This is a genomic window from Ideonella alba (assembly GCF_018069845.1).
GTDB lineage: Bacteria > Pseudomonadota > Gammaproteobacteria > Burkholderiales > Burkholderiaceae_C > Ideonella > Ideonella alba.
The window spans coordinates 397,324-511,234 of sequence record NZ_JAGQDD010000001.1 but is presented as its reverse complement, the minus strand read 5'-3'; the positions used below and the strand labels follow the sequence as shown (position 1 = coordinate 511,234).

96 protein-coding genes, 1 tRNA gene, 3 pseudogenes and 1 riboswitch (1 of these 101 cut by a window edge) are annotated in these 113,911 nt (G+C 68.3%); of the genes and pseudogenes, 48 read left to right on the top strand and 52 right to left on the bottom strand.

Features of this window, described 5'->3' with window-relative positions:
* The first annotated feature begins 261 nt into the window (after positions 1-261).
* Complete coding sequence (locus KAK03_RS02160) at positions 262-2,985, top strand: TonB-dependent receptor (RefSeq protein ID WP_210851524.1); 2,724 nt, start codon at positions 262-264, stop codon at positions 2,983-2,985.
* 128 nt (positions 2,986-3,113) lie between these two features.
* Here KAK03_RS02160 and KAK03_RS02155 read toward each other — a convergent pair whose 3' ends face one another.
* Positions 3,114-3,887: an ABC transporter ATP-binding protein gene (locus tag KAK03_RS02155; RefSeq protein ID WP_210851523.1), complete on the bottom strand. Its 774-nt coding sequence runs from the start codon at positions 3,885-3,887 to the stop codon at positions 3,114-3,116.
* A gap of 71 nt (positions 3,888-3,958) precedes the next feature.
* Here KAK03_RS02155 and KAK03_RS02150 point away from each other — a divergent pair, with 71 nt between their 5' ends.
* Together KAK03_RS02150 and KAK03_RS02145 are read left to right on the top strand one after the other, a co-directional pair.
* A complete protein-coding gene (locus KAK03_RS02150; protein ID WP_210851522.1) occupies positions 3,959-4,927 on the top strand; it encodes a DMT family transporter in 969 nt (322 codons plus the stop codon).
* Positions 4,928-4,929: 2 nt separating this feature from the next.
* Positions 4,930-5,763, top strand: a complete 834-nt coding sequence (locus tag KAK03_RS02145; RefSeq protein WP_210851521.1) for a helix-turn-helix domain-containing protein — start codon at positions 4,930-4,932, stop codon at positions 5,761-5,763.
* Here KAK03_RS02145 and KAK03_RS02140 read toward each other — a convergent pair.
* From KAK03_RS02140 to KAK03_RS02095, 10 genes are all read right to left on the bottom strand, one after another.
* Entirely contained in the window at positions 5,753-6,181 is a 429-nt protein-coding gene (locus KAK03_RS02140; RefSeq protein ID WP_210851520.1) for a hypothetical protein, read from the bottom strand. The two genes, KAK03_RS02145 and KAK03_RS02140, sit on opposite strands and share 11 nt — an antisense overlap.
* Positions 6,178-6,663, bottom strand: a complete 486-nt coding sequence (locus KAK03_RS02135) for a NuoB/complex I 20 kDa subunit family protein (RefSeq protein WP_210851519.1) — start codon at positions 6,661-6,663, stop codon at positions 6,178-6,180. The genes KAK03_RS02140 and KAK03_RS02135 overlap by 4 nt, the downstream gene beginning before the upstream one ends.
* A gap of 68 nt (positions 6,664-6,731) precedes the next feature.
* Positions 6,732-8,009, bottom strand: a complete 1,278-nt coding sequence (gene glcF, locus KAK03_RS02130) for a glycolate oxidase subunit GlcF (protein ID WP_210851518.1) — start codon at positions 8,007-8,009, stop codon at positions 6,732-6,734.
* Between the two features lie 16 nt (positions 8,010-8,025).
* On the bottom strand, positions 8,026-8,739 hold the full coding sequence (locus KAK03_RS02125) for an LrgB family protein (protein ID WP_210851517.1): 714 nt from the start codon (positions 8,737-8,739) through the stop codon (positions 8,026-8,028).
* Position 8,740: 1 nt separating this feature from the next.
* Positions 8,741-9,082: a CidA/LrgA family protein gene (locus KAK03_RS02120; protein ID WP_210851516.1), complete on the bottom strand. Its 342-nt coding sequence runs from the start codon at positions 9,080-9,082 to the stop codon at positions 8,741-8,743.
* The gene (locus tag KAK03_RS02115) at positions 9,082-9,750 is read right to left on the bottom strand and encodes a methyltransferase domain-containing protein (RefSeq protein ID WP_247660865.1); all 669 of its coding nucleotides are present in this window, start codon (positions 9,748-9,750) and stop codon (positions 9,082-9,084) included. The genes KAK03_RS02120 and KAK03_RS02115 overlap by 1 nt, the downstream gene beginning before the upstream one ends.
* On the bottom strand, positions 9,750-10,856 hold the full coding sequence (glcE, locus tag KAK03_RS02110; protein ID WP_210851515.1) for a glycolate oxidase subunit GlcE: 1,107 nt from the start codon (positions 10,854-10,856) through the stop codon (positions 9,750-9,752). The genes KAK03_RS02115 and glcE overlap by 1 nt, the downstream gene beginning before the upstream one ends.
* Positions 10,857-10,887: 31 nt before the next feature.
* Complete coding sequence (locus tag KAK03_RS02105; RefSeq protein WP_210851514.1) at positions 10,888-11,796, bottom strand: hypothetical protein; 909 nt, start codon at positions 11,794-11,796, stop codon at positions 10,888-10,890.
* Between the two features lie 88 nt (positions 11,797-11,884).
* Positions 11,885-13,387 carry an FAD-linked oxidase C-terminal domain-containing protein gene (locus tag KAK03_RS02100; protein WP_210851513.1) on the bottom strand — a complete coding sequence of 501 codons (1,503 nt, stop codon included), beginning with the start codon at positions 13,385-13,387 and terminating at the stop codon, positions 11,885-11,887.
* Between the two features lie 102 nt (positions 13,388-13,489).
* Entirely contained in the window at positions 13,490-15,151 is a 1,662-nt protein-coding gene (locus KAK03_RS02095) for an L-lactate permease (protein ID WP_210851512.1), read from the bottom strand.
* Positions 15,152-15,373: 222 nt separating this feature from the next.
* On the opposite strand from KAK03_RS02095, the gene KAK03_RS02090 reads away from it, so the two are divergent.
* Positions 15,374-15,760: a 4a-hydroxytetrahydrobiopterin dehydratase gene (locus tag KAK03_RS02090; protein WP_210851511.1), complete on the top strand. Its 387-nt coding sequence runs from the start codon at positions 15,374-15,376 to the stop codon at positions 15,758-15,760.
* Positions 15,761-15,787: 27 nt separating this feature from the next.
* Here KAK03_RS02090 and KAK03_RS02085 read toward each other — a convergent pair whose 3' ends face one another.
* The 6 genes from KAK03_RS02085 to KAK03_RS24795 all read right to left on the bottom strand — a co-directional run bounded on the left by KAK03_RS02085 (position 15,788) and on the right by KAK03_RS24795 (position 21,007).
* Positions 15,788-16,351 carry a DUF3617 domain-containing protein gene (locus KAK03_RS02085; protein ID WP_210851510.1) on the bottom strand — a complete coding sequence of 188 codons (564 nt, stop codon included), beginning with the start codon at positions 16,349-16,351 and terminating at the stop codon, positions 15,788-15,790.
* Between the two features lie 78 nt (positions 16,352-16,429).
* Positions 16,430-17,317 (bottom strand): LysR substrate-binding domain-containing protein, encoded by an 888-nt coding sequence (locus KAK03_RS02080; protein WP_210851509.1) that lies wholly within the window; start codon positions 17,315-17,317, stop codon positions 16,430-16,432.
* A gap of 1 nt (position 17,318) precedes the next feature.
* Positions 17,319-18,482 carry an FIST signal transduction protein gene (locus tag KAK03_RS02075; RefSeq protein WP_210851508.1) on the bottom strand — a complete coding sequence of 388 codons (1,164 nt, stop codon included), beginning with the start codon at positions 18,480-18,482 and terminating at the stop codon, positions 17,319-17,321.
* The gene (locus tag KAK03_RS02070; protein WP_210851507.1) at positions 18,479-19,159 is read right to left on the bottom strand and encodes a PhaM family polyhydroxyalkanoate granule multifunctional regulatory protein; all 681 of its coding nucleotides are present in this window, start codon (positions 19,157-19,159) and stop codon (positions 18,479-18,481) included. Before KAK03_RS02070 ends, KAK03_RS02075 begins: the two co-directional genes overlap by 4 nt.
* A 61-nt stretch (positions 19,160-19,220) precedes the next feature.
* Positions 19,221-20,195, bottom strand: a complete 975-nt coding sequence (locus KAK03_RS02065) for a TraB/GumN family protein (RefSeq protein WP_210851506.1) — start codon at positions 20,193-20,195, stop codon at positions 19,221-19,223.
* The gene (locus tag KAK03_RS24795) at positions 20,192-21,007 is read right to left on the bottom strand and encodes a fumarylacetoacetate hydrolase (protein WP_247660864.1); all 816 of its coding nucleotides are present in this window, start codon (positions 21,005-21,007) and stop codon (positions 20,192-20,194) included. The genes KAK03_RS02065 and KAK03_RS24795 overlap by 4 nt, the downstream gene beginning before the upstream one ends.
* A gap of 116 nt (positions 21,008-21,123) precedes the next feature.
* On the opposite strand from KAK03_RS24795, the gene KAK03_RS02055 reads away from it, so the two are divergent.
* The 4 genes from KAK03_RS02055 (at position 21,124) to KAK03_RS02040 (ending at position 27,061) form a co-directional block, all read left to right on the top strand.
* Positions 21,124-22,074, top strand: a complete 951-nt coding sequence (locus tag KAK03_RS02055) for a hypothetical protein (protein WP_210851505.1) — start codon at positions 21,124-21,126, stop codon at positions 22,072-22,074.
* An 81-nt stretch (positions 22,075-22,155) separates the two neighbouring features.
* Positions 22,156-22,413 (top strand): BTH_I0359 family protein, encoded by a 258-nt coding sequence (locus KAK03_RS02050; protein WP_210851504.1) that lies wholly within the window; start codon positions 22,156-22,158, stop codon positions 22,411-22,413.
* A 109-nt stretch (positions 22,414-22,522) separates the two neighbouring features.
* Entirely contained in the window at positions 22,523-24,814 is a 2,292-nt protein-coding gene (locus tag KAK03_RS02045; protein ID WP_210851503.1) for an ATP-binding protein, read from the top strand.
* A 117-nt stretch (positions 24,815-24,931) separates the two neighbouring features.
* Positions 24,932-27,061 (top strand): putative bifunctional diguanylate cyclase/phosphodiesterase, encoded by a 2,130-nt coding sequence (locus KAK03_RS02040; protein ID WP_210851502.1) that lies wholly within the window; start codon positions 24,932-24,934, stop codon positions 27,059-27,061.
* Between the two features lie 9 nt (positions 27,062-27,070).
* Here the strand turns inward: KAK03_RS02040 and KAK03_RS02035 are convergent, their stop codons facing one another.
* Positions 27,071-28,189 carry a 3-deoxy-7-phosphoheptulonate synthase gene (locus tag KAK03_RS02035; RefSeq protein ID WP_259375457.1) on the bottom strand — a complete coding sequence of 373 codons (1,119 nt, stop codon included), beginning with the start codon at positions 28,187-28,189 and terminating at the stop codon, positions 27,071-27,073.
* 74 nt (positions 28,190-28,263) lie between these two features.
* On the opposite strand from KAK03_RS02035, the gene KAK03_RS02030 reads away from it, so the two are divergent.
* The gene (locus KAK03_RS02030; RefSeq protein WP_210851500.1) at positions 28,264-28,563 is read left to right on the top strand and encodes an antibiotic biosynthesis monooxygenase family protein; all 300 of its coding nucleotides are present in this window, start codon (positions 28,264-28,266) and stop codon (positions 28,561-28,563) included.
* 68 nt (positions 28,564-28,631) lie between these two features.
* Here the strand turns inward: KAK03_RS02030 and KAK03_RS02025 are convergent, their stop codons facing one another.
* The 6 genes from KAK03_RS02025 to KAK03_RS02000 all read right to left on the bottom strand — a co-directional run bounded on the left by KAK03_RS02025 (position 28,632) and on the right by KAK03_RS02000 (position 34,335).
* The gene (locus KAK03_RS02025) at positions 28,632-29,204 is read right to left on the bottom strand and encodes a YceI family protein (protein ID WP_210851499.1); all 573 of its coding nucleotides are present in this window, start codon (positions 29,202-29,204) and stop codon (positions 28,632-28,634) included.
* A 44-nt stretch (positions 29,205-29,248) separates the two neighbouring features.
* Positions 29,249-29,809 (bottom strand): YceI family protein, encoded by a 561-nt coding sequence (locus KAK03_RS02020; protein WP_210851498.1) that lies wholly within the window; start codon positions 29,807-29,809, stop codon positions 29,249-29,251.
* A 20-nt stretch (positions 29,810-29,829) separates the two neighbouring features.
* Entirely contained in the window at positions 29,830-30,363 is a 534-nt protein-coding gene (locus KAK03_RS02015; RefSeq protein WP_210851497.1) for a cytochrome b, read from the bottom strand.
* Positions 30,364-30,442: 79 nt separating this feature from the next.
* On the bottom strand, positions 30,443-31,333 hold the full coding sequence (locus KAK03_RS02010; RefSeq protein WP_210851496.1) for an NUDIX hydrolase: 891 nt from the start codon (positions 31,331-31,333) through the stop codon (positions 30,443-30,445).
* 79 nt (positions 31,334-31,412) lie between these two features.
* A complete protein-coding gene (locus tag KAK03_RS25320; RefSeq protein ID WP_210851495.1) occupies positions 31,413-33,485 on the bottom strand; it encodes a sensor histidine kinase in 2,073 nt (690 codons plus the stop codon).
* Between the two features lie 28 nt (positions 33,486-33,513).
* On the bottom strand, positions 33,514-34,335 hold the full coding sequence (locus tag KAK03_RS02000) for an ABC transporter substrate-binding protein (RefSeq protein WP_210851494.1): 822 nt from the start codon (positions 34,333-34,335) through the stop codon (positions 33,514-33,516).
* 186 nt (positions 34,336-34,521) lie between these two features.
* Here KAK03_RS02000 and KAK03_RS01995 point away from each other — a divergent pair, with 186 nt between their 5' ends.
* The gene (locus KAK03_RS01995; RefSeq protein ID WP_210851493.1) at positions 34,522-35,031 is read left to right on the top strand and encodes a hypothetical protein; all 510 of its coding nucleotides are present in this window, start codon (positions 34,522-34,524) and stop codon (positions 35,029-35,031) included.
* Between the two features lie 3 nt (positions 35,032-35,034).
* Here the strand turns inward: KAK03_RS01995 and KAK03_RS01990 are convergent, their stop codons facing one another.
* Complete coding sequence (locus tag KAK03_RS01990; protein ID WP_210851492.1) at positions 35,035-35,439, bottom strand: YkgJ family cysteine cluster protein; 405 nt, start codon at positions 35,437-35,439, stop codon at positions 35,035-35,037.
* A 131-nt stretch (positions 35,440-35,570) separates the two neighbouring features.
* Here KAK03_RS01990 and KAK03_RS25315 point away from each other — a divergent pair, with 131 nt between their 5' ends.
* The 3 genes from KAK03_RS25315 (at position 35,571) to KAK03_RS01975 (ending at position 40,497) form a co-directional block, all read left to right on the top strand.
* Complete coding sequence (locus KAK03_RS25315) at positions 35,571-38,861, top strand: AAA family ATPase (protein ID WP_210851491.1); 3,291 nt, start codon at positions 35,571-35,573, stop codon at positions 38,859-38,861.
* Positions 38,862-39,029: 168 nt separating this feature from the next.
* Positions 39,030-39,707, top strand: a complete 678-nt coding sequence (locus KAK03_RS01980; protein WP_210851490.1) for a hypothetical protein — start codon at positions 39,030-39,032, stop codon at positions 39,705-39,707.
* Positions 39,708-39,972: 265 nt separating this feature from the next.
* A complete protein-coding gene (locus KAK03_RS01975; RefSeq protein ID WP_310738440.1) occupies positions 39,973-40,497 on the top strand; it encodes a tyrosine-type recombinase/integrase in 525 nt (174 codons plus the stop codon).
* 3 nt (positions 40,498-40,500) lie between these two features.
* Here the strand turns inward: KAK03_RS01975 and KAK03_RS01970 are convergent, their stop codons facing one another.
* The 3 genes from KAK03_RS01970 to KAK03_RS01960 all read right to left on the bottom strand — a co-directional run bounded on the left by KAK03_RS01970 (position 40,501) and on the right by KAK03_RS01960 (position 43,611).
* Positions 40,501-41,487 carry a hypothetical protein gene (locus KAK03_RS01970; RefSeq protein ID WP_210851489.1) on the bottom strand — a complete coding sequence of 329 codons (987 nt, stop codon included), beginning with the start codon at positions 41,485-41,487 and terminating at the stop codon, positions 40,501-40,503.
* Positions 41,488-41,812: 325 nt separating this feature from the next.
* Positions 41,813-42,502, bottom strand: coding sequence for a DUF3226 domain-containing protein (locus KAK03_RS01965; protein ID WP_210851488.1), 690 nt, complete (start codon positions 42,500-42,502; stop codon positions 41,813-41,815).
* Positions 42,499-43,611, bottom strand: coding sequence for an AAA family ATPase (locus KAK03_RS01960; protein ID WP_210851487.1), 1,113 nt, complete (start codon positions 43,609-43,611; stop codon positions 42,499-42,501). Before KAK03_RS01960 ends, KAK03_RS01965 begins: the two co-directional genes overlap by 4 nt.
* Before the next feature lie 696 nt (positions 43,612-44,307).
* Here KAK03_RS01960 and KAK03_RS01955 point away from each other — a divergent pair.
* The 3 genes and pseudogenes from KAK03_RS01955 (at position 44,308) to KAK03_RS01945 (ending at position 46,150) form a co-directional block, all read left to right on the top strand.
* Complete coding sequence (locus KAK03_RS01955; RefSeq protein ID WP_210851486.1) at positions 44,308-44,928, top strand: rolling circle replication-associated protein; 621 nt, start codon at positions 44,308-44,310, stop codon at positions 44,926-44,928.
* A pseudogene (locus tag KAK03_RS25560) lies at positions 44,910-44,978 on the top strand (hypothetical protein); the annotation flags it as partial. The gene KAK03_RS01955 and the pseudogene KAK03_RS25560, both read left to right, overlap by 19 nt.
* Before the next feature lie 131 nt (positions 44,979-45,109).
* Positions 45,110-46,150, top strand: coding sequence for a site-specific integrase (locus KAK03_RS01945; RefSeq protein WP_210851485.1), 1,041 nt, complete (start codon positions 45,110-45,112; stop codon positions 46,148-46,150).
* Positions 46,151-46,172: 22 nt separating this feature from the next.
* Here KAK03_RS01945 and KAK03_RS01940 read toward each other — a convergent pair.
* The 5 genes from KAK03_RS01940 to rsmB all read right to left on the bottom strand — a co-directional run bounded on the left by KAK03_RS01940 (position 46,173) and on the right by rsmB (position 51,322).
* A tRNA-Phe gene (locus KAK03_RS01940) sits at positions 46,173-46,248 on the bottom strand.
* A gap of 71 nt (positions 46,249-46,319) precedes the next feature.
* Positions 46,320-47,042 carry a response regulator gene (locus KAK03_RS01935; protein ID WP_210851484.1) on the bottom strand — a complete coding sequence of 241 codons (723 nt, stop codon included), beginning with the start codon at positions 47,040-47,042 and terminating at the stop codon, positions 46,320-46,322.
* 34 nt (positions 47,043-47,076) lie between these two features.
* Positions 47,077-49,338 (bottom strand): sensor histidine kinase, encoded by a 2,262-nt coding sequence (locus tag KAK03_RS01930; protein ID WP_210851483.1) that lies wholly within the window; start codon positions 49,336-49,338, stop codon positions 47,077-47,079.
* 13 nt (positions 49,339-49,351) lie between these two features.
* Positions 49,352-49,960, bottom strand: a complete 609-nt coding sequence (locus KAK03_RS01925; RefSeq protein WP_210851482.1) for a DUF4390 domain-containing protein — start codon at positions 49,958-49,960, stop codon at positions 49,352-49,354.
* 36 nt (positions 49,961-49,996) lie between these two features.
* Positions 49,997-51,322, bottom strand: a complete 1,326-nt coding sequence (rsmB, locus tag KAK03_RS01920; RefSeq protein WP_210851481.1) for a 16S rRNA (cytosine(967)-C(5))-methyltransferase RsmB — start codon at positions 51,320-51,322, stop codon at positions 49,997-49,999.
* An 80-nt stretch (positions 51,323-51,402) separates the two neighbouring features.
* On the opposite strand from rsmB, the gene folE reads away from it, so the two are divergent.
* Positions 51,403-52,149, top strand: a complete 747-nt coding sequence (gene folE, locus KAK03_RS01915) for a GTP cyclohydrolase I (RefSeq protein WP_210851480.1) — start codon at positions 51,403-51,405, stop codon at positions 52,147-52,149.
* Positions 52,150-52,151: 2 nt separating this feature from the next.
* Positions 52,152-52,577, top strand: coding sequence for a BLUF domain-containing protein (locus tag KAK03_RS01910; RefSeq protein ID WP_210803702.1), 426 nt, complete (start codon positions 52,152-52,154; stop codon positions 52,575-52,577).
* Positions 52,578-53,201: 624 nt separating this feature from the next.
* Here KAK03_RS01910 and KAK03_RS01905 read toward each other — a convergent pair.
* The 6 genes from KAK03_RS01905 to KAK03_RS01880 form a co-directional block, all read right to left on the bottom strand.
* A complete protein-coding gene (locus KAK03_RS01905) occupies positions 53,202-53,768 on the bottom strand; it encodes a LemA family protein (RefSeq protein WP_210851479.1) in 567 nt (188 codons plus the stop codon).
* A complete protein-coding gene (queC, locus tag KAK03_RS01900) occupies positions 53,768-54,481 on the bottom strand; it encodes a 7-cyano-7-deazaguanine synthase QueC (protein ID WP_210851478.1) in 714 nt (237 codons plus the stop codon). The genes KAK03_RS01905 and queC overlap by 1 nt, the downstream gene beginning before the upstream one ends.
* Before the next feature lie 2 nt (positions 54,482-54,483).
* Positions 54,484-55,764, bottom strand: coding sequence for a glutamate-5-semialdehyde dehydrogenase (locus tag KAK03_RS01895; protein WP_210851477.1), 1,281 nt, complete (start codon positions 55,762-55,764; stop codon positions 54,484-54,486).
* A 42-nt stretch (positions 55,765-55,806) separates the two neighbouring features.
* A complete protein-coding gene (locus tag KAK03_RS01890) occupies positions 55,807-57,741 on the bottom strand; it encodes a hypothetical protein (RefSeq protein ID WP_210851476.1) in 1,935 nt (644 codons plus the stop codon).
* Positions 57,742-57,955: 214 nt separating this feature from the next.
* Complete coding sequence (locus tag KAK03_RS01885; RefSeq protein WP_210851475.1) at positions 57,956-58,930, bottom strand: AEC family transporter; 975 nt, start codon at positions 58,928-58,930, stop codon at positions 57,956-57,958.
* Entirely contained in the window at positions 58,927-61,506 is a 2,580-nt protein-coding gene (locus tag KAK03_RS01880; protein WP_210851474.1) for a DNA topoisomerase III, read from the bottom strand. Before KAK03_RS01880 ends, KAK03_RS01885 begins: the two co-directional genes overlap by 4 nt.
* Before the next feature lie 109 nt (positions 61,507-61,615).
* Between KAK03_RS01880 and KAK03_RS01875 the strand changes: the two genes are divergently transcribed.
* The 3 genes from KAK03_RS01875 to KAK03_RS01865 are packed head-to-tail and all read left to right on the top strand — an operon-like array spanning position 61,616 to position 63,533.
* The gene (locus KAK03_RS01875; RefSeq protein WP_210851473.1) at positions 61,616-62,116 is read left to right on the top strand and encodes an SET domain-containing protein; all 501 of its coding nucleotides are present in this window, start codon (positions 61,616-61,618) and stop codon (positions 62,114-62,116) included.
* 12 nt (positions 62,117-62,128) lie between these two features.
* A complete protein-coding gene (locus KAK03_RS01870) occupies positions 62,129-62,899 on the top strand; it encodes a biotin--[acetyl-CoA-carboxylase] ligase (protein ID WP_210851472.1) in 771 nt (256 codons plus the stop codon).
* Between the two features lies 1 nt (position 62,900).
* Complete coding sequence (locus KAK03_RS01865; RefSeq protein ID WP_210851471.1) at positions 62,901-63,533, top strand: hypothetical protein; 633 nt, start codon at positions 62,901-62,903, stop codon at positions 63,531-63,533.
* Positions 63,534-63,540: 7 nt separating this feature from the next.
* On the opposite strand, the gene KAK03_RS01860 is transcribed toward KAK03_RS01865, so the two are convergent.
* The 5 genes from KAK03_RS01860 to tkt form a co-directional block, all read right to left on the bottom strand.
* Positions 63,541-65,388 carry a S8 family serine peptidase gene (locus KAK03_RS01860; RefSeq protein WP_210851470.1) on the bottom strand — a complete coding sequence of 616 codons (1,848 nt, stop codon included), beginning with the start codon at positions 65,386-65,388 and terminating at the stop codon, positions 63,541-63,543.
* Between the two features lie 62 nt (positions 65,389-65,450).
* Positions 65,451-67,676, bottom strand: a complete 2,226-nt coding sequence (locus KAK03_RS01855) for a S8 family peptidase (RefSeq protein WP_210851469.1) — start codon at positions 67,674-67,676, stop codon at positions 65,451-65,453.
* Positions 67,677-67,798: 122 nt separating this feature from the next.
* A complete protein-coding gene (gap, locus tag KAK03_RS01850; protein ID WP_210851468.1) occupies positions 67,799-68,800 on the bottom strand; it encodes a type I glyceraldehyde-3-phosphate dehydrogenase in 1,002 nt (333 codons plus the stop codon).
* On the bottom strand, positions 68,797-69,807 hold the full coding sequence (locus KAK03_RS01845) for a hypothetical protein (RefSeq protein WP_210851467.1): 1,011 nt from the start codon (positions 69,805-69,807) through the stop codon (positions 68,797-68,799). The genes gap and KAK03_RS01845 overlap by 4 nt, the downstream gene beginning before the upstream one ends.
* On the bottom strand, positions 69,804-71,852 hold the full coding sequence (gene tkt / locus KAK03_RS01840) for a transketolase (RefSeq protein WP_247660863.1): 2,049 nt from the start codon (positions 71,850-71,852) through the stop codon (positions 69,804-69,806). The genes KAK03_RS01845 and tkt overlap by 4 nt, the downstream gene beginning before the upstream one ends.
* A gap of 63 nt (positions 71,853-71,915) precedes the next feature.
* Between tkt and speD the strand changes: the two genes are divergently transcribed.
* Entirely contained in the window at positions 71,916-72,287 is a 372-nt protein-coding gene (speD, locus tag KAK03_RS01835; protein ID WP_210851466.1) for an adenosylmethionine decarboxylase, read from the top strand.
* Between the two features lie 88 nt (positions 72,288-72,375).
* A complete protein-coding gene (locus KAK03_RS01830; protein WP_210851465.1) occupies positions 72,376-72,951 on the top strand; it encodes a hemerythrin domain-containing protein in 576 nt (191 codons plus the stop codon).
* Here the strand turns inward: KAK03_RS01830 and KAK03_RS01825 are convergent.
* A complete protein-coding gene (locus tag KAK03_RS01825; protein ID WP_210851464.1) occupies positions 72,917-73,465 on the bottom strand; it encodes a hypothetical protein in 549 nt (182 codons plus the stop codon). The two genes, KAK03_RS01830 and KAK03_RS01825, sit on opposite strands and share 35 nt — an antisense overlap.
* A gap of 149 nt (positions 73,466-73,614) precedes the next feature.
* On the opposite strand from KAK03_RS01825, the gene KAK03_RS01820 reads away from it, so the two are divergent.
* Together KAK03_RS01820 and KAK03_RS01815 are read left to right on the top strand one after the other, a co-directional pair.
* Positions 73,615-74,436 carry a hypothetical protein gene (locus KAK03_RS01820; RefSeq protein ID WP_210851463.1) on the top strand — a complete coding sequence of 274 codons (822 nt, stop codon included), beginning with the start codon at positions 73,615-73,617 and terminating at the stop codon, positions 74,434-74,436.
* A 49-nt stretch (positions 74,437-74,485) separates the two neighbouring features.
* Entirely contained in the window at positions 74,486-75,544 is a 1,059-nt protein-coding gene (locus KAK03_RS01815) for a homocysteine S-methyltransferase family protein (protein WP_210851462.1), read from the top strand.
* Between the two features lie 176 nt (positions 75,545-75,720).
* On the opposite strand, the gene KAK03_RS01810 is transcribed toward KAK03_RS01815, so the two are convergent.
* Positions 75,721-76,347 carry a Crp/Fnr family transcriptional regulator gene (locus tag KAK03_RS01810; protein ID WP_210851461.1) on the bottom strand — a complete coding sequence of 209 codons (627 nt, stop codon included), beginning with the start codon at positions 76,345-76,347 and terminating at the stop codon, positions 75,721-75,723.
* Positions 76,348-76,423: 76 nt separating this feature from the next.
* A riboswitch (S-adenosyl-L-homocysteine riboswitch) is annotated at positions 76,424-76,508 on the top strand.
* Between the two features lie 39 nt (positions 76,509-76,547).
* On the opposite strand from KAK03_RS01810, the gene metH reads away from it, so the two are divergent.
* Positions 76,548-79,283: a methionine synthase gene (metH, locus tag KAK03_RS01805; RefSeq protein WP_210851460.1), complete on the top strand. Its 2,736-nt coding sequence runs from the start codon at positions 76,548-76,550 to the stop codon at positions 79,281-79,283.
* Here the strand turns inward: metH and KAK03_RS01800 are convergent.
* From KAK03_RS01800 to cysQ, 3 genes are all read right to left on the bottom strand, one after another.
* Complete coding sequence (locus KAK03_RS01800; protein ID WP_210851459.1) at positions 79,196-80,476, bottom strand: capsule polysaccharide biogenesis protein; 1,281 nt, start codon at positions 80,474-80,476, stop codon at positions 79,196-79,198. The genes metH and KAK03_RS01800 overlap by 88 nt on opposite strands.
* A gap of 181 nt (positions 80,477-80,657) precedes the next feature.
* A complete protein-coding gene (locus tag KAK03_RS01795; RefSeq protein ID WP_210851458.1) occupies positions 80,658-82,676 on the bottom strand; it encodes a capsule polysaccharide biogenesis protein in 2,019 nt (672 codons plus the stop codon).
* A gap of 26 nt (positions 82,677-82,702) precedes the next feature.
* On the bottom strand, positions 82,703-83,482 hold the full coding sequence (gene cysQ / locus KAK03_RS01790) for a 3'(2'),5'-bisphosphate nucleotidase CysQ (RefSeq protein ID WP_210851457.1): 780 nt from the start codon (positions 83,480-83,482) through the stop codon (positions 82,703-82,705).
* A gap of 9 nt (positions 83,483-83,491) precedes the next feature.
* Here cysQ and KAK03_RS24770 point away from each other — a divergent pair.
* The 7 genes and pseudogenes from KAK03_RS24770 to KAK03_RS01760 form a co-directional block, all read left to right on the top strand.
* A pseudogene (locus KAK03_RS24770) lies at positions 83,492-83,977 on the top strand (helix-turn-helix domain-containing protein); the annotation flags it as partial.
* Positions 83,978-84,487: 510 nt separating this feature from the next.
* A complete protein-coding gene (cysD, locus tag KAK03_RS24765; RefSeq protein WP_247660904.1) occupies positions 84,488-85,387 on the top strand; it encodes a sulfate adenylyltransferase subunit CysD in 900 nt (299 codons plus the stop codon).
* A 45-nt stretch (positions 85,388-85,432) separates the two neighbouring features.
* On the top strand, positions 85,433-87,337 hold the full coding sequence (gene cysN, locus KAK03_RS01780) for a sulfate adenylyltransferase subunit CysN (RefSeq protein WP_210851455.1): 1,905 nt from the start codon (positions 85,433-85,435) through the stop codon (positions 87,335-87,337).
* 69 nt (positions 87,338-87,406) lie between these two features.
* On the top strand, positions 87,407-89,140 hold the full coding sequence (locus tag KAK03_RS01775) for an SLC13 family permease (protein WP_210851454.1): 1,734 nt from the start codon (positions 87,407-87,409) through the stop codon (positions 89,138-89,140).
* 50 nt (positions 89,141-89,190) lie between these two features.
* Complete coding sequence (locus KAK03_RS01770) at positions 89,191-91,263, top strand: alpha/beta hydrolase family protein (protein WP_210851453.1); 2,073 nt, start codon at positions 89,191-89,193, stop codon at positions 91,261-91,263.
* Between the two features lie 273 nt (positions 91,264-91,536).
* Entirely contained in the window at positions 91,537-91,851 is a 315-nt protein-coding gene (locus KAK03_RS01765; protein WP_210851452.1) for a hypothetical protein, read from the top strand.
* A 69-nt stretch (positions 91,852-91,920) separates the two neighbouring features.
* On the top strand, positions 91,921-93,264 hold the full coding sequence (locus KAK03_RS01760) for an NAD(P)-binding protein (protein WP_210851451.1): 1,344 nt from the start codon (positions 91,921-91,923) through the stop codon (positions 93,262-93,264).
* 64 nt (positions 93,265-93,328) lie between these two features.
* Here KAK03_RS01760 and KAK03_RS01755 read toward each other — a convergent pair whose 3' ends face one another.
* Positions 93,329-94,147 (bottom strand): nucleotide-binding protein, encoded by an 819-nt coding sequence (locus KAK03_RS01755; protein ID WP_375140965.1) that lies wholly within the window; start codon positions 94,145-94,147, stop codon positions 93,329-93,331.
* A gap of 323 nt (positions 94,148-94,470) precedes the next feature.
* Between KAK03_RS01755 and KAK03_RS01750 the strand changes: the two genes are divergently transcribed.
* The 4 genes from KAK03_RS01750 to KAK03_RS01735 are packed head-to-tail and all read left to right on the top strand — an operon-like array spanning position 94,471 to position 98,759.
* The gene (locus tag KAK03_RS01750) at positions 94,471-95,865 is read left to right on the top strand and encodes an undecaprenyl-phosphate glucose phosphotransferase (RefSeq protein ID WP_210851449.1); all 1,395 of its coding nucleotides are present in this window, start codon (positions 94,471-94,473) and stop codon (positions 95,863-95,865) included.
* 16 nt (positions 95,866-95,881) lie between these two features.
* Entirely contained in the window at positions 95,882-97,081 is a 1,200-nt protein-coding gene (locus tag KAK03_RS01745) for a hypothetical protein (RefSeq protein WP_210851448.1), read from the top strand.
* 49 nt (positions 97,082-97,130) lie between these two features.
* Entirely contained in the window at positions 97,131-97,967 is an 837-nt protein-coding gene (gene epsE / locus KAK03_RS01740) for a polysaccharide export protein EpsE (RefSeq protein ID WP_210851447.1), read from the top strand.
* Between the two features lie 27 nt (positions 97,968-97,994).
* Complete coding sequence (locus KAK03_RS01735; protein WP_210851446.1) at positions 97,995-98,759, top strand: tyrosine-protein phosphatase; 765 nt, start codon at positions 97,995-97,997, stop codon at positions 98,757-98,759.
* Positions 98,760-98,809: 50 nt separating this feature from the next.
* Here the strand turns inward: KAK03_RS01735 and KAK03_RS01730 are convergent, their stop codons facing one another.
* Positions 98,810-100,909 (bottom strand): O-antigen ligase family protein, encoded by a 2,100-nt coding sequence (locus KAK03_RS01730; protein ID WP_310738454.1) that lies wholly within the window; start codon positions 100,907-100,909, stop codon positions 98,810-98,812.
* Between the two features lie 112 nt (positions 100,910-101,021).
* Positions 101,022-101,273, bottom strand: a complete 252-nt coding sequence (locus tag KAK03_RS01725; RefSeq protein ID WP_210851444.1) for a hypothetical protein — start codon at positions 101,271-101,273, stop codon at positions 101,022-101,024.
* A 313-nt stretch (positions 101,274-101,586) separates the two neighbouring features.
* Here KAK03_RS01725 and KAK03_RS01720 point away from each other — a divergent pair, with 313 nt between their 5' ends.
* From KAK03_RS01720 to KAK03_RS01670, 11 genes and pseudogenes are all read left to right on the top strand, one after another.
* Positions 101,587-102,303, top strand: a complete 717-nt coding sequence (locus tag KAK03_RS01720) for a hypothetical protein (protein ID WP_210851443.1) — start codon at positions 101,587-101,589, stop codon at positions 102,301-102,303.
* A 201-nt stretch (positions 102,304-102,504) separates the two neighbouring features.
* Positions 102,505-103,591, top strand: a pseudogene (locus KAK03_RS01715) (IS3 family transposase); the annotation flags it as partial.
* A gap of 379 nt (positions 103,592-103,970) precedes the next feature.
* Positions 103,971-105,119, top strand: a complete 1,149-nt coding sequence (gene gmd, locus KAK03_RS01710) for a GDP-mannose 4,6-dehydratase (protein WP_210851442.1) — start codon at positions 103,971-103,973, stop codon at positions 105,117-105,119.
* Between the two features lie 60 nt (positions 105,120-105,179).
* A complete protein-coding gene (locus KAK03_RS01705) occupies positions 105,180-106,388 on the top strand; it encodes a hypothetical protein (protein ID WP_210851441.1) in 1,209 nt (402 codons plus the stop codon).
* Entirely contained in the window at positions 106,372-107,655 is a 1,284-nt protein-coding gene (locus KAK03_RS01700) for a polysaccharide biosynthesis protein (protein ID WP_210851440.1), read from the top strand. The genes KAK03_RS01705 and KAK03_RS01700 overlap by 17 nt, the downstream gene beginning before the upstream one ends.
* Positions 107,656-107,661: 6 nt before the next feature.
* A complete protein-coding gene (locus KAK03_RS01695) occupies positions 107,662-108,630 on the top strand; it encodes a hypothetical protein (RefSeq protein ID WP_210851439.1) in 969 nt (322 codons plus the stop codon).
* A 3-nt stretch (positions 108,631-108,633) separates the two neighbouring features.
* Positions 108,634-109,875, top strand: coding sequence for a hypothetical protein (locus tag KAK03_RS01690; RefSeq protein WP_210851438.1), 1,242 nt, complete (start codon positions 108,634-108,636; stop codon positions 109,873-109,875).
* A 98-nt stretch (positions 109,876-109,973) separates the two neighbouring features.
* A complete protein-coding gene (locus KAK03_RS25500; RefSeq protein WP_210851437.1) occupies positions 109,974-110,765 on the top strand; it encodes a glycosyltransferase family 2 protein in 792 nt (263 codons plus the stop codon).
* Positions 110,765-112,138, top strand: a complete 1,374-nt coding sequence (locus KAK03_RS01680; RefSeq protein WP_210851436.1) for a hypothetical protein — start codon at positions 110,765-110,767, stop codon at positions 112,136-112,138. The genes KAK03_RS25500 and KAK03_RS01680 overlap by 1 nt, the downstream gene beginning before the upstream one ends.
* The gene (locus KAK03_RS01675; protein ID WP_210851435.1) at positions 112,138-113,484 is read left to right on the top strand and encodes a phosphotransferase; all 1,347 of its coding nucleotides are present in this window, start codon (positions 112,138-112,140) and stop codon (positions 113,482-113,484) included. The genes KAK03_RS01680 and KAK03_RS01675 overlap by 1 nt, the downstream gene beginning before the upstream one ends.
* Positions 113,474-113,911, top strand: partial view of a glycosyltransferase family 4 protein gene (locus KAK03_RS01670; RefSeq protein ID WP_210851434.1) — the beginning only. The gene runs 831 nt beyond the window's last position; only the first 438 of its 1,269 coding nucleotides appear in the window; its start codon is at positions 113,474-113,476; its stop codon lies beyond the right edge, outside the window. The genes KAK03_RS01675 and KAK03_RS01670 overlap by 11 nt, the downstream gene beginning before the upstream one ends.

The window sequence follows — 113,911 nt, the reverse complement described above, 5'->3', positions numbered from 1 at the left end:
AGCGGCCAGCCTGGCGACGGCCGGCCCGAGGCGCGATCTTGGCACCGCGGCGCGCCGCCCGCCCTGGGGAGCGACCCGGGTCAGCGCAATCACAACAGAAGATGTCGCTTCGACGCAAACAAGGCGGGCACGCGTGCCCCGCTCTTGCGTCGATGCGACCGCAAGTTGCGCCAGCGCGACCACAATGTGTCGCTTCAGTGAATGCCCCGCCGGCGCTTCCTAGACTGCCGGCAGCCCTCCATCCCGCCCACGGAGCCCCCGATGACCCCTGCCGAACGCCGCCGCCCCGCCGCCCGCGCCTTCCCGTTCGCCCTGTCGGCCAGCGCCTTGGCGCTGAGCCTGGCCCTGCCCGCGCTGGCCCAGACCGCCGCGCCGCAGCGGGTGGAGATCACCGGCTCGGCGATCAAGCGCATCGACGGCGAGACGGCGCTGCCGGTGCAGGTCATCACCCGCGAGGAGATCGACAAGACCGGCGTGACCACCGCGGCCGAGCTGATCTCGCGCCTGAGCGCCACCGCCGCCAACCTGACCGATGGCGGCAGCGTGGCCTACGGCGGCTTCCGCGACCAGATGGGCTTCAACGGCGCCAACCTGCGCGGCCTGGGCGTCTCGTCGACGCTGGTGCTGCTCAATGGTCGGCGCATGGCCAACTTCGCCTCGCCCGGCGATGCCGCCGGTGTCGACCTGAACGCGATTCCCGCGGCCGCGATCGAGCGCGTCGAGGTGCTGCTCGACGGCGCCTCCTCGCTGTACGGCTCGGATGCGATCGGCGGCGTGATCAACTTCATCACCCGCAAGGACTTCAACGGCCTGGAGCTGCGCGCCCAGGTGGGCAACACCACCGAGGGCGGCGGCGGCAACAAGCGCAGCGTGACGCTGGCCGGCGGCCTGGGCGACCTCGGCCGCGACGGCTACAACCTGATGGCCGTGGCCGACCTGCAGAAGACCAGCAAGCTCAACGCGCTGAACCGCCGCTTCATCTCCGACCTGCAGATCCCGCAGCGCCTGCCCGACCTGCTCTCCAGCGCCACCTTCCCCGGCAACCTGGTCCTCAGCAGCTCGCAGCGCGACACGCTGGCCAGCGACGGCTGGAAGCCCAATGGCGTGGACCTGATCTCGACCAAGCGCGCCAACCCCTCGGCGGCCACAGGCTGCAACCCGCCGGCCAACCTCTACCTGCCCGAGGGCATCGGCGGCGTCGATGGCTGCACCTTCGACTACATGCGCGACATCGAGCTCTACCCCGAGTCGACCAAGTCCAGCGTGTTCGGCCGCGGCGTGCTCGACCTGGGCGGCGGTCACCAGGGCTTTGCCGAAGTCTCGCTGGCCCGCGCCCGCACGCTCTACAGCGGCACGCCCAACCGGATCGACGCCGACATCGACGTCGGCAAGATCCCGTTCCTGGCCTTCTCCTCGCTGAACGCGCTGGCGGCCGATGACGAGGACCGCATCATCACCGTGCGCACCCGCCTGGTCGATGCCGGCCTGCGCACCAGCGAGCTGGTCTCCACCACCCAGCGCGTCCTCGCCGGCACCAACGGTGTGCTGGCCGGCTGGGACTATGAATGGGCGGTGAACCACAGCACCAGCAAGGTGTCTGACCGCGACTACCAGGGCTACCTGAACGAGCAGACGATCCGCGACGGCTTTGCCGACGGCACGCTCAACCCCTTCGGCACGCAGACCGCGGCAGGCCTGGCGATGTTCGAAGCCGCGCAGATCCGCGGCGAGGTGCGCCGCGCCACCGGCGCCATGACCAGCCTGGACGTCAAGGCCTCGCGGGGGCTGATGAAGCTCGACGGCGGCGATCTGGCGGTGGCCGTGGGCAGCGAATTCCGGCGCGAGAAGCAGGACTACCACCAGTCGCAGGCGCTGGCCGACGACCTGATCCTGGGCGAGACCTCGCAGGGCCCGGGCGCCGATTTCGGCCGCTCGCGCAAGGTGGCGGCGGTGTTCGGCGAGGTGTCGGCGCCCATCACCCGGCAGCTGGAGCTGACCGGCGCGATGCGCTACGAGAAGTACCAGGTCTCGGGCGGTGCCCTGAGCCCGAAGCTGGGCATGAAGTTCGTGCCGATGAGCGAGTTGCTGCTGCGCGCCTCGGTGGGCAAGGGCTTCCGCGCGCCCAGCATGACCGACCTCTACCGGCCGGTCACTGAAGGGTCGTCGGCCACGCTGGTCGATCCGCTGTGCATGCAGCTCGACCCGGACGCCACGCCCACCGACTGCTCGGACATCTGGACCACGCTGAACTACAGCAACCCCAAGCTCAAGCCCGAGAAGTCGCGCCAGTTCTCGCTGGGCGGCGTGTTCGAGCCGCGCCGCGGCCTGAGCGTCAGCGTCGACTACTGGAACATCCAGAAGAGCGACCTGATCAGCACGCTGGGCGTGGACGTGATCCTGGGCAACCTGGCCAAGTACGGCTCGCTGGTGCACCGCGACAGCGACCAGGTGATCGAGGCGATCGACCTGATCAAGCAGAACCGCGGCAAGCAGAAGATCTCGGGCATCGACCTGGGCGTGGCCGTCACCCGGATCAAGAGCCCGATCGGCGAGCTGGGCGTGTCGCTCAACGGCACGCTGACGCTGCAGTCCAAGTCGCAGACCGGCGATGGCGACCCCTACGTCAGCAACCTGGGCCGCTTCATCAACGACGGTGTGGTGCAGCGCTGGCGCCATACGCTGGCGGTGGACTGGTCGCAGGGCGCGTTCTCGGCCAGCCTGTCGAACAACTACCTGTCGGGCTACCAGGATCAGGCCATCGTCGGCAAGCCGGACCGCCGCGTGTCGGAGTACTCGCTGTGGAACCTCTCGGGCGCCTGGGAGTTCAACAACGCCCTGACGCTGCGCGCCGGCGTGCGCAACCTGTTCGACACCGCGCCGCCGTTCTCGCAGCAGGCCTACTTCTTCATCTCGGGCTACGACCCGAGCTACACCGACCCGCGCGGCCGCTTCGTCTACCTGAGCGCCCAGTACAAGTTCAAGTGATCCCTCACGGGATCAGCACCGGTTCACGCACATCCGTGTGAAACGCCGCGCAAGCGGCACCCCGGGCCTCGCGGCGATCCCGCGGGGCCCTTTTTTCTGGCGGGCCGCGCAGGGGATCGAAGCCGGACTCAGGCGGTGGCTTCGGCGCTGCTGAGCGCTTCCAGCAGGCGCTTGCGGGCGCGCTGACCGGCGGGCGTCTCCAGCCAGGCCGGCTCGCGCGGGACGGCGTTGTCCAGGCGCAGCTCGTCCAGCACGCGGCCCGGGCGGCCGCCCAGCACCAGCACGCGGCTGGCGTGCAGCAGCGCCTCGTCGACATCGCGCGTGGCCAGCACGCAGGTGGGTGCGGCGGCACTGCGCGAGGCCTCGGCCAGCACCTGGCGCAGGCCAGGACGCGCGGCCGGCGAGACCTGGCTCAGCCAGTCGTCCAGCAGCAGCAGCGCCGGCTGCACCACCCAGGCACGGGCCAGGGCCACGCCCATGCGCTGCGACTCGTCCAGGGCCTTGGGCAGCACGTCGGCCAGGGCTTCCAGGCCCATCGCGGCCAGGGCCTCACGGGCGCGCTGCTCGCGCGTGTCCACCGGCGCGGCCGAGCCCTGCAGGCGCAGCGGCAGCTCCACGTTGACCGACGCGCTGGCCCAAGGCATCAGCGCCGGCGACGAGAACACGAAGGCCGCATCGGCCTGCGCAGCGCGCAGCGGCTCGCCATCACGCAGCAGGGTGCCCGACAGCGGGCGGTCGATGCCGGCCAGCAGGCGCAGCAGCGAGCTCTTGCCGCTGCCCGCCAGGCCCAGCAGGGCCACGCGCTCGCCCGGCGCCAGGCGCAGGTCCAGTCCATCCAAGGCCAGCACGCCGGAATCATGGCGGCGGCTGACGTCTTTCAGTTCGATCAAGGGTGCATTCATCGGGGCGTGACTGTAACGCGCCATGCGATCATCGGCTGCTGCCGGAGACGGCCGTTTTTTGTGTTAAGTCGATGCTGATCGGAACGCTGTTTGCACTGGCCGCCGGCCTGATGTGGGGCCTGGTGTTCGTGGGGCCGCTGCTGCTGTCCGACTACCCGGCGGTGATGCTGTCCTTCGGCCGCTACCTGGCCTTCGGCCTGATCGCGCTGCCGCTGGCCTGGTGGGACCGCGCCGCGCTGCGCACGCTCACGCGCGCCGACTGGCTCGAGGCGCTGAAGCTGGCGATGGTGGGCAACATCGTCTACTACCTGTGCCTGTCCTCGGCCATCCAGCGCGCGGGCGCGCCGCTGCCGACGATGATCATCGGCACGCTGCCGGTGGTGATCGCGCTGGTCTCGAACCGCCGCAATGCGGCGCGCGACGGCACCCTGCCCTGGCGCCGTCTGGCGCCCTCGCTGGGTCTGATCGCGCTGGGCATCGGCCTGGTCAACCAGGCCGAGTGGCAGGCGCTGCGCGCTGACCCGCAGGCCGACCTGGGCCGCTACGCACTGGGCGCCGCGCTGGCGCTGGCAGCCGTGGTGTGCTGGACCTGGTACCCGATCCGCAACGCCGACTGGCTGCGCGCCCACGCCGAGCGCAGCCCGCGCACCTGGGCCACCGCGCAGGGCATCGCCACGCTGCCGCTGGCGCTGCTGGGCTTTGCCGGCACCTGGCTGGTGTTTGCGCTGACCGATGCGCCGTGGGTGATGCCGCTGGGCCCGCGGCCCGGCGCCTATGTGGGCCTGATGCTGGCCATCGGCCTGCTGGCCTCGTGGCTGGGCACGCTGTGCTGGAACGAGGCCAGCCAGCGCCTGCCCACCAACATCGCCGGCCAGCTGATCGTCTTCGAGACGCTGTCTGCGCTGGCCTATGCCTTCGTGCTGCGCGGCGAGTGGCCCGGCCTGCCCACCGCCACCGGCATCGCGCTGCTGATCGCCGGCGTGTGGTGGGCGCTGCGGGTCGATCCGGAACCCGCGGCGGCGGATGCGCATCCGAACTGAGCATGGGCATCGACTCGCACCTCGTCGCCCCGGCGGCCGATCTGGCCGACGTGGTGCGCGCCTTCTACTGGCACGACCTGCGCGGTGCGTCCACGCTGAGTCTGGCGCAACGCGCCACCCGCGTGCCGCCCGGGCCGTACAACGGCCTGGTGTGGCTGCTCGAGGGCCGGGCGCAGCTGGTGGAATGCGGCGGCGCGGCGGTCGACCGCGAACTGCCTGCGGTCTTTGTGGCCGGCGCGCATCGTCACGACTACCGCTCGCTGGCGATCACGCCCTACTGCTCCTTCGGGCTGGCCTTCCAGCCCGGCGTGCTGGCGCTGCTGAGTGGCCTGGACCTGGGTGCCTGGCGCGACCGCATCGAGGATGCACGCCTGGCCTTGCCCGCCGATTGGCAGGCCTTGCTGGACAGCGTGGCGCAGGCGCCCGACCATGCCGCGCGCATCGCGCGGTGCGAGGCCTTCCTGCGACCGCGCTGGCAAGCGGTGGCGCCCCGGCAGCCCGGCTGGGTGCATCTGCTGCGCCACGCCTGGCGCCGCAGCAGCCTGCCCGCCGCGTTGACGCTGCAACTCTGGAGCCAGCGCCACCTGCAGCGCCGCAGTGGCGATGCGGTGGGCCTGCGCCCCGGCGAGGTGGAGCGCTACCTGCGCGCCGAGCGGGCGATGCTGGCCGTGCGTGACGGCCACGCCCCCGCGGCCGAGGCGGCGGCCGAGCACGGCTTTGCCGACCAGGCGCATTTCTCGCGCGAGGTGAAGGCGGCGTTCGCACACAGCCCGGTCGCGTTACAGCGGCGCCTGGACAGTGCCGACGGCGACGAGGACTGGCTGCTCAGGCTGTAGCCCGCCAGGCCGCGGCGCCCAGCGCCAGCCCCAGTCCCAGGGCCACCAGCGCGCCCCAGCGGTGCTGCCAGCGGTCGGCGTGCGCGTGCGCAGCAGGGTCGCCCAGTCGTGCCGCCTGCCAGCGCCGCCACACCCAGACGCTGCACACCGCGTTGGCCAGCATCGCCACCCCACCGGCCGCCGCCATGGCGCGCAAACCCGCGTCGGCCGCCGCACCGGGCCAGGCCCGCACGCCGGCCAGCAGCGCCAGCGCCGCCAGCGGCAGCTCCACCCACCGGTCGATCTGCCAGTGCAGGCCCGCCAGCCGGGCGCGGTCGCCGGGCTGCAGCAGCCACTTCTCGGCCACCAGCTCGGTCATCACGCAGCCCGCCCAGGCGCTGGCCGACACCAGGTGCAGCAGGGCCCATGCACGCATCATCGGCTGTGCACCTCGCGCGTGCGGATGCGGCGCTGCAGCTGCAGGATGCCGTACAACAGCGCCTCGGCGGTGGGCGGGCAGCCGGGCACAAAGACGTCCACCGGCACGATGCGGTCGCAGCCGCGCACCACCGAATAGCTGTGGTGGTAGTAGCCGCCGCCGTTGGCGCAGGAACCCATCGAGATCACATAGCGCGGCTCGGCCATCTGGTCGTAGATGCGGCGCAGTGCGGGCGCCATCTTGTGGGTCAGCGTGCCCGAGATGATCATCAGGTCAGCCTGGCGCGGGCTGGCGCGCGGGATCATGCTGAAGCGGTCCAGGTCGTAGCGCGCGGCGGCCGCGTGGATCATCTCCACGGCGCAGCAGGCCAGGCCGAAGGTCAGGTAGTAGAGGCTGCCGCCGCGGCAGGCCTGCACCAGGTCGTCCAGCCGGGTCAGCAGGAAGCCGTCGCGCTCCAGGGTCGGGGGGGTCTGCTCGTCCATGCAGCGCATGCTGCCGCCGGCGCCGGAGGCTGTCTTGAACGAAAGCGACCAGCCCGCCCCGGGTGCGCTCAGCCGGCGGCGCGCAGCGCGTCGTCCAGCACCTCGATCCAGTGGCGCACCGGCCGCGCGCTGCCCGACTTCAGATGCTGGATGCAGCCGATGTTGGCCGAGACGATGGCCTCGCCCTCCACCGCATCCAGCGCCTTGAGCTTGCGGTCGCGCAGCTGCAGCGACAGCTCGGGCTGCAGCACCGAGTAGGTGCCGGCCGAGCCGCAGCACAGGTGGCTGTCGCAGGGCGGCGTCAGCACGAAGCCCAGCGCCTTCAAGTGCTGCTCGACGCCGCCGCGCAGCTTCAGGCCATGCTGCAGCGTGCAGGGCGGGTGCCAGGCCAGCGCCACCGGCTCGGCGGTGTCGGCCTCCAGCCGGGTGCGGCGCATCGTCAGCGCCTGCTGCAGCGCGGGCACGATGTCGGGCAGCAGTTCGCTGATGTCGCGTGCCAGCGCGCTGATGCGCGCGGCCTTGTCGGCATAGGCGGCATCACCCGCCAGCGCATGGCCGTAGTCCTTGACCGCCACGCCGCAGCCGCTGGCGTTGACGACGATGGCCTCGACCTGGCCGGCCTCGGTCAGGCCCTCGACCAGCGGCCACCAGGCGTCGATGTTGCGGCGCATGTCGGCCAGCGCGCCGGCGTGGTCGTTCAGGTGCTCGCGGATCGCGCCGCAGCAGCCGGCGTCGTCGGCCACCAGGGTCTGGATGCCGGCCACGTCCAGCACCCGGGCGGTGGCCGAGTTGATGTTGGGCATCATCGCCGGCTGCACGCAGCCCAGCAGCATCAGCACCTTGCGCGCATGGCTGCGCGTGGGCCAGTGGTGGGCCTGCGGCGGCGCCGGCTCGGGCAGCTTGCGCTGCAGCGAGGCCGGCAGCATCGGCCGCACCGCCATGCCCAGCTTCAGCGCCGGGCCGAACAGCGGCGAGGTCAGGCCCTCCTTGAGCAGCCAGCGCACCGTGCGCTCGCCGCGCGGGCGCTCGACCTTGTCCTCGACCAGGCGGCGGCCGATGTCGACCAGCCGGCCGTACTGCACACCGCTGGGGCAGGTGCTCTCGCAGTTGCGGCAGGTCAGGCAGCGGTCCAGGTGCTGCTGCGTGGCGCGCGTGACCGTGCCGCCCTCGAGCAGCTGCTTCATCAGGTAGATGCGGCCGCGCGGACCGTCGAGCTCATCGCCCAGCAGCTGGTAGGTCGGGCAGGTGGCGGTGCAGAAGCCGCAGTGCACGCATTTGCGCAGGATGGCCTCGGCGGCCTCGCCGTCGGGGGTGCCGGCGTATTCGGGAGCGAGGTGGGTTTGCATGGCTCGAAGAGGGGGGTCAGAACAGCCGCCAGGCCAGCGGCATCAGCAAGGAGGCGAGCAGCACCTGCACGCCCAGCGCCAGGCCGGCGTAGGCCCCGGCATCGGGATGCACCTGCAGCGCGCGTGCGGCGCCGATGCCGTGCGAGGCCGTGCCCAGCGCGAAGCCGCGCACCGACGGGTCGGCCACGCGCAGCGCATCGAAGATCGGCTTGGCGCTGAGCGCGCCGGTCAGGCCCGCCAGCAGCGCGCCCACCGCGGCCAGCGCGGGGATGCCGCCCAGGCGCTCGGCAATGCCCATGGCCACCGGCGCGGTGACCGACTTGGGCGCCAGCGAGGCCAGCACCTCGGCCGGCAGCCCCAGTGCCCAGCCGATGGCCACCGCACTGACCGCGGCCGCCGCGCCACCCGCCAGCGCGGCCAGCAGCACCGGCCGCCAGCGCGAGCGCAGTTGCGCCCGCCGCTGCCACATCGGCCAGGCCAGCGCCACCACTGCCGGGCCGAGCAGGAAGTGGATGAACTGCGCGCCCGAGAAGTAGGTGGGATAGGCGGTGCCGGTGGCCATCAGCAGCAGCGACAGCGCCAGCACCGTCCACAGCACCGGGTTGGCCAACGGCGGGTGGCCCAGGCGCGCACTGGCCATCTGCGCCAGCACATAGGCGCTGACGGTGGCGGTCAGGCCGAACAGCGGGGTGGCGGACAGGTAGACCCAGAGCTCGACGAAGGCGCTCACCTCAGCCCTCCTTGAGCAGCGCGCGCAACACCAGCGCGGTGACGACCAGCCCGGCCCAGGTCGACAGCACGATCGCCACCAGCATCCGGCCGCCGAACTCGCTGAGCAGGGTCAGGTGGGTGATCACGCCCACCCCCACCGGCACGAACAGCAGCGACAGGTGGCCCAGCAGGCCATCGGCCGCCGCGGCCACCGGCGCGCGCAGGGCCGTCCAGCGCAACAGCACCAGCAGCAGCCCGGCGCCCAGCACCGGTGCCGGCAGCGGCGCCGCCGTCAGGCGCACCAGCACCTCGCCGGCGGACTGGCACAGCAGCAGCAACGCGAAGCCTTGCAGCAGTTCCATCAGCGCAGCCGGTAGTCCACGGCCCAGTAGTGGCCGAGGTCGTGCCAGACCACCGCCTCGGCGCGCGGGCCCAGGCGGGCGATCACCTCGGCCTGGGACGGGAAGTTCTTCAGCACCTCGTGCTCACTGCCGTCGCGCAGTTGCCGGCGCTGGTAGCCGTTGCCGTGGTCGTCGTGTCGGGTCACCGGGGTGGAGTCGCCCTCCACATAGGCGTTGTCCAGCATCACCACGCGGCTGCCCGCCGGCAGTGCGGCATGCACGGTGGCCAGCCAGGCGTCCAGGCGCTGCAGCGGCACATGGCTCCACCAGCAGCCGGCGAAGCAGGCGTCGAAGCGCGCCTGGGGCAGGCCCTGCAGCGTGTAGGCGTCGACCTGGGCGAAACGCACGCAGGCCGGCAAGGCCTTGGCCTGGGCCACGGCCAGCGTCTCGGGGTTCAGGTCGGTGGCCCACCAGGCCCGGGCCTGCGCGGCCGCGTGCGGCACCCACCAGCCGGTGCCGCTGGCGATCTCGAGCACGCACCGATCGGCGAAGACCTCGCGCAGCCAGGCTTCGATGCGGCGCAGCGCCGGCTGGCGGTGCGGCTTGTGATACACCAGCTCGTACTCCTGCGCCCGCTGCGCGTAGTAGTCGCGCATCGTCTCGGGCGTGGCGAAGCCGGCATCACTCATCACAGCTCCGGCAGCAGGCGCTGGCGGTTGAACAGCCCGGCCGGATCGAAGGCGCGCTTGATGGCACGGTGGATGCGCAGGCTGGCCTCGGTCAGCGGCTGCGGCACGCCGGGGTGGTCGTGGGCGCTGCGGTAGACGCTGGCGTGGCCGCGGGCATCGGCGGCCAGGGCCATCAGGCGTGCGGGCGCCTCGTGCGAGACCACCCAGCGCAGCGCGCCGCCCCATTCGATCAGCTGGTGCTGGCCCTGGGGCAGGTCGAGCTTGGGCGCGGTGGGCGCCACCGACAGGCGCCACAGCGTGGCGCCGTCGGCCACCGCCTGCTGGGCCAGCTGGAAGAACTCGTCGCGCTGGTCGCGCAGGCCGTCCCAGAAGGCCTGCGCCAGTCCGGTGGGAATCTCCTCGCCCCCCAGGCGCTGGTGTGCCGCCGCCACCGCGGCCTGCGCGCCGCGCAGACGCACGACCAGCGCACCGTCCCACCAGGCGCTGGCGTTCAGCGGCAGCGGCTGGCCAGCCCAGTCGTTGAGGCGGCGCAATGCGCTGACCTGGTCCAGGTCGAAGCGCAGCGTGCGCGTGGCCGGCGCCACCGGCAGCACCTTCAGCGAGACTTCGCAGATCACGCCCAGCACACCCATCGAGCCGGCCAGCATCCGCGAGACGTCGTAGCCGGCGACGTTCTTCATCACCTGGCCGCCGAAGCTCAGCAGCTCGGCCTGGCCATTGAGCATCGTCGCGCCCAGCACGTAGTCGCGCACGCCGCCCACCGCGGCGCGCGCCGGTCCGGCCAGGCCGGCGGCCACCATGCCGCCCACCGTGCCGCCGGACTCGCCGAAGCGCGGCGGCTCAAAGGGCAGGCACTGGCCCTGCTCGGCCAGCGCGGCTTCCAGCTCGACCAGTGGCGTGCCGGCGCGGGCGGTGACCACCAGCTCGGTGGGCTCGTAGGACGAGATGCCGCGCAGCGCCTGCACATCCAGCGGCTCGCCGACCAGCGGTCCGCCGTAGAAGTCCTTGCTGCCGCTGCCGCGGATGCACAGCGGCTGCTCGCGCGCGGCGGCGTCGCGCACGCGCTCGATCAGCGTCTGCAGGAGGGGATCGTGGAGTTCGCTCATCGGCGGTGCTGCGGCACCGCCGGGGCGCCGCTCAGGGTTGGACGGTGGCGATCGGCCAGGCGCTGCCCTTGAAGTGCAGCCCGACGTACTGGAAGGTGAAGGCGTTCCAGTAGCCGGCCTGGCCGCCCGAAGGTGCGGTGGCACTGGCGAAGTCGGCCGGGACCGCGCCCTGGCCGCGCGCCGGCGGCCGCGGCGCGATGCCCACGCCGAAGTAGCCGCCGGGCCGCGCCACGCTCAGCGTCGTGCCATCGCTGGACAGCCCCGCGGTGGCCGGCAGCACGCTGCTGTTGGCCGGCGTGTAGCGGACCTCGTCGACCAGCGCCGCGGTGATCTTCCAGTCGGTGATGGCCGACGCCTCGATCGCGCCGGTGCGGCCGTCGGTGGTGATGGTGCCGCTCATCACCGCGCCGCTGGGAAAGCCCACCGGCACGAGCCTGAACACCGAGCTGCCCGGCGCCGCCTTGGCGACCAGGCGCTTGCTGGCGTTCGGCGCCGACAGCCACTGCCATTCGAAGGCCGGTCCGGCCAGGTAGAAGGCCACGCCGCCATCGGCGTAGGCGCCGGTGAAGTTGGCCACCTGCACGCCGTACTCGGGCCCGGGGCCGAAGCTGCCGAAGGCCAGCAGGCCGCCGTCGTTCACGCCATCGGGCGAGGTGCGCACGCTCATCTTGCGGCCGTCGGCCGAGACGCTCACGCCGCTGACCTGCACGCCCGGGTGGCTGGGGTCGAAGACGAAGCGCTGCACCTGGCGCACCGAGACCGACCAGTCGGTCAGGTTGGCCGCGGTCAGCGGGCCGATCGTGCCGTCGGTGGTGACGGTGCCCGACACCGTGATGCCGCCGGGCAGCTTGACCGGGGCCAGTTGGAACACGGTGGCCGAGGCCAGGCCGCAGGCCAGGGCCATCGCGGTGCCCAGCAGGGCGGTCAACGGAGCGCGCATGATCAGATCCTCCATCGGGTCGATGGGGCTGATCTTCGTGCGACCGGCTGAACCGGGTCTTAAGCAGCGGCTTGATCACGGTCAACGCTCAGAACCGCTCCAGTTCCGGGAAGGGCAGCAGGCCCTTCTTCACGTGCATGCGGCCGTACTCGGCACAGCGGTGCAGCGTGGGGATGACCTTGCCGGGGTTGAGCAGGCCGTGCGGGTCGAAGGCGTGCTTGAGCGCCATCATCTGCTCGCGCTCCTCGGGGCTGAACTGCACGCACATCGAGCTGAGCTTCTCCACGCCCACGCCGTGCTCGCCGGTGACCGTGCCGCCCATGGCCACGCTGGTCTCCAGGATGTCGGCGCCGAACAGCTCGCAGCGGTGCATCTGGTCGGGGTCGTTGGCATCGAAGAGGATCAGCGGGTGCAGGTTGCCATCGCCGGCGTGGAAGACATTGCAGCAGCGAAGCTGGTACTTCTTCTCCATCTCGGCAATCGCGATCAGGATGTCGGCCAGGCGCTTGCGCGGGATGGTGCTGTCCATGCACATGTAGTCGGGGCTGATGCGCCCCGAGGCCGGGAAGGCGTTCTTGCGGCCGCTCCAGAACTTCAGGCGCTGGGCCTCGTCCTGGCTGACCTCGATGCGGGTGGCCCCGGCCGACTGCAGCACCGCGGTCATGCGGCCGATCTCCTCCTCGACCTCCTCGGGTGTGCCGTCGGACTCGCACAGCAGGATGGCTTCGGCGCTCAGGTCGTAGCCGGCGTGGACGAAGTCCTCGACCGCCGCGGTCATCGGCTTGTCCATCATCTCCAGACCGGCCGGGATGATGCCGGCGGCGATCACCGCGGCCACCGCGTCGCCGGCCTTGCGCACGTCATCGAAGCTGGCCATCACACAGCGCGCCAGCTGCGGCTTGGGGGTGAGCTTGACGGTGACCTCGGTGATCACCGCCAGCATGCCCTCGCTGCCGACCACCGCGGCCATCAGGTCCAGGCCCGGCACATCGAGCGCGTCGCCGCCGAACTCGATCGGATCGCCCTCGGCGGTGAAGCCGCGCAGCTTCAGCACGTTGTGCACCGTCAGGCCGTATTTCAGGCAGTGCACGCCGCCGGAGTTCTCGGCGATGTTGCCGCCGATCGTGCAGGCGATCTGGCTGGACGGGTCGGGCGCGTAGTACAGGCCGTGCGGCGCGGCGGCCTCGCTGATCGCCAGGTTGCGCACGCCGCACTGGACCACCGCGGTGCGGCTGTACGGGTCCAGCTTGAGGATGCGGTTGAACTTGGCCAGGCCCAGCGTCACGCCCATGGCGTGCGGCATGGCGCCGCCGGACAGGCCGGTGCCGGCGCCGCGCGCCACCACCGGCACGCCCAGCCGGTGGCAGGCGCGCAGCACGGCGGCCACCTGCTCCTCGGTCTCGGGCAGCGCCACCAGCAAGGGACGCTGGCGGTAGGCGGTCAGGCCGTCGCACTCGTACGGCGTGGTGTCCTCGGGCTGGTAGAGCAGCGCGTGGGCCGGCAGCAGCGGCCGCAGCGCGGCCACCACCTCGGACTGCCGCGCAGAGCGGTCGGCGGGGTCGGCGGCTGTCAGGTCCTGGATCGCGTTCATCGGTCACCCTGGCCCGGCGAGGGCCTTTCTGCTCTGGCTCGTGCAACTGTACGCCGCGGCGACGCCGGCATTGCCGGCATCGGGGTCACAAGCGGACTGACTTCAGTGGATCACCATCAGCGTGAACGGCCAGACATAAGCCTGCAGCGTGACGTACAGGCCCACCAGGCAGGCCAAGGCGATCGAGTGGAAGAAGACGTAGCGCAGGATGTCGCCTTCATGGTGGAACCAGCGCGTGGCGGTGGAGGCCACGACGATGGACTGCGCATCGATCATCTTGCCCATCACGCCGCCCGAGGAGTTGGCCGCGCCCATCAGGTTGGCCGACAGCCCCAGCTGCTCGGCCGCCACCTTCTGCATGCCGCCGAACAGCACGTTGGACGCCGTGTCCGAGCCGGTCATCGCCACCCCGATCCAGCCCATCAGCGTGCCGAAGAACGGGTAGAGCGCACCGGTGCCGGCGAAGGCCAGGCCCAGCGTGGTGTCGGTGCCGGAGAAGCGGGTGAGCGTGCCCAGCGCCAGCATCAGCACGATGGTCAGCAGCGAGGTGCGCACCATCCACAGCGTGCGGAAGTAGGTGCTGACGATGGCCAGTGGCTTGTAGCCCATCACCAGCGCGCCGATGACGGCCGACAGCAGGATGCCGGTGCCGGTGGCCGACAGGCCGTTGAGCACATAGACCGCCGCTTCCTTGTGCGGCGAGGGCACGACCGGCGGCACCTTCTCGATCAGGTTGTTCAGGCCCTCGATCGGGAACTTGGGCGCCCACAGGCCGTTGAAGTACGTCTTCACCGCCGGCAGACCCCAGATGAAGACGAAGACGGTGAGGATCAGCCAGGGCAGCCAGGCGCGGAACAGGTCGGCGCGGCTGTGGGTGACCATGGTCACCGGGCGCGGCGGGGTGCCGCCATCGCTCTCGTGGCCCTTGAGCGTGGGCGAGGTCCAGATCTTCTTCGGTTGCCAGAACTTCAGGAAGGTGACCAGCGCGATCATCGAGACGATCGCCGCGATGATGTCCACCAGTTCGGGGCCAATGAAGTTGCTCACCAGGAACTGCGGAATGGCAAAGGACAGGCCGGTCACCAGGATCGCGGGCCAGATCTCCATCATCGCCTTGCGGCCGGCGAAGGCCCAGATCAGCCAGAAGGGCACCAGCAGCGAGAAGAAGGGCAGCTGGCGGCCGATCATGGCCGTCACCTCCATCAGGTCGTAGCCATGCACCTTGGCCAGCGTGATCACCGGCGTGCCCAGCGCACCGAAGGCCACCGGCGCGGTGTTCGCGATCAGCGACAGGCCCGAGGCCGCCAGCGGCGAGAAGCCCAGGCCGATCAGGATGCCCGCGGTCACCGCCACCGGCGTGCCGAAGCCCGCCGCGCCCTCGAAGAAGGCGCCGAAGCAGAAGGCGATCAGCAGCAACTGCAGCCGGCGGTCCTCGGTGATGCCCGAGAGCGAGTCCTGCAGGACCTTGAAGCTGCCGTTGCCCTCGGCCAGCTGCTGCAGGAAGATGATGTTCAGCACGATCCAGCCGATCGGCAGCAGGCCCGTCAGACCGCCGAAGAAGGCCGCGTTGCCGGCCAGGCCGGCCGGCATGCCGTAGCCGAACACGGCCACCGCGAAGGCCGCCAGCAGGCCCAGGCCCGCGGCGATGTGCGCCTTGATGTGCAGGAAGCCCAGCGCCACCAGCATCACCACCACCGGCACCGCGGCCAGCAGGGTGGAGATGAACATGTTGCCGAAGGGATCGTAGACCTGTTGCCAGACCATGGTGGGTGTCTCCGCTCGAAGTGTTGAAAAGCCTGACGGCCGTTGGGGGCGACCGTGAACCGAGCGGCAATGTAGGCAGCGCCCCGGGTGCGCAGATGAAACTTCCCGCGCCGGCGCATGAGCCTTTTTCAATGCGCGGGTTAACCCGCATCAAAGGCCACCCTGGCGCGCGGGTCGGCGGCCCCTGACCAGAATCAGCGCGAATTCCCCCCGGAGACAGCGATGGCCGACCCCCTGATTCCCGACGACGAGGTGCAACGCCGCCTGGCGGCCGAGTTGCCGCACTGGCAACTGGAGAACGGCTGGATCCGCCGCCAGTACAAGACCAGCGGCTGGAAGTCGACGATGCTGGCGGTCAGCACGATCGGCCACCTGGCCGAGGCCGCCTGGCACCACCCCGATCTGGTGGTGTCCTATGCCTTCGTGCGGGTGAAGCTGCGCACCCATTCGGCCGACGGCATCACCGCCAAGGACCTGGCGCTGGCGGCGAAGATCGACCAGGTGCTGATGTGGCGGCCGCAGGACGAGCCCGGCTCGCCGCTGGAAGGCACGCCCGACGAGGCGCGCTTCCGGCACATGAAGCACGAGCCCGCGCCGGACGCCGCCTGATCGTGCGGCGTTCGGGCGCCCAGCCCGTCAGCGCGGCAGCTGGATCGGCTTGAGCGCCCCGCAGTCGCTGCTGACGAAGCGGCCCTGCTGGGTCATCTGGATGGTCTCGGGCTGGCCCTTGACCACGGTCTTCATCGTCATCTGCGTGCTGTAGGAGGTCGGGCTGTTGACGGTGTAGTCGCCCTCGCCCGAGCTGGGCGGGTTGCCGTTGCACTGGAAGCTGTAGTGCAGGGTGTTGCCGCTGCGCTGGCTGACCTGGTGGGTGCAGCGGCCGTCGGCCCGCGGCACGTCGCCACCCTCGGTCTGCTCCTTGCTGAGGCACAGGCGCACGCTGGCCGGCGCGCTGCCCATGCCCACGCCCTGCTGGGCCATCATCTGCTCGACCATCTTGCGCTGCTCGGGCGGCAGCGCCGCCAGCCGCGCCTGGGCCTGGGCCATCTGCGCCTCCATCTGGCCGCTGCCGGACTTCATCTGCTGGGTCTGTTCCCACAGGCCGGGCTGCAGGCGGGTCTGGGCCGCGGCCGCGGCCGACAGGCCCAGCAGGACCCAGCATGCGGTGCGGACCACGCGCGCTTGAATGTGGTGTGTCATGGCATCCCTCCAGCACGCAGCATGCGCCCGCATCCGGCGTGCGGGCAAGGCCCGCCCTGGGGGGACGGGGCCCTCGAATCAGGGGGTGGCCAGCGCGGTGCGCAGCCAGTCGGCAAAGGCCGCGCACTCCCAGCGGTCCATCGTGCCGGGCTTCCAGCACAGGTGGTGGTGCAGCGGCGAGGGCACGCTGCGCGGCGACAGGCGCACCAGGCGGCCGCTGTCCAGCCAGCTCAGGCCCAGGCGCAGGCGCATCAGCGCCACGCCGAAGCCGGCGGCGGCGGCGTCGAGCACCAGGCCGACGTCGTTGAACTGGGCGCCGCCGGTGGGCTCGGGCAGCGCGATGCCGTGGGCCTGGAACCAGGTGCTCCAGGGCTCCAAGGGGGTGCGGATCAGGCGGGCGCGGCGCACATCGTCGGCGCTGGCGAACGCGCCGAAGGGGCCGGCCTCGTGCAGGTACTCGGGGCTGCAGACCGGGGTGACTTCGTCGCTGAGCAGGCGCACCTGCTCCAGGCCCGGGTAGGGGCCGGCGCCGTAGCGCACCTCCAGGTCGGCCTCCTCGGCCTTGGTGTCGGCCAGCGGAATGGCCACCTGCAGCACCAGCTCGATCTCGGGGTAGGCATGGCGGAAGTGCGACAGCCGCGGCAGCAGCAGCTGGCGCGAGAAGGTGGGCGTCACCGCCAGCCGCAAGCGCGCGCTGGCGCCGCTGGATGCCGCGCGGCCTGGCACCTGGGCCAGCGACTGCAGCCCCTGGCGCACCGGCGCCAGGTAGGCCTGGCCCTCGGGCGTGAGGCCGAAGTCGCGCAGGAAGAGCTTGCAGCCCAGCTGGGTCTCGAGCTGGCGGATGCGGTGGCTGACGGCGCTGGGCGTGACGCTCAGCTCATCCGCGGCCTGGGTCACGCTGCGCAGCCGGGCCAGCGCCTCGAAGGCCTGCAGGCACTGGATGGGTGGGATGCGATCAGCCGCCATCTCAGGCGCTGGTGAACACCGTCAGCACGCCGGTGTAGCCGTAGAGGTGCCGATGGGCGATCTCGCCGGCGGCGAAGAAGCCCACCAGCGGCACCTCGCCCAGCGCGTGGCGCAGGATGCGCAGCTCCTCGCTGTCGCCGCCGAAATGCGGCCCGCCACGGCCGGTGCAGCTGACGTAGTGGGCGCCGAGGATGCGCCGCGGCGGCGCGCTGCCGTCGCCATCGACCTCGTCGCGGATCTCGGCGCAGATGCGCACCAGGTCGCGCCGCGCGGCCACCGGGTCGCGGGTGCAGAAGGCCAGCGACATGCCGGGCTCGACCTGGTCGGCCACCGCCACCGCCTCGCGCAGCGGGTCGATGCCGATCAGGTGGCGCACCCGCGTGTCGCCGCCGAACTGGCCGCCGGGGCCGCGCGCCGCGTCGCCCTCGTCGGTCAGGCCGACCAGGGTGTGGCGCAGCGCGGCCATGGCCTGGCGCGGCTCGTCCAGCGACACCTGCAGGTCCTGCAGCAGCTGCGGCAGCGCCGGCTGGCCGTCGAGCGTGGCCACCAGGTTGCGCTCGGCGCCGGTGACGCGGCGCGTCGGACCCACCGGCTGGCAGCCCTGGGTGACGCGGGATACCAGGCCCACCGAGGGCGCGAAGGCCACGCCCGAGAGCCCGCCCTGCATGGGTTCGCCGCCGGCCCAGTGGCGCCGGTGCAGGCGGGCACTGGGCAGGCCGCCGAACAGGTAGCCGCTGCGGGTGCGCTCGGCCAGCTCGTTCAGCAGCGCACCCAGCTCGGGCAGCTCCGGGTCGGCATGGACCAGGGCGCTGCCGGCCCAGTCATCGGCCAGCGGATGGCGGCCATCGAAGCAGCGGAATTGCGCCACCGGCAGGTCGATCAGCCACAGCACCAGCGCCGGTTCGTCCAGGTACTCGACGCCATCGGCCGCCAGGCCCCAGGCGGCGGCACCGGCCCAGGCCACGCCCGGCCAGCGGCGGCGCGCCTCGTCCAGGCACTCGGCGGCACGCTCGGCAAAGCCCTCGCTCAGGTACAGCAGGCCCAGCGTGGGGCGCCAGCCGGGCCGCTGCGCGGCCTGGGCATCGATCTGCGCGGCGGCCAGCGCCAGCGCCATGCCGGCGTCAGGGTGGGTGGCGTGCGCCGCGAGGCAGGCGGAGGCGCTCATCGCCGGCTGGCAGCTCCCTTGCGGGCCGGCGCCTTGGGCGCGGCGGCACTGGCGCGGGCGCCGGCGGCCACCGCGCCGGCCGCGGTCTTGGCCACGGTGGCGGGCACCGCGACGGCCTTCTTCAGCGTCTCGCCGGCGGCATCAAAACTCTGCTTGACCATCGCGCTGGCCAGGTTCTTGGCGGCGTCGGTGGCGCTGTCCTTCATCGCGTTGGTGGCCAGCTCGGTGAACTGCTTGGTCAGCGCGCCCCACCACTGCATCGGATCGACCGCGCCCGGCGCGGCCGCCGCCGGGGCCGCCGCGGCCTTCTTGCGCGGCGCCGCCTTGGCCTTCGGCGCAGCGGCCGGGGTGGCGGCGGGCGGCTCGGCGACCTCGGGCATCTTCAGCGTCATCGCCTCGCGCAGGTCGCCCATCGAGACGTTCATGGTCTTCAGCGTGGACAGCGTCATGCGCTGCACCTCCAGCGCCTGGATCGTGGCGCCCAGCATGCGGGCGTTCTGCTCCAGCCAGAACTGCACGGTGCGCAGCTCCTCGATGCGCTTTTCCAGCTCCTCGGGGTTCAGCGTGGGCGCGACCCACTGGCCGATGCCCGGCAGCGCCGAACCGGCGTTCTTGACCAGCCCCTGCAGGAACTCGAAGCCCGGAACCATCTTGGCGAAATCGGTGGCACTGCTCATGCCTTGTCTCCTCGTGCGGCCTGTGATGGTCGATTGTGCGCTCAGCTGGCTTGCACCGGGCCTACGGCGCGCCCGGCCCGAGCCGGGTCAGGCGAAAGCCGGCACGCTGCAGGCGCTGCGGCAGGCCGTCCTCGCCCACCAGGTGCAGCGCACCCACCGCCACCAGCGGGCGGGCGCCGGCCGCGTGCAGGCGCTCGATGTGGGCGGCCATGCGGGCGTTGCGCTGCAGCACCACGCGGTCGAACTCGGCGCGCTGCTGCGCGGTATCCAGGCAGCGGCACCAGCGCGGGTAGGCGCTCAGCGTGGCCAGGTCACCGGCTGCCCAGGCCTCGGCCAGGCGGTTCACCACGGCCATCGAGGCGGGGTTCTCCAGCTCGTCGAGCGCCTGGCGCAAGGTGTCCAGTTCGTCGCCACCCACCAGGGCCTGGACCTGCTGGTCCACCGTCTCGATCGACTCCACCGGCCGGCGCGCCTGGTGGAAGCGCTGCGACAGCATCGGCTCCTGGCCCCAGGCCGGGTCCAGACCGGCGCCGCGGGCCGACAGCGCCAGCAGGGTGACGGCCTGCATCGATGGGGTCAGGCCGTCGAGCAGCGTGCCCACGCAGGCCCGCTCCAGCTGGCGGCGCAGCCGCGCGGCCAGGGCCTTGGGCGGCGCCGCCGGCGCGGGGCCGGAGGCGGGCGTTGGCGCGCGCAGGGCGGACTGGGTGTCATCGGCCAGCGGGTCGATCTCGAGCACCAGCCGGTCGGCCTGTTCCAGCGCCAGCGACAGTGCCGGCCCGGGCACGCTCCAGGGCCCGCGCCCCACATGCAGGGTGCCGAACAGCCAGCCGCTGCGGCCATCCTTCTCGTAGCGCCACAGCAGGCCGCGGTCGCGCGCCTGCGCCTGCCACTGGGCGAGCGTGGCGGCGTCGGGGGCCTGGGCGGCCGGCGGGCATGCGGGCGGTTTGGCCAGCGCGGGGGGCGCCAGCCCCACCAACGCCGAGCACAGCAGCGCCGACCACAGCCGGGCCACCCAGCCGCGCCATCCACCGGTCATGCCAGTTGCCCGACCGCGTTGTCCAGGCGGCCGAAGGCCTCCTCGCCCAGCGGCTCGGCCGCCACCAGCGACAGGCCGTCGCCCGGCGCCAGGCCCTCGGCCTCGGCCAGACCGCCCAGGTCCGCCGGCTGGGCGGCCAGCATCAGCAGGCTGCCGGCGCGCAGCGGGCGGCGGCGCACGGCCTCGGCCAGGCGTTCGCCCAGGCCCTGCGGCAGCGCCGCACCCAGGTCCAGCGCGCCCAGCGCCTGACCATTGCGCCGCCAGAGCAGCGGCACCGACAGGCGGCCGCCGCGCCAGGCCTCGCCCAGTTCGTCAGGCGTCACCGCCACCGGGCTGAAGCCGGCGCTCAGCGACTCGCCGTCCTGCTGCCAGTCCTGGCCCAGCGCCAGCAGGCGCAGGCCGTCGAGCGCCTGGCCGGCATCGGCGCCGGTGTCGATGTCGCCGGTGATCGCCACCAGGCCGGGCACGGCCTGCAGCGGCGCGGCGGCGCCGAACCAGGCCTCGCGCGCGCCCATCAGCGCGTCGCTGGCCACGCGGCGCAGCGGGCCCTCCGGCGGCGCCAGCAGCCGAGCCGCGGCGCGCGGCAGCGGCGCCATGCACATCGCCGGATCGAAGGGGAAGGCATGCCGCGCCTTGCCCTGGTTGAGCGTGGTGGACAGGTCCTCCAGCTGCGGCGACAGGAAGTTCCAGTCATCGAGCAGCTGCTGCAGGCGGGTGGCGATGTCGGTGGCGTAATGCGCCTGGGTGAGGTCGCGCGAGACAACGACCAGCTGGCCGTCACGCGAGCCGTCCTGGTAGGTGGCGAGTTTCATCGGGGCAGTTCCTGCCGGGCTGGAATTGGTGGCAGTATTGTCCAATGGCCGCCCACGCCACCCGACGTTGGCTGCAGTACCCCGCCCCACCCCGTCCGGACCGGTGGGCGCGTCCCATGGCCGGCCTGGGGCTGCTGCTGGGTGTGGGCGCCGTCCACCTGGCGCTGATCGACGCCGCCATGCGCGCCGCGCCGCCCGGCCACGCGGCCGCGGCCCTGGTGGCACCGAGCGGCCTGCGGGTGCGGCTGCAGGCGGCGCCGGTGGACGACACCCCCGCGGACCACCCGGCGATGACCGTGCCGGCCACGGCCCCGACGCCACCGCGACGGTCAGCTGGGCCGCCGCCCGAGCCCCCCGCCCCGATGCCGACGGCGCCGCCGGCCCCTGCAGCCACCCTGCCGATCGTGCCGTCCGAGCCGACCGACCACGCCTGGCCCCGCTACGCCACCCGGCTGCCGCCGCCGCGCACGCTGCGCTTTGCGGTCAGCCGCGGCGAGGCGCGCGGCGAGGGCCGCTGGGAGTGGCAGCACGACGGCCAGCGCTTCAGCTCGCACCTGAGCGCCGAGCTCGACGGCCGCCGCCTGATCGAGCAGCACAGCCAGGGCGGCTTCGACGGACATGGTCTGGCGCCCGAGCGCGCGCTGGAGCGCGAGGCCCGCGGTGCCGCGCGCGCGGTGAACTTCCAGCGCGAGCAGGGCTGGCTCAGCTTCTCGGGCCGGGCGCAGGCCTGGGCCCTGCCCGAGGGCGCGCAGGACCGGCTGAGCTGGCTGCCGCAGCTGCTGGCGGTGCTGGCGGCGCAGCCGCAGTGGGCGGTGGGCGCCACGCTGCGGCTGCCGGTGGCGGGTGCCGACGGCGACCTGGGCGCCTGGGACTGGACCCTGGTCGACACCGAGCCGCTGGACGGCCAGCCTGCGCTGCACTGGCAGCGTCCGGCGCGCCGCCCGTACGACCACCGGATCGACCTCTGGCTGGAGGCCCAGGCCCCGCACTGGCCCCTGGCCTGGCAATGGTTGCGCACGCCGGGCGGAAGTGCGGTACGCTGGAGCCGGCTGGACGAGGCGCCTTGAAAAGCACCCCCCGGTCGCCACCTGCGAGGCCTGAGGGTGACTCTCCCTCCGACCACAACCATGACTGATGGAGGGCTTTCGATGATCGTGCTCTACAACTCCGACAGCTTCGCGGTGATGCAGATCGACCTGCCGGCCACCTCGGGTGATGCGGTCAGCGGCATCGAGATCGTCGACAAGCAGACCCGCAAGGGCATCTTCCTGGACGGTGAACTGGCCGAGCTGTTCCGCGCCCAGGTCGAGGCGCTGGCCGACGACGACGAGATCGACCCGGCCGACATCGACGCCCACCTGGCGCGCTACACCGGCGCCGGCTGGCAGCCCACCGTCCTGCACTGAGCGGCTGAGCGCTGCGGCGGCGCAGGGCTTGCCCCCGGGCGCCGGCTTTGCCAAGATCGGCCGGGCAGATGGCGGCCCGGGGGCCGCCCCACTCCCGGAGGTATCTCGGATGGTCAGGCGCCGGCTGGATGCGACGACGCTGCTGCCCTCACCCGGACTGGCCGAGGCGCCGGTGCTTGACCGGCGTTGCACCCACTTCGTGCTGCTGCTGGTGCTGGGCCAGGGACCGCGCCTGCAGCTGCGCCGCGACTGGGGCAGCCTGCTGTCGCTGGTGGGTCGCCACCTGGTGTGGCCGCAGCCGGTGCTGCGGCGTCTGCGCGAGTACCTGTCGCGCCGCTGCGCCGGCAACCGGCTGTGGGACGGACACGAGAAGCTGGGCGACGCCGCCTTCATCGCCCGCCACGGCGTCTGGCGCGGCCCCTATGAAGAGGGCAGCCTGTTCTTCCACCTGGATGAACACCTGAAGGACGAGCCCAAGGACCTGATGGCGCTGCTGCGCGCCACTGCCGACTGGCTGGGGGCCGACCTGCGCCGCCAGCAGACCCTGGTCGAGCGCAACCTGGACGCGCTGGCCGGCCTGCTGCAGCTCAACCCGGCCGAGCGCGCGCTGCTGCTGTACGGCACGCTGGCGCGCTACCAGCGCGAGCTGCGCGGCCTGCTGGTGGAGTTCAAGGTGGGCAGCGCGCAGGAGGCCTATGCGCTGCTGGCCGGCGTGGCTGGCGTCGATGAGCGCGAGGTGGCCGACGCGCTGCGCACCGGCTCGCGGCTGGAGCGCATCGGCATGGTCGAGAACCTGATCTCCGAGCACAACATCACCGACCTGGCCGACCTGATGAAGGTGTCGGAGCAGCTGCCGCCGGTGCTGATGCGCGAGTACCACGGCCCCGACGAGCTGATGGCGGTGTTCACCCGGCCCGCCGAGCGCAGCACGCTCAGCAGCGAGGACTTCGCCTTCGTGGCCGACGATGTGGCGGTGATCAGCCGGCTGCTGGAGCAGGCCGTGGCGCGCAAGGCCAGAGGCGTCAACGTGCTGCTCTATGGCCCGCCGGGCACCGGCAAGACCGAGCTGGCGCGGGTGTGCGCCGAGCGCGCCGGCCTGCAGCTCTACGAGGTGGAGTACGCCGACCGCGAGGGCCATCCGCTGGGCGGCCGCGACCGCTACCGCTCGCTGCAGATCAGCCAGGTCTTCCTGGACGGCAGCGCCCGCGTGGCGCTGCTGTTCGACGAGGTGGAGGATGTCTTTCCCACGCTGTCGGGCGACACCGCACAGCTGGTGGCGCGGCTGGATGCCGGGGATGGCGGCACCGGCACCGTCAGCGGCAAGGCCTGGGTCAACCAGATCCTCGAGAACAACCCGGTGCCGGTGATCTGGGTGACCAACCGCATCGAGCAGATCGACCCGGCCTTCCGGCGCCGCTTCCAGTACCACCTGGAGCTGACCTCGCCGCCGCCCGGCGCGCGCGAGGCCCTGGTGCGGCGCGCACTGGCCGAGCTGCCGGTGGACGACGCGCTGGTGGCGCGCCTGGCCGGCCGCCCTGGCCTGACGCCGGCGCAGATCCGCACCGCCGCCCGCTTCGCCCGTCTGGCCGGCAGCGAGGCCGATGCGCAGGCCCTGATCGAGCGCCAGCTGGCCCATGCCGACAAGGCGCTGGGCCGGCGCGCAGCCGGCGCCGCCGCGCGGCCGGCGGTCACGCACTGGGATCTGTCGCTGCTGAACATCGACAGCCGCTTCGACCTGCCGGCCATCATCGAGGCGCTGCGCCGCCGCGGCCACGGCACGCTGTGCTTCCATGGCCCGCCGGGTACCGGCAAGACCGCACTGGCCGAGCACATCGCCAACGCGCTGGGCCGGCCACTGATGGTGCGCCAGGCCTCAGACCTGGTCAGCAAGTTCGTCGGCGAGACCGAACAGGCCCTGGCCCGCATGTTCCAGGAGGCGGCCGCCGAGCAGGCGGTGCTGCTGCTCGACGAGGCCGACAGCTTCCTGCGCAGCCGCCGCCTGGCCGAGCGGCACTACGAGATCACCGAGGTCAACGAGATGCTGCAGGGCATGGAGCGCCATGCCGGGCTGTTCATCTGCACCACCAACCTGTTCGAGGAGCTGGACGAGGCGGCGCTGCGCCGCTTCACCTTCAAGATCCAGTTCAAGCCGCTGGACACCGCCCAGCGCCAGCGGATGTTCGTCGCCGAGGCGCTACAGGGGCAGGCGGCGGGGCTGGATGCCGAGCGCCGCAGCCGCCTGGCCGCACTGGACCAGCTCACCCCGGGCGACTTTGCGGCCGTGCAGCGGCAGGCCGAGCTGCTGGGACAGGCGCTGACGCCCGATGAATTCCTGAGCCAATTGGAGGGAGAACACCGGCTCAAGCCCCAGGTCCGGCAACAGCGGCGCATGGGTTTCTGAACCCGTCACGGCGTGGCTTGCAGGTGGGGTCGGCGGGAATGGAGCGTGCGCTCGTCACGAATCAGGGGTTCAGTTGCTTGCGGGAATTCCGATAACAAGGGATAAACCTGCCCAGTGATGGATTCCCAGACTATCGTCCCCTTTGCCAACGGCGTGGCCAGCCTCAGTGCCGCGCTGATGGGCATCCTGCTCTTCGCCCTGATCGGCCACGCCGACGAGCGCCTGCGCGCCGGCCGCCAACCCGGTGCGCTGGGCTGGCTGGCCGCGCTGTCGCTGGCCGGCGGCAGCGGCCTGTGGGCCATGCTGTGCGTGGCATTGGCCGGCATGGGCCTGCCCTGGGACCTGTTTTTCCGCCCGGCCCTGCTGGCGGTCAGCTGGGGCGTGGCGATTGTCGGCATGGCCGGCATGCTGTCGCTGTCGCTGCTGTGGTCGCACCGGCCCTGGCTGCGGGTGCCGGTGCAGGCCCTGGTGCTGGGGGGGCTGTGGCAGCTGGTGGCGGCGGTCGCGGCGGGCTCGCTGCAGTGGCCGGCCCAGCATGTGCTGCTCGAGACCCAGGCGATTGCCGTGGGTGCGATCAGCCTGGGCGCCCTGGTGGGCCTGGGCTGGCTGGGCCATCCACGCTTCAGCCAGGTGGCGCGCGTGGAGGTGCGGGTGTGGGTGGGGGCGCTGGCCTTCGGCCTGCTGTGCGGGCTGGCGGCCGAGCTGAGCGTCAGCGCCCTGGCTTTCGCGCCGCTGCCACCGGGCCCGCGCGGCGACGGCGCCGACCCGGGCGTGGTCTGGCTGCTGTGCGGCGCAGCCACCGGCCTGCTGGTGCTGGGCGTGTTCGGAGCCCTGGCCGACGCCGGCTCGCGCCGCCGCCAGGCCAGCCTGCGCGCCTCGCTGAACGTGGCCCAGGAGCGCCTGCGCGAACAGGCGCTGTCCGACCCCCTGACCCGTCTGCCCAACCGCGCGCTGTTCGAGGAGCGCCTGGCCGAGCAGCTCGACAAGGTGCCCGCCGGCGAGCGTGAATCGCTGGCCGTGCTGTTCATCGACCTGGACGGCTTCAAGCCGGTCAACGACTCCTTCGGCCATGCCGCCGGCGATTCGGTGCTGGCCGAGGTGGGCGAGCGCCTGCGTGGCCTGGTCGAACCGCAGGACCTGGCCGCGCGCGTGGGCGGCGACGAGTTCCTGCTGCTGCTGCAGCTCGATGGCGACGCCAGCCGCGGCCCGCGCACCGCCCAGGCGGTGCTCAAGGCCATCTCGCGGCCCTACCGCCTGCCCAACCTGGTCGAGGTCAACCTGTCGTGCTCGATCGGCATCGTCACCTACCCGGCGCATGGCCCCGGCAACAAGCTGATCGCCAACGCCGACGCGGCGATGTACGCGGCCAAGCGCGCCGGCGGCTCGTCCTTCGCGGTGTTCGCGCCCAGCATGGACCAGGACGCGCGGCTGCAGCTGGAGCTTCAGCACGACCTGCGCACCGCGATCGAGCGCCACGAGCTGGAGCTGTACTACCAGCCCAAGGTGCATGCACTCTCAGGCCAGATCACCGGTGCCGAGGCCCTGGTGCGCTGGAACCACCCCACCCGCGGCATGATTTCACCGGCGGTCTTCATCCCGGTGGCCGAGCGCTTCGCGCTGATCAGCGCGCTGGGTTACTGGGTGATCGAGGACGCCTGCCGCCAGGTGCGCGAGTGGCTGGACCAGGGCCTGCGCATGCGCGTGGCCGTGAACCTGAGCATGCAGCAGTTGCGCCAGGACGACCTGGTGCCGCGCATCCGCGCCGCGCTGGAACGCTACCGCATCGAGCCCTCGCTGCTGACCTTCGAGATCACCGAGTCGGTGGCCATGGAGGACACCACCATGCGCGCCTTCGGTGCGCTGGCGGGCGTGGGCGTGTCGCTGTCGATCGACGACTTCGGCACCGCCTATTCCAACTTCGCCGCACTGCGCAAGCTGCCGGCCAAGCAGCTGAAGATCGACCGCAGCCTGTTCACCGACATCGACGAGAGCGGCGACGCGCTGGCCGTGGTCGACGCGATGATCAAGATGGCCCACGCGCTGGGCCTGAAGGTGGTGGCCGAAGGGGTGGAAACCGAACGCCAGCGCGACTTGCTGCTGGCCCTGCACTGCGACGAGTTCCAGGGCTACCTCTACGGCCGCCCGATGCCGGCGGCGATGCTGTCGCTGTGGGCGCTGGGCGAGGGCGAGACGCACCCGGTGGACTTCCGGGCCTCCCTCTACGACCCCCGAGTTCTCATCAACTGATGCCCCAGGCTAGCCGCGCCGCGCCGCGACGGCCGCCGCGAGTGTGCGCAGCAAGGGCTCGGTGTCGGCCCAGCCGATGCACGCGTCGGTGATCGACACGCCGGGCTTCAGCGCCTGGCCGGGCACCGCGTCCTGGCGGCCTTCTTCCAGGTGGCTTTCGATCATCACGCCGGTGATGCGGCGCTCGCCGGCGGCGATGCGTGCCGCCACGTCGGCGCCCACCTCGATCTGGCGGCGGTGCTGCTTGGACGAGTTGGCGTGGCTGAAGTCGATCATCACCTGCTCGCGCAGGCCGTTGGCGCGCAGCACCGCGCACGCGGCGTCGACATCGGCGGCGGCGTAGTTGGGCTGCTTGCCGCCGCGCAGGATCACATGGCAGTCGGCGTTGCCACGGGTCTCGAAGATCGCCGCCTGGCCCATCTTGGTCATGCCCATGAAGGCATGCGCGGCGCTGGCCGCGACGATGGCGTCGGCCGCCACCTTGACGCCGCCGTCGGTGCCGTTCTTGAAGCCCACCGGGCAGGACAGGCCGGACGCCAGCTGGCGGTGGCTCTGGCTTTCGGTGGTGCGGGCACCGATCGCGCCCCAGGCCACCAGGTCGGCGATGTACTGCGGCGACAGCAGGTCGAGGAACTCGGTGCCGGCCGGCAGGCCCATGCCGGCCACCTCCAGAAGCAGCGCGCGGGCGCGGCGCAGGCCCTCGTTGATGCGAAAGCTGCCGTCGATGCGCGGGTCGTTGATGTAGCCCTTCCAGCCCACCGTGGTGCGCGGCTTCTCGAAGTAGACGCGCATCACCAGCAGCAGCTCACCCGAGAGTTCGTCGTTCAGCGCCTTCAGCCGCTGCGCGTAGTCGATGGCCTGCGCGTGGTCATGGATCGAGCAGGGACCGACCACCACCACCAGGCGGTCGTCCTGGCCGGCCAGCACGCGGGCGATGCCGGCGCGCGCGCCCTCGACCACATCCTGCGCGGCCGCGGGCAGCGGCAGTTCGTCCAGCAGCAGCGCCGGGGAAATCAGCGGTCGCACCGCGCCGATGCGCAGGTCGTCGACACGGGTGGTGTCCTGGGTGGCGGCAGCCGAGCCGACCTCGTGGTCGTGCTGCCAGTCGTCGGGGCGGGGGGTGCTCAAGCGCGGTCTCCGGAATGCGGCGCGGATCATAGCCGCGTGGCACACTGGCTTTCCTGACGACGCTCCTTCCCACCATGATTCTTGAAATCGCCGACATCCGCATCCAGCCTGGCCGCCAGGCCGAATTCGACGAGGCCATCCAGCGCGGCCTGACCACCGTCATCGCCCAGGCCCCCGGCTTTCGCGGCTTCAAGGTGAACAAGGGGATGGAGAGCCCCGAGCGCTATGTGCTGCAGATCTTCTGGGAGACGCTGGAGGACCACACGGTGGGCTTCCGTGGCTCCGATCTGTTCACCCAGTGGCGCGCCATCGTCGGCCCGTTCTTCGCTCAGCCGCCGGTGGTCGAGCACTTCACGCTGCTGGCGCGGTCCTGAACACACCGTGCTCATGACAACAGGGGACCCGCGGGTCCCCTGTGTCGTTCATGGGTGGTGGCCTGGCCTTACTGGGCGGCCACGGCCTCGATCGACAGCGTGATCGTGACTTCGTCGCCGACGTAGGGCACGTACTTGCTGGCGTTGAACTCGCTGCGCTTGATCACGGTGCTGGCGTTGGCGCCGATGGCGTCGACCTTCATCATCGGATGGGCCTGGTTGACGAAGTGGGTCACCGTCAGCGTGACCGGCTTGGTGACACCCTTGATCGTCAGGTTGCCCTCGATCGAGGCGGGCTTGTCGCCGTCGAAGACCACCTTGGTCGACTTGAAGGTGGCGGTGGGGAACTTGGCGGTGTCCAGGAACTCCTCGCCCTGGATGTGGCCGTTGAACAGGCTGGAGCCGGTGTCCACCGAGGTGGTGTCGATCGTCACGTCGACCGAGCCGGTCTTCGCGGCCTTGTCGAACACCACCGAGCCACTGACCTTGTTGAACTTGCTCAGCTGGGTGGACATGCCCAGGTGGTTGTACGAAAAGCGCGGGAAGGTGTGCGTCGGGTCGACGTTGTAGGTCACCGGGGCGGCGATGGCGGGGATGGCGGCGGCCAGCACGGTGGCGGCGAAGAGCGAACGCAGGTTCATCGAGAAACTCCCTGACAGGGTGGGTGAGAAGAAGGAGGCGGGCATCACAGCGGCGCCATGCCGCTGATCGCCAGCTTGAAGTTGACGACGACGTCGTTGGCCACCATCGAGGTATCGGCCCACTCGCCCTCGCCGATCTTGAAATCGAGGCGCTTGATGGTGAACGAGCCGGTGGCGGTGGTGGCGCCGCCGGCCTGGGTCAGGGCCACCGGCACGACGATGTCCTTGACGTTGCCCTTGACGCTGAGCTTGCCGGCCACCTCGAACTTGCCGCCGCCCAGGCCCTTGATCGCGCTGGACTGGAACGAGGCCGTCGGGAACTTGGCCACGCCGAACCACTCGGGCTTGGGCAGTTCGGCATCGGTCTCCTTGGCACCGAAGCTGGCGCTGCCGGTCTGGATGGCGAAGCTGACCTGGCCGGCCTCGGGCTTCTTGGGGTCGAAGCGCATCTGGGCGGTCCACTGCTTGAAGCGGCCCTGCATGGCCACGCCCATCTGCTTGGCGCTGAAGCCGATCTCGCTGGTGGCGGGGTTGACCACCGGGTCGGCGGCCAGGGCCGTGGCGCTGAAGAGCGCGAGCACGGCGGGGATCAGAACACGGTTCATCGGAACACTCCTGTGGGGGCTCAGCGGCCCGGACGCATGCGGTTGAGCAGGCCATCGCGGTCGATGACATGGTGCTTGATCGCCGCGGCCACATGCAGCACGACCAGCAGCGCCATCAGCCAGGCCAGGGATTCGTGCCAGGGCTTGATCAGCTCGGCCAGGGCCTCGTCCTTGGGCACGAAGTCGGGCAGCGGCAGCACGCCGAACCAGACGATCGGGAAGCCCTTGGCCGAGCTGTAGGCCCAGCCCACCAGCGGCACCAGGAAGAACAGCGCGTACAGCGCGTGGTGCGTGGCGTGCGCGGCCAGTTGCTGCCAGCGCGGCGCGGGCAGGTCGGCCGGCGGGCGGTGGGTCAGGCGCCAGACCAGGCGCAGCGCCGACAGGGCCAGGATGGTCACGCCCACCCACTTGTGCCAGTTGTAGAGCTTGAGCTTGGCCAGCGAATTGGGCAGGTCGGCCATGTACAGGCCGACGCCGAAGGCGCCGACGATCATCAGGGCCAGCAGCCAGTGCAGCGCGATCGCGACGCCGGTGTAGCGTTCAGTGGAGTTCATCGTTGAAGGTCTCGACGGGATGGACGAGAGTGTCCGATCCACCGGCGGCCCGGTGGTTCACCCCGATGCACGACGCACTTCAGCGGATTTGAAGCGTCGGCTCGACCCGGCGCGCCGCCGCCGGCGCCACCTGCAGTGCCTGCAGGGCCTGGGCGTCGGCCGCCGTCAGCAGGCCGTGGCGGCTGGCGAAGTCCAGCGTGGCCAGGCCGGCATCGGTGGTCAGCGCGCCGGCGCGCACCTGGGCCAGCGCCTCGTCGAGCGGCAGGCAGCGAAAGCCCGCCACCTCGCCGTCCTGGTTCTGCGGCACGCGGCCCGGCGGCAGGGCCAGGTCGAAGACGAACAGCCACTCGCGCTGCAGGCCCTCGGGGATGTCGCAGTGCAGTTCGAACACCCGGCCCGGCCGCAGGGCGGTCAGCTCGTCAGCCTGCAGGCCGGCCTCCTCCCAGGCCTCGCGCAGCAGCGCCTCGCGCGGGGTCTGGCCCAGTGGCACGCCGCCGCCGATCAGGTTGTCCAGCATGCCTGGATCGGTGGGCTTGTGCGGCGAGCGCTGGGCGATCCAGAGGTGGCTGGGGCGGCCGTCGGGGCCCGCCAGGTAGCCATTGCAGTGGGCACCGAAGGTCAGCGCGCCCCAGAAGCGCGCGGCGGCGCGCTCGATCACCGCGTGGCGCCGGCCGGTCTCGTCCAGCCACGGATAGGGTTCGTCGCGCCAGGCACGGATCAGGCCCTGGGCCCGCAGCGCGCGGTGCACCTGGTCCAGCGCCGCGTCCAGCGCCGCGCCGGGTTCGGCGCGCAGCCGCAGGGCGCCGGGCGCGCGGTGGAACAGGACGGGCCAGGCGGCCAGGGCGTCACGCTCGGCCCAGGCGACGCTGCCCAGGCCAGGCGCGCCGTCGCCGTCGCCCAGCAGGACCGGGCAGCGCCGGGCCGGGTCGTGGTCGCGGGCGCGTCGCAGGCAGGGCCAGGCGCTGCTCATGGGGGCAGCGGCCGCCGGGGCGCCAGTCTGCGTGATGGGGGCATGCGCGCGAGTATCGCAGCGCGGACCGGTGGCCGGCTCAGAGCGCCGGCAGACGGATCTCGAACTGCGCGCCGCCGCCCTCGGCGTTCATCGCGATGATGCGGCCGCGGTGGGCGGCCATGATCTTGCGGCAGATCGCCAGGCCCAGGCCGGTGCCGCCCGAGCCGTCCTTGGTGCGGGTGGACTGGGTGAAGGGGGCGAAGATGCTTTCCAGCTCGTCGGGCGGGATGCCCGGGCCGTGGTCGCGCACGTGCACGATCAGCTCCTCGCCCTGGCGCGACCAGCGGGTCTCGATGACCGAGTCGGCCGGGGCGAAGCGCAGCGCGTTGGCCAGCACATTGCGGATCACCTGCTGCAGCCGGAAGGCGTCGCCATGCGCCAGCATCGGCAGACCCTCGTCGGGCAGCGCCAGGTGGATGCCCCGGCTGGAGGCCAGCGGCGCCAGCTCGGCCACCACCTCGCGCACCGTGGGGACCAGGTCGATCACGGCCAGCTCGCTGCGGCCGAAGGTGGCCTCCAGCTGCGACAGGTCGAGCAGGGCCTCAACCAGCGTCAGCATGCGCTCACCGCCGGCATGGACCATCGAGAACATCTGCTGCTCGCGGCTGTTGGCCGCGGCCCGGTCACGGCCCAGCTCGGAGAAGCCGAGGATGCTCTGCAGCGGCGTGCGCAACTCGTGGCTGACATTGGCAATGAACTCGCCCTTGGCGGCATTGGCCTGCTCGGCGGCCTCCTTGGCCTCGCGGGTGCGGCGCTCGGCCTCGCGGAATTCGCTGACGTCGACCAGGCAGGTGATGGTGCCGCCGGCGCGGCCGCCGGGGTCGGCAAAGGCCATGTGGCGCACCACCACGTCGCGCAGCAGGCCGCGGCCGTCGCGCAGCTGGGTTTCGTGCTGGGCGGCGCTGCCCCGCTGCAGCAGGCCGGCGCCCAGCGCCGGCGCCAGCGCGGTGGCGGTTTCCTCGCCCAGTGCGGGCAGGGCCTGCTGGCCCAGCAGCGCCGGGGCATCGCGGCCGGTGAACTCGCACCAGGCCCGGTTGACCCGGACGAAGCAGCCCAGGGCGTCCTGCACCGCCATCGGCACCGGGCTGACCTCGAACAGGCGGTCGGTGAAGGCGTCCTGGGCGGCCAGCGTGCCCTGGGCCTGGCGCAGGTCGGCGCTGACCAGCTCGTGGCCGCGCAGGCTGCGCCAGGCCAGGGCGGTCAGCGCGGCGATCAGCGCCAGGGCGAGGGTGCCGCCGATCAGCGCGCCGTGGCGCACCTCGCCCAGGCGGTCCTCGACCGTGGCGAGCGGCGTCTGCACCAGCACCACCAGCGGCGCCCGGCGCACCGAGCGCCAGGCCAGCAGGCCGTCGACATCGTCCAGGCCGCGGGCGGCCTCGACGCCGGACTCGCGGTCCGGCAGGTGGCGGGTGAACAGGTCCAGCTGCGCCTGCCGGCTGCCCGGCAGCGCGCGCAGGTTCTCGGTGGCCGCCACCAGCGTGCCGTCGTAGGCGAGCAGTGCGCCATCGACATGCGTGCCGCTGAGGGTGAGCTGCTGCTGGTTGGCGATGAAGTCGGTGCTGATCAGGGCCACCAGCTGGCCCGCCTCGCCCGGCAGCGGCCAGGTCAGCGGCAGCACGGCCACGCCGGCCGGGGCGCGCTCGCCGCGCGCCAGCTGGGCCAGGTCACGCACCGTCTGCAGCGGCGCCAGGCCGCCGGGTCCGGCGGTGACCGCTGCGCGCGGCAGCTGCAGGCCGCGCGCACCGGGCTGGGAGCTGGCACGCACGCGGCCCTCGCTGTCGAGCCAGCTGATGCTGCGCACGAAGGGCAGGCCCCGAACGGTGGCGCCCAGCAGGTTGTCGACCTGGGCGGGCGCGTCGGGCTCGGCCTCGATGGCCGGCGCCAGCGTCTGCAGGGCCAGCTCGGTGCTGCCGATCAGGCGCGCGGTCTGGTCCTCCAGCACCCGGGCATACAGCTCGGCGCGGCCCTGCACGTCGGTCTCGATCTCGAACCGCTCGTAGCGCACGAAGGCCGCCAGGCCCAGCACCACCGTCAGCGCCAGCAGCAGCCCGGCCCAGGGCAGCGCATCGCTGCGCAGCCAGCGCGGCAGCGAGCCGGGCGCGGCACTCACCGGAGGGGGCTCCGATCAGGGTGCATCGTCAGCGCACCACCACCTCGCCCAGGCCGGCGCGCTGGGCCGCCGCAGCCAGGCGGCCGTCCTTCTTGATCTGCGCCACGAAGGCGTCGGCGCGCGCCAGCCATTCGGCATCGCCGGGCTTGACCGCGTAGGCGTAGGGCAGCACGTGGAAGGGCTTGCTGGGCGGCACCAGGCGGGCCCAGTCGGCGTTGTCCAGCAGGCGCCGGCTGTAGGGGTAGTCGGTCATGAAGACATCGACACGGCCGGCTTCGAGCTCGCCCTCGCGCGTCTGCGGCGGCTTGACCACCACCATCGTGGCCTGCTTCAGCGCGGCCTTCATCACCGGCTCCATGAACGTGCCGGCCTGCACCGCCACCTGCACGCCGGGCTGATCGATGTCGTCCCAGCTGCGGATCGCGCGGTTGCTGCGGGTGGTGATGCCGTAGATGTCGCTCTGCAGGTAGGGCTGGGTGAACTTCAGCTTCTCGGCGCGGGCTGGCAGCACCGCCACCGCGTGCATGGAGATGTCGCAGCGGTCCCCCAGCAGGTCGTCGATCAGCTTGGGAAACGAGCTTTCGACGTACTGCAGCGACACGCCCAGGTCCTTGGCAAAGGCCGCCGAGAGCTCGATGTCGATGCCGCCGAGCTGCTGCGTGCGCGGGTTGCGCCAGGTGACGCCGTAGTACTCGGGCCAGATGCACACCCGCAGCGTGCCCGAGGCCTTGATGCGATCGGCCACCGGGCCGGCGTGCACCGGGGCAGCGCACAGCGTGGCAAGCGTGGCGACCAGCAGGCTCAGGCGGGTCAGACAGGTCAGACGGGTCAGGGCACGGGGCAAGGTCATGGCGATTCTCCAGCAGGGTCCTGTCGCCGATGTTGCCGCCAACGCGCGCCTCGTTAGGCGCGGAACAGCGCGGCCTTTCGGTTGTTCACCCAGGGATGTCCGGATTGTCGCGCCGGGTGCGTCTTCTTCAGTACGGACCCGCTGATGACAGGCCCGCCCCCCATCCACAAACCCAGGAGATTCACCATGCAACGCTTTCAACGCTCCCTCGCCGCCGCCCTGCTGCCGCTGGCCGCCCTGCTGGCCGCCCCTGCCGCCCAGGCCGTGACCATCGACGACTGGCAGCACACCGTGCCCGCCTGCGCGCCCGACAGCCTGAACTCGCTGCGCAATGCGCAGATCAACGCCCCCTTCGGCTTCGTGCGGGCCAACAACCCGGACGCCCCGCCGCTGGTCTTCACCTGCAACGTGCTGGACTCCTTCGCCACCGCGGTGCCCACCTGGACCCGCCTGGTGCTGCAGTACCGTGACACCGTGGGCGGCCGGGTGAACGCCACGCTGTACCAGAAGGACAAAGTCACCGGCGTCCCCGCGATGATCGCCAACGTGGTGGGCCCGGCCGCCGCGGGCGTCAACAACGTGGCCGTGGCGGTGCCGGGCATGGACTTCGCCCTGAACACGTACTACGTCGTGGTGACGCTGCAGGGCTCGGCGCAGAACCCGCCGCAGGCCCACACCGTGATGCTGGTGCAGTGAGGCTCAGGCCCGCGCCGTGCGGGCCCCATAGGGGCAGTGCCCCGGCCGCGGCCCCACCTGCGGGTGCCGGCGGCAGGTGTCGGGCCGCTGCGCGTAGACCGTGCAGCGGCGTGACGCCGCGTCCAGGTAGCGGCAGTCGCCGCTGGCGCGCCGGGGCAGCGTGAAGACGCCGGACTTGGCGGTGTAGCGCGCGATCTGCCCCGCCTTCTGCAGGCGCCGGGCGATCAGCCGGACCTCTTCGTGTTCGGCCTCGAAGGGGTCGACCAGGCCCAGGCGCACCAGATCGGCCAGCCGCACCTCGACCGGCATGGTGCAGCAGTTGGCCTGGCAGCTGTCGCACAGCCCGTGCCGGTAGCGGGTCCAGGTGGACAGGCGTTCGACGTCGACGATGTGGATCGGGGAGCGCATCGGACCCCGATTGTCCCGCGCGAGGCGGGCCCTGCGGTGGATAACAGGTCGGTAACGACCTGGCGGGAGACTGGCTGCACTTGGTAACACGCGAGGGTCCCGACGAGGATCCGCCGCCTGCCCCGTCCGCCATGACAACCCCGCCCAGCCCCGGCCTGGTCAAGATCCACCTGACGCGCAGCCCCTGCCTGGTGCTGCCCCAGGGCGCATCCGTGCCGCTGTCGCGCAAGGACGCCGCGCTGCTGGCCATCCTGGCGGTGGACGGCAGCGCCGCCAAGGACCTGGTGGCCACCATGCTGTGGCCGCGCGACAACCCGCAGGGCTCGCGTCTGAACCTGCGCCAGCGGCGCTTCCGCCTCACCCGCACCGCTGGCGCACCGCTGGTGGAGGGCGACGACCTGCTGCGCCTGAGCAGCCGCGTCGAAGACCCGCTGGCGGGCGTGGCCGACGGGCCCGGCGCGGCGGTGCCGCCGCTCGGCGCCGAGCTGCTGGACGGCCTGGAGTTCGACGACTGCCCGGACTTTGCCGGCTGGCTGCAGCAGGCCCGCCCGGCCTGGCGGCAGCGCCAGCTCGAACGCATGGCGCGCGAGTCCGACCACCTGGAATCCATCGGCCGCCTGAATGACGCGCTGGCCATGAGCCAGCAGATCGTCGCCGCCAACCCCTACTCCGACCTGGCCCACCGGCGCCTGATCTGGCAGCTGTTCCTGAGCGGCGATCTGGGCAGCGCGATGTCGGTCTACCAGGCCTTCTGCGGCCGCCTGGCCGGCGACCTGGGCGAGCTGCCCGACGACGCCACCCAGAGCCTGGTGGCGCGGATCCGCCAGGGCGAATTCGCCGCCGTGCCCAGCCGCTCGCGCGCCACCGCCCGGCCATGGATGCCCAGCTGTGTCGGCCGCGAGGGCCAGCTGGCCGCACTGCAGCAGGCCTGGGCGCAGCGCCAGCCGGTGCTGATCGAGGGGGCGCCGGGCATCGGCAAGACGCGCCTGATCGGCGAGGCCATCCGCCGCCTGGGCATCCACCGGGCCTTGCATGTGCCGGCCTATGCCGGCGCCTCCGAGCGGCCTTATGCGCTGCTGGCGCGCCTGTTGTCGGCGCTGTGGTCCACACCGCACGGGCTGTGCCCCCAGGGCCAGCGCGGGCTGCCCGAGTGGGCGCTGCGCGAGCTGTCGGCGGTGCTGCCGGAGCTGCATGGCCGCAGCAGCGACGTGCAGGCCACGCGGTTGCTGCGCGCGGTCGAGCTGGCGCTGACCCAGGCCGGGATCGACCTGATCGTGCTGGACGACCTGCAGCAGGCCGATCTGGCCACGCTGGAGCTGCTGCCGGCGCTGGCCCAGCCCACGCTGCCCCCCTGGTGGCTGGCCAGCCGCGCGGGCGAGCGTCCGGCCGCGCTGGACACCTGGATCCGCGCCGCCAGCGCCCCGCTGATGCTGGAGGTGCTGCCGCTGGACCGCGCCGCGATCGGCGCCTTGGTCGCCGACGCCGACACGCTCGGTCCGATGCCCGCGGACGCCGCCGAATCCATCCACCGCGCCTCGGGCGGGCTGCCGCTGCTGGCGGTGGAGCTGATCAAGTCGATGTCCGATGGCTGCTTCGGCGACGGCCTGCCGCCGCCGCAGGACATCGCCAACCACCTGCTGGCGCGCGAGGCCGGCCTGCCCCCGGATGCGCGCCAGCTGGCCCGCACCGCCGCGGTGCTGCGCGCCCCGATCCCGCCGCAGACCGCGGCCGCCATCCTGGGCGACTCGGCCGACCGCTGGCGCCAGGCGCTGCGCCACCTGGACGCCATCCACTGGGTGGATGCCGACGCACGCATGCATGACCTGATCGGCAACTGCCTGCGCGAGGCCATGCCGGCCCTCGACCGCGTCCGGCTGCACGAGCAGATCGCCCACTGGCTGGAGCACAGCGCAGGCCCCTGCGTCGAGGCCGCGCAGCACCATGAGGCGGCCGGCCGGCCCGTGCTGGCCGCCCCGCTGTACGAGCGCGCTGCCCAAGAGGCCGCGCGCGCCGCACGCGTGGCCGAGCAGGCCCGCTTCCACCAGCACGCCGCGCGCTGCTGGGAGGCCGGCGGCCACCTGGACAAGGCCTTCGAGGCGCTGCGCGCCAGCATCGGCCCGCTGACCATGAGCCAGGGCGCCGAAAGCGCGCTGCCGGTGGCCGAGCGCCTGTGCACGCTGGCGCGCTGGCCGCGCCAGCACCTGCTGGCCCGGCTGGAGCTGGCCGATCTGGCGCTGCACCGCGGCCACTACCCCGAAGCCGAGCGACTGGCCCGCGAGCACCTGCCGGTGGCCCAGACCCTGAAGGACATCGACGCCACGCTGCAGGCCGGCGCCACGCTGGCCTATGCGCTGGGCGGCCAGAACCGGCCCGACGAGGCCTTCCAGACCCTGAGCGGGTGGCAGTCCCTGCTGCCCCAGGCCTCGGTCAGCGCACGGCGGCACTTCCTCGGCGCGCAGGCCGCGGTCTGCTGGCAGGCGGGTCAGCTGGGCCAGTGCGCGCTGCACACCCAGGCGCTGCTGGATCTGCTGGTCGAGCAGCAGCAGTGGAGCGACGCCACCGTCGAGGTCAGCAACCTGGCCGCCATCCGCACCCAGCAGGGCCGTTTCGCCGATGCCGACGAGCTGCTGCGGACCACCCGCACCTGGCGCGAACTGCTCGGCCCGCTGGAGGGCCACATGCAGGCTGGTCTGGACGTGACCCGCGCCGTCACCGACCTGGGCCTGGGCCGCGTGGCCAGCGCGCTGCAGCACGCCTGGCGCGCACTGCACGAATGCCAGCACGCGCCCGAGCTGGGCCGCATCGGCGCCCGTGCGGCCGAGACCCTGGTGCGCACCCACCTGTGCGCTGGCCAGCCCGGCGCGGCGCGGCAGGCCCATGCCCGGCTCGCCGACGCCACCACCTCGGCGGTGCGGGCGCGCGCCTGGCTGCTGCTGGCCGCCATCGACAGCGCCGAGGGCCTGGGCTGCGAGCGGTCGCTGCAGCGCGCCCACAGCGCCGCCACCGACGCCAACGACCCGCTGCTGCTGCTGCGTGTGCAGGCCGAGCAGCTGTGCGCGCGGCCCGGCAACGCCGACCCGGTTGCGATCGAGGCGGTCGAACAGCAGGCCCGCCGCCTGGAGCAGGGCGCACTGGCGGCCCGGCTGGCCTGGCACCGCGTGGGGGCCTGGCTGGCGCGCGGCAACGGCGCCCAGGCCGGTGCCCTGGCCCAGCAGCTGCTGGACGACACGGCCCAGCCCGAGGACATCCTGCCCTGCCACTGGCTGGACCTGGGCGCCCGCGCGCTGCAGGCCGGCCGCCTGGCTGGGGCCGACGCCGCCGCGCGCCGCGCCCGGGCCGCCTACGCCACCAGCGCCGACAAGCGGCCCCCCAACGAGGCGCCGCCCCGGGTGTGGCCCCGTTTTCCTGCGGGGGCGGCATGAGCATTTGTGCACAACCCAGCGCGCGTCTGCGGTCTGGCCCCGATGCGCTCCAGAGGCAACCTGCATACATTCAGTTACAGCGCCCCCCCGCTGTGTTCCTCCGGCGCCCGCCGGCCACCTTGTGCCAGGCCGTCCGGCTCGGGCACCGCTCACTCATCAGGAGTACCCATGAAGACCCCCTCCACTTCACCCACCCTGCGCGCCGGTCTGGTGGCGCTGGCACTCGCCGGCCTGGCCGGTGGTGCCCTGGCCGATGCGGCCAACCCGGTCAACGACACCACGGTTAACGTGGTCCAGAACGGCGACAGCAGCACCACGGTGACCATGTCGGGCACCTGGTGGTGGGCCGGCCAGAACTGCACTGGCCGCTACGGCGTGGCCTGGTCGGTGGACTGGTGGGGCGTGAGCACCCGCACCACCCCCGTGCCCAGCTTCACCATGAGCAACGCCACCGTGGTGCTGGCCCATGGCTCGACCACCCGCGCGGATGTCAACCCGGCCGGCGCCATCGCCATCCCGGGCGGCACCTACTTCCACACCGGCCCGAAGTTCTCGGGCGAAGTCCCGTTCTCCAAGACCACCTGCCGGGTCGAGGTGCGCGGCGGCGTCAGCGGCGCCACCGGCGCCTGGTCCGCCGAGGCCACCTACCCCGCCGGCGCCCAGCTGCCGCCGCAGCTGTGCGTCAACATGTACGACCCGCACGGCAAGGCTGGCAGCCCCAGCAACAAGGCGGCCGACCTGAGCCCGATCCTGCAGAAGGACAACTCGATCCAGACCAACGCCTACGCACCGGGTGGCGGCAACTGCGCGGCGATGCTCCCGCCGCCGCCGCCGCCGGTGCCCTGATCAGGGCAGAGCAAGGCGTAACAGCTCGCGGGTAGGCGGGCTGTGTGCAGGGCCAGGCGAATGTCTGGCCCTTTTTTTTCGACAGGATCAGCGCCGCTCGGGCGTCTCGTAGGCGCCCATGTCCACCCGCGACAGCCCCGTGCCAAGGCCGTCCTGGATGCGTGGGCGGCGAAGTCGCGCGCCAAGCGCGAAAGGCCTTGCTCAGCCAAGTGATCAACAAGGCCCGCGAACGGGGCTACAGCGACGCGCCAAACCCCTGCCAAGGGTGAAGGGCTTCAAGGAGTCCGGCCACGATCGCTACGTGACGGACGATGAGTTTCACGCCGTCTGGCAAGCCGCGAATCAGACGCTGCGCAACGCGATGGACCTGACCCTGTTGACCGGCCAGCGACCGGCCGACGTGCTCAAGATGCGGCGCGATGACATTCGGGACGGCACGCTGTGGGTCACGCAGAACAAGACCGGCACCAAGCGAGCGATCGCGATCATCGGCGAGCTGGCTCAGCTGCTCGAGCGGATGAATGCGCGGCCGCGCGAGCGGCTCAGCGCCTACTTGATCCAGGACGACAACGGCAAGCCGCTGGGGACCATTGGGGTGCGCTCGCGCTTCGACAAGGCACGCTCACGCGCGGGCGTGAGGGACTTTCAGTTCCGGGACATTCGGGCCAAGACGGCGAGCGATACGGGCGACCTTGCGCACTCGCAGCAGTTGCTGGGGCACAAGAATCGAGAGATGACCGAGCACTATGTAAGGGAGCGGATTGGCAATCGCGTAATGCCCCTGCGGTGAATGCTACCCAACGGCAATAATCTGATCAGAAACATCCAACCTCATCTCGTCACAGAATACGATCTCCTCAATCTCGCAAGCACCAAGTTCACTCTCTTCAATGTGACGCGAAATTAGACTGGGGTGACAGTAGCGCTGGGCATCGAGATGGGTCTGTATCACAGGAAAACCGATCGTAGCTTTTCCCCTAGTCGAATCGACATCAACAAACCCTGCAACAAGAAGTGAACCAAAGCTATTGGGACTATCAGACGTTCGCCCATCTGGGAGAGGACGGCGACCCTTGATAATTCTCCAAGGTGATTCACATCCAATCCTACAAAGCCCGACCACACCCTTAGCTACGTCGATTCTTGAACCGCCAATCAAGCACAACACTGCAAGGGCTATCCTCTCTTGGTTCATCGCCAACCGGCCATAATCGAATTGCACCTTTGCATCTCGGATGCAGCCAACAAGCTGATTAAAGAACTCCGAGATATCGAAGGCCTGACGCACCCGAAAAGCCGTCGCTAAAAAATTAAGTAGTTTTAGGAAGTCTGATCCCATGCGTTCCGCCTTCAGCACATAGGCGCCGCTTGCATCAACCACTTCAAAGTGGGTCTTCATTTTCTTGCGAAAACTGGTCCGACTCGTCCTAAACTCCTTAATCAACACCCTCTCTTCCACAAGATTAATCTGATCAAGGAACATTCCGTAAACATAACCAGGAATCGGCTGCCTTAGATCAAGCAGCCTTCCCGCCGTGGAGTATTCGATCGAGAATCTCACAGAGTTCGAAAATCCCCTTATGGACTCATAGACAAGACCCTTATCTCTAGATGAGTGCGCAACAAAGTCTGCAACCTCCCGAAATACAGGCCTGAGAGAAAAATAATCCCTCAACTTAATAATTAAAGCTTCAACGTCAACCGCCGAGAATGCCTTTGTGGAGACACGCTCCAACAATTCTTCAATCTTGATTTTCTCGCGGTGCGAAATATCAACCATCGAAATCTCCCCTTGGCCGGCCACGCAGCCCGGCAAGAAGCCACGATTGACGCTTCTTGCAGTGGGCAGGCTATGGCAACGTTGACGCGCAGTTGTAGAAAATCCGGCCGATTGTAGAAAAGCCCCGGGCAGATGCTACTGCGCGGGGCTCTTGCAAGTGCTTGTCAGCACTGAGGAATTTTGGTGGCCTGGGGCGGAATCGAACCACCGACACGCGGATTTTCAAGCAACCGTACCGTCAGCCATTGCATTACCGACCATCGGCACACGCACAAACTCGGCGCGAGAGGCTATCGCTTGAAGTCAAGAGAAGGCTACGAATTCGCTACGTCACCGCAAGCTCATCATGCATGTCACGGAGGAACCTGCACAAAGGCTGAAGTGCCGCGCTGTCGAGGTCAAAGGCGACAGCTCTTGCCGCTGCCATTCCAGCACCGTTGCACAAGTCCTTGGCTCGTCCGGCCAAATACGCCTGTGCTACTCGCTTCGTGATGGAACCTTTAAGCGACTCGCCCCTCGTCTGGGCGACGGCGAAAGAACCGCCAATGTGCTGCTGAGCACTGTCCTTCACCGGATCTGATTCAAGTGTGCCAAGCAACAGGGATTCAAGGTCACCTGAGCTCCGGTTGTCAGGATAGAGAAAAAGATAAATGTTTACCTGATCTGTTGCAGACCGATTAATCGTGGCTCGCGAATCCTCAGAGAGATCCCACCCAAATTGACGGAAAACCTCACACACCTCCTTACGACGCCCGCCGAAATTCTCATCCGCATCCAAAATTACGGCCACAGACTTGACCCGCCCCGTCGTGAACGAGGAGCCAAGAGTAAGCATCTTAAGAAACGGCTGAAAATTTGGATAGCCATCAATCTCAGCGATGCCAAATCTTTCGGGAGAAGCGCCCATTCGCTCAAGCAGCTTACCAATCAGAAATATATCATCCTTACCCTCAACAATAATAATAGCTTCGCGATCAAAATCCCGAGAGAGATGGAAATTATTAAAGCGCTTCACCGAATCTCCCAATCCATCTCCACGGCCTTTGACAAGTTGTCGACCGCATATGGTGTAGCAACTACGCGCTCCTTCACCCTATCCAGTCTGATGTACTGCAAATCCATTTCTGCGCCGATACCCTGAGCCGCGGCTACCGCGCTCTTTATGCACTCCAACGAATGCGTCACCACAAATACTTGACAGTCCGTTTCTCTTGACAGAGAAATAATCATTTTCCATGCATCTTGAAGCTTTGAGTAGTGCACTGCCCCCTCGAACTCATCGATGAAGAGACAACCCGGGCCGATCCACAGCATTGAGGCGGCAATGGACAGCAAAGTTGCGGCTCCATCGCCCAAGAAGCTAACAGGCAAATATTTCCCGCCAGCCATAAGCGCATTTACAACCGGCGCACCAGTCTGAAAAAGCACCTCTAATTTTTGAACATCGTTGTTGATTCTTTGAGCAACCTCCAGCAACTTGTCGTGTTTGCCGTTGAGGATGATCTCACTTACCTTGGTTGCCAAGTCATTAGGCGAATTCTTCAGAGCTGGACTCAAATAGACACCAGCGGGGATTGACGTAACTCCCGACCTGTACGTTGCGCCAACAAATCCATCGCGCGAAGGCAGCAGAAATTGCCCATCCACGACGTTAGAACCCTCTGTAAACTCGACCTTTAATCCGCGCTGAACATTGAATGTTACCGATGAATCAGACGCCACCACGCCAGGCGCTCTCTGAAATCCAGAAAGATTCGGCGGCGGTGCGGAGTAGGACATAGTCATTGAAAGGGCAACGCCATCCCTCAAGCCCGCCTTCACCACGACCGGCTTGTCTTTTTCTTGGTTATAGAAAAGCTGCCGCACCGCAATCTCACCGCCAGGAGCGACATTTCTAAATGTGAATGACCGAAACGGCGACATTACATTCCGCCGATCCATGAGTGAGAACAGCAACTCAAGCAGCGATGACTTGCCAACCCCATTCTTGCCACCAATCACATTGACTCGTCGAAACTTCTCAATTTTCAACGACTCAAAGACTCGGTATCCAGAAACATCTAGATTTGAAAAATAGCTCTTTGTTGGCAAAATTCTCTCCATCGCTGGCGTATGCACCGTCATCTTAGTGCTACACCTCGGTTCTGTCAGTACTTCCTAGTTCGCATGATCGACGCGAGCCTAGCCTTTAGGCGCGGGCGGGGGCTGGGGGCTGCGCCCCCAGGAGAGCTGGCCGCGTAGCGGCTGCGGGAGCCTTGTCCTTCAAGACACCAGCGGAGCGACCTTGCCCGTAGGCGCCGGCCCGCTCGCGGAAGCCGAACTCCGCATACCGCCAACAGAGGTCGCGCGCTCAAGGCATTGGCGACAGCGATGCCCGGCGAAGCCGGGCGCGGTGGTGCCGATGCCGAGTGTTTTGCGGTCGACTAGCTGCGTGGTAGTATTTATCCACTTCGCGTCACGTCGTGTGAGGCGCGTTGTCCAGATCGACGTTTGAGCACAGGTCGCGCTCAACTGGTCACCTTTCTCGTTCGCACCTTCCCGTCAACCCTCGACGGGCGGCAGGTGTGAACGCAATCCCTCTCGGTTTCGTCTCCTTCCGTTCGTCGTCAACGCGAAGGAGTTTTCATGTCCGCTTTGGACATGGCGCGCGACGACGCGCCTGGGCTTGTCACTTCTCGTACAAGTGGAACGCAGGCCCCTTCCCTTTCCATTGAGGTCGATCACCACCTTACCCGGCTGAGGCGTCTCAGGCGCGCAGTGCTAACGGCCGCTCGGCTACATGATTTCGAGCTGCTCGACGGGTGTCGCCACAAGCCCGCCATGCTGACCTTGACCTACCGGGAGGTAGGCGCATGGAACCCTCGCCACATCAGCGACTTGCTTCGACTCGTTCGGCAGTGGCTTGGACGTCGCGGCGTCCGCTTTCGGTATGTCTGGGTTGCCGAGCTCCAGCAGCGCGGCGCGCTGCACTACCACGCGCTGATTTGGCTGCCCCGCGGCCTGACGCTTCCCAAACCCGACAAACAAGGATGGTGGCCCCATGGATCAACTCGCATCGAATGGGCTCGCCAGCCCGCCGGATACCTCGTCAAGTACGCCAGCAAGCTCGACAGCAAAGTCGGGACCGGATTTCCGCCCGGAGCAAGGCTCCACGGCCACGGCGGGCTCGAGGACTTCGGGCGTTCGGTGGCGCAATGGTTCAACCTGCCCGCATGGGCCCGCGAGGTCTGTGACCTGGCTGGAAGAGCAGTGCGCCGAAAAGGTGTGGGATTGGTTGACCGGCAAAGCGGGATTTGCCTGCCGTCGCCCTGGGGGGTGTCCATCAGCCCTGCGGGCACTGTCACAGCTACGCGACGCTGGTCCTACATCCACGCGCTGAGGGACGTTGCAGGGCCGTTCTCGTGGCTTCCTGAGGCCGCTCCATGCGTACCCTCACCCTGAGCGAAGCCGCTGACCTGTTGAAGGTGCATCCCAAGACCGCTGAGAAGCTGGCCCGGCATGGCCATCTGCCCGCCTGCAAGGTGGGGCGGTCCTGGGTGTTCGTTGACCAGTTGCTGTTCGACCTCCTGGTGACACAATCGCTCGCGCGTGTGTCCGTGGTCGATCTTCAGGAGAACACTGAATGTCGCTCTACAGACGCAAAGACTCCACCTACTGGTGGGTCAAACTACCGCCCATCCGGGGCGAATCGAAGCCTTTACAGCAAAGCACTGGGACTGCCGACAAACGCGAAGCGCAGCAGGTCCACGACCGGCTCGCTGCCGCCAGGTGGGAGCAGGAACGGCTCGGCGTGAAGCCTCGGCGAACCTGGGAAGAGGCGGTCCTCCGCTGGCTCTTGGAAACGAAGCACAAGGCCACGCACGAGGCAGACAAGGCAAAGCTTCGTTGGCTTGACCCCTACCTGGGAGGTAAGACCCTCAACGAGATCGACCGAACGTTGATCGACCGGATCAAGTTCGACCGCGAGAAGGTGGCCTCCCCCACCACTGCCAATCGCTACCTGGCGCTGATCCGCGCCATCTTGCGCAAGGCGGCGACGGAGTGGGAGTGGATCGATCGGGTGCCCAAGGTCAACATGTTTAGGGAATCAGAGGGGCGTGTGCGCTCACTCAGCCCCGCCGAGTTCCAGAGGCTCGTTCATGAGCTGCCGCAGCATCTGGCCGACATGGCCATGTTTGCGGTGGCAACTGGGCTGCGCCAAGCGAATGTCACGGGGCTTGAGTGGCAGCACGTTGACCTGGTGCGACGGCACGCCTGGATTCCAGCGGCCCAGCATAAGAACCGCAAGCCTCATTCCGTGCCCCTGAACGATTTGGCCATGCAGGTGCTGACCAAGCAGGTCGGCAAACATGCACGGTGGGTGTTCACGTTCCAAGGTGAACCAGTGCAGCGAACCAGCACGAAAGCATGGGCCGCAGCACTGGAACGCGCTGGGATCGAGGACTTCCGCTGGCATGACCTACGGCACACGTTCGCGACGTGGCACCGCCAAGCAGGAACGCCAACCCATGAGCTACAGCGGCTTGGGGGCTGGAAGACCAGCATCATGGTGGAACGCTACGCCCACCTGGCACCAGAGGCCTTGCAGGGTGCCGCGAGCCGGTTGGATTCGGTGATCAGCTACGTTCCGGCTACGGACAAAGACAAAGGGGCTAGCCCATAATGAGCTAACCCCTTGAATTTGTTGGTGGCCTGGGGCGGAATCGAACCACCGACACGCGGATTTTCAATCCGCTGCTCTACCAACTGAGCTACCAGGCCTTGGCTTGCGCCGTGGCTTGCACGTCACCGGCTGGGCCGGATCAGCGAAGTCCAGCAGTATAGCACGGGCTTCAGGCGCCGCTACCGCGCTTGTTGCGTGAGAGGTCCACGCCCAGTTGCTTGAGCTTGCGGTAGAGGTGGGTGCGCTCCAGGCCGGTCTTCTCGGCCACGCGGGTCATGCTGCCGTTCTCGCGCGCCAGGTGGAACTCGAAGTAGCTCTTCTCGAAGGCGTCGCGGGCCTCGCGCAGCGGGCGGTCGAGGTCGAAGCTCTGCTCGGCCTGCGGGCCCAGGTCGACCTGCATCACCGGCAGGCCCAGGCCGCCGGTCATCGCGGCTTCCACGGTCAGCGCGGGCTCGGCCAGCACGCCGCGGATCGGGCCGCCCACCGGCGGCGCAGGGGTGGCGGGCGCGGCGCCAGGCGCGCGGGCCGGGGCGCGGGCCAGGCCCTGCTCCACGGCGCGCAGCAGCTTGGCCAGCGTGATCGGCTTTTCCAGGAAGGCGATGGCGCCGTACTTGGTGGCCTCGACCGCGGTGTCGATCGTGCCGTGGCCGCTCATCATGATCACCGGCATGTTGAGCAGGCCGGTGGCGCCCCACTCCTTGAGCAGCGTGATGCCGTCCACATCGGGCATCCAGATGTCGAGCAGGACCAGGTCGGGGCGCATGCGCTCGCGCGCAGAGCGGGCCTGCACGGCGTTCTCGGCCAGCTCGATCGAGTGACCTTCGTCCGTGAGGATTTCCGACAACAGGGCACGAATGCCCATTTCGTCGTCGACTACAAGAATGGTTGCCATGGGTGGGTTGCGCTGCGCGGTCTTTCGGCCGGGGTCAAGGCCTTGTCGCGGGCCGATCCGGCGCCGTCGCCGTGGCGCCGACGTCCGTCAAACCTGAAAATGATAACGAAACCTGCGCACCTGCCGGCGCGGCGTCGTCGCCGGATGCCCCGAGGTTGACGATTCGCACGCGCGCACCGTGTTCGTCGGCGATCTTCTTGACCACTGCCAGACCCAGTCCGGTGCCCTTGGTCTTGGTGGTCATGTAGGGCTCGAAGGCGCGCTTGAGCACCTTGTCGGCGAAGCCCGGGCCATTGTCGGTGACGCGCAGCCGCACGATGGCCGGGCGGCCGGTTTCCTGCGGCGGCTGGTCGGTGCTGACCACCACGCGGCCGTCGTCGCGGCCGGCCACCGCATCCAGCGCGTTCTGCACGAGGTTGTGCACCACCTGGCGCAGCTGGGTGGCGTCGCCCTGGATGGCCGGCAGCGCGCGGTCGCACTGGGCCTGCAGCCGGCCCTGGTCCTGCTCGTCGCCGTAGAGCGCCAGCACCTCGGCCACCAGCGCGTTCAGGTCCAGCGGCTGCATGTTGGCCGAGGGCAGGCGCGCATAGTCGCGGAACTCGTTGACCAGCTGCTTCATCGCCTGCACCTGGGCGACGATGGTGGCCACCGAGCGCGCCAGCATGGCCTGGTCGGGCTCGTCGAGCTTGGCCTCGAGCTTGTGCTGCAGGCGCTCGGCGCTGAGCTGGATGGGCGTGAGCGGGTTCTTGATCTCGTGCGCCAGGCGGCGCGCCACCTCGCTCCAGGCCGCCGCGCGCTGGGCCGAGACCACCTCGGTGATGTCGTCGAAGACGATCAGTCGCGCCGGCCCCGGCGGCAGGATGGCGCCGCGCACCAGCAGCGTCAGCGTGGCGCCGGCGTCGCCCACCGACAGCTCGAAGGCGTCCTGCCACTGGTCGCGCTCGCCCTCTTCGGGGTTGTGGTGGTGCTGGCTGAAGCGCTGGTCCACCGATGCGGCCAGCGCCGCCAGCCCGGGCACCTCGGCCAACGGGCGGCCCACGCCGGCCGACACCGGCGCGCGCAGGATGCGCGTGGCGCCGGGGTTGACGGTGTCGATGCGGCCCTCGCGGTCGAACACGATGACGCCGGCGGTGAGGTTGTCCAGGATGGTCTGCAGCCGGGTGCGGGCGTTCTCGAGCTGGCGCAGGCTGCGCTGCGCCTGTTCGCGCGCGCTGCCCAGCTGTTCGGTCATGGCGGCGAAGTTGCGCGTCAGGCCGCCCAGTTCGTCGCGCGAGGCGAATACCGGCTTGGCGCCCAGGTCGCCGGCCGCCACCTGGCGCATGCCCTCGGCCAGCAGCAGCAGCGGCCGGGCGATCTGGTTGCCCAGCAGCACCGCCAGCAGCACCGCCCCGAACACCGCCAGCACCATGGCCAGCGTCAGCGTGCCGATGTACATGCGGCGCAGGCCCTCGCGGGCCAGGCTGCGCGCCTGGTACTCGCGGTAGGCGGCCTGCACCGCCAGCGCATTGCGGGTGAGCACCTCGGGCAGCGGCTGCACCACCATCAGGAAGCGCTCCTCGTCGCCCACCAGCGCCAGGCTGGCGCTGGGCACCTGGGCGATCGCGCGGATGCGGGCGCGGCCGGCGGTGGCAGGATCGTCCTCCTCCAGGCCTTCGATGACGCTGATCGAGGGCTGCTGGCGCGCCTGGCGCAGCAGCGTGGACGCCGGCCGCTCCGGCGAGATGGCCACGCCGGGCCCGGCCGCCACCAGCACCTGGCCGGCGCCGCCGATCAGCGCCGCTTCTTGCACGCCCAGCTGTTCGCGCAGGCGCTCCAGGCCCAGGCCGTCGGGCACGCGGCGCGCTTCGGACAGGCGCTCGGCCGCCAGCCGGGTCTTGGTGCTCAGGTCCTCGGACAGCGCTTCCAGCGTGCCCTTGCCCAGCGCCAGGCCAGCGCGCAGCGCGTCGTCCACGCGGGTGTCGAACCAGGCCTCGATGCTGCGCGAGACGAACTGGTAGCTCACGGTGTAGATCACGCCGCCGGGCACCACCCCCACCAGCGCAAAGATGGCCGCCAGCTTCAGCAGCAGCCGGCTGCCGAACTTGCCCGAGCGCATGCGCAGCGCCAGCCGCGTGGCGGTGACGGCCAGCACCACCACCAGCAGCGCCGCGGCGGCCACGTTGATCCAGAACAGCCAGACGAAGTGGCGCTCGTAGCGCGTGGGGCCCTGGGCCAGCAGCGACAGCACGAAGGCCAGCACCAGACCCAGGCTGGCCGTCAGCAGCAGCGCGATGCCCCAGCGGGTGGTGAGCTTCATGGGGCCGGGCCGTTCACTCCAGGCGGACGCTGCGCTCCACCGAGAGACGCCAGTCGGCCTGCGCCGCCAGGTCCAGCTGCATCGGCCGCGGCAGCTGGGTGTTGTCCAGACGGAAGCTGAACTCGACCTGGTAGCGCTCGCCGGGCTCGATCTCGCCGGGCTCGGCAATGCGCCAGCCGCTGGCACGCGAGACGATGGCCAGGGCCTCGGCCGCGCTGCCCACGGTCTGGCCCAGCGCGCCCAGGCTGACCCGCCACTGGCCGGTCAGCGGTTGGTAGGACAGGCGCCAGGTGCGGGTGGCGCGGGCCACGCGCTCGTCGCGCCAGTACCAGCGCGGCCGCAGCACCGTGGCCTGGGCCACGAAGTACAGCGGCACGCCTTTGAGCATGGCGTCTTCCACCGCCCGGCTCAGCACCGGTCGGGCCTGGAAGTCCAGCACCAGCGCGCCATCCTGGCGGGCGATGTCGAAGACCGGCAGCTCCACCGTCTGCGCCAGGGCCCCGCGGCTGCTCAGCAGCAGCCCCGCCAGCCCCACCAGCAGCAGCAGTGCGATGCGCCCGGCCAGACGCACGGCGCGCCTCAGCCAGAGGGTGGGCAGGGATCGGACCGCAGTGGTGGGCACGGGCGCGAAATTCGGGGCAGGCGCCGCCGCCACCGGTCAGGGCGCGCGCGGCTTCGACAACAGGGCGTAGTAGAAACCGTCGGCCGGCGAGGCCTCGGTCACGGTGGCCCGATTGTCGGGCAGCGGCAGCAGATGGCCCGGCGATAGGGCCTCCAGACGGGCGCCGCCGGGCCCGTGGCGTTGCAAGAATGCGTCAATCTGGGCATCCCCTTCGGCCCGGAAGATCGAGCAGGTGGCGTACAGCAGGCGCCCGCCCGGCGCCAGCAGCGGCCACAGGGCCTCCAGCAGTTCGGCCTGCACCGCCGCCAGCGCGGCGATGTCCTCGGGCCGGCGCAGCCAGCGGATGTCGGGGTGGCGGCGCACCACGCCCGAGCCGCTGCAGGGCGCGTCCAGCATGATCGCGTCGAAGGGCTGGCCGTCCCACCAGCTGGCGGGGCGGCGGGCATCGGCGGCCTGGGTCCGGGCCGCCAGGCCCAGGCGGCGCAGCGTGTCGTCCACCCGGGCCAGGCGGGCGGCATCGGTGTCCAGCGCCAGCAGGTTCAGGTCGGCACACTCCAGCAGGTGGGCGGTCTTGCCCCCCGGCGCGGCACAGGCGTCCAGCACCCGGGCCCCCGGCGCCAGGCCGGCGCCCAGCAGCAGCGGCGCGGCACGCTGGGCCGCCAGGTCCTGCACCGAGACATCGCCCTGCGCGAAGCCGGGCAGTTGCTCTACGCCCACCGGCTGGGCCAGCAGCACCGCGTCGGGGCTGTCGGGCATCGCGCGGGCCGCCAGACCGGCGGCCTGCAGCCGGGCCAGGTAGGTGTCACGGGTGCCGTGGCGGCGGTTCACCCGCAGGGTCATCGGCGGGCGCTGCTGGGCCTGTTGCAGCAGCGCGGTCCAGTGGCCGGGCCAGTCGTGACGCAGGCGCTCGATCCACCACAGCGGGTGGTTCCAGGCCGCCACCGGTTCGTGGCTGACCTCCTGCACCAGCGCCGCACGCTCGCGGATGAAGCGACGCAGCACCGCGTTCAGGAAACCGCTGGCCGCCGGCACCTTGCGGCGCGCCGCGGTCACCGCCTGGTCGACCAGGGTGTGGTCCGGGTAGGGCGGCGCATCGTCGGGCCACAGCAGCGCGATGGCGCTGCACAGCAGCGCATCCACCACCGGCGGCGGCGCCTTCGGGGCCAGACGGGCACGCACGGCCTGGGCCGCGCCCAGCCGGCGCATCACGGTGAACGACAAGGCCTGCACGCCCGGGCGGGCCGGCGCCGCGCAGGCGGCCAGGGCGTCGGTCAGCGAGCGGCCGGCCAGCACGGCGGCCACGGCATCGGCGGTCAGTTCAAGCAGCCGCGACAGCGGGGGCGACGGGTGGGGCGCGTTCACCCGTGCAGTCTACCCAGGCCCGCTGCCAGCAGGGTTGCGCGCGAAGCCCCACAATGGGCCTCCAGACAGGAGACTGCCCGATGGCCCAGACCGACCCCGACCTCCGCAACCGCCCTCCCCGACTGATCCTGGGCGAGGACGACCTGTCCCGGCTGCCCGCCTCCGAGCGCATCCGCTACCGCCTGGTGGGCGCCGATCGGCGCTACCACGCCAACGACAACATCGCCGAGTTCATCCGCGAGGGCGAACTGAAGGAACTGCGCGCCGAGGTGCAGGCCAAGATGGCCGATGTGCTCAAGGCCCTGGTGATCGACACCGAGAGCGACCACAACACCCAGGAGACGGCCAAGCGCGTGGCCAAGATGTTCATCGAAGAGGTGTTCCGCGGCCGCTACCAGCCGATGCCCGAGGTCACCGAGTTCCCGAACATCTCGCGCCTGAACGAGTTGATGATCGTCGGCCCGATCACTGTGCGCAGCGCCTGTTCGCACCACATGTGCCCGATCCTGGGCAAGATCTGGATCGGCGTGCTGCCCAACGAGCACTCCAACCTGATCGGCCTGTCCAAGTACGCGCGCATCGCCGACTGGATCATGACCCGTCCGCAGATCCAGGAAGAAGCCGTGATCATGCTGGCCGACGCGCTGCAGGAACGCGTGAAGCCCGACGGCCTGGCCATCGTCATGGAAGCTGACCACTTCTGCATGCAGTGGCGCGGCGTGAAGGACAACGACTCCGCGATGACCAACAGCGTGATGCGCGGCGCCTTCCTGAAGAACCCCGATCTGCGCCGCGAGTTCCTGTCGCTGCTCAGCAAGAAAGACTGACCATGCTCGTCCGCCTGATGTACGCCAGCCGCGCCGCCACCGCGGTGGACCAGGAGGAGCTGGCGGCGATCCTGCGCACCTCCGCCCGCCGCAACCCGGAGAACGGGATCACCGGCGTGCTGTGCTGCTCCGGCGGCCTGTTCATCCAGGTGCTTGAAGGCGGCCGCTCGCAGGTCAATGCGCTGTACCGCCGCATCTGCGGCGATGCGCGCCACGAAGAGGTCACGCTGCTGGCCTACGAAGAGATCAACGAGCGCCGCTTCGCCGGCTGGGCGATGGGCCAGGTCAACATGAGCCGCCTGAACCCCGCCGTGCTGATCAAGTACAACGAATGCGCGCGGCTGGATCCCTTCGCCGTGTCTGGCGCTGCCACCGTGGCGCTTTTCGACGAACTGGTCGCCGGAGCGGCCATCATGGGGCAGGGATAGACCGCTTCGGGCCATCGCGCTACGCCAACCCTGCCGCCAAGGGCTGGGCAGGCAGGCAGAGCCGGCCATTGGAGGGCGCCGAGCAGCGCAGGACTGGAGGGCAAATCCTTCTGACTTGGCCCACACTGTCTGAGCGCAACGAGCCGCAGGCGAGTGAAGCGAGTTTGGGGGCCGCCCTGCAGTTCGAGCAGCGCAGGGGAGTCGGCGCAGCCGACCGCCCTCGCTGGCCGGCTCTGCCTGCCTGCCCAGCCCTTGGCTCGCTCAAAGCTGTGCAAGCGGTCTTGCTGCAGAGGTTGGCGCACAGCCAAGGCCTGAGCGGCCTGGGTCTGTCGTCGCAGACGGTGGCGGTCGGCTGCGCCGACTGCCCTGCGGTGCTCACCACCCCGGGGTGGTCGCCAAACTCCCTGCGCTCGCCTGCGGCTCGCTCCGGTCAGACAGTGTCGACCAAGTCAGTTCACGAAGCGCGCCTGCGGCGCGCCCCCGGGGCGTCTACGCTCCTCGGCGCCCCCGACAGCGCCGCCATCCCCAGGCCGCTCATTCCTTGGCTGCATCCACCGTTGGCTGACTACCGCGGCCCAGGAATCTCGCTCTGAGCGTCCGCTCAGGGCAGTTTTCAGACGCACACTACACGCGCGCCGCCGCCCTGAACCGGAACACCGGCATCAGCAGCCGCGTCGGGAATTCCTCGATCGCGGTGTTGTAGGCGTCGGCGGCGGCGGTGTAGGTCTGGCGGGCGTAGGCCAGGTTGGGGGCCACTTCGGCAAGGGCGCTGCGCAACGGTCGGATGGATTCGGACTGGGCCAGGTCGGCGTGCTGCTCCACCAGCGCGGACAGGCGGGCCAGCGGCGAGGCCAATTCGCCCTCGGCCACCACCCAGGCCTGCAGGGCCACGGCCGAGGCGGGACGGGCGCGGGCCGCGCGGGCGGCCGCCTGCTGTTTCTCCAGCGCGGCGGACAGCGCCGCCAGCGTGGTGGCTTCGCTGGCCATGGGCTCTTGCAGCTGGGCCAGCAGGGGCTCCAGCGCAGCGGCGCGGCGGGTGAGCTGTTCGTCGATCAGGCCCCAGGCCTGGGCCAGGGCCTGGCGCAGGCGCATCAGGCGGTTGTAGGCGCCCACCACCCAGAACAGCAGCACCGCCAGCACGGCCACGCGCAGCAGCCAGGGGCGCAGCGACTCCCAGTTCAGCAGGTCCATCAGGCCGCCCCTCGGGCCAGCCACTCGGCATGACCGCGGGCGCGCAAGGCGCAGGCCGGGCAGTGGCCGCAGCCATGGCCCCAGGGGTGGCGCTGGCCACGCTCGCCCAGGTAGCAGGTGTGGGTGTGCTCGGCGATCAACGCGTTCAACGCGTCACCGCCCAGCTGCTGCGACAAGGCCCAGGTGTCGGCCTTGGTCAGGAACATCAGCGGCGTCTCCAGCGTCATCGGGGTGTCCAGACCCAGCGACAGCGCCACCTGCAGCGCCTTGAGCGTGTTGTCACGGCAGTCGGGGTAGCCGGAATAGTCGGTCTCGCACATGCCACCCACCAGCACGCTGGCGCTGCGGCGGTACGCCAGCGTGGCGGCAAAGCCCAGGAAGAGCAGGTTGCGGCCCGGAACGAAGGTGTTGGGCAGGCCATTCGCCTGCAGCTCGATCGCGCGATCGGCCGTCAGCGCGGTGTCGCTGATCTGGCCCAGCAGCGACAGGTCCAGCAGGTGGTCCTCGCCCAGGCGCGCGCCCCAGTGCGGGAACTGGCGGGCCAGCTCAGCGCGCACGGTCAGGCGGCAGTCCAGCTCGATGCGGTGGCGCTGGCCGTAGTCGAAGCCCAGCGTCTCGACGTGCGCATAGCGCGCCAGCGCCCAGGCCAGGCAGACGGTGGAATCCTGCCCACCGGAGAACAGCACCACGGCCGTGCGCGGGTCGACAGCCATGCTCAACGGCGGATCTCGCCCTGCCCCAGCACCACCCACTTCATCGAGGTCAGGCCCTCCAGCCCCACCGGGCCGCGGGCGTGGAACTTGTCGGTGCTGATGCCGATCTCGGCGCCCAGGCCGTATTCGAAGCCATCGGCAAAGCGGGTGCTGGCGTTGACCATCACGCTGGCCGAATCCACCTCGCGCAGGAAGCGCATCGCGTTCGGGTGGTTCGTGGTGAGGATGGCGTCGGTGTGGTGGCTGCCGTAGCGGTTGATGTGGGCGATCGCCTCATCCAGGCTGCCCACCTGCTTGATGCTGATGATCGGTGCCAGGTACTCCTCGGACCAGTCGCTCTCCTGCGCATCCACCAGCTGCGCACCGGGCACCGCGGCCAGGATCGCGCGGCTGGGCGCGTCACAGCGCATCTCCACGCCCTTGGCGGCGAAGAGGGCGCCGATGCGCGGCAGGAAGGCGGCCGCCACGGCCTCGTGCACCAGCAGCGACTCGGTCGCATTGCAGGGGCTGTACTTCTGCGTCTTGGCGTTGTCGGTCACCACCAGCGCCTGCGCCAGGTCGACCTGGGCGTCGACGTAGGTGTGGCAATTGCCGTCCAGGTGCTTGATCACCGGCACCTTGGCCTCGGCGCTGATGCGCTCGATCAGGCCCTTGCCGCCGCGCGGGATGATCACGTCCACGTACTCGGGCATGGCAATCAGCCGGCCCACGGCGGCGCGGTCGGTGGTCTCCACCAGTTGCACCGCCTCGGCCGGCAGGCCGGCGGCCACCAGGGCCTGCTGCACCAGCTTCCACAGCGCCAGGTTGGAATGGATGGCCTCGGAGCCGCCGCGCAGCACGCAGGCATTGCCACTCTTGATGGCCAGGCTGGCGGCCTCGATCGTGACGTTCGGGCGGCTCTCGTAGATCATGCCGAACACGCCCAGCGGCACCCGCATCTGGCCCACGCTGATGCCGGTGGGGCGGCGCTTCACGCCGGTGATCTCGCCGATCGGATCGGGCATCGCGGCGAGCTGCTCGCAGCCCTCGGCCACCGTCTCGATGACCTTGGGCGTCAGGCGCAGGCGGTCAACCATCGGGGCGGCCAGGCCGGCGGCCTCGGCGGCGGCAATGTCCTGGGCATTGGCCTGGGCCAGCTGCGGGCCATGGCTGCGCAGGCGCGCCGCCAGCTCGGTCAGGGCCAGGTTCTTCTCGCGGGTGCCGGCACGCGCCATGGCGGTGGCGGCGGCGCGGGCCGCCACACCGACATGGGCCATGTAGGCGGGAATGTCGAGCGGGTTCATCCCCGGATTATCCGGGATGGGCCCGCGCGGCGCTGGCGCCGCTCAGAGCACGTAGGTGGCCACCCGGCGCCAGTGGCTCTCGGCGCGGGCCAGATCGCCCAGGCGCAGCGTGGCCTGGGCCAGGCAGATTTCGGCCTCGGTGGTGAGCTGGGCGCGCAGGCGCAGCGCGGTCTCGGGCTGCAGGCCCGGCGTCTGCAGTGCGCGCTGGCGCCACAGTGCGGCCTGGTCGGCGTCGCCCAGTTCGGCCCACAGCAGCGACAGCCGCCCCAGGCCCTCGGCCCGGGCAGCGCCCTGGCTGGCAGCCTCGCCACGCGTGGCCAGGCGCGTGGCCAGCCGGCGGGCATCGTCGACCAGTGCGCCACCGGGCAGCTCCACCGCCTCACGCAGCAGATCGGCCTGCTCGGCGATCGAGGGCACGCGCTCGAAGGCCTGCCGCCAGGCCGTCACCAACCGCTCAGGGGCTTCACCGGCCAGCTGGCTGACGCGCACCTGCATGGCCAGCAGGCGCGCCTGGGTGGCCGGCTCGAGCGTCTGCGGCTGCAGCGCCGCCAGCGCCGCCACGCGGGTGCGCAGCCGGCTGAAGTGACCTCTGACCGCCTCGTGCTCGGCGCGGGCCAGCAGCACCTGGGCCTCGGCGACGATCCAGGCTTCGGTCAGGCGGTGGCGCGGCCCCTGCTCGGCCACCGCCTTGACGGCAGCGCCGGTCTGGCGGATGAGCCCGGCGATGACGTCATCGGACACCGCCGGTGCGCGCGCCATCACCGGCACCACCTGGGCCAGCAGGCTGGCGCGCTCGATCGGGTCAACCATGCTGCGCAGGCCGTCGCTCACGCGCGTCAGCAGCGGCTGCACGGTGGTCAGGCCGTGGTCGAGCAGGCCCCAGGCATGCACCAGCAGGCGGGCGCGCCGCAGTTGCTCGGTCAGGCGGGGTTCGACGCTGGTGCGCCATGGCTCCAGCGACTGCAGCAGTTCCTCGGCGCGGCCCATCTGGCCGGATTCGGCCAGCGCCACAGCCAGGTCGGCGCGCAGGCCCGGCAGCAGATCGACCGGCCAGGTCACGCCCGCGCCCAGCGGCGGCAGGCCATCGAGCCGCCCGAAGGAGGTGGCCAGCAGTTGCTCGGGGGACTGCGGTGGCACATCGGGCCCCGCGCGCAATGAGTCGGCTGGCTCAACCGTCCAGATCGGTGGCGCCGGGCGCCGTCCGGCGCCGGGCGCCTGCTCGCCCCGGTCCACATGGGCCAGCAGGCGCTCGATCTGCTCGCCGGGGGGAACGCCGGCGATGCCGGCACTGGCGGTGGCCACCGGCACCGACTCCAGCGTGCCGCCGCGGGGCATGAACCAGCCGGCGACAAAGGCCGCGCCCACCAGCATCACGCCGCCCGCCAGCTTCGCCGGACGCTGCCAGGCTGGCAGGGCCCGGCCAGGGCTCTTCAGCCCATGGCGGCTCTCCATCTGCTGGCGGATTTCCAGGCGCAGGCGCTCTTCCATCGCGGCCTCGGCCCGCCGGCGCGACTGCTGCTGCTCGGCAGCCACGCGCAGCGCCACGCGGGCCTGCTCCTGCTTGCGCAGCTTGCGGCGCATCAGCAGTTCGGGCGAGACCTTGTCGATGTAGACGCCGCAGTGCGCGCACTGGCGGTGCGGCCCGGGCACCATGATCTCGCCGCAGGCGGGGCACTCGACGCGGCCGTCGACGTCGGACTCCGGCTTGGGCGCCAGTTGCAGCACCGGGGTGATCTCGACCAGCAGACCGGCGCGCTCCAGCAGGTTGGCCCGCTCGGCACGCTCGCGCGAGATGTTGCGGCCCAGCACCACACTGGAGGCGGACTGCAGCGCCTCGGCCAGCGACTGCACCTTGGCCGGCGGCAGCCGGGCCAGGTCGATCAGGCGCTGCTGCAGTCCCTCAAGGGGGCAGTCGGGCGCACGACGCGCTCGCACGTCAAAGCGCGGCTCGCCGACTTCCTGGGGGGTGGCTTCCAACGACTCACTCCTGGGCTCTTCTTCGGGGGCTGCGTCCGGGGACGCACCGCGTATCGACCGTGACACGATGCAACGGTTGTCGCAACCCGTAGGTTAAACCCAGAAACCGCCGCTGCGCACCCCGGAAATCCAGCGATGGCCCAGCGGCGGCGCACGAGGCCGCCGCGAAGTGACGCCGGTCACGCCACCCGGCCAGCGGTGTGGCGGGCGCGAGTCACCCCAGGCGCGACAGCGCCCACAGCCAGACCGGCACGGTGAGCGCAAAACCCAGCGTGGAGATCACGTCGACGGCGGTGGTCTCGGCCTCCAGCGCCCGGTAGCGCTGCGAGAACATCATCGCGTTGGAGCCGGTGGGCAGCGCCGCCGCCACCACCAGCACCTGCAGCGGCAGCCCGCTCAGGCCGAACACCCCGGCCGCCACCGCCCACACCAGCAGCGGCTGCAGCAGCAGCTTGAGCAGGGTCACCGACAGCGCGCCGCCCAGTGAGCGCGGCAGGCCCAGGTAGGCCAGCGACATGCCGATCAGCGTCAGGCACAGCGGCACCATCGCCGAGCCCAGCAGGATCAGCACCTCGTCCAGTGGCCCGGGCAGCGGCCAGCCGGTGGCGTTCCACAGCAGCCCGGCCACCACCGGCAGCACCACCGGGTGGATCAGCGCATTGCGCAGCGTGCTGGCCAGCACCGGACCCAGGCCGCTGTCGGGCGCCGCATGGGCGCGCGCCAGGTCCAGCTCGACCAGCGTGGTGCACACCAGCAGCAGCACCAGCGCGTGCACGCTGATCACCGTCAGCAGCAGGCCCAGGCCGGTCTCGCCGAAGACGCCCGAGACCACCGGCACGCCGATCTGCAGCGTGTTGCCGAAGGTGGCGCTGATCGCCCGCACCGAGGGCGCCGCCACCGGCAGGCCGCGGCGCGCCTGCCACAGCCGCTGCCAGGCGTAGACGCCCAGCATCATCGCCACCACCGGCACGAAGTAGGCGGCCAGCATCGCCCAGGGCAGCTGCGCCAGGTCCAGCCGCGCGGTGGTGCGAAACAGCAGCGCCGGCGCGAACAGGAAGAAGGCCGCGTTGGCCAGCACCCGCGCCGGCTCGGCACGCTCGTCGCCCAGCCAGCGCATGCGGCCGACCACCCAGCCGAAGCCGGCGATCAGGCCGATCGCCGCCAGCTTGGCAAAGAGAACCGCGCTCACTCGCTGGCGGTGGCCTTCTTGGCGGCGGCCTTCTTGGCCGGCACCTTGGCGGCGCGCGGCTCGAACTCGAAGATCACCTTGCCTTCCTTCTTGTCATAGGTGAGGAAGGCCTTGAACTTGCGCCGCGTCTTGTTCGAGACGAAGTTCTCCAGCAGGTCGGTCTTGCCGGTGGTCAGCAGCTTGTGCACCTGGGCGTGGTCGATCGGCTGGGTCAGGATGATCTGGCCGGTCTTGAAGTCGCAGGTGACGTGCGCGCCCACGGCGTGCTCGCAGACGTAGTTGCTGCCGTGCTCGTAGACATGGCCGGCGCACTTGGGGCAGGCGCCCAGGCTGGGCTGGCCGCTGAAGTCCACCGGCTCGCCGTCGTCCTTGGCCTTGTCGTCGTCGCCGAAGTCGAACTCCAGCTTCCAGTTGCCGATCTCGTCGTCGAAGACCAGCTGCAGCTCGGCCGTGAAGGGCCAACCCGCCTTGGAGCGGAAGCCCTCCAGCGGGCCGATGCGCTTGTCGGTCAGGAAGCGCTCGACCTCGGGCAGCTCGAAGCTGCGGCCGGCCGGGATCTTGGTCATCGAGAAGCCGCAGCCCTCGCTGGCGCCATCGGCGCCGGTGCAGGTGAAGCGCCGGTAGTTCTCCTTGACCACGCCGCCGCAGTGCGGACAGGGCGCCTGCAGCGTGGCGTAGTCGCCGGGGATGGTGTCGCGGTCGTACTCCTTGGCCTTCTTGACGATGCGCTCGGCCATCTTGGCGATCTCGCCCATGAAGCGCTCGCGCGACAGGCGGCCATGCTCCATCTCGGCCAGCTGGTGCTCCCAGTTGCCGGTCAACTCGGGCTTGGTCAGGTCTTCCACGCCCAGGCCGCGCAGCAGCGTCATCAGCTGGAAGGCCTTGGCGGTGGGCATCAGGTCGCGGCCCTCGCGCAGCATGTACTTCTCGGTGATCAGGCCTTCGATGATGGCGGCGCGGGTGGCTGGCGTGCCCAGGCCCTTCTCCTGCATCGCGGCCTTGAGCTCCTCGTCGTCGATCAGCTTGCCGGCGCCTTCCATCGCGCTCAGCAGCGTGGCCTCGGTGTAGCGCGCCGGCGGCTTGGTGCGCAGCGCGTTCAGCGCCACCTCGTCGGTGGCCACGGTCTCGCCCGGCTTGACTGGCACCAGCGTGGCGTCCTCGTCCTGGGCCTCCTTGCCGTAGACCGCCAGCCAGCCCGGGTTGGTCAGCACCTTGCCGTTGGTGATGAAGCGGTGCTGCCTGACCGCGGTGGTGCGGGTGGTCACCTGGTACTCGGCCGGCGGGTAGAACACCGCCAGGAAGCGCTTGACCACCAGGTCGTAGAGCTTGGCCTCGATCTCGGTCAGGCTCTTGGGCGCCTGCAGCGTGGGGATGATGGCGAAGTGGTCCGACACCTTGGCGTTATCGAACACCCGCTTGGTGGGCTTGACGTAGCCCTCGTTCAGGCCCTTGCGGGCGTGCTGGCTGAGGCTGCGCAGCGGGCCGGGCAGTTCCTCGTCGGCCAGCATCTCGAAGGTCTGCTTGACCACGCCCAGGTAGTCCTCGGGCAGCGCGCGCGAGTCCGTCCGCGGGTAGGTCAGCACCTTGTGCTTCTCATACAGCGCCTGGGCGATGGAGAGCGTGGTCTTGGCCGAGAAGCCGAAGCGGCTGTTGGCCTCGCGCTGCAGCGTGGTCAGGTCATACAGCAGCGGGCTGGACTGGCTGCTGGGCTTGCTCTCCTCGGTGACCGTGCCGCTCTGGCCGGTCACATCCGCCACGATGGCCTGCGCCTCGGCCAGCGTCCACAGGCGGTCCTGGCGGCGGTCGGGGTCATCGTTCTTCTTGAACGCGGGGTCGAACCACTTGCCGTCGTACTGGCCCGCGGCCGCACCGAAGGTGGCCTTGATTTCCCAGTAGTCGCGCGGCACGTGCTTGCGGATCTTCTCCTCGCGCTCCACCACGATCGACAGCGTGGGCGTCTGCACCCGGCCCACGGTGGTCAGGAAGAAGCCGCCATCGCGCGAGTTGAACGCGGTCATCGCCCGCGTGCCGTTGATGCCCACCAGCCAGTCGGCTTCGCTGCGGCTGCGTGCGGCATCGGCCAGGCCTAGCATCTGCTCGTCGCTGCGCAGCTGCGCAAAGCCGTCGCGGATCGCCTGCGGCGTCATGCTCTGCAGCCACAGGCGGCGCACCGGCTTGTTCAGCGGCGTCTTGCCGGTGTCGGCGTACTGCACGATCAGGCGGAAGATCAGCTCCCCCTCGCGCCCCGCGTCACAGGCGTTGATCAGCTCGGTCACGTCCTTGCGCTTGACCAGCTTGACCACGGCGTTCAGCCGCGCCTTGCCCTTGTCGATCGGCGCCAGGTCGAAGTGCGGCGGCACCACCGGCAGGTGGGCGAAGCTCCACTTGCCGCGCTTGACGTCATAGGCCTCGGGGGCCTTGATTTCCACCAGGTGGCCCACCGCGGAGGTGACCACGTAGCGGTCGTTCTCGAAGTGGTCGGCGTGCTTCTCGAACTTGCCCGCCGACGGGGTCAGCGCGCGCACGATGTCCTGGGCCACGCTGGGCTTCTCGGCAATGATCAGTGATTTGCTCATCGGTCTCGGTTCTAGGGCCGCCGCAGGGTGCTGCGGCCGCCTCCATACAATGCGTTCTCTCGCGCGCTCACGCGTACGCACGCGCGCGCCCATGATTTCAATGTACCCAATGAAGAACTCGCCGCAAGAAACGCCCTCATCACCCCGCCGCCGCCTGGGCTCCGGGATCCAGGTGCGCCGCAGCGGCGTGCATGGCAAGGGGGTGTTCGCCACCCGCGACTTCGAGCCCGGCGAGACCGTCATCGAGTACACCGGCGAGCTGATCAGCTGGGACGAGGCGCTGCGCCGCCACCCCCACGACCCCGACCAGCCCGACCACACCTTCTACTTCCAGCTCGAGAGCGGCGACACCATCGACGCGCTCTATGGCGGCAACGCGTCGCGCTGGATCAACCACGCCTGCGACCCCAACTGCGAGGCCGAGGAAACCGACGGCCGGGTCTTCATCAAGACCCTGCGCGCCATCCGCGCCGGCGAGGAGCTGAACTACATCTACGGCCTGACGCTGGACGAGCGCTACACGCCGGCGCTGAAAAAGCGCTTCGAATGCCGCTGCGGCTCGCCCCAATGCACCGGCACGATGCTGGTGCCCAAGCGCCGGCGGCGCTGAGCGCCTGACGCGATGCAGGACTGGCGCATTGGTGAGCTGCGCACGGCCCTGGCCACCCACTGGCCGGGCCTGGTGGCCGAGGCCCTGCCCGAGATCGGCTCGACCAGCACCGAGCTGCTGCAGCGCGCCCGCGAGGCCGGCGCCGCCTTCGCGCCCTGCCTGCTGGTGGCCGAGCGCCAGACCGCCGGCCGCGGCCGCCTGGGCCGGCAGTGGCAGTCGGGCGTGGGCGATGCGCTGACCTTCTCGCTGGCGGTGCCGCTGGCGCGCGCCAACTGGTCGGGCCTGTCGCTGGCGGTGGGCGTGGCGCTGGCCGAGGCCGTCGACCCCGCCAACGCCTGGCTGCGCCTGAAGTGGCCCAACGACCTGTGGCTGGCCGACGGCCGCAAGCTCGGCGGCATCCTGGTCGAGGGCCTGCCGCTGCCGCAGGGCCCGCGGGTGGCGGTGGTGGGCGTAGGGCTGAACCTGCGCGCGCCGGCGGACTCGTCGCTGCCCGCGGCCGGCCTGACCGACTTCGAACCCGGGCTGGACGCCCCGGCGCTGCTGGCCCGCGTGGCCCCGGCGCTGGCCGCCGCACTGCGCCGCTTCGACACCGAGGGCTTCAGCGGCTTTGCCGCGGCCTTTGCCACCCGCGACGTGCTGGCCGGCCGCCCGGTCCGCACCACCGACCCCGCGCTGCCCGCCGGCCTGGCCGACGGCGTGGACAGCGACGGCGCACTGCGCCTGCGCTGCGACGGCCGCCTGCAGCGTGTCGTCAGCGGCGAGGTCAGCGTGCGGCCGAACTGAGATGCTGCGTCTGCTGGTCATCCTGCTGCTGCTGGCCAACCTGGCCTGGTGGGCCCTGCACTGGCCGCCGCTGGCCGAGCCGCTGGGCCTGGGCAGCGAGCAGCGCGAGCCGCAGCGCCAGGCGCGCCAGGTCCACCCGGAGCGGGTGGAGTTGCTGCCGCCCTCGCGCGCGGCCTCGGCCGCCAGCGGCGCCACCGACGTGATGGCCTGCCTGGAAGCCGGTCCGCTGGACGACGCCGCCTTCGCCCAGGCGCGCCAGGGCATGGCACTGGCCGGCATCGGGTCCGAGGCCTGGGTGGAGCTGCGCCGCGAGCTGCCCGGCAGCTGGGGCCTGTACATGGGCCGCTTCGCCGACGCCGAGCAGCAGAAACGCAAGATCGAAGAGTTGCAGCGCATCAACGTGCCCAGCGAGCCGGCACCCGGCGCACTGGCGCCGGGCCTGCTGCTGGGCCGCTACACCGATCTGCAGCAGGCCGAGGCGGCGCTGCAGCGGCTGCAGACGCGCGGCGTGCGCACCGCCCGCGTGCAAGTGCTGCAGGCGCCCACGGTGGAGCACCGGCTGCGCATCGAGCGCGTGTCGGCCGCGGCGCGTGCGCGCCTGCCGGCCGCGCCGGTCTGGCGCGACTGCCGCTGAACCCGCTTCAGCGCCGCCGCCCCAGGGCCAGCGCCGCGCCCAGCAGGCCCAGCGCCGACCAGGGCGAGCTGCCGCCACCACCGCCGCCCGCCGGGCTGCCGGTGCCGGTGCCGCTGTCGCCGCCGGTGGACGCGGTGGGTTCGCGGTCGGGGCCCATGGCCACGGCCTCGCGCAGCTCGGCGGTGTCCAGCCATTCGGTGGGCCAGTTCGGCGCCTGCCAGCTGCTGCCCGCGGCCTGCGCCTGGGCCCAGGCCAGGGCCTGGTCGGCGTCCAGGATGCCGGCGCCGCAGTTGGTGGTGCTGCACAGGCAGCGCCCGGGGTTGTCGACGCTGCAGGCGCCGATCAGCGTGGAGCGCACATGCGGCCGGGCGCTGCGGCCCAGGCCGTCGACCAGCTGCGCGGCACTCAGCCGCGGGTCGGCCGCCAGCATCATCGCCAGCGTGGCCGAGACCAGCGGCGCCGCAAAGCTGCTGCCGTAGTGCGCGCCCCAGCCGGGGTTGGCGGCGTGGTCCAGGCCCTCGTTGGTCGGGCCCAGCAGGCCCGGATCGGCCAGCAGCGCGCCCCACAGGCCCTGGTTGTCGTCGCCGCCCACGGTGGCAATCGCCAGCGCGCTGCCGAAGTTGGAGTAGCTGGCCTTGAAGCCGTCGCGGTTCAGTGCGGCCACGCCCACCACTTGGCGGCAGTTGGCCGGCCGGGCCGGGGCGGCATGGGCATTGCCAGCCGGGGCCACCACCAGCACGCCGCGCGCCCACAGCTCGTCGATCGCTGCCTGGTACTCCGAGCCGCAGTCGAGCTGCCCGCCGAAGCTCAGGTTGATCAGCTTGGCCGGGTAGGGGTTGGTGGGCGCCCACTCAGCGCAACCCGAGCCTGGATCCTGCGGATCGGCCCAGCGCTGGCAGACCGCCAGACCGGCTGCCCAGCGCAGGCCGTCGACGATGTCGCGCAGGCTGGCGCCACACTGGCCCGACACCCGCACCGGCAGCAGGCGCAGCCCGTCGTAGGCACCGGCGCCGCCGCTGGCGTCGCGGGTGTGGCCGGCCAGCAGGCCCGCCACCGCGGTGCCGTGCCAGCTGCTGGCGCTGCTGCTGCAGCCGGCGTAGCGGGTGGGGTCGGCGCTGCGCTCGCTGTCGGTGACGGCGTCGCCGGGGTCGGTGGGGTCGCTGTCACGGCCGTCGCCGTCGGCGGCCAGGCCGCGGCCCACGCCGCTGTCCCAGTCGCTGACCATGTCGAAGCCGGGCAGCACCCGGTGGGGGTCGATGTCCGGGTGGGCGGTGAGGCCGGTGTCGAGCACCGCCACCACCGGGCCGCTGCCGGCGCCCAGGCGCGCCCAGGCGGTCTGGAAACCCGGGACGCCGCGGCGGCGCTCGGACGCCGCGTTGGCATTGGCGCCACCGGCCGGGTGCAGCCACCACTGCTCGCTGTACAGCGGGTCATCGGGCAGGGCCTGCAGCCGGCTCTCGCGGCGGTCGGGCTCGACCCAGGCCAGCCCGGGCTGGGCAGCCAGCGCGGACTGCCAGCGGCGCGCCTCGGTGGCGCTCAGGCGGTGGCCCGGCACCAGCCGCCACGAGGCGCGGCCCACCGGCTCCAGGCGCCAGCCGGTCTCGCCGTCCAGGCCGCTGCCGCTGAGCACCGCCTGCCATTGCCGTCGCTGCGCCAGGCGCAGCACCTGGCTGCGCGCCAGCGCGCTGGCCTGGCGGCGGTCCTGGGGCGGACTCAGCTCGGTGTGCGCCGGCGCGTCGCGCAGGCGCAGGATGAAGGCCTCCGGCGCGGCGGCGGGGGCGGCTGTGGCGGCCAGCGGCAAGCCGCAGGCGACGGCGCCCAGCCAGGGGCGCAGGCGTGAAACAAGGTCAGGCATGCCGGGCATCCGGTCAGTGGGTCTGACCGGATATCGGCGCCCGCCCGGCGCGTCTGAAGCGCTTATCGCCGCCGGCGCAGCGCCAGCCCGGCCAGGCCCAGGCCCAGCCCGAAGGGCCAGGAGCTGCCCCCACCGCCGCCGCCCGAGCTGGCGGCCTGGGCGCTGATCTGCAGCGACTGCTCGACACTGGACGACAGGCCCTGGTTGTCGGTGACCGTCAGGCGCAGCGTGACCGTGCCCGCGGCGCTGGTGGTGAGCGTGGCGGTGGCGCCGGTGGTGCTGCCGCTGAAGGCCGCCCGCGTGCCGCCGTCCACGATCTCCCACTGGTAGCTGGCGATGCTGCGGCCGCTGTCCACGGTGCTGCCGGCGGCGCTGAGCGCCACGCTGTCGCCCACGGTGGGCGCGCTGGGCGAGGCCGAGATCGCCGCCTGCAGGCTGGACGAGGCCACCGGCAGCGCCAGCGTGGTGCTGCCGCTGTGGCCCTGGTCGTCGGTGATGGTCAGGCTGACGGTGACGGTGCCGGCGCCGCTGGTGTCCAGCGTGGCGCTGGCCGCGTTGGTGGCGCTGACGAAGCTGGCCAGCGTGCCGCCGCCGGTGATCGACCAGGCGTAGGAGGCAATGCTGCGCCCGCTGCCCACGCTGGAGCCGCTGCTGGAGAGCGTCACCCGTGCCCCGGCCACCGCGCTGCTGGGCGAGGCGCTGATCACTGCCGCCACGTCACTGACCGCCGCCGCCACCGCCGCGGCGCTGTCGAGCATGCCGGCGCCGCAGGTGCTGGTGGTGCAGTAGCACTCGCTGTCCTGCGGCGTGCCGTTGGGGGCGTGGCAGACGCCACTGTTGGCGTCACCACCGGTGGTGGGGAAGGGCCGCGCGGTGGCGCGCAGCAGGGTGCGGATGCGCGAGCCAGTCAGCGAGGCGTTGGCCGATTTCATCAGCGCCGCGGTGCCGGCCACGATCGGCGCCGAGAAGCTGGTGCCGACCGAGTAGTTGAAGGCATCGGTGTAGATCGAGCTGCCGGGCGTGGTGGCGCCGTCGTTGGCGGTGGTGACGATCGGGTACAGGCAGGCGCCGCTCTCGTTGACGCAATTGCCCGCCGGCGCGCTGATCGCCACCTGCGGCCCCAGGCTGGAGTAGCCCACCTTGGTGCCCACATGGCGCAGGCCGCCCACCGCGACCACGCCGGTGCAGTTGGCGGGCGCGCCCACCGCGTCGCCCTCGTTGCCGGCCGCCACCACCACGGTCACGCCCAGCGCCAGCACCTCGTTGATCGCGCGCTGGTAGGCGGTACCGCAGGCGCCGCTGCCGCCCAGGCTGAGGTTGATCACCTGCGCCGGATTCGGGTTGACCGGCGCGCCGGTGACCGTCAGGCCGGCCGCCCAGCGGATGCCGTCGATGATGTCCGAGTCGTAGCCGCCGCACTTGCCCAGCACCCGCACCGGCAGGATCTGCGCGCTGCCCGCCACGCCCGCCACGCCCAGCGCGTTGTTCGTGCCGGCGCCGACGATGCCCGAGACCTGGGTGCCATGCCAGCTGCTGTCGCCCAGGCAGCTGCTGTCGAACAGGCTGGGGTGGTTGTTGACGTCGGTCTGGCTGACCCAGTCGCCGGGGTCGGTGGCATCGGCATTGCGGCAGGAGCCGTTGCCGGTCAGGCAGCCGCCGCTGTCGGGCGAGATCATGTTGTAGCCGGGTAGGAAGCGGCCGGCCAGGTCCGGGTGCTCGCTGCGCACGCCGGTGTCGAGCACCGCCACCACCACGCCGCTGCCGCGGCTGGTGTCCCAGGCCCGGGTGGTGCGGGTGGCCGAGACCAGCGTGCTGTCATAGGGCCGCAGCCACCACTGGCCGGCCGGCGGCATCGGGCTGGCCTGGCCGCTGGCGAAGAAGGGGTCGTTGGGCACGAAGGCGGCGCGGCGGCGGCGGTCGGGCACCGCCCATTCCACCTGCGGGTCCTGGGCCAGCCGCTCGGCCAGCGCCTGCGAGCTCAGGCCGCTGGCCTGCACCAGCTGCTGGCGCAGGCCCATCGGCCGGCCATCCTGCAGCCGCAGGCCCAGGCGCGCGCCCAGCGTGCCGGCATGCTGCGCCTGGACCTGGCCACGCGCAGCGGCAGCACGCACGACGCTGCTGTCCTCGCGGTAGCGCACGATCACCCGGGCCTGCTCGCTGCCGGCCTGCTCACTGCGGGCCGCCGTGGTGGCGGTGGCGCGCAGCGGCCCCTGTTCGGCCGCGCCGGCCGCGGTGCTCAGCGCCAGCAGCCCGGCCAGCAGAAAGGTCCGTCCCTTGATCATCGCCATGTGCTTCTCCTCGCCCGCGAGTCTAGGGCGCAGGACATTGCCGGGATGTTGCCGTGTGCAAGGCCGCACTCAGCCATGAAAAAAGCCCGCCGAAGCGGGCTTTCCTGCGTGCGCCAGGCCGATCAGCCGGCGATGACGCGTGCCATCTCCAGGCACTTGTTCGAGTAGCCCCACTCGTTGTCGTACCAGGCCACGACCTTGACGAAGGTCTTGTCCAGCGCAATGCCGGCCTCGGCGTCGAACACCGAGGTGCAGGACTCGCCGCGGAAGTCGGTGGCCACCACCTTGTCCTCGGTGTAGCCCAGCACGCCCTTCATGGCGCCCTCAGAGGCGGCCTTCATCGCGGCGCAGATGTCGGCGTACGAGGCTTCCTGGTTCAGCTCCACCGTCAGGTCCACCACCGACACGTCGCTGGTGGGCACGCGGAACGCCATGCCGGTGAGCTTCTTGTTCAGCTCGGGGATCACCACGCCCACCGCCTTGGCCGCGCCAGTGCTGCTGGGGATGATGTTCTCCAGAATGCCGCGGCCGCCGCGCCAGTCCTTGTTGCTCGGGCCGTCCACGGTCTTTTGCGTGGCGGTGGCAGCGTGCACCGTGGTCATCAGGCCGCGCTTGATGCCGAAGCTGTCGTTGAGCACCTTGGCCACCGGGGCCAGGCAGTTGGTGGTGCAGCTGGCGTTGGAGATGATGGCCTGACCGGCGTAGGTCTTGTCGTTGACGCCGTAGACGAACATCGGGGTGTCGTCCTTGGACGGGGCCGACATGATCACCTTCTTGGCACCGGCCTTCAGGTGGGCCTCGGCGGTTTCCTTGGTCAGGAACAGGCCGGTGGATTCGATGACGATGTCGGCGCCCACGTCACCCCAGGCCAGTTCGGCCGGGTTCTTCACCGCGGTCAGGCGGATCTTCTGGCCGTTGACCACGAGGTTGTTGCCGTCCACCGAGACCTCGCCCTTGAAGCGGCCATGCACGCTGTCGTACTTCAGCATGTAGGCCAGGTAGTCGGGCTCGAGCAGGTCGTTGATGCCGACGATCTGCACGTCCTTGGCGAAGTTCTGGATGGCGGCGCGGAACACCATGCGGCCGATGCGGCCGAAGCCGTTGATACCAATCTTGATGGTCATGTCGATTCCTTGGGAGTGAGATTGATCTTGAGACAGGGAACGGTGAAGGTCACGGCGTCGCCATAGATGCGGTCCAGGTCCTTGGCCGACAGCTTGAACTGCCAGCTCTCGAGCCAAGCCATGAATTCTCGGCGGGAAGCCTGGGCATTGCCAAGCTGTGCCACGGCATTCTTGCGATCGGGCTGCTGGTACCTCAGACGCAGGTCAAACGGGCAGCCCAGCGTGGTGGTGTCGATGTTGACCGTCTGGCGCTCGATGCCATTGACCAGGGACAGCAGGTCAACGAAGCGCAGGCCAGGCTTGAAACCGTAAGCAGAGTCCTCGAGGATGAAGACGTACCAGCTATGGACCTCGATCGGCGGGCCCTCGTGGCAGGGCATACGCAAGCCCTGGGCCCAGTCGTCCACCTCGGCCATCAGGGCCTTGTGGGCAGGCCGGCCGAGCATCTGCACGCGCGGCGGCTGGTCCGGTGCGGTGAACTGCATCTGCGCCCGGACACGGCCCTGGATCCCTCTGAGCCGCAGCAGTTCCGGGTAGTCGGGCTTCTCGACACCGGACACATGCTTGATGCAGGCCGCGAGCTGCTCCCACTTGGCGCGGGCCGGGTCCTGGATCTCCAGCCGGACCGGCTCGCGACGGTCTGGCTGGAACACGAACTCGAACAGCAAGCGCGCCGGCGTGGCGCCAGCCGGCAGGCAGGGCAGGCGAAACACCTGGACGTGCTCACGCACGGCGTCCACGAACTCCGTCCCGCCTTCCTTCTCCAGCACCTCGACCTGAGGCCGGCTGGTGGGCGAATCGAAGTTCAAGGCCACCTTCACCCGTCCCGGCTGGCCGGTCTTGAAGGCGTAGAAGGGGTACTCGGGGTCGCCGCGCACGGCACCGGCCGGCGTGAGGCACTGCTGGTAGGGCGACGGCACCGTCGTCCGGTCCTGCGCCCGGACATGCAGCGGCGCCAGCAGGCCGATCACGGCCCCCAGCACCCAGCCTGCCCAGGCACGTCTCACTTGGCCAGCACCTTGCGCACCGTCTGCACCAGGTTCTCGACCGAGAAGCCGAACATCGGGAACAGCACATTGGCCGGGGCCGATTCGCCGTAGCGGTCGATGCCGATCACGGCGTCGCAGCCGTACTTCCACCAGAAGTCGGTGACGCCGGCCTCGATGGCAATGCGCGGCAGCTTGGGCGGCAGCACTTCCTTCTTGTAGTTGCGGTCCTGGCGGTCGAAGACGGTGGTCGAGGGCATCGACACCACGCGCACCGCGATCTTCAGGTCGGCCAGCGCGGCCTGGGCATGCAGCGCCAGCTGCACCTCGGAGCCGGTGGCGATGATCACCGCCTGCGGCTTGCGCTTGCGGCCCACTTCGGTGGGCTCGGCCAGCACGTAGGCGCCGCGGGTGATCAGGTCGGCGTCGGTCTTGGGCGCGTAGGGCAGGTTCTGGCGGCTCAGCAGCAGCGCGCTGGGGCGGTTCTTGTTGGCCAGCGCCATGGTCCAGGCCACCGCGGTCTCGGTGGTGTCGGCGGGGCGCCAGACGTCCAGGCCCGGGATCAGGCGCAGGCTGGCGGCGTGCTCGACGCTCTGGTGCGTCGGGCCGTCCTCGCCCAGGCCGATCGAGTCGTGGGTGAAGACGTGGATCACGCGGCGCTTCATCAGCGCGGCCATGCGGATGGCGTTGCGGCTGTAGTCGCTGAAGGTCAGGAAGGTGCCGCCGTAGGGGATGAAGCCACCATGCAGCGCGATGCCGTTCATGATGGCGGCCATGCCGAACTCGCGCACGCCGTAGTTGATGTGGCGGCCACCCACACCGGCCTCGTTCTTGACCACCGCGCCCGCGGCATCAAAGCGCAGGTTGGGCGTGCTCTTGGTGTTGGTGAGGTTGGAGCCGGTCAGGTCGGCCGACCCGCCCAGCAGTTCGGGCAGCCGGGCGGTGAAGGTCTCCAGCGCGATCTGGCTGGCCTTGCGGCTGGCCACGGTCTCGGCCTTCTCGTGGGCACTGGCCACTGCCTCGACGGCGACCTCGGCGAAGTTGGCAGGCAGCTCGCCGGTCATGCGGCGCAGGAACTCGGCGGCCAGGTCCGGGTGCGCCACCGCATAGGCGGTGAAGCGCTTCTCCCACTCGGCCTGGGCCACGGCGCCGCGGTCGGTGGCGTCCCAGGCGGCCTTGATCTCGGCCGGGATGACGAAGGGCTCGGCGGTCCAGCCGATGGCTTCGCGGGTGAGCCGGATCTCTTCGGCGCCCAGCGGCTCGCCGTGCGCCTTGGCGGTGTTGGCGCGGTTGGGCGAGCCCTTGCCGATGCTGGTCTTGCAGACGATCAGCGTGGGCTTGTCAGCGCTGCCCTGGGCCTGGGCGATCGCGGCGTCCACCGCGTCCACGTCATGGCCGTCGACCGGGCCGATGACGTTCCAGCCGCAGGCCTTGAAGCGGGCCGGCGTGTCGTCAATGAACCACGGGGCCACCTGGCCGTCGATCGAGATGCCGTTGTCGTCGTACAGCGCGACCAGCTTGTTCAGCTTCCAGGCGCCGGCCAGCGCGATCGCCTCGTGGCTGATGCCTTCCATCAGGCAGCCGTCACCCATGAAGACATAGGTGCGGTGGTCGACGATGGTGTGGCCGTCGCGGTTGAACTCGGAGGCCAGCAGCTTCTCGGCCAGCGCCATGCCCACCGCGTTGGTGATGCCCTGGCCCAGCGGGCCGGTGGTGGTCTCCACCCCGGGGGTGACGTCCACCTCGGGGTGGCCGGGGGTCAGGCTGTGCAGCTGACGGAAGGCCTTGAGCTGCTCGATCGGCAGCGCATAGCCCGTGAGGTGCAGCAGCGCGTAGATCAGCATCGAGCCATGGCCGTTGGACAGCACGAAGCGGTCGCGGTCGGCCCACTGCGGCTGGGCCGGGTTGTGCTTCAGGTGCCGGGTCCACAGCGCCTGGGCCATCTCGGCCATGCCCATGGGCGCGCCGGGGTGGCCGGAATTGGCCTGCTGCACGGCGTCCATCGCCAGGGCACGGATGGCCTGGGCCATCAGCGGGTGATCGTTGCGGGGGGAGGTGGCGGGCATGGCGCGTCCGAGGGGGATGGGGAGGGTGAACCCGGCATTTTATCGGCCCCGATAATCGGCCCGATGCAAGGCCTGCACCTGACCGCCGACCTGCGTGGCTGTGACCCCGCCGCGCCGCTGATGCACGACCCGGCGGCCCTGCGCACGCTGTGCCTGGGCGCGGTGCGGCAGGCTGGTCTGCAGCCGGTGGGCGAGCTGTTCCACCGTTTCCCGCCGCCGCCCGATGGCGGCGTGCCCGGCATCACCGGCGTGGTGCTGCTGGCCGAGTCGCACCTGGCGGTGCACACCTGGCCCGAGCTGGGTGCGGTGACGCTGGACGCCTATGTGTGCAACCTGGGCGACGACAACAGCGCCAAGGCCGCGGTGCTGATCGACGCGCTGCAGGCCGCGTTCGGGCCGACCCAGGTGCAGCGCCAGTCGCTGCACCGCGGGTAGGCCTGAACAGCCCTCAGTCTTGACCTGACTCAAGGGCCCATCGGCCCGGTGCTGTCAATCTCCGGCCATCACCGCTGGAGAGACGACCGTGAAGCCCCTGTCGCTGACGATCATGAAGGACGAGCACCAGGCCCTGGCCGCGATGCTGAAGTCATTGCCGCTGCTGATGGCCCAGGCCCGCCGCGACGGCCGCCCGCCCGATTTCGAACTGGTGCGGGCGATGCTGTTCTACATCGACGAATTCCCCGAGCGCCTGCACCACACCAAGGAAAGCGAGCTGCTGTTCCCGAAGCTGCGCCAGCGCGTGCCGGCCCTGGCCGACACACTGGACAAGCTCGACCGCGACCACGCCCATGGCGAGCGCGGCGTGCGCGATCTGGAACACCTGCTGCTGGCCTACGAGGTGATGGGCGAACCGCGCCGCGCCGCCTTCGAGCAGGCGCTGGACCGCTACATCGACAACTACCTGCGCCACATGGCCCTGGAGGAGAGCGAGGTGCTGCCCGCCGCGGTCGAGCACCTCAGCGCCGAGGACTGGGCGCAGCTCGACGCGGCCTTCGCCGCCAACAAGGACCCGCTGACCGGCCATGAGCCGGAAGACGGCTACCGGCCGCTGTTCCAGCAGATCCTCAATCGCGCGCCGGCGCCGATCGGTCTCGGCTAGGGCCCGGCGGCGCGAAGGCCGCCAGCCAGGCGCCCTCCAGGCGCGCACGCTGACCGCCGTCCAGCCGTTCGCGGGCGGCCTGCCAGCGTTGCTGCAGCAGCGCCAGCGCCTGCGCCCAGGCCTGGGCATCGCCCGCCTGCATCTGCAGCTCGCGCCCCAGGTCCAGCCCCAGGCTGGGTGGCGGTGCGGGCGGATGGGTCATCTGCTGCAGGCGCTGGGCCGACAGGCGCTGCACGGTGTCCAGTGCCTGCACGAAGTCCTGCACCACGGCCACCTGGTCGGGTCGCGAGGTCAGCGCGCCCTGTTCCAGCGTCACGCGCTGGAACCACAGCCGCCAGGGGTCGGGCGGCAGCAGGTCGTCCAGGCTGCGTTCGGGGCGGGCCGGACCACGTGCGCCGGGCGGGCCGTCACCGGGCCCGCGGCCCGGCCCCATGCCGCCCATCGGCTGCGCACTGGCAACCACCGCAACCAGCAGGCCGCAGGTGGCGAGAAGAGTCTTCCACGCTGTTGTCATCCCGCCAGTCTGGGGCGCGCGCCTGTCGCTCGCGTCGACGGCGTGTGAAGTGGCGTAAAGCCGACACCCTCCCTCGTTTGACCGATAGCCCCGCCCCGGCCCGGGCGGATACGCTGCTGGCCTGCGCTGCTGAAATCCAAGGAGCCTGGATGACCCGCCCAGTTCTTCGCGCCATGACCGCCCTGGCCGGCGTCCTGCTGACCCTGCTGAGCGTGGGCGCCCACGCCAGCACCTACCGCTGCAGTGCCGACGGCCTGACGGTCAGCTACGAGGAAACCGGCACGCCGCCCACGGTGCGCAGCCTGAGCGTGCAGCCCACGGGCGGCCTGGCGGTGGTCTACGACGAGAGCACGATCACCGAAGCCGCAGTCCCGATGGGCCGGCTGCTGACGGTACGCGAGGCCGGCTCCAAGCGGCATGACAGCCTGCTGATCCCGCGCGCCAATTTCACCGACAACGCGGCCTACCCGTTCTATGGCTGGTGGTTCGTCACCAGCACCAACAAGGCCTCGCAGACACCGCTGGTGGAGAACGCCAAGGGCCGGCGCCTGGACTGCCAGGCGGCCGCAGTGGGCCTGTTCAAGTTGGGCGGCACCGTCACTGCGGGCACGCCCTGGGGCGGCGCCTCGCTGACCAACAATGGCACCGACAAGCTCAACCTCACGGCCGACGGCGCGTTCGCCTTCGCGCCGCGATACCCGCAGGGCTCGTCCTACAACGTGGCCGTCACGCCGGGTCCGAACGCCCAGTGCAACGTCAGCAACGGCAGCGGCGTCGTCAATGGCGACGTCGGCAACATCGGCGTCAGCTGCGAGTGTGTCGCCGGCTTTGCCGGTTGCAACACGTCCATGTGCGCGTTCAATCTGATGTCCGATCCGAACAACTGCGGCCGCTGTGCTTTCTCCTGCGGGCCCAACCACGCCTGCATCGCTGGCACCTGCGTCGGCACGCTGCAGCGGCTGCTGCAGTGATTCGCCCGGGCGCGGGCGCGGCGCGGTCGGGTTTCCTACAATCAGGGCCATGACCCGCCCTGACCCCGCCTACACCCGCGGCGCCGCCCTGCCGGCGCTGCTTGCGCAACGCATCGTCATCATCGACGGGGCGATGGGCACGATGATCCAGCGCTACAAGCTGGGCGAGGCCGACTTCCGCCATGCCGCGCTGGCCGATCATCCGAAGGACCTGAAGGGCGACAACGACCTGCTGGTGCTGACGCGCCCGGATGTGATCCGCGAGATCCACGAGCAGTACCTGGCCGCCGGTGCCGACATCATCGAGACCAACACCTTCGGCGCCACCTCCATTGCCCAGGAAGACTACGGCCTGGGCCACCTGGCACGCGAGATGAACATCGCCGCCGCCCGCGTGGCGCGCGAAGCGGCCGATCGCTACAGCACCCCGGATCACCCGCGCCTCGTGGCCGGCGCACTGGGCCCCACGCCGCGCACCGCCAGCATCAGCCCCGACGTGAACGACCCCGGCGCGCGCAACATCAGCTTCGACCAACTGCGCGACAGCTACCGCGAACAGGCCGAAGGTCTGCTGGAGGGCGGCTGCGACCTGTTCCTGGTCGAGACCATCTTCGACACGCTCAACGCCAAGGCCGCGATCTTCGCGCTCGATGAGCTGATGGAGGCCACCGGCGAGCGCCTGCCGGTGATCATCTCCGGCACCGTCACCGACGCCTCCGGCCGCATCCTCAGCGGCCAGACGGTGGGCGCCTTCTGGCACTCGGTGCGCCATGCGCGGCCGCTGGCGATCGGCCTGAACTGCGCACTGGGCGCCACGCTGATGCGGCCCTACATCGAGGAGCTGGGCCGGGTGGCGGGCGACACGTTCGTCAGCTGCTACCCCAACGCCGGCCTGCCCAACCCGATGAGCGACACCGGCTTCGACGAGACGCCCGAGGTCACCGGCGGCCTGATGGAGGAGTTCGCCAAGGCGGGCTTTCTGAACATCGTGGGCGGCTGCTGCGGCACCACGCCGGCACACATCGCCGCCATTGCCCAGCGCGTGGGCCGCTACCAGCCGCGCGCGCTGGCCAGCCGGCCGTTCAGCCGGCTGGTGGCGGAGGCTTGAGCGCCTGCGCGGCTTAGGCCGCGCTGGCGCTCAGGCTTCGGCCTTTCACACGGCTCCCCTGAGCCCCCTCCGGGAAGGGCCTCCAGTTCGTTGGACTGCTCCCTCCAGCCTCCCTCCAGGAGGGAGGCTCTGGTCAGTTCGACCATGGGCCCCCTGGCCGGTGGCCTGCGCCATGCCTAGGATGCGTCAGCGCCGCGCTGGGCCGTGCGCCGCGCGGCGCCGTCCATCACCTGCTGCAATTGCCGCTGGGACTGCTCCAGTTCGGCCTGCATCGCGCCCAGCAGCTGGTGGTAGACACGCTGCTGGCGCGTCAGGTCGCGCAGGCGCTGGGCCATGCGCTGGCCCACGCCGGCCAGCAGCTTGGCGGCCACCTCGGGCTCGGCGCGCATCATGCGCTGCAGCGCGTTGCGGCTGAGCCCGGCGCCGATGACCGACGTGGTGGCGGTGCAGGTGGCTGTGCGCGGGCCGCCGTCGAGCAGCGCGGTCTCGCCGATCAGGTGACCCGGCCCGGCCACCGACACCACCACCGGCTGCTCACGACGGGCGACCATGGTCTCCACCGTGACCTCGCCGTCCAGCACCAGCATCATGAAGCCCTCGCCGGCAGCCTCGCCCTCGCGCGTCAGCACCTGGCCTTCGCCACAGCGCAGCAGGCGGGCGTAGGAAACGATGCACTGGGCGTCCAGCGCGCTCAGCCCGGCCAGCGCGTCGGCGCTGCGCAGCAGGTCGGCGGCGAGTTGCGCCCAGACCGGTTCGTCGCTCATCGAGCGGCTGATCAGGGTGGGCGCGGCGGGATCGGTCATGGGCAGTTGCGCAGGGTAGCGCGGAGCGCGCAGCGGTCCAACCGGATCGGCCCGTGCCTCCGTTAAAATTGCCCGCCTCCAAGGAGCGTTGCAGCGGCGCGCCGGGCCCTGATGGGCGCGGCGGCCGTCAGGCTTGGGCCCAACAACCACGCTCGCCCGTCTTTTTCCAGCGGGTGAGCCCGCCTGCCTGCATGACGCCGATGAACGCTGCCTCTTCCCTGCCCCCGATGCGCCTGTCCGGCCTGGAGCCGATTGCCATTGGCGAGGGCTCGCTCTTCGTCAACATCGGCGAGCGCACCAACGTCACCGGCTCGCGGGTGTTCGCCAAGATGATCCTGGCGGGCGAGTACGAGAAGGCCCTGGCCGTGGCGCGCCAGCAGGTGGAGAACGGCGCCCAGGTCATCGACGTCAACATGGACGAGGCCATGCTGGACTCGCAGGCGGCGATGGTGCGCTTCCTGAACCTGATCGGCTCCGAGCCCGAGATCGCCCGCGTGCCCATCATGGTGGACTCGTCCAAGTGGGCGGTCATTGAAGCGGGCCTGAAGTGCCTGCAGGGCAAGGGCATCGTCAACTCGATCAGCCTGAAAGAAGGCGAGGCCGAGTTCAAGCGCCAGGCCACGCTGGTGCGCCGCTACGGCGCGGCCGCGGTGGTGATGGCCTTCGACGAGCAGGGCCAGGCCGACAGCTTCGCGCGCAAGACCGAGATCTGCGCACGCGCCTACCGCATCCTGACCGAGGAGGTGGGCTTCCCGGCCGAGGACATCATCTTCGACCCCAACATCTTCGCCATCGCCACCGGCATTCCCGAGCACGACAACTACGCGGTCGATTTCATCGAGGCCACGCGCTGGATCAAGGCGAACCTGCCGGGCGCCAAGGTCTCGGGCGGCGTGTCCAACGTGAGCTTCAGCTTCCGCGGCAACGAGCCGGTGCGCGAGGCCATCCACACCGTCTTCCTGTACCACGCCATCCAGGCGGGGCTGGACATGGGCATCGTCAACGCCGGCATGGTGGGCGTGTACGACGACCTGGATGCCGACCTGCGCGAGCGCGTCGAGGACGTGGTGCTGAACCGCCGCCCCGACGCCACCGAGCGCCTGCTCGAGGTGGCCGAGCAGGTCAAGGGCGCGGCCAAGGACGACAGCGCGCGCCTGGCCTGGCGCCAGCACGGTGTGAACGAGCGCCTGAGCCATGCGCTGGTGCACGGCATCACCGAGTTCATCGACACCGACACCGAAGAGGCCTGGCAGGCCATCCGCGCCAACGGTGGCCGGCCGCTGCACGTGATCGAAGGCCCGCTGATGGCCGGCATGAACACTGTGGGCGACCTGTTCGGCGCCGGCAAGATGTTCCTGCCGCAGGTGGTCAAGAGCGCGCGCGTGATGAAGCAGGCGGTGGCCCACCTGCTGCCCTACATCGAGGCCGAGAAGCAGGCCGCGCTGGACGCCGGCGCCGACGTGCGCCCCAAGGGCAAGATCGTCATTGCCACCGTCAAGGGCGACGTGCACGACATCGGCAAGAACATCGTCACCGTGGTCCTGCAGTGCAACAACTTCGAGGTCGTCAACATGGGCGTGATGGTGCCCGCGCAGGACATCCTCGAAAAAGCCCGTGCCGAGGGCGCCGACATCATCGGCCTGTCGGGCCTGATCACGCCCAGCCTGGAGGAGATGCAGCATGTGGCGGCCGAGATGCAGCGCGACCCCTGGTTCAGCGCGCGCGGCACGCCGCTGCTGATCGGCGGCGCCACCACCAGCCGGGTGCACACCGCGGTGAAGATCGCGCCGCACTACAGCGGGCCGGTGGTCTATGTGCCCGATGCCTCGCGCGCGGTGGGCGTGTGTGCCGACCTGCTGTCGGAGGAGCGCGGCGCGGCCACCCGGGCGGATCTGCGCGCCGACCAGGACCAGGTGCGCGCGCTGCACGCCGGCAAGAAGAAGGCGCCGCTGCTGCCCTTCGCGCAGGCGCACGCCAACGCAGCGCGGCTGGACTGGTCGCAGCCGCCGGCGCCGCCCAAGTTCATCGGCCGGCGCGAGTTCCGCGCCTACGACCTGGCCGAGATCGCCCAGTGCATCGACTGGACGCCCTTCTTCCAGACCTGGGACCTGGCCGGCCGCTACCCCGCCATCCTGGATGACGCGGTGGTGGGCGATGCCGCGCGCAAGGTCTTCGCCGACGCCCAGGCCATGCTGAAGAAGCTGATCGACGGCCGCTGGCTGCAGGCCCACGGCGTGATCGGCCTGTGCCCGGCCAACACCGTGGACGGCGAGACCATCACGCTGTTCGCCGACGCCGCGCGCCAGCAGCCGGTGCTGCGCTGGCGCCCGCTGCGCCAGCAGGGCGAGCGCCCGGTGGTGGACGGCGTGCGCCGGCCCAACCGCTCGCTGGCCGACTTTGTCGCGCCGCTGGGCGTGCAGCCCGACCACGTGGGCCTGTTCGCGGTGACCGCGGGCATTGGCATCGAGAAGAAGCTGGCCGAGTTCGAGGCCGCGCACGACGACTACTCATCGATCATGCTCAAGGCCCTGGCCGACCGCCTGGCCGAGGCCTTCGCAGAGCGCCTGCACCAGCGCGTGCGCACCGACCTGTGGGGCTACGCGGCCGACGAGCAGCTCAGCAACGAGCAGCTGATCCAGGAGGCCTACCAGGGCATCCGCCCGGCGCCGGGCTACCCGGCCTGCCCGGAGCACGGCATCAAGGCCGACATGTTCGCGCTGCTGCAGGCCGAATCCATCGGCATGGGCCTGACCGAGAGCATGGCGATGACGCCCGCCGCTTCGGTCAGCGGCTTCTACCTGGCGCACCCCGAGGCGCGCTACTTCAACGTGGGGAAGATCGGCGCCGATCAGGCGGCCGACTGGGGCCGCGGCCTGGGGATCGGCGAGGTGGCCTCGAGCCGGCGGCTGAGCGCGGTGCTGGACGACATCGCGTAGGTCGGCAGACCCGGCGTGTCGGCGTAGAAGCTGGCGTTGAGCTGGGTCTCGGTGACCAGGTGGTTGCGGAAGGCCTGGAACAGCGCCGCATCCACCGTGCCCGGGTTCTTCCAGAAGTCGTCGAGTTCGCCGTCGAAGACCAGGTCTTCGACGTCATAGACCGCGTCGCCCAGCGTGATCACCGGCGTGCCGTGGAACAGGGCCTGCAAGCCGGTGGTGCTGTTCACCGTGATCACGCCCAGCGCCTGGCGCAGCAGCGTGGGCAGGTGCTGGTCGTGGATGTAGTGCACGCGGTCGGCCACGCCGAACTCCTTGGCTCGACGGGCGATCGAGTGGGTGTAGTCGGAGTAGGGCCGGTCCAGCGGGTGGTGCTTGAAGACCAGCAGCGTGTCGGCCGGCGCATGCAGCGAGAAGGAGCTGAGCACCTCGTCGATGAAGTCGCCCATCTCGCCGTAGCGCGAGTGCACGACGATCTGGCTGTCGTTCCACACCTGCAGCGGCGCCAGGAAGAAGCGCTTGTGCTGCTCGGGCGCGGCCAGGAAGGCCGAGTCCTTGCGCTCCCGCCAGTGGTGCCAGTGCTTGCGCGCCCAGCCGCGCACCCAGCGCAGGCCCTCGGCGACGGTGTCGATCTCGCGGTGGTGGCGGTAGTGCGGGTAGGTGCGGCGCTCGGCGCGGCAGGCCAGCGCGTAGCGGATGGCGATCTTGGCCACCTGGCCGAAGGTCTGGTGCGTGGGCTGCGGCGCCGGCAGGGTTTCAGGCAGGCGGGCGCGGTAGTAGGCGGCGTCGCGCGGCAGCGTGGAGGCGGCGTTCACACCGCCCTGCTCCAGCGTCACGTAGTCGGGGCGGACATAGCCTTCCTCGAACACGAAGACCGCCATGCCGCGGGCGCGGGCCAGCGGAATGGCCATCGCGTGCAGCGGGCGCGACTGGCCGAACAGCACCAGGGTGTCGGGCTGCAGGTCGTCCAGCAGGTGGGCGAACCACTCGGCGAAGAAGGCGGCCGGCTGGTGGAAGCGCAGCACGTCGGTGCCGCTGTAGAACAGGTCGTCGCCGCCGTTGAAGTTGACCTTCCAGACCTGCTGGCCGTTGCTGCGCAGCGTCTGGGCGAGGCGCGCGAAGAAGTCGCCCATCGGGCCCTGAAGCATCAGGGTGCGTTGGCGCGACAGCAAATGGTCCAGAGAATGCGGAATCATGGCTACTTCAGGGCAAGCCACCGCCACCGGAAACATGCCGGAATCCCTCGCATGCACCAGCATGGTGTCTTTGTGTCCGCAGTGTAAGTGGCCTTTACAACGGTCCGCGATCCCCAATAGTGAACCTACAGGGGCTTTGGAACCGCCGAAACCGTGACCTATGCCTCCATTGCGGCGACTATCAACGTCCACGCAAGCGGCGTGCCCATCCCAGCAGCCAGCGCCGGGCCGCCCGCCGGGCCCGTCCCTCGGGCGGGCGCTCGCGCCAGGCCAGCAGCGCGTCGATCGCCCGCTCGGGCGGGCAGGGCAGGCCACTGGCGGGGTCCACGTAGCGCGGATACAGGATCAGGGCGGCGGCCACCAGGCTGTCCAGGTCCAGCCGGCGTTGGCGCCGCGGCAGCGCCACGCGGTCCTCGGTCAGGCCCCAGCCGGCGTAAAAGGGCGCACCCCAGCAGACCACCCGGCGCTGACGCAGCAGTGCTTCAAAGCCCGCCAAGGAAGTGAGTACATGCACTTCGTCCACCTGCTCGATCAGCAGGTCGATCGGCACGTCCACCACCACCTCGTCGGCGCTGGCCTGGGCCTGGGCCTCACCGTCACCGGCGCGGCGCAGGCCGGCCACCACATCGGGGTGGGGCTTGTAGACCAGCCAGGCGTCGGGGCGCTCGGCCCGGGCGGCGCGCAGCAGGTCGGCATTGCGGCACAGTCCTGGTGCACCCCAGCGCAGGGACTCATCGGCCTCCACCTGGCCCACCACCAGCAGCACCGGCCGGTCACCCGCCGGGCGCTGCCAGGCGCGGCCGGCCAGGTTGTACTTGGTCAGGCGCGCCGCCAGGATGCGCTGGCGCAGCGCCGCCGCCCGCGCGCGCAGCGCCGCCGGCAACTCGCCCGACTGCAACCACTGCTCCAGCTGCGAGGGTGCGGTGGCGTCGTAGTACAGGCCCTGGGCGTCGACGACCCAGGACAGCGGCTGGCGCATCTCGGCGCCCAGGCCCACCGAGCGCAGGAAACCGTCCTCGACCCGGCGCACACTGGCCGGCACGCCACCAGCCGGAGGCGCGGAGCGGCCCCACAGCACTAGGTGTTCGCCGCCCGCCAGCGGCTGGCGCGCCGACTGGAACTGCACCTGGCTGCCCGGCATGAAGCGCCGCAGGATCGGCCGTTTCCACCAGGAGAAGCCCACCGCGGTGACGCGTTCGGGATCCTGCTGGCGCTGCTGACGCAGCCAGCCCACGGCCTGCACCAGCGCCTCCGGGGTGCAGCGTGCACCACCGTGGGGATGCACCTGGCGCGGGTAGTCCACCAGCGCCGCGTGAACCAGCGCCTCCAGCGCGGCCGGGGCGCGCCGCGGCAGCGGCCGCTCATCGCTGCTCAGGCCCCAGCCGGCGTAGAAGGGCAGGCCGAAACAGCGCAGCGGGCGGCGCCACAGCAGCGCCTCGAAGCCCATCTGCGAGGTCACCACATACACCGCCGCCACCTGCTGCAGCAGATCGGGCGGGTGCACCGGATCGGCCAGCCACACCACCCGCGCGGCGACTCCCGGCGTCAGGCGCTCGGGCGAGAAATGCCCGCGCTTGCGACCGGTCAGCACATCGGGGTGGACCTTCAGCAGCACGCGCGCGCCGGGGTGTTCGTCCAGCGCCGCTTCGAGCATGCGTGCAAAGCTGCTGGCGTCGGCGCCGCCGTGGGTGATGGCGGCGTCGCCGGCGGTCTGGTCCACCACCAGCACGTCGCCCGGGCGCACCAGGCCGGCGGGGTCGCGGTCACGCGCCAGGTTGTACTTGGACACGCGCGCGTCGCACCAGGCCTGGCGCAGCGCCTCGGCGCGCGCGGCCTGGGTGGCGTCCACGCCGGCGGCGATCAGGCGCTCCAGGCGCGAGGGCCGGCTGGCGTCGTAGTAGATGCCCTCGTCGTCCAGCACCACCGACCACGGCGGCGCATCCGGCCCCAGCGCCAGCGAGCGCAGGAAGCCGTCCTCCAGCCGCAGCAGCGGCAGGCCGTGGCGGCGCGCCAGCGCTTCGGCGCGCTCGGCGCTGGGCTTGCGGCCCCAGGCCAGCACCGCGTCGGCGTCGGCCGGGGAGCGCACCAGCCGGGCCCCGTGCAGCAGCTCGGGCAGCGTGGCGATGCGCGCCACGCCCGGCGTGGGCGCCCACAGGCGACGGCCCTCCAGCAGCGCCGCGCAGGCGTCCGTCACGGACATGGCCAGGGCGGGCGGGGCGGGGCCGGTCAGAGACCGGCGGCGGCGAAGTGCGGGTTGTCGAAGCCCGGCTTGCCGTAACGCAGGTCGGCGCCGTCGGCCACCACCGTGACCTTGCCACCCGCGGCGCGCAGCACGGCGTCACCGGCGGCGATGTCCCACTCCATGGTGCGGCCCAGGCGCGGGTACAGGTCGGCCTCGCCGGCGGCCACCAGGCACAGCTTCAGCGACGAGCCGGCGTTGGTGCGCGAGGCCACCTTGCGGCCCCCCAGGAAGGCGTCGAGCGCGGTCTCGTCGCCGTGCGAGCGGCTGGCCACCACGGTCAGGCCCTCGGCGGGCACGGCACGGCAGCGGATGGCGCGGCGGCCCTGGGCGTCTTCCAGCCAGGCGCCCTGCCCGGCCACGCCGCCGAACAGGCGGCCGATGGCCGGCGCATAGACCAGACCCAGCACCGGGCGGCCCTGCTCGATCAGCGCGATGTTCACGGTGAACTCGCCATTGCGGCTGATGAACTCCTTGGTGCCGTCCAGCGGATCGACCAGAAAGAAGCGGTCGCTCACATCCGGAATATTGCCCGCCGACACGGCCTCTTCGGCCACCACCGGGATGCCCGGGGCCAGGCGCGCCAGGCCAGCCAGGATCACCGCCTCGGCGCGGCCATCGGCCTGGGTGACCGGCGAATCGTCGCCCTTCTTGGTCACATCAAAGTCGGTGGCGTAGATGTCCATGATGACCTGACCCGCATCGCGGATCAGCGGCACCAGGCTTTCCAGCAGGGCGGACAGGTCGGGGGTGGTGGCTGCGTTCATGGTGGGGTCATGCCAAACAAGGGATGCCCGATTGTGCAGCGCCCATGGCACACTCCCACCCCTAAAACATTTATTGACCAGACCGTGTCCACGCACGCACCCGACGTTTCTGCGCTGAATTCACGCCGCCGGCGTGCGGTGCAGCTGCGCGTGGACGGTCTGAGCCTGAGCCAGATCCAGGCCGCCACCGGCCTGAGCGTGCCCACCATCATCAAGGCCTACCAGGCCTTCGAGCAGGGCGGCTGGCAGGCAATCGACGTGGCCGCACGCGGCCGCCCGCGCGGCAGCGGCCGCGTGCTGGACGCCGCCCAGGAGGCCGCGCTGCGCCAGGCCGCGTTGACCCAGCCCCCCGAAACCGCCGGCCTGCCCGCCGGCCTGTGGGACACCACCGCGCTGCAGGCGCTGGCCCGCCAGCGCTGGGGCCTGAGCCTGGAGCCGCGCGCGCTGTCGCGCCTGCTGGAGCGCTGGGGCCTGGCCCTGCACAGCCTGGCCGACGCCGCACCCCAGCGCGGCCCCGGCGCCGACTGGCTGCGCGAGGGCTGGCCCGCGCTGCAGCGCGAGGCCCGCGCCCAGCACCGCAAGCTGCTGTGGGTGGGCGCGCTGGCGCACCACAGTGGCGCACCCGCAGGGGCCGGCATCCTGGTCGCCCTGACACCGCGTGGCAGCCTGCGCTGGCTGCCGGTGGAGCGCCTGTCGGCGCTGGACGGCTGGCGCCGCCTGTTCGAGCGCCTGGCCGCCGACCCCGACGGCCCCTGGCTGCTGGCCCTGCACGGCCCCGACCTGCGCCGCGCGCCCACTCTGACCGCTTGGCTGGCCACCCAGCCCGCGCTGGCACTTCAGGATTGCCCGATCGCGCCGATACGCCGAGCAGCGGCCGAAGCGCCGCCCGTGACCAACGCCACAACAAACGATCCCCCGCGTGCCGCGCCAGCGGCGAACATCCCGTCCTTCGACAGCCGGGCCCGCCCCGCCGTCGCCAACATCCCACCTGCGCAGGAAAAACCGATGAGCCTGACCCACCTCCAACGCCTGGAAGCCGAGAGCATCCACATCATGCGCGAGGTTGTCGCCGAAGCCGACAACCCGGTGATGCTGTATTCGATCGGCAAGGACTCGGCCGTGATGCTGCATCTGGCGCGCAAGGCCTTCTACCCGGCGCCGCCGCCGTTCCCGCTGCTGCATGTGGACACCACCTGGAAGTTCCGCGCCATGTACGAGCTGCGTGACCGCATGGCCAAGGACTCGGGCATGGACCTGCTGGTCTATCACAACCCCGAGGCGATGGAGCTGGGCATCAACCCCTTCACCCACGGCTCGCAGATCCACACCGACATGTGGAAGACCCAGGGCCTGAAGCAGGCGCTGGACAAGTACAACTTTGATGTGGCCTTTGGCGGCGCCCGCCGCGACGAAGAGAAGAGCCGCGCCAAGGAGCGCATCTTCTCGTTCCGCAGCGCGCAGCACCGCTGGGACCCGAAGAACCAGCGCCCCGAGCTCTGGCGCCTTTACAACGGCCGCAAGCACAAGGGCGAGTCGATCCGCTGCTTCCCCATCTCGAACTGGACCGAGCTGGACATCTGGCAGTACATCTACCTGGAAAACATCCCCATCGTGCCGCTGTACTACGCCGCCGAGCGTCCGGTGGTCGACCGTGACGGCACCCTGATCATGGTCGACGACGAGCGCTTCCCGCTGCGCGAGGGCGAGGTGCCGATGATGAAGAGCGTGCGCTTCCGCACCCTGGGCTGCTACCCGCTGTCGGGCGCGGTGGAGTCCACCGCCAGCACGCTGACCGAGATCATCCAGGAAATGCTGCTGACCAAGACCAGCGAACGCCAGGGCCGGATGATCGACCACGATTCCGCTGCTTCCATGGAGAAGAAGAAGCAAGAAGGCTATTTCTAAGCCCTCGACCTTTCATCTTCACTCCCTACGCACACAGGAAAGACCATGGCACACGTTTCCGACATGATCTCGGTCGACATCGAGAAGTACCTCAAGCAGCACGAGAAGAAATCGCTGCTGCGTTTCATCACCTGCGGCTCGGTGGACGACGGCAAGTCCACCGTCATCGGCCGGCTGCTCTATGAATCGAAGATGCTCTTCGAGGACCAGCTCGCCGCCATCGAGAACGACTCCAAGAAGTGGGGCACCCAGGGCGGCGACATCGACTTCGCGCTGCTGGTGGACGGCCTGGCCGCCGAGCGAGAGCAAGGCATCACGATCGACGTGGCCTACCGCTTCTTCAGCACCGACCGCCGCAAGTTCATCGTCGCCGACACCCCGGGCCACGAGCAGTACACGCGCAACATGATCACCGGCGCGTCCACCGCCGACGTGGCCGTGATCCTGATCGACGCGCGCAAGGGCGTGCTCACGCAGACCCGCCGCCACAGCTACCTGGTCAGCCTGATCGGCATCCGCAAGGTGGTGCTGGCCATCAACAAGATGGACCTGGTCGACTACTCGCAGGAGGTGTTCGACCGCATCAACGAGGAATACCGCGTCTTCGCCAAGCAGATTGGCCTGAACGACATCACCAGCATCCCTCTGTCGGGCCTGAAGGGCGACAACATGCTGGAGGCCAGCGCCCACACGCCCTGGTACCACGGCCCCACGCTGATGGGCTTCCTGGAGACCTGCGAGATCGACGAGGCGCGCCAGCAGCGCGAGGCCTTCCGCCTGCCGGTGCAGTGGGTCAACCGCCCGAACCTGGACTTCCGCGGCTTCTGCGGCGTGGTCACCGGCGGCGTCATCAAGCCGGGTGACCGCATCCGTGCCCAGCCCTCGGGCCGCGAAAGCAAGGTGGCGCGCATCGTCACCATGAACGGCGACCTGCCGATGGCCGTGGCCGGCCAGAGCGTGACCCTCACGCTGGAAGACGAGATCGACATCTCGCGCGGCGACGTCATCTCCACCGCCGACAGCCCGGCCGAGGTGGCCGACCAGTTCGAGGCCACCATCGTCTGGATGACCGACGAGCCCATGCTGCCGGGCCGCCCCTACCTGCTGAAGGTGGGCACGCAGACGGTCACTGCCACCGTCACCGAGCCCAAGTACAAGGTCAACGTCAACACGATGGAGCACCTCGCGGCCAAGCAGCTCGAGGTCAACGAGATCGGCGTGGTCAACCTGGCGCTGGACCGTCCCATCGCCTTCGACCCCTACACCGCCAACCGCGACACCGGCGGCTTCATCCTGATCAACCGCCTGACCAACAACACGGTCGGCGCGGGCATGCTGCACTTCGCGCTGCGCCGCTCGCACAACATCCACATGCAGCATGTGGACGTGGACAAGGCCGCACGCGCCACCGCCAAGGGCCAGAAGCCCGCGGTGCTGTGGTTCACCGGCCTGTCGGGCGCGGGCAAGTCGACCATCGCCAACCTGGTCGAGAAGAAGCTGCACGCCATGGGTCGCCACACCTACCTGCTCGACGGCGACAACGTGCGCCACGGCCTGAACAAGGACCTGGGCTTCACCGAGGCCGACCGGGTGGAGAACATCCGCCGCATCTCCGAGGTGGCGCACCTGATGGTGGACGCCGGCCTGATCGTGCTGACCGCGTTCATCTCGCCGTTCCGTTCGGAACGCGCGATGGCGCGCAGCCTGATGGGCGAGGGCGAGTTCGTCGAGGTCTATGTGGACACCCCGCTGGACGTGGCCGAGGACCGCGACGTCAAGGGCCTGTACAAGAAGGCCCGCCGCGGCGAGATCACCAACTTCACCGGCATCTCCAGCCCCTACGAGCCGCCTGAGAACCCCGAGATGCGCGTGAACACCACGAACCAGTCGGCCGAGCAGGCCGCTGACGCGGTGATCGCGGCGCTGCGCCAGCGCGGCATCATCGACTGAGCGGCTGACACAGCTCATCCTGCCCCTGCCGGGCGCACCACGGTGCGCCCGGCCTGACGGAGTCATGCCATGACCTGGCAACAAGGCCTGGTGTTCGCCACGCTGGCGCTGCTGATCGTTGAGCTGGTGCGTGGCCGGCGCGCGCCCGGCACGCTGTTCGCCGGTGCAGCGTTCCTGTTCGTGATGCTCGACTTCATCCCCATGAAGGACGCGCTCAGGCAGTTCACCAACAACGGCCTGATCACCGTGGTGGTGTTGCTGCTGCTGTCCATCGTGCTGGACAAGTCGCGCATGCTGGAGCTGATGGCCGAGAAGCTGGTGCGCGGCCCCTACCGCTGGGCACTGGTCAAGCTGTACGGCGCCACTGCCGTGTACAGCGCCTTCCTGAACAACACTGCCGTGGTGGCCTCGCTGATCGGGCCGCTCAAGGGCAACCGCGAGCACAGCGCCGCGCGGCTGCTGATTCCCATGTGCTATGCCGCCACGCTGGGCGGCATCCTCACGCTGGTGGGCACCAGCACCAACCTGCTGGTCAGCAGCCTGCTGGCCGGCCGGCACATGCCCGAGCTGCACCTGTTCGACCTGTTCCCGGTGGGCATCCTGATCGTGCTGTCCTGCGGCGCGGTGATGATCCTGCTGTACCCGCGCCTGCTCAAGGCACAGCCACCGGCCGAGGACGAGGCCAGCGACTACTTCCTCGAGGCCGAGGTGCTGCCTGACTGCCCGCTCGTCGGCAAGACCATCGAGCAGGCCGGCCTGCGCAACCTGGGCCACCTGTTCCTGACTGAGATCGTGCGCGGCGACAACCTGATCGCCCCGGTCGAGCCCGACCGCTTCGTCAATGCCGGCGACATCCTGGTCTTCACCGGCGATGTCACCCGCATCGACTTGCTGGCCCAGTTTCCGGGTCTGCGCCCGCACGGCCACCATGATGATCTGCCGCTGACCAACCTGGTGGAGGTGGTGGTGGCGGCCGGCTCCACGCTGGCGCGGCGCACCATCCGCGAGGTGGATTTCCGCTCGAACTTCGACGCCGCCGTGGTGGCCGTGCGCCGCGGCGCCGAGCGCCTGGGCGGCAGCATCGGCAATACCCGGCTGGAGGTGGGCGACGCGTTGGTGCTGGTGGTGGGCCAGGACTTTGAAAAGCGCAACAACCTGGGCCGCAACTTCGTCATCGTCTCCAAGCGCGAGGTGCAGAAGTTTGTCGACCCGCGCAAGGGGTGGCTGTCGATGATCGGCTTTGTGGCGGTGATCGCGCTGGCCGCCTTCGGCCTGGTGGACTTCCTCAAGGGCATGCTGCTGTTGCTGGTGCTGTTCCTGGCCAGCGGCCTGGCCAGGGTGGCCGACCTGCGGCGCAATGTGCCCTGGGAGCTGATCATGATCATCGCGTCATCGCTGGTGATCTCCGAGGTGATGCTGGGCACCGGCGCCGCCAAGCTGCTGGCCGGCGGCCTGCTCAGCGGCGCCGAGCAGTTCGGTCCCTATGCCGCGCTGGCCGTGCTGCTGCTGGCCACCTGGATCCTCACCGAGCTGATGACCAACAACGCCGCCGCGGCGCTGGCCTTCCCGATCGCGCTGGGCGTGGCCGAACAACTGGGCCTGTCGCCCATGCCCTTTGTGATGGCGGTGCTCTACGGCGCCAGCTGCAGCTTTGCCACCCCCTACGGCTACCAGACCAACCTGATGGTCATGGCCCCGGGCCGCTACCAGCTGCGCGACTACCTGCGCGCCGGCCTGCCGGTGGCGCTGACCTTCCAGGCCGTGGCCCTGGTCGCCATCCCGGTCTTCTTCCCCTTCCGCTGAAGGCGCCGCGGCGCTGCGTGCTACAACCCGGTCCTCTCAGGAGGACCTCCATGCTGCACCGTGCCCTGTGCGCGGCCACGCTCGCCGCGTCGGCCGCCCTGCTCACCGCCCTGCCCCACCTCAGCGCCCAGGCGCAGAGCGCCGCGCCGGCCGCCAGCCCGGCCCCGGCCCAGGTGCCGCTGATCGAGCGCGCCCGCTTCTTCGGCAACCCCAGCAAGGTGGCCGGCCGCATCAGCCCTGACGGCCGCTGGCTCAGCTGGATTGCGCCGCGCGACGGCGTGCTCAACATCTGGGTGGCCCCGGTCAACCAGCCCGAGCAGGCCCGCGCCCTCACGGCCGAGACAAGCCGCCCCATCCGCTCGTACTTCTGGGCCCCCGATTCGCAGCGCATCCTGTTCATCAACGACAAGGGCGGCGACGAGAACTTCCTGCTCTACGGCGTGCCCGTGGCCGGCGGCGAGCCGCGCCTGCTCACCCCCTTCGAGAAGACGCGGGTGCAGATCGTCAAGATCAGCCGCGAGCGCCAGGACCGCATCCTGCTGGGCATCAACAACCGCGATCCGCGCTGGCACGACATCTACAGCCTGGACCTGGCCAGCGGCCAGCTCAGCCTGGTGCTGCGCAACGAGCAGGGCTGGGCCAGCTTTCATGCCGACGAGCAGTTGGTGTTGCGCCTGGCCGAAAAATCCCGCCCTGACGGCGGCACCGACTACCACCGCGTGAAGGACAACCAGGTCGATGCCACGGCGCTGAGCAGTGTCTCGATGGAGGACTCCACCACCACCGGCCCGCGCGGCTTCACGCCCGACGGCCGCACGCTGTACTGGACCGACTCGCGCGGCCGCAACACCGCCGCCCTGGTGGCGCAGGACCTGGCCACGGGCAGCACCCGCGTGGTGGCCGAAGACCCGCGCGCCGACATCGGCAGCGTGCTCACCGACCTGCGCGACGGCCGCGTGCTGGCCTGGCAGGTCAACTACCTCACCGAGGAGTACGTGGCCAAGGATCCGGCCGTGGCGGCTGACCTGGCCTACCTGCGCGGCGCACTCAAGGGCAGCTTCACGCTGACCGCCCGCACCAATGCCGACGACCGCTGGGTGCTGGCGGTCGATCCGGTGACCGCGCCGTCCTACACCGTGCTGTTTGACCGCCAGGCGCGCCGCCTGACGCCGCTGTTCGTCAGCCGCCCCGAGCTGGACGGCGCGCCGCTGGTGCCCATGCAGGCGCTGGAGCTGAAGGCGCGCGACGGCCTGACCATGGTGAGCTACCTGTCGCTGCCCAAGGACGCTGATCCGCAAGGCAGCGGCCGGCCCGCCAAGCCGGTGCCGATGGTGCTGCTGGTCCACGGCGGCCCCTGGGCGCGCGACGACCACGGCTACAACAGCTACCACCAGTGGCTGGCCAACCGCGGCTACGCGGTGCTGTCGGTCAACTTCCGCGGCTCCACCGGCTTTGGCAAGGCCTTTGTCAGCGCCGGTGATCTGCAATGGGGCCGGCGCATGCACGACGACCTGCTGGACGCCGTGGACTGGGCCGTCAAGAACGGCATCACCACCCGCGAGCAGGTGGCCATCATGGGCGGCAGCTACGGCGGCTACGCCACGCTGGCCGGCCTGACCGTCACGCCCACCGCCTTTGCCTGCGGCGTGGACATCGTCGGCCCGTCCAACCTGTTCACGCTGCTCGAGTCGATCCCGCCCTACTGGGAGAGCTTCCGCCAGCAGCTCTACCGCCGCATGGGCGACCCCACCACCGAGGCCGGCAAGGCGCTGCTCAAGGAGCGCAGCCCGCTCACCTACGCTGATCGGATCGTGCGCCCGCTGCTGATCGGCCAGGGCGCGAATGACCCGCGCGTGAACGTGCGCGAGTCCGACCAGATCGTGCAGGCCATGGCCGAGCGCAACATCCCCGTCACCTACGTGCTGTTCCCCGACGAAGGCCACGGCTTTGCCCGACCGGTCAACAGCATCGCCTTCAACGCCGTGACCGAGAACTTCCTCGCCCGCTGCCTGGGCGGCCGGGCCGAGCCCATCGGCGACACGCTCAAGGCCTCGACCGCGCAGGTCAAGCATGGGGCGGCGTACACGCCGGGGCTGGCGCAGGCGCTGCCGGCGGGGCGCTGACCGAAGGGCACATTTGGCGAAATCGCGTTGCCCGAGGGCAACGGTAACGCTTTCGCCTGTCTTCTATGTCATCCCCCCCTATTGACCATGATGGGACGGTTGCTGAATATCACCGGTTACATCAATGGATCGGGTGGGCGCCTCAAGTCCGCAGCGCCCCCACCGAAGACAAGGGAGCGAACAATGCCACATGCTCAGTCGACTGAGCCCTTTCTCATTGAATGGGGTCAGGCGCGACGTCAGCCCACGACCACCCCCATCCGTGCTTTCAGTGTGACCTCCAACGTCTCACCTCAGCCACCTGGCCGCGACCGCGAACCGCCGCCGCGCTGGGACTTTGACGGCCTGCGTATCGCCGCGGTGGGTGCTGACCAGGCCAGGGAACTGCTGGAAGAGAGTCTTCCAGCGCTGCGTGCCGACCCTGGTTTTCAGCTGCTGCTCCTGATGACCCCGACCGAATTCAAGCGCAGCGGGTTGGACGCCAGCGAGCTCGGCCACCAGGGTGTCGCCTTCGCGCTGGAGGCCGACGTCAGTCGGGCCGCCGCCGAACACTGGGTCAACCAGTTTCTGGCCCGCCACAAGCTCTGAGGTTCCGGCGTTCGCCGGGCTTCCCGCCGCTGCGCGGGAACCGCCCAGGTGCGCCTGCCCGCTCGACCTATGGCCGACCCCATCCTTGCCATGCACCGCCACTCGGCGGGCTTGTACGAACTCAGCGCGCTGCGCACCGGCAGCCTGCGCGACCAGATGTTGCGCGCCACCGCCATGGTGGAGCGACTGCATGCCACCCGCCGCATCCGTTCCGATATCGGGGGCGGTCTGCTCGTGATCGGTGGTGGCGCAGCGGGTTTGTGCGCCGCCAAGCGGGCCAGTGAACTGAATGTCGAGGTGCACCTGGCCGAGGCTCGCGGGCGCCTGCTGGGGCCCCAGCGCGGTGTCAGTACCCGCCTGATTGATCCGGTTGAATACGACTGGCCCCACCGACATTGGGACCAGGCGGGCTTCCCTGCCGGATTCGGCCGGCCTCTGCCACTCCGGTTTGCTGCAGACACGGCGGCCAAACTGGCTGTGGCGTGGGGCGTGGAGTTCAATCGCGCCGTGCAGGCATCGAGGGTAGCGAGTCGCAGCACACCCGCGTTGGGCCAAATTCACCTCCATATGGGCCATCGGGTTGAGGCCTCGGACGTGCAAGACCTCAGCGGTACCGCATCGACGCCTGTGTCCAACGTTCAATGGCTGCGACGTTCCGGGGCCCCGCTCCTGTTCGGTGCTGCACTGTCCTGTGTGGGCTTCGGCGACGAGGACGTGAAAGCGGGCCACTTTCGCGGAAGGCCGTTCTGGTCTGCCGACGACATGAGCCTGTGGCCTGCCAAGGCCAAGATATTGGTTTCAGGTGGCGGAGACGGCGCCATGCAGGACCTGCAGCGCGCCGCGACCGGCCTCTTCGGCCGGGCGCTGTTCGAAGCCTTGGACCTGCCCAGCCTCCTGGAGCAGTTGCCTGAGTCCCGCGAACTGGCCGCCGTGGAAGATGCTCATCGACGCCTGCTGGCCTGGAGCGCACCTGGCACGATTGATCCCTCGCTGCTGCACAGTTGGAACCAGGCCTTTGAACAAGTGGCCGATGCGGTGGCCAGACAGTGGGACCAGGATGCGACTCGCCTGCAACAGGCGCTGGCACTCATCCGTCGGCCCCATGTGACCTGGTCCATGAAGCACCCGCAGCTTGGCCCGTGCTACGCGCTCAACCGCCTGTTGGCCCTGCTGGTGGTGCGACTCCTGCAGCGACATCCGGACCGCCAGAGCCATCCGCACTTCTTGCCCGGCAAAGAACTGCTCGACGTTCACCTGGCGGATGGTCGTTCAGGCCTTGCTCACTTTGGGGATGGCACAACGCTGCCGGTGGACCGCGTGGTCGTTCGGCACGGCATCCAGAAGACGCAGGGCGTACCCCTGTTCGGCAACGCACCCATCAGCACCCAACAGGTCCCGTTCGCTCTGATCTGACGGACCTGCCTGCTTCAGCGGGTCACTCTTGAGCCGCCGAGTTCAGTACAAGAGACAGGCCGATTCAGCGCCGCGCCATCAGCCACCCCGGCAACAGGCGTGACAACCGGCCAGGCTTGCTCGGCATGGGGGGAGTGGTCAGATCGAGGAGTTGGGAGGGCTGGGTATCTGCCGGTGGCTGCTTGGGCCGCAACGGCACCACCTTCGCCGCCAGGCGCAGACTGGGGGTCAGCGGATCTTCCTTGGGCTGCGGAAAGAACACCGGGTTGGCCCAGTTGAGCAGCGGCTGCCATTGCTCGCGGTCATTGGCACCCACGTTGTCGGGCATGTCAAAGAGGCTGATGCCGTTTTCCACCGCGCGCACGTAGATCTGCGCCATGCGCAGCGAGGTGATGTAGGGGATGTTCACGCTGGCCGCCCACTCGGCGGTGATGCGCTCTACATGCGTGCGTGAATCCACCCGCATGCCCACGGCGGCCACCCGGCACTGGCCTTTCATGATGCGAGGGTGGCTGCGCAGCTCGTTCCAGCAGTCCGAGGCGGACTCGCGGTCAAACACCGAGCCGCCCACCGGCAGCAAGATGGCGTCGGCCGCCATCACCACCCGGGCCAGGCCCAGGCCGTGCAGGCCGCCGGGCGTGTCCAGCACCAGGTGCTGCGTGCCCAGCGCTGGCCGCGCCAGGCCCACGGAATCGCCCACCCAGCCCACGATTGGCGGCGCCGCTGAGGGCCGGCGCGCCAGCCACACCCGCATCGATTGCTGGTGGTCCAGGTCGCCCAGCGTGACCGACCCGGTGCTGCGCGCCAGGTACACGGCCAGGTTGGTGGCCAGCGTGCTCTTGCCGCTGCCCCCTTTGCGACTGACGACTGCCAAGGTGCCCATGGCGGCGCAAGTTACATGGTCTTACAGGTGGGGTCAATCCGCCGTTGTGCTCAGGGGCGCCGCTGGCGTGCGCTTGCGCACACTTGGCAGGCCCGGGTGTTCACCCGGGCATGGCGCTTGCGGCTGCCACCGCATGACCCCCTGGACCGTGTCAAGTGGGCGCACTCATCAGTTCCGTGGACACCGCCGCACACAGAGGCCTTGCATTCGTGAACTGATGATCACCCCTTCGTAGCACGCTATTTACAATCCGACTGTTGTTACCAAGGGAGTGCGCCGATAGGTTGCAGGCCACCAGAGCCTGACCACCTGCGGCACCGCCAATGTTTGAAGACCACAGCGCCCGCAAGCGTTTCCTGAGTTCGCCGCCGTCCGTGCCCACGGCGGTGGCGGCCATCATGGAGCCGGTGGTGGCGTGCGTCACGCTGGCGTTCTGCCATTCGTTGTACCGCCAGCCGTTCAGCGGCATCTCCACCGCGCTGATGGTGCTGCTGCTGGTGCTGATGTTCCCGGGCGCCAACCGCTTTGGGCAGACCGGCGTGGGCGTGGTGATCAACACCCTGCTGTCGTGGCTGGGCGTGCTGCTGGTGCTGCTGCTGCTGGGCTACGCCACCAACACGCTGCAGCAGTTTCCGGCGCGGATGCTGGCCACCTGGATGGTGCTCACGCCCGTGATGCAACTGCTGCTCACCGTGGTGGGCACCAGCTGGCTGCGCCACCACGCGTCATTGCCCAGCTCGCGGCGGCCGGCGGTGGTGGTGGGAGCCAACCACAGCGGGCAGCGGGTGTCGGCCATGCTGCAGGCGCGGCGCTCGTTCGGCCACGACCTGATGGGCTATTTTGACGACCGCACGCCCGAGCGCACCGAGCTGCCCCCCGGCGCCACGCTGCTGGGCCGGCTGGCCGACCTGCCCGCCTACATTGACGAGCACGGCATCAAGGACGTGTTCATCACGCTGCCCATGAGCTCGCAGCCGCGCATCCTGGACCTGATGGAGTCGCTGCAAAACACCACCGCGTCGCTGCACTACGTGCCCGATGTGTTTGCCGTGAACATCATCCAGGGCCGCCTGACCGACATGGGCGGCGTGCCGGTGGTGGGCCTGATCGTCACGCCGTTCACCGGCGTGAACGGCCTGATCAAGCGCATCAGCGACATCGTGCTGGCCGCGATCATCCTGGTGCTGATCTCACCCATCCTGCTGGCGGTGGCCATTGGCGTGAAGCTCAGCTCGCCCGGGCCCATCATCTTCAAGCAGCGCCGCACCGGCCTGGACGGCGAGGACATCAACGTCTACAAGTTCCGGTCCATGGTCACCCAGGACAACGGGCCGGTGGTGCAGCAAGCCACCCGCGGAGACCCGCGCATCACGCGCTTCGGGGCCTTCATCCGCAAGACATCGCTGGACGAGCTGCCGCAGTTCATCAACGTGTTGCAGGGCCGCATGAGCATTGTGGGACCGCGCCCGCACGCCGTGGCCCACAACGAGCAGTACCGCCAGCTGGTCAAGGCCTACATGGCGCGTCACAAGGTGAAGCCGGGCATCACCGGCTGGGCCCAGGTGAACGGCCTGCGCGGCGAGACCGACACGCTGGACAAAATGGCCGCCCGGGTGGAATACGACCTGGAATATCTGCGTAACTGGTCATTGGGCCTGGACCTGCTGATCATCGCCCGCACCGCCAAACTCATGTTCTTCGACCGTGGCGCCTACTGATCTTCTCCTCACCGCCGTGCGCCGCGCCGTGCTGGCGCTGCCGCTGCTGTCCGCCACCGCCGCGCTGGCCGAAGGCAACCCCTGGGGCATTGCCGGCGAGCTGGACATCACGCATGACAGCAATGTGCTGCGCGCGCCCACGGGCAGCGCGGTGTCTGACACCATTTTTTCGGCAGGCTTGCGAGGGCAGCTGGACCAGGGCATCGGCCGCGAGCGGCTGCGCGTGAATGCACTGCTCGAGCACAACCGCTTCCAGAACCAGCGCGAGCTGGACAACCTCAGCCATGAGGTGACTGTGGGCCTGAGCTTTGAGCCCGGCAATCTGGTGTTTGGCGAGCTGAACCTGCGCAATGCCCGCAACCTGGCCAATCGCACCCTGGACAACGGCACCGTGCTGGCCCAGGGCAATCTGGAGCGGCAAACCCAGGCCAACCTGCGGCTCAGCAAGGGCGTGGTCACCACCTGGACGCTGGTGGGGGGGCTGGACGCGTTCCAGCGGCGTGAGTCTGACGCCGCCTTTCGCTCGCAGAACCTATCGCGCAACAGCATGGACCTGGGTGTACGCTACCAGTCCACCCCCGAGCTGGGCCTGACCGCGCTGCTGCGCCACACCCAGGGTGAATACCCCAACCTGGGTGCTGGCGATGACTTCTCACGCAATGACGTTGAGCTGCGCCTGACCTGGGAGCCCAGCGGCGCCAGCCAACTCGAGGCGCGGCTGGTGCGCGGCGTGGAAAGCCACTCGCTGGCCACCGTGAGTGACGGATCACAGTGGTCGGGCTCGGTGCAGTGGGCCTGGCAGCTCAGCGGCAAAACGCGGCTGTTCAGCCGCCTGGCGCGCGACAGCGACACCGGCGCCCGAGACAGCAACTCCAGTAGCACTGACACCATCACCAGCTACAGCGATGCCCGGGTGCGCACCACTCTGGACCTGGGCGTGCGCTGGCAGGCCACAGGTAAGATCGCGGTGGACGCCGCGGCCAGCCGCTCGCAGCGCAGCCTGAGCGCCAGTCTGCAAGGCGGCACCAGCAACAGTGCTGGCTCTGACCGCACCCAAACCCTTCAGCTCACTGCCACCTACCAGGCCCTGCGCAATCTGCAGTTCAGCTGCCGCGCCGCTCGCGAGCAGCGCAGCACCAGCGGCGTTGTGGCGGGGCTGTCTTTTCCGTATTCCAGCACGTCGTACGGCTGTTCAGTGCAGGCCTGGCTGCGCTGAGGCCATCGGTTCGTCGTACGCTCTGACCCTTCACCGGCCTTGCCTATCCATGTCTCGTCTGCTTTCTTTGCTGCTGTCCCTTGTTTTGCTGGCTCCGGCGGCAGTGTGGGCCCAGCCCACCTCGGCCCCCGTGGCTGCGCTGGCCCCTGCCACCGCACCCGAGTACCGCCTGGGCCCGGGCGACACCATCCGCGTGCAGGTGTACCAAAGCCCTGACCTGAGCCTGGAGCTGCGCCTGAGCGACGCCGGCATGGCCAGCTATCCGCTGCTGGGCGCCATCCGCCTGGGCAGCCTGACTGTCAGCGAAGCCGAGCAGTTCATTGCTGAAGGCCTGAAGCGCGGCGAATACATCAAGAACCCGCAAGTCACCGTGGTGCTCATGCAGGCCCGGGGCAGCCAGGTGAGCGTGCTGGGTCAGGTGGCCCGCCCCGGCCGCTACCCGCTGGAACAAGGCGGCACCCGCATGAGCGAGGTGCTGGCCCAGGCCGGGGGCGTGCTGCCTCAGCAGGGGGCTGACCGGATCGTGGTGGTCGGTACCCGCGCCGGCAAGCCGTTCCGCACCGAAGTGGACCTGCCCTCGGTGTTTGAAACCTCTGACCGCCCCGGTGACCTGGTGCTGCTGGGCAACGACGTGTTGTGGGTGGAGCGCGCCCCGCTGTTTTACATCTATGGCGAGGTGCAGCGCCCCGGCCAGTTGCGCCTGGAGCGTGGCATGACCCTGCTGCAGGGCCTGGCCGCTGGCGGCGGCCTGACCCAGCGCGGCACTGAAAAGGGCATCCGGGTGCACCGCCGCGGTGCTGACGGCAAGATCGAGCAATTGCAGCCCGACATGGCCACCCCGCTGCGCGACGGCGACGTGATCTACGTTCGCGAAAGCCTGTTCTGACCCTTCCTGCCGTACCCGCCCTGCACCGTGATTGACCTGCACTGCCATCTGCTGCCCGGCATTGACGACGGCCCCGCCACCCTGGACGACGCCCTGGCCCTGGCCCGCGCGCTGGTGGCCGACGGCGTGCAGCACGTAGTGGCTACGCCGCATGTGTTTCCGGGCCGGTACGAGAACAAAAGAGGCGGCATTGCCCGCGCGCACGCCGCCTTTGTTCAGGTGCTGGCCCAGCACGGCGTGCCGCTGCAATTGAGCTACGCGGGTGAAGTGCGCCTGGGCCCCGAGGTGCTGGAGTGGCTGGCCCGGGACGAGCTGCCGTTCCTGGGCGGCGAGGCCGCGCACCGTGGCCAGGCCCCCCGCGTGATGTTGCTGGAAATGCCCGACGGCCAGGTGCCCCTGGGCACCGACCGCCTGTGCGCCACGCTGAGCCGCCAGGGCATCGTGCCCTTGATTGCCCACCCCGAACGCAACCGCGGCGTGATGGAACAGCCCGACCGCCTGCAGCCGCTGGTGGACGCTGGCTGCCAGTTCCAGCTGACCGCCGGCTCCCTGCTGGGCGACTTTGGCAGCCGCGCACAAGACGCCGCCTGGGACCTGTTGGACCAGGGCCTGGTGACCGTTGTGGCCAGTGATGCGCACAACCTGCGCGGCCGCGCGCCCCGCATGGGCGCGGCGCGCGAATGGCTGGTTCAGGAATACGGCGAGGCCACCGCCCGCCGTCTGACGCTGGATGCCCCGGCACGCCTGTGCGGCCTGTCGGCGGCGGCAGCCACCTGGCCGCGCGCCGCCTGACGCGCGGTGCCTGACATCACCTGGGCCTGTGCCCAGGGCACGGGCCGCGCCTATTCGTCAACAAAGCTCAGGCCGAACTCGGCCGCTTCGTCATTGATTTCCTTGCGCAATTCGGCGTCGCCCAGCTCAAAGCGGCGCATCAGCCACTGCTGAACATCGGCGGGCGCCTGGTGCCAGGTTGGCAGGGCCTGGTCCAGGGCCAATTGCAACACTGCACGCTCGTTCGGCCCCAGGCTCAGCGCCTTCCGCCAGGTGTCCCAGGCCAGCGGGGCCTGGCCCAGGTAGAACTGCGACTGGGCCACACCCAGCCAGGGACGTGGGTCCTGCGGGCGCAGGCGTGCTGCCTGCTGGAAGTGCGCCAACGCGCGCTGGCGCCATTGCAGCACCTGCGCCGGGCGGGCCGCCCGCTGTTCAGCGGTGGCGCCTTCAGCGGGCTGGCGGGCCGCCAACACCAGCAGAAAGTGCCCGGCCCGCAGGTGTGGCTGCGGTGCATCGGGTACCAGCGCCAACGATTGCTCCACCCGCTGCAGCGCGCGCTCCAGGTCTTCAGCTGGCACGGGGCGCAGCTTGCCTCGGTTGTCGGCGTGGCGTGTCAGCACGTCCCAGGTGGGTGCGGCCAGCCAGTCGGCCACCAACAGGCGCCCGCCCCACCACAGCACCCCCGCCGCCACCAGCAGCACCGCGGCGGACACCGCCTGAACACGCCATGGCCGGGCATGGAGCTCTTCTGCCCGCACGCGCGCTGCACCTCGACTGCGCCGTTGCAGCTTCAGCGTAAAAGGCAGCGCCAGCAGCACGGTCATGGTGAGCGCATTGGCCGGAATCTGCAGGTTGAAATCCACCACGCTGTGCAGCCCCAGGCAGCCCAGCGCCATGAAGGTGGACACCGCCACGCCCCGGTGCAGCCGGGGCTGCTGGTCATCCAGCAAAAGCCAGGCTCGCCACCCCGCCAACAGGCCCACGCCCAGCCACAGCGCCAGACCCAGCAGTCCCACTTCTACGGCCTGCTGCGCGTAATCGCTGTGGGCGTAGTTGAACTGGTAGGGGATGACATCGGGCGTGCGAACCTTGGGAAACACCGCCTCAAAGCTGCCGCCTCCCCAGCCCAGCACAGGGCGCTGCGGCACCAGCTGCAGGGCGGCCAGCACCGGTGTGAGGCGCGAGCTGAGCGACTCTTCCCGGAAACGTTCACTGTCAGAGACATCGTCTGGCGGCGCCACCACGCCAGAGGCTGCCAGTTCCGGCAAGGCCATGTCGGTGCCCTGCAGGCGCGTGACCACCTTTTCCAGACCCACCAACTGGCCGATGATGAAGATATCGACCACCACCATGCTGGCCACCAGCCACAGCGCAGGCCGGCGCAGCTTGGTCGAACGCAGCGCCACCAGCAGCCCCACCAGCAGCAAGGTGATGAAGAACGCCGCGTTGCCCATGCGTGAGCGGGTGAGCACCAGTGCAATCACCAGCACAATCAGCAGCAGGCGCAGCAGCATCTTGGGCGACATGGCGAACTGCGCCAGGGCCAACGTCTTGCCTCGCCATCCATCCGGCTGGCGCTGACCGTCATCGCCAAACTGGGCCACCATCAGGCCCAGACCGGCGGCCAGACACAGCTCCATGAAGCCGGCCAGGTGGTCGGCGTTGGGGAACGTGCCGGTGGCCCGGCCGTACCACTCAAACGGTGTGTGGAAGAGCGAAAAATCCTGCCCGCCGGACAGCAAGGCCGCCCCCACAAAGGCCTGGACCAAGCCCGCCCCCACCAGCGACAGCAGCAGCCAGCGCAGACGCTGCTCTGTGGTGACGCCCAGCAGCACCGCCGCAAACGCGCCGGTGTACAGCAATGTGCGCAGCAAATAGTCTTGTGTGGCGTAGGGGTCTTCTGTGGCCCAGGCTGCGGGCAGCAGCCCTTCAGCGGCCAGCAGTTGCAGCCCCACCAGCCCCCCCAGGCCCAGCAAGCACAGCAACGGTGCGCGCGCACCAGATAAAGCCGCCGACGCGCCCAAATGGCCCGCGGCAGCAGCAGGTGCACGCAACACCAGCAGCGCCCAACCGGCCAGCGCCACCCAGCAGGCCAGCGCAGCCAGACCGGTGGCCCAGCCGCGGTTGCCGCCCAGCAACAGGGGCAAAATCAGCAGCAGCGCCGCCAACACCCAGAACAAATGGCCACCGGGTGCGCTGCTACGCACCGGGCGGCCACGAGAACGGGATGTACGGCGACGGCCGGCTTGAACTTCAGCCGAACTCAACAGCCGTCAGCCCAGATCAGCTCTTGCTGGGCGGGCAGTTGGGCAGATCAACGCCCTTGCGGCACAGGCAACGCACATACTTCTTGTACGTTTCCTTGCGCTCGCAGCGCTCTTCAGGATCCTTGCCGCCCAGCAGCGAGTCAGCGGACGCCACCTTGGTAGCTTGGGCAGGCTGTGCAGCCTTGACCGTGACAGCAGCGTGCGAAGCCGAGCCCAGGCCCAGAGCCAACACGGCCGCCAGGCCGGCAATCAATTGCTTTGCGTTCATGTTCATTCCCTCAAGACAAGAAGAGTCCAGGTGGTGCTACACCGCCAGTGGGGTGCAATGTAGCATCTGGTTGCGTAAACGTGAAGTGGCAGGATCTCCACCAAACGGATGACGCACGGCGTTCATCATGCTGCCATCATAGAAGCTCTAGCATGTAGTGAGCCCAGGATGTGGCGCTCGCCCACCCCCCCCTAAGTTGGCTGTCTTGTCAGTTCAACACAGGGTGTAACAGGAATGGGCATCGTCGCTTACACTGGCCTGGCACTTGCTTAGGCTTTTGCCACCTTCTTGACCACAAGCTTCTGGGGGATTCATGACTCGTCTTACCGCACGCACTTTGCTGGCTCTGGCCGCTACCGCCCTGATGAGCTCGGCCGCGCTGGCCGCGCCGGCCGCGACCGCCGCCAAGGCCGGCCTTCAGGCTTCCAAGCTCACCAAGGCCGAAAAGGCCGCCAAGTCCTTCGCGGTTGACCCCGACAAGGTCTTGTGGGACCAGTACGGCGACGGCAACGCTGACGGCGCCATCTCGCAGCAATTTGTTGGCGACTCCTCCTACGACAGCGAAGCCGCTGACGACTTCCTTGTGCCGGTTGGCGGCGTGTGGCAGGTCAGCAAGGTGCTGGCCCGCGGCATCCTGACCAACGAGGCCACCGTGCCCAGTGCTGTCGTGGTGTCGTTCTACGACAAAAAGAAGACGCTGATCAGCACCCAAACGGCCACTGCCATCGAAGTGACCGGCCCGTCCCTGCGCATCACGCTGCCCAGCAATGTGCGCCTCACCGGCGGTGCCAAGAAGCCCGGGCGCTACTGGATGTCTGTGGTGCCGGTCATGTCCGACACCGAAGGTCAGTGGTACTGGCAAACCATGAACATCGGCAACGGCATGGCGGCGCTGTGGCGCAACCCTGGCAATGGCTTCGGCACCGATTGCACCAGCTTCGACACGCTGGGCAAGTGTGTGGGCATTGAAGGGGCCAACAAGGCTGAGCTGCGTTTCCAGGTCATTGGCAACGACCGCACCAGTGAGTAAGCACCACGGTGGCCTTCAGCAGCCCGCCTTAGGCTAGCAACGGCCCCATCATGGGGCCGTTTTCCTTCTTGACGTCGCATGTCTCGCGGTTTGGCGCCAATTTAGCCGGATGGACCATGAGGATTGAGTGGCGTACTCGCAAGCTCCCCCACTGAGTAGACAACCTGAAATCAGAGACTTCCGCATCTTCGAGGAAGAGCGATGAGGATGTCGAGATTCACAGAGAGCCAGATTCTGGCGATCCTGAACGAGGGCGAGACGGGGCTGGCCGTGGCGGAGGTGTGCCGCAAGCACGGCATCAGTTCGGCGACGTACTACCAGTGGAAGAGCAAGTTCGCAGGGATGTCCGTCAACGAGCTCAAGCGCGTCAAGGAGCTCGAGGCGGAGAACGCCCGGCTCAAACGCATGTACGCCGACCTGGCGCTGGAGAACGCTGCGATCAAGGACGTGCTGTCGCGAAAATGTGACGCCGATCGCCAGGCGTGCCGCGGTGCAGATCATGGTCGAGGAACACCATCTGTCCCGTGTGCGCGCCTGCCAAGCCGTGGGCTTACCGCGGTCGGCGCTCTACAAGCCCACGACAGACCAGGCCGCCAAGGATGCGCCAGTCATCCACGCCATCAACGGCGTGCTGGAGAAGCGCCCGCGTTGGGGCTTCTGGAAGTGCTTTGACCGGCTGCGCAAGGACGGGCACGGCTGGAACCACAAACGGGTGTACCGCGTGTACTGCGCGATGCGGCTGAACCTCAAGCGCAAGGTCCGGCGCCGAGTGTTGACACGCGAGCGCCAACCGCATCTGGCCAGCTCGGAGCTGAACCGCGTCTGGGCCTTGGACTTCATGCGCGACACGCTCTACGACGGCAGGCCGTTCCGAACCTTGAACGTCATCGACGAGGGCAATCGCGAGGCGCTGCGCATCGAATGTGGCACCTCGATCCCGTCATCGCGCGTGGTGCGGGTGTTGCATCAACTGGTGGAGATGTTCGGCCAGCCCGAGGCGATCCGCCTGGACAACGGCCCGGAATTGACCGCCGAGGCGTTTGTCGGATGGGCAGAGAGGAACAAGGTGAAGCTGCTGTTCATCCAGCCCGGCACGCCCAACCAGAACGCCTTCATCGAACGCTTCAACCGCAGCCTCCGCCAGGAGGTGCTCGATGCCTGACTGTTCAATGCCGTCAGCGAAGTGCAGGCCGCTGCCGACGACTGGCTGATTGACTACAACGAGTACCGGTCGCGCGACTCCCTCGGCAAGGTGCCGCCGGTGGTGTTCAAACCAAGGTGTTCAACCAGGAAGTCTCTACTTCTGGATTGTCTACTTGACGGGGGAGCTTACGAGACCGACTCAAACTGGTGCATCGCAGCAAAGCCCGCTAAAATCGCGGCCAAGTTCGTTCGAAGGCAGACTCAAGGGACCCGCTACGAACCCATCGCAGCTTCGCTGTCCGCCTGCGCGATGGTCGGCACGATACCTGCTTGGCATTGGGAGCTTGGAAGTTGAAAGCCAGGAACCCATTGCAGTGCCCGGCACACTATGGAGCCACGCGTACAAGCAGTGCGACGGACCTCAAGGCGTGTTGAGCGTGCTAGGCCTTGAGACAGACAGCTCAAGAAAGTACCGAGCGACAGCCTAGTTATCACCTGTTTCATACCCTAACTCGAAACTACAAATGTCACCTGCTGCAGCATCAAACACAAAGGTCGCTCTCATCACCGGAGTAACCGGTCAAGATGGCGCTTATCTCGCAGAGTTCCTATTGAACAAGGGCTACGTTGTACACGGTATCAAGCGTCGCAGCAGCTTGTTTAATACTGATCGCATCGACCATCTATATCAAGATCCCCACGAGACTGGTCGAAAGTTCATTTTGCACTATGGTGACCTGACGGACTCGACAAGTTTGGTGCGCATTGTCAAGCAGGTACAGCCCGACGAGATCTACAACCTTGCTGCTCAGAGCCACGTGGCAGTGAGCTTCGAGGAACCAGAATACACGGCAAACGCCGACGGCATTGGGGCACTCCGCCTGCTTGAGGCCATTCGCATCTGCGGCTTGGAAAAGAAGACACGTTTTTACCAAGCCAGCACTAGCGAACTCTACGGCTTGGTACAAGAAATTCCCCAAAAGGAAACTACACCCTTTTATCCCCGAAGCCCGTACGCTGTAGCCAAGATGTATGCCTACTGGATCACCGTCAATTATCGAGAGGCCTACGGAATATACGCTTGCAACGGTGTTCTGTTTAATCACGAAAGCCCACTTCGTGGCGAGACGTTCGTGACTAGAAAAATCACCCGGGCCATAAGCCGTATCGCCTTGGGTTTACAAGACTGTCTGCACCTTGGAAACATGAGTGCCCTTCGAGATTGGGGACATGCCCGCGATTACATCGAAATGCAATGGCTGATGCTTCAACAATCCCAAGCCGAGGATTTTGTTATCGCCACCGAAATTCAGTATAGCGTGCGCCAATTCGTCGAATTTGCAGCAAGCGAGCTCGGCATCACACTGGAATTTACCGGAAAAGGTGAACAAGAAATCGGAACAGTAAGTTCAATTCATCAGGTAGCAGGTGAAGTCAAAGCACGCTGCAAGCCTGGCGATGTCATTGTTCGAGTTGATCCCCGCTATTATCGCCCGACCGAAGTTGAGACCCTTCTTGGCGACCCAACCAAGGCAATGGAAAAATTAGGTTGGACTCCAAAGACTACGCTACCCGAACTGGTCAGAGAAATGGTCGCAGCAGATTACCTAACCGCCAAGAAAGATAGCTTGATTAAGCTGGCAGGATTTCAGGCCTTTGATCATCACGAATAAGCCCACCGACAGCCAGTAGCAGACATTGAGGCAATAGACTGTCAGCACGAGAGACCTAAGGTGCAAGAGAAAAATGAACCCATTGTCGGCGTCTACTGCGAGTCAGCGCCCCTGGCCGAGCAATATGTCACCTATGGACTACAAAGAGCCCTAGTACCTGTTGTTCTCAGTTTAGGCTCAATCATCGACAAAGTCTACATTTTCCCAAGGGATGGATTTGTCCGATCGCACCGAATACTACCGGAGGTGAGGGCAAAGGTAACCGTAGCCAACAATTTCGCTGCAAAAGTTGCCGCCCGCCTTGAAAGCAAGCATCCTACATTGGCCCTTAAAATTTTCTCTCTCGCCATGGCGATGGCTGAAAAAGCGGCCAGTCCAAATGGAGCAGCGAAATATATCATAGGGGTGATCGGCGCAAACACCCAGTCACTGATTCGGGCAAACGAGTTCGCCAAGCGTCAGTCAGCGACGCTTTTATGCTACTTCGTGGATGAAATTGATCACCCCAAAGCATCCACTTCCAATCGACGCAGTGAAAGCAATTCACTATTGGATAGTCTTGGCGTCGAAAGACGCAGCATAAAAGGGTTTTCTATAACCCAAGAACTGGCAGCCCTTCTGAAATCAAGACACGGGTTCGAAACAACCGCACTACCCTTGCCTTACATCATCAGTGAGCCTGAGCGAGAAAAAATCTCTCAACAAAGAACTCGCGCGGATCAATTAATTTATATTGGCGCTCTTAACTTCCTATATAAGTCAAGTCTTGCCACAATAGTCAATGAACTTTTAAAGTACAACATCAATAGAACTTGCCCGACCAAGCTTCGATTAACCGTTACCAGAGATATTGCAGAACGCCAACTTGGCCCCTTACCGGATTGGGTAATTTGCGAACCAATACCTGAGCGTATTCGAATGCTGGAGGAGATCGCCAAGTCCAGGGCAGCGCTGATGCCCTGTTCATTTGACGCGGAGTCTGCCTCAATGGTATCGACATCCTTCCCATCAAAGTTCTTGGATTATCTCGCCGCAGCACGAGATATTTACGTTCTCGCCCCAAGCTATTCAAGTATCGCGAAGTACCTCAAGAGTCTGCCGGAGATTGGTGTAGAGCACGAACCAAGCAGCATTTCCAGTTTTCTATCAAAATCAGACGAATACCAGCCTGGCCGGTTTCAGGCAGTGCTTGAACAACGACATTCACTTCACAGGTTTGCGGCAGCGGCAAAGGGGATCATTCAGAATTCACATGCAAGTCCCCAATAAACGCGCTTTAGCTTCGTGGCTATATATAGCAACCACCGGCGCGAGCGGCTTGCTCTTGCTAGTGGTTGCTGCTAGATATTTGACGCCCGACGTAGCCGGAATGTGGTTTACATTGCAGGCAACAACCTCCTTTGTGATGTTAGCTGAGTTGGGACTTGGTTATACCCTGATGCGCGAGGTCGCGTATTCAAAGGCAGGGGGGGCAGACCCAAGGCTCAGAGGAACTCACTCCAAGACGGTGCTTAAATTTTTAAGTCTGTCTCTGACTGCCGCGACTTTTATAGGCGCGATCATCTGGTACTACTTTACAAAAAATCAAAGCTCAACAAATGCCTCAACGCAATACAGCTTGTCCCACTTATGGTTACTATATCTTCCCACAGCACTGCTAAATTTGATAGCTATTCCTATTAGGTCCCTACTTGAAGGTAGCGGCCTGTTACACCTTGAGCGATCTTCGGCAATTTTTTCCCACTTCATTCAAACATTATTTATCCTGTTGGCCGCCATGATTTTCGGCGACCCCGCCCTGATGTGCCTCTCGACAGGGCTAGCGGCACTTGTAAATATTGCCGCACTCGTGGGAATTGCCGTATGGAGGAAGAGCAGCCTTGTATTAAGCGGCAGGCCAAGCCTTTCCTTTCGAAGTCTACTTAGCGCATCACTTGACTTTTTCTCCGTAAGTTTAGGCGCAGCGCTTACAAAATTTGCCTTTGCACCGCTACTAGCAGTGAATGTTGGCGCCGCGGAGTTGGCGCCAGTTTTCTTCGTCATAAAGATCTTTGCCGCGCTCGCCAATGCGGTTGCGGTTCTGGTTAATTCAGAACGCGCACGTTTGGCAACACTTTATGCCGAAGCACGTCATGTTGAAGTTAAAGAACTGTATCGACGGATTATGAGGAAGAGCCTCGTATCCTCCGCCGCACTCGGGATTATAGCCTCCATTGTACTTGTCTATTCTCCGGCCATTCTCGCCGGAAAAGCATACGAGGTCCATTGGTGGGTCCTGGCCCTACTCTGCATTGATTTCATACTTAACAACTGCGCCTCAGTCTCGGCAAGCTTCGTTAATTCTTGCAATAGGAATCCATTCAAGCTCTCTGTGTTTTCATCTGGACTTCTGTCAGTTGGCTTACTGCTAGTTCTCATGCCGGCGATTGGGGGCGAAGCTGCGGTATTGGCACAGCTTCTTAGCGGGGCGATGACGTCCTATTGGTACAACAACTATCAGGCAGCCAAGACTCTAGCTGAGTTCAAGCATGGCTAGGCTCTCATGAAAGAAGCCTACAACAGGCATCATCCGCCACCTCAGTTGCCTAGGACCTACAGTGCACCGATTCAGAGCCAGGTCCACTTTCTCACCTTTGCTGGAGGCGACGATATTTTCCGCCGGCAAGTCCAACGTATAGAACGCGAAGCCAAGGAGCTTGGATGCTTTGATTCTATACACGCGCTTACTGATGTTTCGGACCACCCCTGGGTGCAACGGCTTCTGCTTGAGCACGGGCCTTTTCTTCGCACCCACAAAAAGGGCTTTGGCCTTTGGCTCTGGAAACCTTACTTGGTTCACAAAGCGATTCGAGCGATTGGCGATGGTGACCTCTTGGTCTACATGGACAGTGGGTGCGAGTTGAGCCAAAGTGGACAAAATGTCTTTACAGAGTACCTTCGTTACGCCAATGTTAACGAAGCAATGCTGTGGGAGATTCCATTCATTGAGCGCGATTGGACAAGTAGCTATCTCATTGAGAGTTTAGCTGTCCCTTCGGAATATCAAGCATCTCGTCAGATTCAAGCCACCTGGTTCATCATCAAACGCACTCAGCGGACATTGGATCTGACTGATCGGTGGCTGAACCTCTGCTTGTTAGGGAGCAGCGAATATCTCATTGGGGCACCGACAGACCCAAATACTGGCTCGTCAAACCTAAGTTTTCTGACAAACCATAGGCAAGATCAGTCAATATTCTCTCTTCTTTGCAAAATGCATAAATTGCGACCGCTGCCCTGGCAGGATCGATTTGCACCTTGGCTGTATGTTCGGGGTTCATGGATCTTTCAGTTTCCAGTTCATGCGCGCCGATGCAAGCGTAATGGTGTCGTGCACAGGCTAAGCACCATGGGTACACTTTTTGATGGCAAACTGTCTCGAATCGAATTCATGACTAGAGTCATCGCCGCACGCCTCCTATATGCTTTACTGACGGCGGCTCGAATTATTATGAAACCCCTCCGGAGTTAGCTGGTGCACTTCGAACTCTCTCAGGCCAAGCGAAGAGCCGCTCTCGGCATAACTCAGATTGCCACAGGCCTCTTTCTAACTCTAGTCTTTTTGGATCTTCTTACTTACAGGGCATGGCAGGGAGATTCCATTGTCAAGACCATAAGCTACTCTTTTAGGTGGGGGGTTTCCATATTTGCATTGGCCTTTTGTGCAATTTATCTGGCACGACTGCGCGGAATACCTCTCGTGTTTACCCCTACCGCATTATTTTGTGGACTTGTTGTTGCGTGGTTTTTCATCTGGTTGATAGAGAGGAATGCGCAGTTGGGGTGGGTTGCAATACTACTGAATCCCAGTTACTCTCTCCCAACTTGGATGCTCATTCTCTGGATCATGTTGAGTTCGGTGACCGGAGTGGGCAGAGCAGTTCTATCCTCTTGTACTGGACCATTTCGCTGGTTTGCACTGCTATCGATAGTCATAGCCACGACAATAGAAATTCGCAGCCCCCTCGGGCTATACCTTCCGTCATTGTCGATCTTGGTGCTGTACGCTGCAATCGCCAGACCTATAAACTCTAACCAGGAGCTTTTGTACACTCTACTTGGTCCGGCAGTTGTTCTCGCATGCATGGCCGCCACCGGATATCGCACCTATATGTTGGCCGCAATCTTGGTTTGGCCACTGCGGTTGTTTTTATCGCGGATGTCACGGTGGCGTGTCTTGTTGGTGCTGCTTGGATTGTTTTCCCTGCCATTCGTCTATGCCTGGATCGTATCCGACGGATTACTGGAAAGGCTTTTAGACCAAAATGCTCTGCTTGTTGATACCAGAACCTTTCTTTTCCAAGAACTCTGGGATGACTATTCATTTCAAGAGATCTTGATAGGCAGGGGTATAGATGGAACTTACTATAGCCCATACTTTTATGCGCTGACGAGAACGCAGGATTTACTGGAGGCCGACTACTATATTCGATCCGGCTCGGAGGTCGGTTGGATCAATATTATTATTAAGTTCGGTTTCGTTGGACTATTCCTCTTCTTAGGCCAAATTTTGCTCAGCCTGTGGACCGCAAGTCGCGAGAACAGCAATAAGGACGACGAACAACTCGGCGCGCTGCGCTTTGTTTTGCTTATGCTGTTCATATTTTGTATTGAATTACCAGCCTCCATAACGGCACCCTATGTGCTGTGGTACGTCGCGGTTGGTCATTTGTTGCGGAGAGCGTCGGGAGTCGGAACTAGATATTTTCGAGTCTAGTTCCAGAAACCACAAGAAGGGAAACCATCTTCATCTCATACGATAGTCTCTCTATTTTCTGATGCTCCTTATATTTCTATCGGAGTGATTCCTAGGTGATGTTCTCAATAGTCACGCCCTCATATAACCAGGGCGTCTTTATTAGAAAATGCATTGATTCGGTTGCTCAGCAGTCCAGTCACGTTGAGCTTGAGCATCTAATATTTGACAATGAATCATCAGATACCACTCAGCAGATACTGCTTGAGTGCTCAGCTGACATCAGATACTCGCATCTGAAAATTTCTATCGAGCGGGATCGAGGACAGACACACGCAATCAACAAAGGCTTCCGATCTGCACAAGGTGATATCCTTTGCTGGCTTAATACTGACGAGTTCTATCACGAGCGATCGCTTGCGCTTGTCCAACGCTTTTTCGCGGAGCATCCGGAGGTCGATGTCGTCTTCGGCGATGTGGAGTTTGTGGATGCCAGCTCGGCCACTTTGAGATTCAAGAGTGAGTCAGATTACTCTTGGCATATGCTCCTCTACTATGGATGTTTTATTCCTAGCTGCAGCACTTTTGTAAGGCGAACGGCGCTTATGCGGTCAGGCTTTCTTGATGAGAGACTTAAGGTTGTCATGGACTTTGAGTGGTACTTGCGACTAGCTCAGTCTGGCGCTAAGTTCGCGCCACTTAAAGAGGTTTTGGCCTCATTCACTTGGCATGAAACGAATATAAGCTCCACTTTTGAAGCGAAGCGAAAGGCCGAGCGATTGGAAGTGCAGTTGCGATACAGTCGACTTCCATTGCCGGATTCAATACGCCCGATAGTATTTTCATTGTTGAAATATTATTGGATGGGTGTCCGGTCCTTTCGACGATGGAACGTCAGGCGAGATCGTTGATGATTACCCACCCCTCCTTGGCAGTTGACCCTGAATCGGCATTTCTTCTGCGGATATTTTATCTCTTTAAAGAGCACGGTATTCGATATGCGGTGATGCGGAATTATTTCTCGCTGCCGAATTCTGCTGGTGGTAGCGACCTCGATATTCTGTGTCTTGATGCTGATCTTGTCTCTGCCCAGAATTTGTTGCAACGAGCCGCCGAAGATGCTGAGGGGGTTTGTATTGGCACGGCCGAAAGCCCTGATGTTGTCAAGACACATTATCTAGGACGATCCGCAGACTTCGCTTCGGGATGGTGGGGACTGAAAGTGGATCTATTTCCAGGATTCCGCTTCTGTGGCTTGCCTCTTTTGACTGATGACTGGCACCATACAGAGGTCTATCACGGTGCGGTTCGAGTTCTTCCTGATGGTCTGTCTGGTTTATTGGGTGTGCTGAAGGAAGTCTTGAATAATGAAATACTTCCGGAGCGCTACGTGGGAGCCGCCCGTGCGGCACACGTCAGAGACTGGCCTAGGATGCGAGCACTCTTGACGCCGATGGGAGAGAGGGCGCTACAGTTACTGGAACAGCTGCTTGACGCGTCCTGTGATACAGAAGTCAGGCCTGCGCTGTGCCGTCAGTTGCGGCGAGCTTTTATGGTACATGCTCTAACCCGCCGTCCATTTCAGACGATGGATAATTTGGTTCGTTTTCAGTACAGCAAGGTTTTCAGATATGTTAGACCTTCGGGTTTGATGCTTGCTGTGCTAGGTGTGGATGGCGCAGGAAAGTCCACCGTCATTGAAGCGATCAAACCGGCGTTGGATGACGCGACACACCATGCACTGATGATTGAACATTTGCGTCCCGCATTACTGCCGCCGCTGGGTCGCCTTAAGGGGGGCGGGCAGACGAGCGGTCCCGTTACAGACCCACATGGTCAGACACCTTCGGGCTTGGTGTTGTCGCTATTTCGGCTTTTTTATTTGACTCTTGACTACATTCTGGGATATTGGATATTGATCCGACCGCAAATCTCTAGGCTTCCGAATGTCGTGATATTCGATCGCTATGCGTATGACATAGCAATTGATCCACGTCGATTTCGAATTAAGTTACCGCAGGCGGTCATTCGAGCATTGGTTCGGTTTGCGCCCCGCCCTGACTTGGTGGTGTGCCTTCATGGTTCAGCCGAGGCGATCGCGCAACGAAAGCATGAGCTTTCGGTTGACGAGACATCTCGTCAGATCTCGGCACTTCTCGCCTTTGCCGCGCGCACCCGGACAGCGGTGCTAATTTCTACGACACAAGGCATTGAGGAAACCCGAGACCTGGTGTTGGGTGCAATTGTTGGTGCGTTGAAGGCAAGGAATCACCCTAGGTCATGATGGATGATGTGGAGATTCATGCGGACTACACCTTCGCTTGGCGTTGGCTCTTGCCCGCTGCACCTAATGTTGTGTGCACTGGAGACGAGGCCGTAGATCGGTTGCTCCTGGCCAGCGTACGTGGGCAAGGTGACGAAGCCGGTGTTGTCGCATTAATCGATGCTGATGCATGCCTTCGGGCAGGAACGGTGGGGGAATTGAATGTAGTAATGAGTTCTTACTCCATCGCCATCTATGGGTCGCCCAAAGCAGTGGAGCGGTTGTCGCGGGCCATTGGATTGTCACGGACCTTTGGAATGAAGAATGCCCACGTCAGCGACTACGGCTTGCTTCCCCCCAGTGCGCCACGGGTTGTAGTACCGCTATCAAACAGGGCTTCAGCACTTCAGGGCTTGTCTCTCCACAACCCTGGCAGCCGTCATGGACAGTGGGCTGTGTGGGTTCTTCGGCGATTGACGGCATGGGGATTTCTTGCGCCACTCAAGGGCAAAATGCTTCGAATCGCCTCCTCGGCTCCGGTACAGCCTTGGGTGCTAAGAAACTCATCGTTCAACGTGCTCCCCGGTGACGACTATGCCCTGTATCTTGGCGCAAAAGGTTCGAATCGCAAGACGGTTGCGCTCCCGGTAAACCCACAGCAAGCACCCGAACGAGTCATCAAAACAGCGGAACAGTCTATCCCCAGAATTAAGCTGGCCAACGAGGCGATAATGCTTAAGCGACTCGCGGAAACTCCGCTGGCGATTCACGTACCGGCGCTTTACTCCTTTCACGAAAATGATTCCGCCACCATAATCGTGCAAGAGTACCGCAGCGTTGAGCCAATAAAGGCGCTGCAGAAGCAACAGGCTGCAATTGAGTTCCTCAATTTGATGCATTCAACCGGTACGACTTGGGTATCGCTTGGCGACATGATCGCTGATGAGGCGCCCGAACGCACGGTTCACATCAAAGAGCGGAGGGACACACTTCGCTTTTTGAAGAGACATGTGACAGGTTTGCCTGTACCCATTGGTCTCGTTCACGGCGACTTTGCGCCTTGGAACTGCGGTCTTGCTGCAGGACGTCTGCTGGTGTACGACTGGGAGGAGGGAGATTTAAAGGGTTTGCTCCTTGACGACGCCTTTAGTTACGCCGTGCTACCCCTTATCTTGGTTCATCACATTAAAGACACTCACCTGTTGGCGCAAAGGGCCATTGACCTGGCCAAGAGTCTTCGTGTCGCGAGAACCCTTGACCCTCGTGTGATTCGAGCATGCCTTGTTTATTGGAGCTTGCGGCGGCCCGCATACTTTTTTCCGGAAATATTTACTCAAATCGCCGTGGAGGTGAGCGATGGCCTCTAACGCTTCAGATACCGAGCGCGAGCTACGTATTCTGGTGAATGCTTATACATGCAACCCTTACCACGGGTCTGAACATTCAGTAGGCTGGGGCTTCATCCAGGAACTCGCTAGGCGTCATCGTGTCTGCGTGATTGCGGAAAAAGAGAACTGCCAACGCGACATTGAACGCTTTTTGGCAAACTGCCCAGAACTGGCTCAAAGGGCGGAGTTTCATTTCATCGAAAAGCAGCGCCGACGTCTGTTGCGCAAGCTCTGGCCACCATCCTACTACCGCTACTATCGAAAGTGGCATCTTGAAGCCTTGAATCTGGCGAGACATTTGCACGCTAAGGAGCCATTTGATCTGGTGCATCAGCTCACCATGGTGGGCTACCGCGAGCCAGGCTACCTGTGGAAGCTAGGCGTTCCTTTTGTGTGGGGGCCTATT

What these genes read in the sequence shown, in the direction of transcription:
- KAK03_RS02115 (WP_247660865.1), bottom strand. Translation starts at nt 9,750, where the DNA reads ATGAGTGATGCCGGCTTCGCCACGCCCGAGACGATGCGCGACTACTAC.
- KAK03_RS01980 (WP_210851490.1), top strand. Translation starts at nt 39,030, where the DNA reads ATGAAGACCCCCTCCACTTCACCCACCCTGCGCGCCGGTCTGGTGGCG.
- queC (WP_210851478.1), bottom strand. Translation starts at nt 54,481, where the DNA reads ATGGCTGTCGACCCGCGCACGGCCGTGGTGCTGTTCTCCGGTGGGCAG.
- KAK03_RS02070 (WP_210851507.1), bottom strand. Translation starts at nt 19,159, where the DNA reads ATGAGCAGTGCCACCGATTTCGCCAAGATGGTTCCGGGCTTCGAGTTC.
- KAK03_RS01960 (WP_210851487.1), bottom strand. Translation starts at nt 43,611, where the DNA reads ATGACGGTGCATACGCCAGCGATGGAGAGAATTTTGCCAACAAAGAGC.
- KAK03_RS01750 (WP_210851449.1), top strand. Translation starts at nt 94,471, where the DNA reads ATGTTTGAAGACCACAGCGCCCGCAAGCGTTTCCTGAGTTCGCCGCCG.
- KAK03_RS02030 (WP_210851500.1), top strand. Translation starts at nt 28,264, where the DNA reads ATGATTCTTGAAATCGCCGACATCCGCATCCAGCCTGGCCGCCAGGCC.
- KAK03_RS01720 (WP_210851443.1), top strand. Translation starts at nt 101,587, where the DNA reads ATGACTCGTCTTACCGCACGCACTTTGCTGGCTCTGGCCGCTACCGCC.
- KAK03_RS02055 (WP_210851505.1), top strand. Translation starts at nt 21,124, where the DNA reads ATGGCCGGCCTGGGGCTGCTGCTGGGTGTGGGCGCCGTCCACCTGGCG.
- KAK03_RS02025 (WP_210851499.1), bottom strand. Translation starts at nt 29,204, where the DNA reads ATGAACCTGCGTTCGCTCTTCGCCGCCACCGTGCTGGCCGCCGCCATC.
- KAK03_RS01860 (WP_210851470.1), bottom strand. Translation starts at nt 65,388, where the DNA reads ATGCCTGACCTTGTTTCACGCCTGCGCCCCTGGCTGGGCGCCGTCGCC.
- KAK03_RS01935 (WP_210851484.1), bottom strand. Translation starts at nt 47,042, where the DNA reads ATGGCAACCATTCTTGTAGTCGACGACGAAATGGGCATTCGTGCCCTG.
- KAK03_RS01675 (WP_210851435.1), top strand. Translation starts at nt 112,138, where the DNA reads ATGGATGATGTGGAGATTCATGCGGACTACACCTTCGCTTGGCGTTGG.
- folE (WP_210851480.1), top strand. Translation starts at nt 51,403, where the DNA reads ATGGCCCAGACCGACCCCGACCTCCGCAACCGCCCTCCCCGACTGATC.
- KAK03_RS01995 (WP_210851493.1), top strand. Translation starts at nt 34,522, where the DNA reads ATGCAACGCTTTCAACGCTCCCTCGCCGCCGCCCTGCTGCCGCTGGCC.
- KAK03_RS02020 (WP_210851498.1), bottom strand. Translation starts at nt 29,809, where the DNA reads ATGAACCGTGTTCTGATCCCCGCCGTGCTCGCGCTCTTCAGCGCCACG.
- KAK03_RS02155 (WP_210851523.1), bottom strand. Translation starts at nt 3,887, where the DNA reads ATGAATGCACCCTTGATCGAACTGAAAGACGTCAGCCGCCGCCATGAT.
- KAK03_RS01770 (WP_210851453.1), top strand. Translation starts at nt 89,191, where the DNA reads ATGCTGCACCGTGCCCTGTGCGCGGCCACGCTCGCCGCGTCGGCCGCC.
- KAK03_RS25500 (WP_210851437.1), top strand. Translation starts at nt 109,974, where the DNA reads ATGTTCTCAATAGTCACGCCCTCATATAACCAGGGCGTCTTTATTAGA.
- KAK03_RS02140 (WP_210851520.1), bottom strand. Translation starts at nt 6,181, where the DNA reads ATGATGCGTGCATGGGCCCTGCTGCACCTGGTGTCGGCCAGCGCCTGG.
- KAK03_RS01945 (WP_210851485.1), top strand. Translation starts at nt 45,110, where the DNA reads ATGTCGCTCTACAGACGCAAAGACTCCACCTACTGGTGGGTCAAACTA.
- KAK03_RS01695 (WP_210851439.1), top strand. Translation starts at nt 107,662, where the DNA reads ATGAAAGAAGCCTACAACAGGCATCATCCGCCACCTCAGTTGCCTAGG.
- cysD (WP_247660904.1), top strand. Translation starts at nt 84,488, where the DNA reads ATGAGCCTGACCCACCTCCAACGCCTGGAAGCCGAGAGCATCCACATC.
- KAK03_RS01820 (WP_210851463.1), top strand. Translation starts at nt 73,615, where the DNA reads ATGACCCGCCCAGTTCTTCGCGCCATGACCGCCCTGGCCGGCGTCCTG.
- KAK03_RS02150 (WP_210851522.1), top strand. Translation starts at nt 3,959, where the DNA reads ATGCTGATCGGAACGCTGTTTGCACTGGCCGCCGGCCTGATGTGGGGC.
- glcF (WP_210851518.1), bottom strand. Translation starts at nt 8,009, where the DNA reads ATGCAAACCCACCTCGCTCCCGAATACGCCGGCACCCCCGACGGCGAG.
- KAK03_RS01895 (WP_210851477.1), bottom strand. Translation starts at nt 55,764, where the DNA reads ATGAACCCGCTCGACATTCCCGCCTACATGGCCCATGTCGGTGTGGCG.
- glcE (WP_210851515.1), bottom strand. Translation starts at nt 10,856, where the DNA reads ATGAGCGAACTCCACGATCCCCTCCTGCAGACGCTGATCGAGCGCGTG.
- KAK03_RS01855 (WP_210851469.1), bottom strand. Translation starts at nt 67,676, where the DNA reads ATGGCGATGATCAAGGGACGGACCTTTCTGCTGGCCGGGCTGCTGGCG.
- KAK03_RS01905 (WP_210851479.1), bottom strand. Translation starts at nt 53,768, where the DNA reads ATGGACCTGCTGAACTGGGAGTCGCTGCGCCCCTGGCTGCTGCGCGTG.
- KAK03_RS02160 (WP_210851524.1), top strand. Translation starts at nt 262, where the DNA reads ATGACCCCTGCCGAACGCCGCCGCCCCGCCGCCCGCGCCTTCCCGTTC.
- KAK03_RS02000 (WP_210851494.1), bottom strand. Translation starts at nt 34,335, where the DNA reads ATGACCTTGCCCCGTGCCCTGACCCGTCTGACCTGTCTGACCCGCCTG.
- KAK03_RS02080 (WP_210851509.1), bottom strand. Translation starts at nt 17,317, where the DNA reads ATGGCGGCTGATCGCATCCCACCCATCCAGTGCCTGCAGGCCTTCGAG.
- KAK03_RS02135 (WP_210851519.1), bottom strand. Translation starts at nt 6,663, where the DNA reads ATGGACGAGCAGACCCCCCCGACCCTGGAGCGCGACGGCTTCCTGCTG.
- KAK03_RS01875 (WP_210851473.1), top strand. Translation starts at nt 61,616, where the DNA reads ATGAAGAACTCGCCGCAAGAAACGCCCTCATCACCCCGCCGCCGCCTG.
- KAK03_RS02090 (WP_210851511.1), top strand. Translation starts at nt 15,374, where the DNA reads ATGGCCGACCCCCTGATTCCCGACGACGAGGTGCAACGCCGCCTGGCG.
- KAK03_RS02120 (WP_210851516.1), bottom strand. Translation starts at nt 9,082, where the DNA reads ATGGAACTGCTGCAAGGCTTCGCGTTGCTGCTGCTGTGCCAGTCCGCC.
- KAK03_RS01680 (WP_210851436.1), top strand. Translation starts at nt 110,765, where the DNA reads ATGATTACCCACCCCTCCTTGGCAGTTGACCCTGAATCGGCATTTCTT.
- cysN (WP_210851455.1), top strand. Translation starts at nt 85,433, where the DNA reads ATGGCACACGTTTCCGACATGATCTCGGTCGACATCGAGAAGTACCTC.
- KAK03_RS02145 (WP_210851521.1), top strand. Translation starts at nt 4,930, where the DNA reads ATGGGCATCGACTCGCACCTCGTCGCCCCGGCGGCCGATCTGGCCGAC.
- KAK03_RS01800 (WP_210851459.1), bottom strand. Translation starts at nt 80,476, where the DNA reads ATGATTCCGCATTCTCTGGACCATTTGCTGTCGCGCCAACGCACCCTG.
- KAK03_RS02010 (WP_210851496.1), bottom strand. Translation starts at nt 31,333, where the DNA reads ATGAGCAGCGCCTGGCCCTGCCTGCGACGCGCCCGCGACCACGACCCG.
- KAK03_RS01775 (WP_210851454.1), top strand. Translation starts at nt 87,407, where the DNA reads ATGACCTGGCAACAAGGCCTGGTGTTCGCCACGCTGGCGCTGCTGATC.
- KAK03_RS01880 (WP_210851474.1), bottom strand. Translation starts at nt 61,506, where the DNA reads ATGAGCAAATCACTGATCATTGCCGAGAAGCCCAGCGTGGCCCAGGAC.
- KAK03_RS01970 (WP_210851489.1), bottom strand. Translation starts at nt 41,487, where the DNA reads ATGGTTGATATTTCGCACCGCGAGAAAATCAAGATTGAAGAATTGTTG.
- KAK03_RS24795 (WP_247660864.1), bottom strand. Translation starts at nt 21,007, where the DNA reads ATGAAACTCGCCACCTACCAGGACGGCTCGCGTGACGGCCAGCTGGTC.
- KAK03_RS01870 (WP_210851472.1), top strand. Translation starts at nt 62,129, where the DNA reads ATGCAGGACTGGCGCATTGGTGAGCTGCGCACGGCCCTGGCCACCCAC.
- metH (WP_210851460.1), top strand. Translation starts at nt 76,548, where the DNA reads ATGAACGCTGCCTCTTCCCTGCCCCCGATGCGCCTGTCCGGCCTGGAG.
- KAK03_RS25315 (WP_210851491.1), top strand. Translation starts at nt 35,571, where the DNA reads ATGACAACCCCGCCCAGCCCCGGCCTGGTCAAGATCCACCTGACGCGC.
- KAK03_RS01725 (WP_210851444.1), bottom strand. Translation starts at nt 101,273, where the DNA reads ATGAACGCAAAGCAATTGATTGCCGGCCTGGCGGCCGTGTTGGCTCTG.
- KAK03_RS01990 (WP_210851492.1), bottom strand. Translation starts at nt 35,439, where the DNA reads ATGCGCTCCCCGATCCACATCGTCGACGTCGAACGCCTGTCCACCTGG.
- tkt (WP_247660863.1), bottom strand. Translation starts at nt 71,852, where the DNA reads ATGCCCGCCACCTCCCCCCGCAACGATCACCCGCTGATGGCCCAGGCC.
- KAK03_RS01825 (WP_210851464.1), bottom strand. Translation starts at nt 73,465, where the DNA reads ATGACAACAGCGTGGAAGACTCTTCTCGCCACCTGCGGCCTGCTGGTT.
- speD (WP_210851466.1), top strand. Translation starts at nt 71,916, where the DNA reads ATGCAAGGCCTGCACCTGACCGCCGACCTGCGTGGCTGTGACCCCGCC.
- KAK03_RS02095 (WP_210851512.1), bottom strand. Translation starts at nt 15,151, where the DNA reads ATGGTCTGGCAACAGGTCTACGATCCCTTCGGCAACATGTTCATCTCC.
- KAK03_RS01700 (WP_210851440.1), top strand. Translation starts at nt 106,372, where the DNA reads ATGCAAGTCCCCAATAAACGCGCTTTAGCTTCGTGGCTATATATAGCA.
- KAK03_RS01795 (WP_210851458.1), bottom strand. Translation starts at nt 82,676, where the DNA reads ATGTCCGTGACGGACGCCTGCGCGGCGCTGCTGGAGGGCCGTCGCCTG.
- KAK03_RS01755 (WP_375140965.1), bottom strand. Translation starts at nt 94,147, where the DNA reads ATGGGCACCTTGGCAGTCGTCAGTCGCAAAGGGGGCAGCGGCAAGAGC.
- KAK03_RS02075 (WP_210851508.1), bottom strand. Translation starts at nt 18,482, where the DNA reads ATGAGCGCCTCCGCCTGCCTCGCGGCGCACGCCACCCACCCTGACGCC.
- KAK03_RS01815 (WP_210851462.1), top strand. Translation starts at nt 74,486, where the DNA reads ATGACCCGCCCTGACCCCGCCTACACCCGCGGCGCCGCCCTGCCGGCG.
- KAK03_RS02065 (WP_210851506.1), bottom strand. Translation starts at nt 20,195, where the DNA reads ATGACCGGTGGATGGCGCGGCTGGGTGGCCCGGCTGTGGTCGGCGCTG.
- cysQ (WP_210851457.1), bottom strand. Translation starts at nt 83,482, where the DNA reads ATGAACGCAGCCACCACCCCCGACCTGTCCGCCCTGCTGGAAAGCCTG.
- KAK03_RS02085 (WP_210851510.1), bottom strand. Translation starts at nt 16,351, where the DNA reads ATGACACACCACATTCAAGCGCGCGTGGTCCGCACCGCATGCTGGGTC.
- KAK03_RS02015 (WP_210851497.1), bottom strand. Translation starts at nt 30,363, where the DNA reads ATGAACTCCACTGAACGCTACACCGGCGTCGCGATCGCGCTGCACTGG.
- gmd (WP_210851442.1), top strand. Translation starts at nt 103,971, where the DNA reads ATGTCACCTGCTGCAGCATCAAACACAAAGGTCGCTCTCATCACCGGA.
- KAK03_RS02105 (WP_210851514.1), bottom strand. Translation starts at nt 11,796, where the DNA reads ATGCGCGCTCCGTTGACCGCCCTGCTGGGCACCGCGATGGCCCTGGCC.
- KAK03_RS01910 (WP_210803702.1), top strand. Translation starts at nt 52,152, where the DNA reads ATGCTCGTCCGCCTGATGTACGCCAGCCGCGCCGCCACCGCGGTGGAC.
- KAK03_RS02045 (WP_210851503.1), top strand. Translation starts at nt 22,523, where the DNA reads ATGGTCAGGCGCCGGCTGGATGCGACGACGCTGCTGCCCTCACCCGGA.
- KAK03_RS02100 (WP_210851513.1), bottom strand. Translation starts at nt 13,387, where the DNA reads ATGAACGCGATCCAGGACCTGACAGCCGCCGACCCCGCCGACCGCTCT.
- KAK03_RS02050 (WP_210851504.1), top strand. Translation starts at nt 22,156, where the DNA reads ATGATCGTGCTCTACAACTCCGACAGCTTCGCGGTGATGCAGATCGAC.
- epsE (WP_210851447.1), top strand. Translation starts at nt 97,131, where the DNA reads ATGTCTCGTCTGCTTTCTTTGCTGCTGTCCCTTGTTTTGCTGGCTCCG.
- KAK03_RS01955 (WP_210851486.1), top strand. Translation starts at nt 44,308, where the DNA reads ATGCTGACCTTGACCTACCGGGAGGTAGGCGCATGGAACCCTCGCCAC.
- KAK03_RS01865 (WP_210851471.1), top strand. Translation starts at nt 62,901, where the DNA reads ATGCTGCGTCTGCTGGTCATCCTGCTGCTGCTGGCCAACCTGGCCTGG.
- KAK03_RS02040 (WP_210851502.1), top strand. Translation starts at nt 24,932, where the DNA reads ATGGATTCCCAGACTATCGTCCCCTTTGCCAACGGCGTGGCCAGCCTC.
- gap (WP_210851468.1), bottom strand. Translation starts at nt 68,800, where the DNA reads ATGACCATCAAGATTGGTATCAACGGCTTCGGCCGCATCGGCCGCATG.
- KAK03_RS01760 (WP_210851451.1), top strand. Translation starts at nt 91,921, where the DNA reads ATGGCCGACCCCATCCTTGCCATGCACCGCCACTCGGCGGGCTTGTAC.
- KAK03_RS01810 (WP_210851461.1), bottom strand. Translation starts at nt 76,347, where the DNA reads ATGACCGATCCCGCCGCGCCCACCCTGATCAGCCGCTCGATGAGCGAC.
- KAK03_RS01930 (WP_210851483.1), bottom strand. Translation starts at nt 49,338, where the DNA reads ATGAAGCTCACCACCCGCTGGGGCATCGCGCTGCTGCTGACGGCCAGC.